Genomic DNA, 115,343 nt, shown 5'->3' with positions numbered 1-115,343 from the left:
TGGTGCGCTGGCGCACGGCGGACACCGACGCCGTCGAGCTGGTCGGCGCGGTGCCGAAGGCCGTCTCCCTGCACGGGCTGCGCTTCGGCCCCGACCGCGGGGGCTGGTGCTGCGCGGTGACGCTGGACGTGTGAGCCCCCGCGCCCGGTCCTACCCGCGCCGCCCGCTCAGCCCTTCACCACGCCGAGCGGGACCAGCCGGGCCACCTTGCGGCACAGTCCGGCGCCCTCGGCGGCGGCCACCACCGCCGAGACGTCCTTGTACGCCGCCGGCATCTCCTCGGCCAGGCCGCGCCGGGACGCCCCGCGAACCGCGATGTCCCGCGCCTCCAACTGGGCACGCGGGTCCAGCCCGCGCTCCGACCGCACGGCCTGCTTGCGGCTCTGCACCCGGCCGGCCCCGTGGCAGGTGGACGCGAAGGCCGGCGCCCCCGGCACGCCGGTGAGCACGTACGAGCCGGTGCCCATGGAGCCGGGGATCAGCACCGGCTGGCCCACGTCCCGCAGGTCGTCGGGCAGGTCGTCGTGGCCGGGCGGCAGCGCGCGGGTGGCCCCCTTGCGGTGCACACACAGCGCGCGGCGCTCGCCGTCGACGCCGTGCGTCTCGATCTTCGCGAGGTTGTGCGAGATGTCGTAGACCAGGTCGAGCCGGCTGCCGGTGACCCGGGCGAAGACCTTCCGGGCGGCGTCGGCCAGCAGTTGCCGGTTCGCCCGGGCGTAGTTGGCGGCGGCGGCCATCGCGCCCAGGTAGGCGCGGCCCTCGGCGGAGGAGACCGGGGCGCAGGCGAGCTGGCGGTCCGGCACCTCGATGCCGTGGCGGGCCATCACCTTCTCCATCTGCCGCACGTAGTCGGTGCAGATCTGGTGACCCAGCCCCCGGGAGCCGCAGTGGATCATCACGCAGACCTGGCCGGGGCGCAGCCCGAAGGCGGTGGCGGCGGTGTCGTCGTACACCTCCTCGACGGCCTGGACCTCCAGGAAGTGGTTGCCGGAGCCGAGGCTGCCGACCTGGCGCGCGCCGCGCTCGATCGCCCGCTCGCTGACCCGCGCCGGATCGGCGTCGCCGACGGCACCGGCGTCCTCGCAGCGGTGCAGGTCCCGCTCGACGCCGAAGCCGCGCTCCACCGCGTACCGGGAGCCGCCGCGCAGCACCGCGTCGAGTTCCGCGCGCGTCGACAGGTGCCATACCGCGCCCCTGCCCATGCCGCGTGGGGTCGCCTCGCCCAGCCCGTCCATCAGCGCGTCGAGGCGGGGCCGCAGCCCGTCGCGGTCGAGGTCGGCGGCGAGCAGCCGGACGCCACAGGAGATGTCGAAGCCCACCCCGCCGGGCGAGACCACGCCGCCGTTCGCGACGTCGGTGGCGGCCACCCCGCCGATCGGAAACCCGTAGCCCCAGTGCACGTCGGGCATGGCGTACGAGGCGTCGACGATGCCGGGCAGCGTGGCGACGTTCGCGACCTGCTCCAGCGACCTGTCCTCCCCGGCGTCGGGCAGCAGGGACCGGGACGCGAACACCACCCCCGGCACCCGCATCGGGTCGTGCCGGTCGATCCGGAAGCGGTACGGCGACTCCTCGACCAGCTCCATTCCCGGCGGCTACCCGAGCGGACGGCCCTTACACCCGCTCGCCGGCCGCCGGCCGCCGCATCGCCCAGACGTCGGGCCCGCCGGCGGGCACCCGGGCCTGGCCGGTCACCGAGAAGCCCAGCCGCCGGTAGAACCGCACGTTCGGCTCCGACGAGGTCTCCAACACGGCGGGCAGGCCGGCCCGGTCGGCCTCAACCAGGCCGGGCCGCAGCACCCGGGCCCCCAGCCCTCGGCCCTGGGCGGTCCGGCGCACGCCGACGGTGGCGAGCAGGAACGCCGGCTCGGCCGACCGCAGGGAGGCGCAGGCGGCGTCGGCGGCGTGCAGCGCCGGCTGCCGGTCGCCGGCAAGTTCGGCGTTGCGGGCCGCGACGGCGGCCCAGACCTCGTCCGGCACCGGCCGGTCCGGGCGCAGCCAGACCGCCACCGCCGCCAGCCGGCCGTCGGCGTCCGCCGCCGCCCAGACGTCGCCGTAGGGCAGCCCGACGGCGGCGACGGTGCCGGCGAACATCGCCCCCAGCCGCTCCCGGTGCCGGTCGGCGGCGACCGTCCAGGCCATCCAGGGGTACCCGTCGAAGGCGTCGGCGAGCACGTCGGCCGCCTCGGCTGTCGACTCCGGCCCGATCCGGCGTACGTCGAACTCCATGCCGTCCTCCTCGCGCGCCGCCGCCCGGCCGGCGCAGTGCGCGATCATGCCACGGCCCCCGGGGCCGGCGCCCGGGATTATCGGGTGCTCAGAGCCGGTAGAACGCCCGGTAGCGGCGGATCAGCCGCCACTGCACCAGCACCGCCGCCACGGTCAGCAGGATCATCACCAGGGTCGCGGCGGCGGCGTAGCCGTAGCGCAGGTACTCGAAGCCGGTGCGGTAGACGAAGAGCGACAGGTAGGTGGTGGCGTACGGGGGTGGGCCGCCGTCGGTCACCACGAAGGCCGGCACGAAGGAGAAGTGCAGGCTCTGGATGGCGTCGCGCACCGCCAGCAGCCCCAGCACGGGCGCCATCAGCGGCAGCGTGACCCGGCGGAACACGTCCCAGCCGGTGGCGTCCTCGATCGCCGCCATCTCGTAGACGTCGCGGGGCAGCGCGCGGCGGGCGGCCAGCAGCACCACGAAGGTCTCGCCGATGGTGAACAGGCTCATCAGGACGATCGCCGCGCGGGCGTCGGTGGGGTCGGTGAGCCACTGCGGCGGGGTGCGTCCCAGCGCGGTCAGGCCGTTCTCCCCGCCCGTGCGCAGCAGCTGGTTGATCGGCCCGTAGAGGGGGTTGAGCAGCCAGAGCCAGAGCAGCCCGTAGGCGATCTCCGGCACCGCGGTCGGCAGCACCGCCGCGGTGCGGGCGCCGCCGACGCCGACCGCGCGGCGGTGCAGCAGCAGCGCCAGGCCGAGGGCGAAGAGCACCCGCAGCGGTACGGCCACCAGCGCGAAGACCAGCGAGTTGGTCAGCGACACCCGGAACACCGGGTCGTCCAGCAGTGCGGCGAAGTTGTCCAGTCCCACCCAGCGGGGCGGGCGCAGCAGGTCGTACTCGGTGAACGCCAGCGCCAGGGTGACCGCGGCGGGCAGCAGCACCAGTCCGACCAGCCCCACCAGGTACGGCGCCAGCATCAGCGCCAACTGCCGGCGCGAGCGGCGGTCGGTCGTCGTCACGGGGCGTACCGGCGGCCGGAGCCGGCGTGGAAGACGTGCACGTCGGCCCAGCGCACCCCGACGCGTACCGGCGCGCCCCTACCCGGCCGGCGGGCGGCGGGCACCCGGGCGACGACGGGGTGCCCGCCGGCGAGCCTCAGGTACGCGTACGCGTCCTCGCCGACCACCTCGACCCGGTCGACGGTGGCGTCCGTCCCGTCGGTCGCGCCCAGGACGACCGCCTCGGGCCGGAAGCCGAGCTCCATCCCGTCGTGGTCCGCCCCCGGGACGGGGGCGCCGTCGGGGCGCAGCGGACCGTCGGCCGGGAGCAGGTTCATCGCGGGGGAACCGACGAAGCGGGCGACGAAGGTGGTGGCCGGGGTGCGCCAGATCTCGTCGGGGGTGCCGACCTGCTCGATGCGCCCGTCGCGCAGCACGGCGATCCGGTCGGCGAGCACCAGCGCCTCGGTCTGGTCGTGGGTGACGTGCACCATCGTCGCGCCCAGCCGGTCGTGCAGGGCCCGCAGCTCGGCGCGCATCTGCACCCGCAGCGCCTGGTCGAGGTTGGACAGCGGCTCGTCGAGCAGGAACACGTCCGGCTCGCGGACCAGCGCCCGGGCCAACGCCACCCGCTGCCGTTCGCCGCCGGAGAGCTGCCCGGGCCGCCGGTCCAGCAGCCCGGCGCAGCCGACCGTCTCGGCCGCCGCGTGGGCCCGCTCCCGGGCCGCCGCGCGGGGCGTGTCGCGTACCTCCAGGCCGAAGGCGATGTTCTCCGCGACGCTCAGGTGCGGGAAGAGCGCGTACGACTGGAAGACCATCGACACGTTGCGCCGGCCCGGGCGCTCGGCGGTGACGTCCCGGCCGGCGATGCGGATCCGGCCGGCGGTGACCGGCTCCAGGCCGGCGACGACCCGCAGCACCGTCGACTTGCCGGCCCCCGACGGGCCGAGCACCACCAGCAGTTCGCCCCGGGCGGCGGTCAGGTCCACCTCGTGCAGCACGGTCGCCCCCCGGTACGCGGCCGAGACGCCGGTCAGGGAGAGGCCCGGATCGCTCACCCGTGCTCCCCGCGGGCGAAGATCGGCCGGGTCTGCCGGTCGAGGTCGCGGATCACGTCGTCGAGCCGGTCGCCCCGGTGCATGGCGTTCTCCAGGATGCCGTAGGTGACGTCCTCGATCTCCGGCCAGGTGGAGACGGTCGGCAACGCCCGGACGGTGGGGATGGCGTCGAGGAAGACCTTCGCGCTGCGCGGCGGCTGGGCGGGGCCGAGGAACGCCGGGGACTGCGACACCCCGATGTGCGACGGGACGGTACGGCCGGTGGCCGCGATGATCCGCTGCCCCTCCTCGGCGATGGCGAACTCCAGGAACCGCCACGCGGCGTCCTTGTGCTTCGCGCCCCGGGTCATGCAGTACGCGTCGGAGTGCAGCACCCCGACCTGCTCCCGGTAGACGGGCAGCGGCGCGACGTCCCACTCGAAGCCGGTGATCGAGCGGAACGTGGTGGTGGAGCGGCGGGAACTCATCAGCATGGCGAGCCGGCCGTTGGCGAAGCGCGACTCGTCGTCCTCGGCCTCCACCTCCTCGTCGGTGGGCACCACCCCGTACGCCAGCCGCAGGTCCACGAGGTTCTTCAGCGCCTCCCGGGCGGCCGGGGTGTCCAGGGTCAGCCGGGTCGGTTTCGCCGGGTCGTCGACGATCTCGCCGCCGCCCGACCAGACGAACGGGGCGAGGCGGATGATCGACGGCTCGACGCCGAGGCCGTGCACGGCCGGGCGCAGCGCCGCGCCCTCGCTCTCGGTGGCCTTGACCACCACTCCCCGGGAGTCGCGGGTCATCGCGGTCGCGGTGGCGACCAGGTCGTTCCAGGTCCAGCCGGCCCTCGGCTCGGGCACGCCGTGCTTCGCGAACAGGGTGCGGTTGTAGTAGACGGCCAGGCTGGAGACGTTCTGTGGCAGGCAGAGCTGCCGGCCCTGCCACCGGAAGGCGTTCCAGGCCACCGGGTAGTAGTCGGCGGGGTCGACGGCCGCGGAGGCGGCCAGCCGGTCGTCCAGCGGCTCGATGACGTCCTTGGCGGCGAACTGGCCGTAGAAGCGGTAGTTCATCAGGAACAGATCGGGCGGGGCGCCGCCGGCCACCGAGGTGGCGAGCCGGGCCAGCAGGTCCTTGCGGTCGCTGGCCTCGACGAGCTGCACGTCGGCGCCGGGACGGGCCTTCTCGTACGCCTCGACGAGGGTGCGGTAGGCGGCGAGTTCCTCGGGGGCGCCGAAGACCAGCAGTCGCACCGGCCCGTCGGCGGACGACCCGGCGCCGGAGCCGCACCCGGTGGCGGCCAGCACGGCGGTGAGCAGCAGCGCGAGCAGTGCTTTCGGTCGCGTCGTCGGTCGCATCGTCAGTCTTGTCCCGTCGGGTCGTCGTGGTGGAGGAAGCGCCGCTGGGCGAGCACGAAGACGGCCAGCGCCGGCACCGTGGCCAGCACCGCGCCCGCCAGGAACACCGGGAAGTTCGTCGGGTCCAGCACCGACAGGGAGCGCAGCGCCAGCGGCAGGGTGAACAGGTCGCGGTCGTAGACGTAGACCAGCGGGTCGAGAAAGTTCGACCAGGTGAGCACGAAGGTCAGCGCGGTGAGGCCGGCGGTGACCGGACGCACCAGCGGCAGGGCGACCCGCCACCAGGTGCGCAGCGGCGACAGGTCCGCCACCAGGCAGGCGTCGTAGAGATCGGCCGGCAGCGCCCGGAACGCCAGGTGGTAGACCAGGACGTAGAGCGGCGAGGTGCCCAGCAGCGCCGGGGCGACCAGCGGCACCAGGGTGTCGGTCAGGCCGAGCATCCGGAAGATCGCGAAGCGGGGCACGAGCAGCGCCGTGGCCGGCACCATCAGCGCCACCAGGGAGGCCGCCACGACGACGCCGGTGGCGCGCGGGGCGATCCGGGTCAGCGCGAAGCCCGCCAAGGAGGCGACGAGCACGCTCAGCGGCACGGCGACGACCGCGACCAGGACCGAGTTGAGCGAGGCGCGCAGCAGCCCGCCCAGCTCGACGGCCTGCCGGCAGCCGGTGGTGGAGACCGGCTCCGGCACGAGCTGCGGGGTGGGCGGCGGCGGCAGGCCCGGCTCGGTGAGCGAACCGGAGAACAGCAGCAGCAACGGCGGGACGAAGACGAGCAGGACGAAGGCCGCGCCGAGGGTCCGCCAGGCGCGGCCGGCCGCCCCGGGCAGCGGTGCGGGGCCGCGCACGCGGCCCCGCACCGGGTCGTCGCCGATGGTCTCCTGCCTCAGAGCGTGAGCTGCCAGGCGCCGAGGCCGTGCGAGGCGGCGTAGAGCACCCGCTTGCCCGGCACGACGGTCAGCCCGGCGATCTCCACGTTCGGCATGCCCCGGGCCGCCTTCACCCAGGTCGTGGTGCCCTTGGCCAGCCGCAGCACGCCGAAGTCGGTGGCCGCGTAGAGGGTGCCGGTCACGTCGTCGCGGACCAGGTCGGTGATCGGCTGGTCGCCGAAGTCGTACGACCGGTCGGTCCAGGTCGCGCCCGCGCCCGCCAGCCGCACCTCGAACGCGTGCCCGAGGGTGGCCGGGGTGTTCGAGTTGAAGCCGCTGTAGGAGACCCACGCCCGCGCCGGGTCGGCCGGGTCGACGTGGACGCTCGTGACGAAGCGGTTCGGCGTGGCGGCGGTGTCGATGCGCGTCCAGGTGACCGCCGACGCCGGCTCGGCGTCGACGTTGCGGGACACGAACACCCGGCCGGTGCTGGTGGCCGCGTACGCCGTGGACGAGTCGGAGGCGACGCGCTCGACGACCGAGACGGCCCCGCCGGCCCGGTCGCCCCACGCGGCGTCGGTCAGGTTGACCGTGCCCAGCGGCGCGAAGTCGCCGCACTGCGCCTCGAAGGTGCCGGTCCAGGTGTTGCAGATCCGGTCGGCCTCGGCCAGGCTGCGGTCGCCCAGCCCGAACGTCTTCGTCCGGTAGACGGTGCGCGAGGTGCCGGCGAAGATCGTCCCGCTGACCTTCGGGTCGGTGGTCACCGGGGCGTAGAACAGGGTGCCCGGGTGCCCGAAGACCGGGTCGGAGATCGAGATCCAGCTGCCCACGTCGCCGTTGGCGAAGTTCACCTCGGGCGAGGCGTCGTAGAAGGTGTGGAAGCGGAACTCCGGCCTGCCGACGTCGAAGCCGGACGCGCCACCGTCACCGATCATCGTGTTGACCCAGCGCCGGCGCTCGCCCTTGTTCTCCCAGGTGCCGTTGTCCTGGGTGCCACCCTGGAGCAGCCGATGGTCGTGCGGGCTGGCCGAGAGACTGATGAACTGCAACGTGTTCATGCCCTTGTTGATGCCGTCCAGCTTCGACGGGATCTTCGACAGCATCTGCCGGCAGCGGTCCTTCTGCGCCTGCGTGGTCAGGTTGCGGTCCGGGTTGTCGCACCAGGCCGACCGGTCCACGAACTGGCCGCTGGAGCGCATCACGCCGCCGTCGTTGGCCTCGAAGAACTGGTACGGGTTGCGCGGGTTGGTGACCAGGGCGTGCTGGTCGGGGTGCAGTCCGTTGGGGTGCAGCTCGTCGGTGCCGTCGAAGGTCATGTCGGTGCCGCTGACGCCGGCGTCGGTGGAGAGCACCACGGCCCGCTTGTGGGCGACGGTCTCGCCGTAGACGTACGAACCGCCGGTGTAGACGATGTCCGGGTGCCCGGCCGGGGTGTGCACGAACACGTCGTACCAGCACTGGCCGGTGCACTGGTTGTAGGTGGCGTAGCCCGGGTCGGCCGGGTTGGCGCTGCTCAGGTCGGCGAACGCGGGGGCCCCGCCGGCCACGTCGTCGCTGCGGAACAGCCGCGAGTACGGGTTGCCGAGGTTGCCCTCGTAGACGTACATGCGGGTCTTGCCGTTCGGCAGGGCGGTCACGTCGATCGCGGCCCGGGTCTGGAAGACCGCCGGGTTGAGCGAGGGCTTGATCTGCGTCCAGGTGGCGCCGGCGTCCGTCGAGCGCCAGACCCCCCGGGCGTACGAGGAGGCGTAGACGGTGTTCGCGTCGCGCGGGTCGAGCTTGACGTAGCGCACGCCGCGCGGCGAGCAGGTGGCGGTGTTGCCGTATTCGGCGGCGCTGCCGGTGCACTGGGTGGCGTCGGCCGAGCCGTTGTGGATGAACTTCCAGTTCGCGCCGCCGTCGGTGGACTTGTAGAGGCCCCACTTCGCGGCGTCGGGCACGGGCCGGGTGACGCCCGTGCAGCAGGAGCCGGACATGCCGCGCAGGGCGGTGGTGGTGGCGACGTAGAGCGTCTTCGGGTCGCCGGGCTTGACGGTGATCTCGCCGATGCCCTTGCCGGCGAGGGCGTCCTTGCCCAGCGGGCCCTTCCAGGTGACGCCGCCGTTGGTGGACTTGTAGAGCCCGACGCCGGCGACGCAGCCGGAGGCGCAGGTGTTGGCCTCGCCGGTGCCGACGTAGATGGTCAGCCCCGTCCTGTCGTTGCGGTCGATCTTGACCGAGCCGGCCGCGTTGATGCCGAGCGGCCCGCCCAGGTAGAACCACTTCGGCTCGGCGGCGAGGACGTTCAGGGTGCCCCAGACGCCGCCGCCGGCCGGCGTGACGTACGCCCGGCAGAGCAGGGCGTTGCAGTCCGGGGCGATGTCGATGGAGGTGACCCGCCCGCCCGCGACGTACGCGTTCGGCACGTAGTTGCCGGCGTTGCGGAACTCGGTGAACGGGTAGAGCGCCTCGCTGGGGCCGATGTTCGTCCAGCCTCGGGTGCCGCCGGTGCGCCGCTCGGCGGCGGCGTACGCCGACTTGGAGCGGTCGACCTGGGCGATGCTGATCGTGTCGGCCGGGTACGCGCGCTCCAGGAACTCCTGCTGCGCGGCGTTGCCGGGCCCGTCCGGCGACATGCCGTCGCTGCCCGGCACGGCCTGGCGCAGCCGTTCCATGTGGGCGCCGAGCGCGCCCGGCATCTCCCCGTCGCCGGCGGCCGCGACGGGGGTCGGCACCTCGGCGCCGGCGAAGTGGATTCCGATGAGACCGGTCGACGCCACCAGGGCACCGACCGCCAGTCCTGCGAGCAGATGACGACGTCTGCGCTTCACGAGGTCCCTCCGGCAGATGACGGCGCCACTCAGCGCGACCCTCCGGAATGCCGACCGCCGCTGGCAGCGTCCACGGTGGAGAATGACAGAGCGCATCGACGCAGACAACCCCCGGTAGCGACGGGATCGAGTGCGGGGTTGCATCCGCGCGGAGTGGGTAGTGCGCCGGCATGCCATCGCGTTACGAGAACTACCCGAGGATCGCCATCGTCACCGGCGCGGACTCCGGCATCGGCCGGGCCTGCGCCGTCGCCCTCGCGGAGGCCGGCTTCGACGTCGGCGTCACCTGGCACCGCGACGCCGACGGCGCCGAGCGGACCGCCGCCGAGGTACGCGCCGCCGGCCGGCGCTGCGAGGTCGCCGAGCTGGACCTGACCCGGCTGCCGGGCGCCGACGCGGTCGTCGACGAGCTGGCCGACCGGCTCGGCGGTCTCGGTGTGCTCGTCAACAACGCCGGCACCGGGGCGTCCACGCCCTTCGTCGACACCGGCTGGGAGCAGTGGCGCGAGGTGCTCTCCGTCGACCTCGACGGGCCGTTCCTGTGCGGGCAGCGGGCGGCGCGGCGGATGCGGGCCGCGGGGCTGGGCGGACGGATCGTCAACATCACCAGCGTGCACGAGCACGCGCCCCGGGTCGGCTCGGCCGCGTACTGCGCCGCCAAGGGCGGGCTCGGTCTGCTGACGAAGGTGATGGCGCAGGAGCTGGCGGCGGACGGGATCACCGTCAACGCGGTCGCCCCGGGCGAGATCGCCACCCCGATGACCGGTCAGGAGGACGTCGACCCGTTCACCGAGGAGCGTCCAGGGGTGCCGGTCGGGCGGCCCGGCGACGCGCGGGAGGTGGCCGCCGTGGTCGCGCTGCTCGCCTCGCCCGCCGCCGCGTACGTCACCGGCGCGTCCTGGCCGGTGGACGGCGGCATGCTGATGATGGGCCCCCAGGCCAACTCGTTGGAGTCGCACGACTGGCGCTCGGTGCGGGGGTGAGGCGCCGCCGCGCCGGGACGCCCCGGCGCGGCCCCGCCCGCCGGGCGCGCACAGCTCGGCACCCCGGGGCCCGGTGACCGTCGCGGCGGCGGGACAATGGGAGCCTCCGCCCGCGAGGCCGCCGGCGGGGTCCCCCGATCGGCAGGAGAACGGTCAGCGTGTCGGAAACTCCCGGGGCGACGTCGCCGGCGGACGGGCTGCGCGCCGACTGCGCCCGGTGCTTCGGGCTCTGCTGCGTCGCGCCGGCCTTCGCCGCGTCCGCCGACTTCGCCATCGACAAGCCCGCCGGGCAGCCCTGCCCCAACCTGCGGGCCGACTCGCGGTGCGGCATCCACGCCGACCTGCGCGACCGGGGCTTCCCCGGCTGCACCGTCTTCGACTGCTTCGGCGCCGGGCAGCGGGTGGCCCAGGTCACCTTCGGCGGGCGGGACTGGCGCGACGCGCCGGAGACCGCAGCGCGCATGTTCGACACGTTCGCGGTGATGCGACCCCTGCACGAGCTGCTCTGGTACCTGACCGAGGCGCTCGCGACGCGCCCGCCGCAGTCGCTGCACGACGAGTTGTCCGTCGCGCTCGACGAGACCGGGCGGCTGACCCGGGAGCCCGCCGACACGCTGCTGGGTCTCGACGTGGACGCGTACCGGGGGCGGGTCAACCCGCTGCTGTCCCGCGCCGGGGACGCGGCCCGGGCCCGGGGCGGCCGGCCCGGCGTGGACCGGCGGGGCGCCCACCTGTTCGGCGTCGACCTGCGCCGGACAGACCTGCGCCGGGCGAACCTGCGCGGGGCGCTGCTGATCGGCGCCGACCTGCGCGGCGTCGACCTCGGCCTGGCCGACCTCACGGGCGCCGACCTGCGCGGGGCCGACCTGCGCGGCGCGGACCTCTCCGGTGCCCTGTTCCTGCACCAGTCCCAGCTCGACGCGGCCCGGGGCGACCGGCACACCGCCCTGCCGCCCGCCCGGACGCGACCCGGGCACTGGTCACCACTGTCGCTCACCCCGCTGCCCCGCGCACCCCGCTCCCCCGCCCGCACCACCCGCCCACCACGCCCCCGTTGACCCCCACCCCCGCCTCCCCTCCCACCCCGCTCTTCCCCTGCATCCTCACCCCTCCGGCTCCCTGGTCCGACACCTCCCGCCCGTGCTCCCACCCCACCTCTCGCTCTTCGCGATCATGCAGTTGTGGTGCTGCGCATACCGGCGGCAACCCGGCCATAACGGGCACCACGACTGCATGATCGCCCCGCCGGGCGGGCAGCGCGGGACGGGGCAGACGAGGCGCGGCGCGGGGGTCGGAGGCGGGCGGGTTTTGGGTGGAGGGCTTCGGGTAGCCGGGGGCGGACACGGCATCGGCGGAACGCGGCGGTGCGACGGCACGGGGAGGCAGTGGTGGGGTATCGGGCGCGCGACGGGGAGCTGCCGGTCGATCCGGCGCACGCCGAGGACGAGGCCGGCCAGGCCCGGCTGGTGCAGGTCGAGGCAGACACCGACGTCCCGGCGCCGGACGACACGACGACGAAGCCCGACATCGTCACCGAGGACGACGGGTCGGGCATGGCGGGCGGCGCGTCGGGCAGTTCCAGCGGCGGCTCCGGCATGCCGGGCCACCCGGACGCGGCTCGCTGAGCACCGCGGAGCACGTTTGCGGGCAGGCCACCCGGACGCGGCTCGCTGAGCACCGCGGGGCACGTTTGCGGGCAGGCCACGGGGGCAGGAGAGCGGCATGACCGATCAGAACCGTACCGACCGGGCCGCCACCGACGAGCCGGACGGCGCCACCGCCATGCAGGCGTCGCTGCGTCCGCCGGGCGAGTCCCTGCGCAGCACCGACGACACCGGCGACGACTTCGCCGACCTGCCCGCCGAGGACCGGCGGTCGGCCCGGGAGGTCAGCCGCGCCGGCTACGACGTGGACGCCGTCTCCGGCACCACCGACCCGAGCCGCACCGAGTGACCTGAGCGCCGGCCCGCCCGCCGGTCCGATCAGCGGCCGGCGGGCACCGCCGACGCGCGGGCCTCGGTCATGCCCCGGTTGGCCAGCGCGTCGGCGCGCTCGTTCTCCGGGTGGCCGTTGTGCCCCTTCACCCACAGCCAGGTGACCTCGTGCCGGGCGCACGCGGCCTCCAACCGCTGCCACAGGTCGGCGTTCTTGACCGGCTGCTTCGCGGCGGTCCGCCAGCCGTTACGCTTCCACGAGGCCAGCCAGCTGGTGATGCCGTTGCGCACGTACGTGCTGTCGGTGTGCAGCTCGACGGTGACCGACCGGGTCAGGCTCTCCAGGGCCTGGATGGCCGCCATCAGCTCCATCCGGTTGTTGGTGGTCGGGGTCGCCTCGCCGCCGCACAGTTCCCGCTCGTGCGCGCCGTAGCGCAGCACCACGCCCCACCCGCCGGGGCCGGGGTTGCCGCTGCACGCCCCGTCGGTCCAGATCTGCACGACCCTGCCGGCCGTCTCGTCCACCATGCCGGCAACCTACCGAATCCGCACGGCCTCCCCCGCCGTCGGGCGGCGGCGCGGCGTGGACGACCTTCCCGACCTTCCACTGCGCCGCCTGAGGCGGCTCAGCCGTCGGCGTCGGCCCGGTCGCCGACCACCGGTCGCGGGACCGTCCAGGTCGCCGCCCGCCGGGTCGGGTCGACGCGGTCGCGGAGCCGGGCCACGGCGTCCTTGGCGGTGGCGGCGACCATCGGCCGCAGCCGGGTGGTGCCCATCAGCGCCACCTCCTCCGCCGGGGTGGTCGCGCCGTCGAGGAACCGCAGCACCCGCTCGGCGGGATTGCGGTCGAAGAGCCGGCCGAAGAAGTCGGGCCCGCCGACGCCGCCGGCGTCCAGCGCCCGGAGCGCGACCGCGTCCATCCAGCGGTGCCGACGGGGGTACGCGGCAGCGGGCACCGGCGGGCGGCCGGCCGCGAGGGCCCGGGCGACCTGCTCGGCCTGGCGGTGCATGGCGGAGAACGTGAAGCCGGTGGAGGGTCGGGTGGCCCCGCCGGCCGTGCCGAGTCGGACCACCCGGGGCGAGGGCCGGGCCTCGAACGGGCCGTCGGTCATCGGGATCACCCCGTTCTCCACCTCCCGGACCCGCAGCCGGGCCGGGTCGAGGCCGAGCAGGTCCCGGTAGCCGGCCAGCGCCGCGTCGTAACCGGCGTCGGTGAGCAGGTCGGGGCCGAACTCGGTGTACTCCACCAGGGCGTACCGGTCGCTGACCGGCAGGACGTACCCGAACGACACGCCCCGGGCGGGCTGCGGGGTGCGGAAGTCCATCAGGACGGCGCGGGCCGGGTCGAAGACCGGCACGGCGGACTCCAGCCACCAGCCCCGGAAGTGCTGGAGCCAGTTGGTGCGCCCGGGTCGCCGGGGCGGCCGGGGCCGGGAGTCCAGCACCCAGGTCGCGCGGACGGCCGGCCCGTCGCCGCCGCCGGCGCATACCGTGACGTGCTCCCCGTCGTCGTGCAGGGCGTCGACGGGCGCGACGATCCGCCGCACGCCCAGCCGCCGCTCGGCCTCGGCAGCCCGGGCGTAGACCGGGCCGGAGCGCAGCATGGCGTACCGCAGGGGGGCCAGGTCGAGCACGCGGCGGCCGTCGGGCATCGCCACCTCGACCTGGTCCCAGCTCGCGGCCAGCATCGGGTCCAGGTCGCTGCCGGGGCGGTCCCAGAAGGCCCAGGTCCGGTCCTGGCCGCGACGGTGGACGGGGTCGACGACGGCGACCCGGAGGTCCCGCACGCCGTGCCGGTCCAGGGCCGCGAGGACCAGCGACGCGGCGCCGCCGCCGCCGACCAGCGCCAGGTCGACGTCCAGCGGCGCGGAGGTGTTCACGCCGCCCACGCTGCCACACCAGCCCGGACGCCCGGGCACCGACCGGCCCGGGTCGGGGGCATCGGGCGGTCGCCGGGCGGCGGTAGGGTGCCAGCGGTCGCCCCCGGGCGACGGCCACCGTGCAACCGGGAGGACGCCCGCCGATGAGCATCACCGCCGCCAACGCGCTCACCGCCCGTTGGGCGTCCACGGTGGACGCCGGGCAGACGGTCGTCTCCGGCGCCGGCGTCTATCCGCTGCTGGCGCTGCTCGCCCGCTACGCGACCGGTCCGGTCCGCGACGAACTGCTCGCGGTCGCGCCGGAACCGGCCCGGTTCGACCTGGACCGCTCCCCCACCACCCGGCTCGCGCTCGCCGCCTGGGCGCGGCGGGACCTGCCGCTGGCCGACCGGTGGGTGCGGGAGGTGCCGGCGGCCATGCGCGGGGAGCTGACCGGCGATCCGGCGCACGACCAGCAGGCCCTCGACGGGTGGGCCGCGACCCACACCGACGGCCTGGTCCCCCGGATGCCGGTGCGGGTCACCCCGGCGACCGCGATGGTGCTGGCCAGCGCGCTGTCGCTGCGCACCGAGTGGGCCGCGCCGTTCCGCGACGCCTGGTGCCAGCCGTCCGCCGGGCCGTGGCACGGTCGCCGGCTCGCCGGGCTGAGCCGGACGAGCTACGACCTCGACGCGCTGCGGGCCGCCGACACCCCCGCCGGCCCGCTCAGCCTGCTGACCGTGCGGGGCGCCGAGGACGTCGACGTGGTGCTCGCCCTGGGCGCGCCGCAGCACGGGGCGGCGGAGGTGCTGCCGGCCGCCGTCGGCGCGCTCGAGGCGCCGGCCGCGCTGCCGATCGCCGCCGGCCCCGGCGTCGACGAGCAGGTCGTCGACGCCCTCGACGACCGGCCGGAACTGCTCGTCCGCACCGTGGCCTTCACCGCCTCCGCCGACCACGACCTGCTGGAGCGGGCCGCGCTGTTCGGCCTGTCCACCGCGGCCGGCGACGGCGACCACTTCCCCGGCATCTCCCGGCTCCTGGCGGTCTCGCAGGCGCGGCAGAACGCCACGGCCACCTTCAGCGCGACGGGTTTCCGCGCCGCCGTGGTCACCGCCGTCGCCACGCGGGCGGGTTCCGCCCGCCCGCGGCTCACCGCCCGCAGGCGGCGGGTACGTTTCGACGTCGACCGGCCCTTCGGCTTCCTCGCCGTGCACCGGCCCACCGGGCTGGTGCTGCTCGCCGGCTGGGTGACCGATCCCGACCCTCGCGGCTGAGCACCGGGCGCGCCGCCGATTCCGCCGGCCTCGGCTACCGTTCGGCCATGATCCTCACCGACCCGGAACTGGCCATCGTCGCGGCGGAGGCGGGCGCGGCTGTCGTCCGGGCCCGGTTCGGCGGGCCGCTGGAACGGTTCGACAAGTCGCCCGGTGACTTCGCCACCGCCGCCGACCTCGAGTCGGAGCGGGCCGTCCTCGACGTGCTGCGCCGCGCCCGGCCGCACGACGCCGTGCTGGGCGAGGAGAGCGGGCACACCGGTTCCCGGTCGGCCGACCGGACCTGGCTGGTCGACCCGCTGTGCGGCACGCTGAACTACGCGGCGCGCACCCCGCTGGTCGCGGTGAACGTGGCGCTGCGTACCGGTCCGGAGGTCACCGCCGCCGCGGTCGCCGACCCGTTCGCCGGGGAGGTGTTCTGGTTCGGGGACGGCAGGGCGGCCCAGATCCGTCGCGACGGCGTCGACGAGCCCCTCGCGCCGTCGGCCAGCTCCCGGCTGGTGGACGTCAACCTCGACCCGCCGTTCCCGAACGCCCCCGCGTTCCGGGCGACCGGGATGCTCGCGGACGCGGAGTTCGCCGCGCGGTTCGGGCCACGGGTGCTCTCCACCACGCTGGCCGTCGCGTGGGTCGCCGCCGGTCGACGGGCCGCGTACGTCACCGACGGGGACCTCCGCGACAGCGTGCACTTCGCCGGCGGTATCGCCCTGTGTCAGGCGGCCGGGTGCGTGGTGACCGGGCTGCGGGGGCAGCCCCCGCACACCGGCGTGGGCGGTCTCATCGTGGCGGCGGACGCGGAGACGCACGCCGCCCTGCTGGCCGTCGTCGACCGGCAGTTCCGGGGGGCGCCGGAGCGAACGGCGGCCCGGCCCTGAGCGGCGCCGCCGGCCAGCGACGCGCTGGTGATCAGCGGCCGGCCGACCGGGGCCTGCCGCCCGACGCTCAGCGCTCCCCGGCCCGCTTGCGGTAGACGACCTGCCGGCGCAGCGGACCGGAGTCGACCTCCGGGTCGTCGAAGTCGTCGGCCGGATCGGTGGTCATGCCCAGGCGACGCATCACCGCCTGCGAGCGCAGGTTGGTCGCGGTGGTGATGGCCAGGATCTCCGGCAGCCCGACGGTGTCGAAGCCGTACCGCAGGACGGCCCGGGCCGCCTCGGTGGCGTAGCCGTGACCCCAGGCGGAGCGGGCGAGCCGCCAGCCCGCCTCCACGCCGGTGACCGGCACACCCTCGTCGACCCGGTCCAGCCCGGCGAAGCCGACGAACGCGCCGCCGGCGCGGACCTCGACGGCCCAGAAGCCGTAGCCGAGCCGGTCGAGGTCGGCCTGGAACGAGCGCGCCGAGGCGGCGGCCTGCTCGGCGGTGAGCAGCGGGCCGAGGTGCTCGCGCACCTCCGGATCGGCGTTCATCGCGGCCCACGGCGAGAGGTCGGACTCCCGCCAGTCGCGCAGCAGCAGCCGTTCGGTCCTGATCTCCGTCACCGCGCGACCCTATGCGCCGGGCAGCCGCCGGGGCACGCGGATTCGCGCCGGCCGGTCAGTCCCGGGGGATGGCCCCGATGGTCGCCATGTTCCGTTCGCCCCAGTCGCCGAGTGGCATCAGCGCCTCGTTGAGGGACCGGCCGAAGTCGGTCAGCGAGTATTCCACCTTGGGCGGGACCTGCCGGTAGACCTCACGGTGCACGAGGCCGTACGCCTCCATCTCGCGCAGTTGCTGGATCAGCATCTTCTCGCTGATCCCGGTGATCCCCCGGCGCACCTCGGCGAAGCGGCGGGGGCCCCCGTCCAGCTCCCACAGGATCAGCGCCTTCCACTTGCCGCCCACGACGTCGATCGCGGGGTGCCAGGTACGTCGACGGCGGCATCATGGCCGTTCCGTTCATGTCGGGCGAGCACGACGCCGACGGGTCCTCCCTGGGGATGCAGGCCGCCAGCTTCGGCAACCTGCTGGCAGCCTGCCGGGACCTGGGGGTCGACGCCGGGCTGATGCGCCCGGTACGTGACCTGCTGGACGAGGCGGTCGCCCGGGGCCACGGCAAGGAGGGCCTCTCCGCGCTGGTGGGGCTGCTGCACGACGACGTCGGTCGCCCGGCCTGACCGCCCCCGCCGCCCCCTGACGGATGGATGCGGCGACATGCTGGACATGCAGTCGTCCGGTTGCCTAATCTGACAGGCAGCCGGACGGCTGCGTGTGCGAGGTGGGCAGGGTGGACGACGTGTTCCGGGCGCTGGCCGACGCGAGTCGGCGCCGGCTCCTCGACGACCTCAACCGGCGCGACGGGCAGAGCCTGCGCGAGCTGTGCGCCGGGCTCGACATGACCCGGCAGTCGGTCAGCAAGCACCTGGCGGTGCTTTCGGCGGCCAACCTGGTGACCACCGTGCGACGCGGCCGGGAGAAGCTGCACTACCTCAACCCCGTCCCGATCAACGCCGTCGCCGAACGATGGATCGACCGTTACGACCGCGAGCGGGTGCGCGCACTCGCCGACCTACGGACAGCGCTGGAGCGGGAGCCGATGGACAGTCCCACCTTCGTCTACACCACCTACGTCAACACCACCCCCGAGAGGCTCTGGGCCGCGCTGACCGAGCCGGCGTTCACCCGCCGCTACTGGGGCGGCGTCGCGCTGCGCTCCGACTGGCGGGTCGGCTCCCCCGTGCTGTGGCAGGACGAGCCGGGCGGCGAGTTCCGCGACCTCGGCCAGCGCGTCCTGGTCGCCGAGCCGTTCCGCCGGCTCTCCTACAGCTGGCACGGCTTCCAACCGGAGCACGCCGCGCACTTCGGCTGGTCCGACGAGGAGTTGGCGGCCCGGCTCGGCGAGCGGAGGTCCCGGGTCACCTTCGACATCGCCCCGTACGGCGAGTTCGTCAAGTTGACCGTCACCCACGAGGACTTCTCCCCGGGCAGCGAGATGTACCGGGCCGTCAGCGGTCAACTCGACGGCGGTGGCGGCTGGCCGGAGCTGCTGGCCAGCCTCAAGTCGCTGCTGGAGACCGGGGAGCCGCTGCCCGAGCCGCGCCCCGAGAGCGCCACCGCGCAGGGCTGAGCACCTCGTCGCGGCACGCGGCCGGCACCGGCGGACCCACTGCCGGGCGACCGGAACGGCGGCGCGTCCTGCCCGGAGCAAACCGGCCAGGACCGGACCACCGCGGCGGGCCGGGCGCGTACGCGCCCGCCGCGGGGCACCGTTCACGAGAGGGGCCGGGACGGCCCAGCCGCGACAGCACGACCCCCGGTGACATCGGCACGGCCAACCCTCGCGGGTGGGCCGTGCCGGCATTTCCGCTGCTCCCTCCGCCTCCCGGGTGGACACGTGACGGCAACGAGGATTTCTCATTTTCATCGGATCGGGGTCCCAACCCTCCTAGGGTTGGTCACACCGGTGCTAGTCACGGAGTTGGCCACCCGAACGACGTCCCACGCAGTCAGCGGACGAAAAGTGAGGGAAGACGCGTATGAAGGCAAAGACAGTTCTCGTATCGGCGGCGCTCGGCGTGGGTCTCGGCACGCTCCTGCTCCCCGGCGCGGCGCTGGCCGACACCGTCGTGTCACCGGCCACCACGCCGGTCGGCGGGACGGTCGTGCTCACCGCGACGACCTGCAACCCGAAGTCCGGCGACGCGATCTTCCGCGTCACCGGCCCCGACCGCGACCAGAACGTCCGGTCCACCACCGCGGCGGCCGGCGGCGGGCTGAGCGCCGAACTCTTCACCGCCGGCTTCACCCTGGGCACCTACACCGTGACCGCGACCTGCGGCGACGGCAGCGCGGCCGGCAGCGCCACGTTCACCGTCACCCCGATCGGCGGGGCCCAGGCCGGCGGGCGCGGCGGCACCGACGGGACCGGCGCGTTGGCGGCCGGCGGCGCCCTGCTCGGCTCCGCCGCGGGCGGTGCCCTGGTCCTGGCCCGCCGCCGGCGCCACATGGCGGCGGCCACGCTCTGACCGACGGCCCCGTGCCGTCCACTTCCTGGAAGTCGTCCATCCCTGCAACGGGTGCCCGCACCGGTGAACCCACCGGAGCGGGCACCCGGGCGCACGCGTACGGAGGTGGGATCGTGTCCTGGCGCAGGCCCGGCTGGGCGGCCACGGTCGTCGTCCTGCTCGCCACGACCGGGCTCGGCCTGGTCGCCGCCGGGCTGGCGACGACCCCGCCCCGTCCGCCCCGGCCGGAGGCCGCCCACGCCCCCGCACCGGCCCGCTCCGCGCCGTCGGTGCCGCCGCTGCACCGGGCCGCGCCGGTCGACGTGCGGATCCCGGCCATCGACGTACGGGCACGGATCGTCCCGGTGGGCGCCGACGCCGACGGGCACCTGGAGGTGCCGCCGCTGGACCGGCCCACCCTGGCCGGCTGGTACCGGCACGGTGTCAGCCCAGGCGAGACCGGCAACGCCGTGCTCGTCGGGCACGTCGACTCCGCCGCCGGCCCCGCCGTCTTCTTCGACCTCGGCCGGCTGCGGCCCGGCGACACCGTGCGGATCACCCGCGCCGACGCCAGCGTCGCCACCTTCGCCGTCGACGGCGTCGGGTCGTACCCGAAGGACCACTTCCCCACCGACCTGGTCTATGGGCCCAGCGACGCGACCGGCCTGCGGCTGATCACCTGCGGCGGCCGGTTCGACCGGGACACCGGCAACTACGTCGACAACGTCATCGTGTTCGCCACCCGGGTGCCGTGACCCCCGGACCCGCCCGACCCGAGTACGGTGTCCGCGCGGATGCCGGTGCGGCGGAGGGGGACGGGTGGTTCGGCGGGCGAGGGAACGGGTCAGGCTGTCGGCCGTGTTCGACCGGCTGCTCGGCCGACCGCTGCCCGGGCAGCGCGCGCCGGAGCCCCGTCGCTCCAATCCCGACGCCGTGGTCGACTGTGCCGTCTACGTCGGCGGGCGGCGCGAGCCGGGCCGCCTGCACTACGCCGACGCGTACGCCCGCAGCCGTCGCGGCCGCGACGCCTTCGTCTGGCTGGGTCTGCACGAGCCCGATCCGGCGGTGATGGCGGCCGTCGGCCGCACCTTCGGGCTCGACGACCTCACCGTCGAGCAGGCCCTCGCCGACGGCCACCGCCCCACGGTGCGCCGCGAGGGCGACGTCACCCTGCTGGTCCTGCGCACCGCCCGTTACGTCGAGCACGCCGAGCTGACCGACACCTCCGAGGTGGTCGACACCGGCGACGTGATGGTGCTGGTCGGCGACCGCTTCGCCGTCACGGTGCGGCACGGCGCCGCGGGCGCGCTCACCTGCGTACGCGCCGACGTCGAGCAGCGCCCCGCGGTGCTCGCGCAGGGCCCGTGGGCGGTCGCCTACGCGGTCTGCGACCGGATGGTCGACCTCTACCTGGAGGTCGCCGGGCACGTCGAGCGGGACCTGGAACGCGTCGAGGAGGCGGTGTTCGCCCGCGACCGCTCGGCCGACATCCAGCACATCTACCAGCTCAAGCGGGAGGTGGTCGAGTTCAAGCGGGCGGTGCAGCCCCTCCAGGCGCCGCTGCGCTCCCTGCTCGACCAGCGGCCCGACAACCCGCCGCGCGGCCTGCACCGATGGTTCGTCGACGTGGACGCCCGGCTGACCCGGGCGGTGGACCGGGTCGCCGCCTACGACGACCTGCTGACCTCGATCGTGCAGTCCCGGTTGGCGCAGCTCGCGGTGGAGCAGAACAACGACATGCGCAAGATCGCCGCGTGGGCCGCCATCGCCGCCACCCAGACCGGCATCGCCGGCATCTACGGCATGAACTTCGCCAACATGCCGGAGCTGCACTGGCGCTACGGCTACCCCACCGCGCTCGGCCTGATGGCGCTGACCGCGTTCGCCCTGCACCGCCTCTTCCGCCGCTCGGGTTGGCTCTGAGCGCCGCTACTCCATCGTGGACGGCTCCGGGATCGCGGGCGCGGGGCTGGTACGCGGCATCGGGACCTCGGTGGCCCGGACCGCCGGGGCCGACGCCAGCATCCGGTCGAAGACGTTGCGCAACAGGGTCGACATCGCCGGATCGTCCGCCAGGGCGCCGACGAACGAGATCGAGGACGCGCTGAAGACCAGGGCGCCGTTGGGCCGCTCCAGGAAGACCATCGCGGCGCCCTGGCCCCCGGGGTTCTCGCCCCGGGCGATGACCTGCGCCGGGGACGCCTCGCCGGCCAGCCCGCGCAGCCCGTCGGTCTCCCAGCCGCTGGCGGCGCCGTTGTAACCCGTGCGGCCGAACCTGCTGCCGACCACCAGGCCGGTGCCGGCCAGCAGCGGGTGGTCACGCAGCACCTGGTACGGCGCGTACGTGCCGGCGTCGACGTAGTTGGTGCCGAGCAGTTGCGAGGCGGGCAGGCCCAGCTCCGTGTAGATGTCCCGCCTGCCGTCCGACCGGCGGTAGGTGACCACCGTACGACCGGAGTCGACCTGCACCCGCTCGTACAGGCCGTTGCCGCCCGGGTAGATCAGCCGGCCGCCGCCGGCCTGGAAGTTGACCAGCCGCTGCCGCATCGTGTCGGACCAGTACTCGGGATGGCTGCCCAGCACGAGCACCCGGTAGTTGGTGAGCCAGCCGTTGGAGCCGTGCAGGTCGGCGTCCTCGTAGACGTCGAAGGCGAGCCCCTGCCGGGACATCCAGCGGGTCAGCAGGAGATCCGAGTAGAGGGTGTGGTCCCGGATCCCGGGGTCGTCGACGTTCAGCTCCGTCGACGGCCGACGTACGGAGAGGGGTCGCCGGCCCGTGGTGTCCGGGCAGTACTGGCTGTGCCCGCCCCAGCTGTTGTAGGCGTTGTAGGTGAAGGTGGGCAGCAGCACCGCGATCCTGTTGGTGGGGCGGGTCGGCCGCACGAGGAACGGCACGTACCGGTGCAGCCCGTTCGGGCCCTCCAGCCGGGCGGCGTAGAGGCCGGGCTGCCAGTCGGCGGGGACCCGGAACTGCAACCGGTCCGACCAGCCGCAGCCGACGCCGAGGAACCCCACCGGAAGCGACTGCACCCCGCCGGTGACGGGCAGCGGCGGCGAGACGACCACGGGGGCGCCGGGGTTGGGTGCCAGCCGGACCATCGACGCGGTGAGCGACGGGAACCCGGTGGACACCGCGAAACGCGCCACCTCGCCCTGCGCCACGCTCGGCGTGTTGGCGTAGCCCTGGAGGGCGGCCTGCGTCTGCACCGTCCAGCCGGAGCCGACCCGCTTGCCGGTGCCGCTGTTCATCCAGGCGGCCCGCCCGTCGGGGCCGGCGGTGGTGTGGTTCGTCAACCGGTACTGCGTGAGCGCGCCGCTCTGCCGGGCGGTGGCCGCGTCCGGCGGGATCGCGTACAGCGCCCCCTGGCCGGTGCACCACACCCCGTCGTTGAGGAAGAAGTTGCGGAAGCCGGAGCCGATCCGCAGGCCCGAGCCCGACGCCCAGGCGCCGCCGCCGAGGTGCCGGTGCCAGCGGATGTCGCCGTAGTGGTAGGCGTAGAGGACCCCGGAGGTGTCCGCCTGCAACACGGCGCCGGTGAAGCCGCCACCGATACGCGCCCCCTGGACCGTCCACGTCTTGCTGACCAGGTCGTACTGGTGCAGGAAGAGGTCGCCCGCGGCGTTCTGTCCGTAGAACGCGCCGTGAAACCCGCACAGCCGGGGATAGCGCTCGAATCCGGCGCCGATCTGCCCGCCGCTGATCCAGGTGCCGGCGCCGGTCGTCGAGTTGGTCAGCCGGTAGCGGTAGTAGTGGACGGTGCCGTCGCCGCGTACGGCGTAGAGCGAGCCGTCGAGCCCGCCGAAGACCGCCCGGAACTGGTGCCAGCCGGAGCCGATCCGGCGGCCCGAACCGCTCGCCCACGTGAACGCGCCGGTCTGCCAGCCCGTGTGCCGGTACCAGTACAGCGCGCCGTCGGCCTGGATCGCGAAGATGACGCCGTACCCGCCGCCGACCAGGCGGATGAACCGTTGCTGCGGGTCGTACTGGGGCACGGCGGCCGACGCGCCGGACGAGCCCGCCAGCAGCAGCGGCGGCACGGAGGCGGCGATGACGGCGCCGTCGCGGAGCAGCCGTCGGCGCGGTACGCCCCCCAGGCCCGGCACGTTTCCCATGGCGACCCCTCTCCGGCGAGGCGGATGTGCTGGGCAACCTACGAAGCCGACGGCGCCGGCGTGGCCCCGCCAAGCGCCCTGAGCGGGGAAATCGGATGATCCGCGAGCACCTCCGACCGGCCGGCCCGCGCCGATCCCGCCGATCAAGCGATTGACGGAAGGCGATTGACTGTTGTCGATCGAGGCGCCGGGCCCGGCGCCTCCCGGCGGCAACCTGATCAGCGGCGGCCGGCTTGACGCGTCGGTCCGGGCGTGCGGGGCGGCGTGTCGGTCAGAGCGTCGGCCGGCTTGACGCGTCGGTCCGGGCACGCCGGGCAGCGCGTTCGTCAGAGCGCGTTGGTCAGAGCGCGCCGGGCGGCGCGGCGGTCAGGGCGTGTCGGGCAGCGCGTCGCCGACCGCGAGGGCGCGCAGGGGGACGGGCTTGACCGGCGCCTGCGCGGTGAACGCCCCGACCTCCTCCGGCCCCCGGCCGGTCAGCGTGCAGATGAACTGGCAGAGGCCCGGCTGGCAGGACCGGCCCTGACACAGGCCCATCCCGGCGCGGGTCACCAGCTTGACCGCGTTCGCGGTGCCCAGGTGCGGGTTGGCCGCCAGCGCCCGGCGCACGTCACCGGCCCGCACCTCCTCGCAGCGGCAGAGCACGGTGTCGTCGGTGACCAGGCTGCCCAGGGCCGCCCGGTCCGGCGCGAAGCGGTCGAGCACCCGGGTGACGAAACGTCGCCGGCGGCGCAGCTCCCGGCGCACCGGGTCGGCCAGCGCGGCGGCCCGACGCTCATCGAGCAGCCCCAGGTCGCGCAGCACGCCCAGGGCGGCCAGCCGGCCCTCGACCGCCGCCTGCTCGGCACCCGCGACGCCGGTCAGCTCGCCGGCCACCGCGATCCCGGGCACCGAGGTACGCAACCACTCGTCGTGCCCGACCACCCAACCGCCCGCGGGCGAGTCCCAGGTCACCGCGCAGCCGGCCTGCCGGGCCAGCTCGACGGAGGGGACGAAGCCGTAGCCCAGCGCCAGCACGTCGCAGGGCACCTCCCGGTCGGTCCCGGGCACCGGCTGCCCCGTGGGGCCGACCTCGGCGAGGGTCACCGCGCTCAGGTCCGGGTCGCCGTCGGCGCGGCGGACGACCGTGGCGAACCGGACCGGCACCCCCGCCCGGCGCAGCACGCGCAGCGCCCCCACGCCCTCGGCGATCTTGCCGCCCGCGCCCGCCACGGCGGCCAGCCCGGCCGGACCGGGCAGCAGGTCGCGGCGGCGTTGGACCAGCGCGACCTCGACCACCCGGGCACCGGCGCGCACCAGCTGGGCGGCCACCACCAGCAGCAGCGGGTGGCCCCCGGCCAGCACGAACCGGCCACCCGGCAGCAGGCCCTGCGCCTTGACGAACGTCTGCACACCGCCCGCCGTGAGCACGCCGGGCAGCGTCCAGCCGGGAAACGGCACCGGCAGGTCGTACGCGCCGGCGGTGAGCAGCACCGCCCGGGGTTCGAGCAGGCGGACCCCGGCCGGGCCGTGCGTGGCGACCCGGTAGCGCCCCGGCGCGGGCTGGTCGCCGGCGTACCCGTCGAGGCCGGCGCGGGTGCCGAGGACGCCCCACACCGTGGTGTCGGCGAGCCACCGGACGCCGGGCGCGGCGGTGGCCTCGGCGAGCAGGGCCCGACCGGCGGAGGACGGTGCGGCCGGCGGGGTGAACCCGGCCGGCGGCCGGCGGTAGATCTGCCCGCCCGGCTGCTCCTGCTCGTCGACGACGGTGACGGCGGCGCCGTGCCGGCCGAGGGTGGCGGCGGCGGCCAGCCCGGCCGGGCCGGCGCCGACCACCACCACGTCGGGCGCGCTCACCGGGGCACCGCCGTGCGGACCCGCATGCCGGCCCGTACCCGGATCAGGCAGGACCGCTGGCAGGGCACGTCGTCCACCGTGACGACGCACTCGAAGCAGATCCCCATGTTGCAGTAGGGCCCCCGGCGGGCGCCGCCGCGCGTGGCGCCGACGGCCCGCTCCCCGGCGGCCAGCAGCGCGGTGGCCAGGGACTCGCCCGGGTGGGCGGGCACCGGCCGCCCGTCCACCTCGATGGTGACCGGCTCGGGCCGGCCCATCGCGGTACGCCTCGGCGCCTCGGCGGGCTGCGGCGGGCGGTGTTCAGACAAAGTTCAGCGCTCCGAAGCGGGCGGGTGAGTAGTCCTCGATCGCACGGTCGGGCTCGCCGGTGACGACCATGGCGGCGAGGAGCCGGGCGTAGGTGAGGCCGAGGGTGAAGGCCGAGCCGCCGGTGGCGACGTACAGCCCCGGCCGGCGCGGCACCGCGCCGAGCAGCGGCAGGTGGTCCGGGGTGAGCGTGGTCATGCCCGTCCACGTCCGGATCACCGGCAGGTCCCACACCGCCGGGACCACCCGGGCGGCGTCGGCGTTGCCGACCAGCGACTCGTAGCGCAGCTCCGGGTTGGTCTCCAGGTCGACCTGTCCGGCGCGGCTGACCAGCTTGGCCGGCCAGCCGCCGCCGATCAGCACGTTGCCGTCCTCGGTCTGCTTCATCGACAGCCGCCGGCCGACGTGCTGGATCAGGTGCGGCAGGAACGGCCGGCTGCGGGCGGTCGCGCTCATCGTCAGCCCGACCGGGAAGACCGGCAGCCGGACGTCGGCCATCGCGGCCAGCTCGGCGGTCCACACGCCGCCGGCGAGCACGACCGTGTCGGCCAGGTGGGTCTCCCCGGCGGTGTCTCCCGGGCCGGCCCCGGTGCGCAGTTCCCAGTGCCGGCCGCGCCGGTGCAGCCCGGTGACCCGGCAGCCGGTGCGCAGCACGGCACCGTGGCGGCCGGCGGCCCGGGCCAGCGCCGGGGTGACCAGCCGCGGGTTGGCCTTGCCCTCGCCGGGCACGTGGCCAGCGGCGAGCACGGTGTCGGCCAGGTACGGCGCGAACCGGCGCAGCTCCGGGCCGGAGAGCACGGCGACGTCGAGGCCGTACTCGCGTTCGAGGGCCGCCTTGCGGTCCAGCACGGCGATCTCCGCCGGGGTCTCGGCGAGCATCAATCCGCCGGTGCGGGACACCCCGCACCGCTCGCCGAGCTCGTCCTCGATGGTCGCCCAGGCCCGCACGGCGTCCAGGTGCAGCGGAAGCGCGCGGGCCGCCGCGCGGGCCGCGTCGTCGCCGTGCTCGACCATCCGGAACTCCAGCTGGAAGTGCAGGCTGCCCGCGTTCTGCCCGGAGGCGTGCCGGTTGACCTGGTCCTTCTCGACGAGCAGGACGCGGTTGCCGGCGCGAGCCAGGTGCCAGGCGGTCGCGCAGCCGAGCAGGCCGCCGCCGATGACCGCCGTGTCGTACGCAGTCACGGGAGCAGGTCGAGCTGGCTCATGGTGGCCCGGACGCGGTCCTGTTCGGCGGGGGTCAGCGGGAGCAGCGGCGCACGGACGTGCCCGGCCGGCACGCCGCGCAGGGTGAGCGCGTACTTCATGATCGCCTGGGCGTTGCCGAACCGGGCGCCGTAGTCGGGCCCGAACCAGTCCTCCATGATCACGCGGTCGCGGGCGCCGAGGACCCGGGCCCGGTCGAGGTCCCCGGCGCGCAGCGCGCGGAAGAAGTCGGGGTGGTCGGCGCCGAGCACGGCGCCGGCGCCCATCAGCCCGTCGCCGCCGATCGTGGTCATCAGCTCGATGCCCACCTCGTTGGTGGGGATGCCGAAGTAGCGCACCCGGTGCCGCAGGGCCACCAGGCTCCGGACGAAGCCGCCGAAGTCGGGGGTGGAGTTCTTGACCGCCACCACGGTGTCCAGCGCGCTCAGCTCCAGCAGCAGGTCGGCGTCCAGGTCGACGCCGGTGCCGCGGGGCCAGTTGTAGACGCAGAGCGGGATGTCGACGGCCTCGGAGACGGCCCGGTAGAACGCCACGACCTCGGCGCGGGTGGGCACCACGTACGGCGGCGGGGTGAGCAGGATGCCGTGCAGGCCGGCGGCGCGGGCGGCCTCGGCGTGCCGGATGGCCTCCGCCGGCGTGTACGCGTTGCAGCCGCCGAGCACGGTGAGCCGGTCGCCGACCCGCTCGGCGGCCGTCCGGAACAGCTCGGCCCGCTCCTGTTCACTGAGACTGAACCACTCGCCCGTGGTGCCGCCGACGATCACCCCGTGCAGTCGCTCGGCGGCGAGCCAGTCCAGTTGCCCGCGCCAGGCGGCGAGGTCCAGCTCGCCCGTGGCGGTGAACGGGGTGGTGACGGCCGGGAGGTAGCCGAACCAGTCGACGCTGTCACGGTCCACTGCGGGTCCTTTCGACGGGCGGCGTCGTACCGCCCACGTGCGCGTACGCGGGCCGGGTGACGTGCCGGGTGGGTCAGGGGGTCGGCGGGGTGACCGCGATGATGAGCCGGGCCCGCTGGTCGCTGGCGTTGCGGTAGAGGTGGGGCAGCCGGGAGTCGAAGGTGATCGCCTCGCCGGTCTTCAGCACGTAGTTCTCGCCGCCGATCTCCGCGACGACCTCACCGGTGACGGCGATCGCGCACTCCGTGGAGGGGTGCGCCCACGGCTCGGTGGAGCTGGCGTCGCCGGGCGCCAGCTCGGCTTCCAGCACCTCCAGGTCGCCCCGCCCCGGCGTGAGCCGGTCGTAGGCGATCTGCCCGGGAGGCGCGGCGAGCCGGGACCGCGAGCCGGGCCGGCTGATGTGCACCAGCGGGGCGTCCGGCTCGGAGAACAGCGCCGCGATGGAGGTGTCGAAGACCTTGGCGAGCTTACGCAGGGTGGCCAGGCTGGGGTCCGTGGCGCCGTTCTCGATCTGGCTGAGCAGGGCGGGCGACACGTCGGCCGCCGCCGCGAGCTGGCGCAGCGTGAGGGAGTGCTGCTGGCGCAGGTCGCGGAGCTGGTCACCGAGCATGCGTCTTTCCTCGTTCCGAAAACAGTGTGGCTAGAAATGTTTGACGTGACTATACGCCGCTGTCTAGGGTGGTCAAACATAAGGTGAACGCGTTTGGCGCTACTAGACAAGCGGCGTTGAGACATGAACCGGACACGAGTCCCGTCCGGGTACATCCAACCCCATGACGGCACAACGGCGCAGACCCGCGAAGCCGCCACGGTTGCACCAACGGCCCCGGCCGCGGCGTCACCGACGTCACCGGGTGTGACAGCCCCCAGAGCCCGTCCCGCGCGGGCCGGCCCATACGAAGGTAGGAACAGCATGTCGGTGTCCCCTCGCCGGCTCCGCGTCGGAGCGATCGCTCTGGCGGCGCTGGCCATAGCCTCCAGCACCGCGTGCAGCGCGGGCGGCAGCGGAGGAAACGGTGACGGCGGTTCGGCCAAGACCCTCACCGTCAACACCTCGTTCGTCCTCAAGACCCTCGATCCCGGCCGGATCTACGAGGCGACCGGCCTCACCGCCGTGCACTCGCTCTACGACACCCTGCTGACCTTCGAGGGCTCGGACGTGAGCAAGCCGGTCCCGGCCCTGGCCGAGTCGTTCGAGGCGTCGCCCGACGCCAAGACCTTCACCTTCAAGCTGCGCGAGGGCGTGAAGTTCTCCGACGGCACCGCGCTGACCGCCGACGACGTGGTCTTCTCCCTCAACCGGCTGAAGAACGTCAAGGCCAGCCCGGCCGTCATGGTCAGCGGCCTCACGTTCGCCAAGACCGACGAGCGGACCGTGGTGGTCACCTCGGCGACCGCCGACCCGAACATCCCGGTGGTGCTCGCGATGCCCTCCACCGGCGTGGTGAACTCCAAGGTCGCCAAGGAGCACGGCGCGACCGACGCCGCCGACGCCGCCAAGAGCGACACCGCGCAGCAGTACCTCGACACGAACTCCGTCGGCAGCGGCCCGTACGTGCTCAAGTCGTACGACCCGTCGGCGCAGGTGGTGCTGGAGGCCAACCCCAACTACTGGGGCGACAAGCCCGAGTTCAGCCGCGTCGTGCTGCGCAACATGGACGTGCAGACCCAGAAGCTGACCATGCAGCGGGCCGGCGGCTCCGAGATCGCGCTGGACATCTCCGGCAAGCTGCTGGAGGGGCTGCCGGGCAGCCTGAAGACCTCCGCCATGCAGGACACCGTCTACTTCCTCTTCCTCAACGCCGACCCGGCCGTCTCGCCGGTGAGCTCGAACGCGAAGTTCAACCAGGCGCTGCGGGCCGCCATCGACTACGAGGGCATCGCCGGGCTGTACGGCAAGGGCGCCGCCCCCGGCGCCGGCCTGGTGGCCCCGGCCTACCCGGGCGCGCTGCCCGCCGAGGAGCAGTCGAAGCGTGACGTGGCGAAGGCCAAGGCGTTGCTCACCGAGGCGGGGCTGACCAACCCCACGGTCAAGTTCAACTACCCGGCCATCACCTACAAGGGGGTCGACCTGGGCACGGTCGCGACGAAGGTGCAGGGCGACGCCGCCGAGGCCGGCATCAAGCTGGAGCTCACCCCGCAGCCGCTGACCACCTTCCTCGACGAGATGCGTACGGGCAAGATGGCCCTCGGGTTCACCCCGCAGAGCCTGAACTACCCGGTCGCCGACTCGCTGATCAACAACATGTCCCCCGGCCAGGCCACCGCGCTGCGCTCGGGCTGGACGGTGGAGCGGGCCGACCCGGCCGTCGTGACCGCCGGCAAGAAGGTCACCGAGACCCTCGACCTGGCCGCCCGGGCCGCCGCCATGCAGGAGTGGCAGCGGGCGATGAACGCCGCCTCGCCGTACGTCGTCCTGGCCAGCAACTCCTCCACCGTGGTGGCGAGCGGCGACCTGACCGGCACGGACTACACCGCCGCCGGTTGGCAGGTCGACCTCGCCGCGGTGGGCCGGGGGTAGTCACTCCATGACGACGACAGTCGACGACGCCGAGCCGGGCGCGGTCACCACGACCGTGTCCCGGCCCCGGCCGCACCGGGCACTGCTGGTCTTCCTGCTCAAGCGGGTGGCCATCACCGCCGGCCTGCTGCTGGGCGTCACGATCGTGACGTTCGGCCTGGTCACCGTGGTGCCCGGCGACCCGGTCACGGCCAACCTCTCCGACCAGGCGCTCAACGACCCGGCCGCGGTAGCCGCGTTTCAGGAGAAGTGGGGCCTGGACCAGCCGCTGTACGTGCAGTACTTCCAGTACCTGGGCAACCTGCTGACGGGTGACCTCGGCATCTCCCAGCAGACCGGCCGCACGGTGGCCGACGACCTGTTCCAGTACGTGCCGGCGACCATGGAACTGGCCATCCCCACCATGGTGCTGGCGCTGCTCATCGGCACCGGGATCGGCATGCTCGCCGCCGTGCGCAACGGTCGGGTCACCGACCAGCTGATCCGCGTCGGCGCGCTGCTCGGCCTCTCCACCCCGCCGTTCTGGCTGTCGCTCGTCGTGCTCTACGTCTTCTTCTACCAGCTCGGCCTGGCGCCCAGCGGCGGACGGCTCTCGACCGACTTCAGCCCGCCGCCCACGGTGACCGGCATGTACACGGTCGACGCCGCCCTCGCCGGCCAGTGGGACGTCGCCTGGGACGCCGCCCAGCACCTGATCCTGCCGGTGCTCGTGCTGACCAGCCTGACCGTGGCGATGCTCGTCCGGTTCGTCCGCTCGTCCATGCTGGAGGTGCTTCAGCAGGACTACATCCGGGCCGCGTACGCCAAGGGCCTGCCCGCCCGGGTGGTGTTCCGCCGGCACCTGCTGCGGGCCGGCCTGGTCCCGGTGATCACCGTCTCCGGGCTGGCCTTCGCCTCGCTGCTCTCCGGCACGGTGCTGGTGGAGAACATCTTCGGCTGGCCGGGCCTCGGCCAGTACGCGTACCGCAGCGCGACGGCGCTGGACCTGCCCGCGATCCTCGGCGTCAGTCTGTTCGTGGCGCTGGTCTACACGCTGGTCAACCTCACCGTCGACCTGCTGTACGGGCTCATCGATCCGAGGATCCGACTGTCATGACCGCACTCGCACCCGATCCCGTGGCGCCCGACCCGAAGGCGACCGCCGCGCTGACCCGGCGCCGCTTCCTGGGCGGCCGGCTGCGGGGACGTTCGACGGCGCGGCCCATCTGGCGCCAGCCGATCGCCGTGGTGGCCCTGGTCATCCTCGGCGGGTGGCTGCTGGCGGCGCTCCTCGCCCCGCTCGTGGCGCCGTTCGACCCGCTGGCGCAGAGCCCCGACGCCTACGCGCCGCCGTCCGGCACGCACTGGTTCGGCACCGACTCCCTCGGCCGGGACGTGTTCAGCCGGGTGATCCACGGCTCCCGCCTGTCGATCCCCCTCGCGCTCGCCATCGTCTCGCTCGCCCTGCTGATCGGCGGCCTGCTCGGCCTGGTCGCCGGCTACGTGGGCCGGTTCGTCGACGAGGCGCTGATGCGCCTGACGGACCTGGTCTTCGCGTTCCCGCAGATCATCCTGGCGATGGCGGTCACGGCCGCGTTCGGCCCCAGCACCCGCAACGCCGTCCTCGCGCTGGTCATCGTCTCCTGGCCGGTCTACGCCCGGGTCATCCGCAGCGCCGTGCTGACCATGCGCGGCGAGGACTACCTCAGCGCCGCCCGGCTGCTCGGCATCGGGCCGATGCGCGCGCTGCGCCGCGACGTCCTGCCCAACAGCGTGGGTCCGGCGATCGTGCTGGCCACCCTCGAACTGGGCAACGCCGTGCTGCTGCTCTCCGCGCTGTCCTTCCTCGGCCTCGGCCCCCGCCCGCCGGCCGCCGAGTGGGGTTCGATGGTGGCGCTCGGCTCGCAGGACCTCTCCATGTGGTGGGTCAGCGTCTTCCCCGGTCTGGCCATCCTCACCGTGGTGATGGCCTTCAACGTGCTCGGCGACGCGCTGCGCGACCGGATCGACCCCCGCTACGCGAAGGGACGTTGAGAAATGGCACCCCTGCTCGAGGTCGACTCCCTGGCCGTCACCCTGCCCGGCCCCACCGGGCCGCTGCCGATCCTGCACGACGTGTCGTTCACCGTCGACGAGGGCGAGATGGTCGGCATCGCCGGGGAGAGCGGGTGCGGCAAGAGCCTCACCGCGCAGACCCTGCTCGGGCTGCTGCCCGCCGGCGCCAAGGTCACCGGATCGGCCCGGTTCGCCGGCACCGAACTGCTCGGCCTGGACACGAAGCGCTGGCAGAAGGTACGCGGCGCCGGCATCGCGATGGTCTTCCAGGACCCCACGGCGGCGCTGCACCCGATGCTCACGATCGGCCGGCAGCTCACCGAACACATGCAGGTCCACCTGGGCCTGGACCGGCGGGCGGCCGACCGGCGGGCGGTGGAACTGCTCGAGCAGGTCCGCATCCCCGACCCGCAGCGGGCGGTGCGGGCGTACCCGCACCAGTTCTCCGGCGGCATGCGGCAGCGGGCGGCCATCGCGATCGCCCTCGCCGCCCGCCCCCGCCTGCTGATCGCCGACGAGCCCACCACCGCGCTCGACGTGACGGTGCAGGCCGGCATCCTGGCGCTGCTGGACCAGTTGCGCGCCGAGACCGGGCTGGCCGTCGCGTTCATCACCCACGACCTCGGGGTGCTCAGCGCGCTCACCACCCGCGGGTACGTCTTCTACGCCGGGCGGGTGGTGGAGACCGGTCCCACCGGGGCGCTGCTCACCGCGCCGCGGCACCCGTACACGGCGGCGCTGCTCGGCGCCCGCCCGCACGGCACCCAGGCCGTCGGCACGCTGCGCCCCATCCCGGGCGGGCCGCCGGCGCCGGGGCAGGCGCCGCCCGGGTGCCCGTTCCAGCCCCGGTGCGGGTACGCCGAGCCGTCCTGCGGCAGCGCGCCGCCCCCGCTCGCCCCCGCCGGCGCCGACCGGTCGGTGGCCTGCGTGGTCCGTCCGCACCTGGAGGTGGCGGCATGAACGAGCCCGTCGGCTCGGGCAACCTGCTCGAGATCAGCGACGTCGAGGTCGAGTACAAGGCGCGCGGCCGGGGGCCGGTGCGGGCCGTGGCCGGGGTGAGCCTCGAGGTGGCGCCCGGCCAGATCGTCGGCCTGGTCGGCGAGTCCGGCTGCGGCAAGTCGTCGCTGGCCCGGGTGGCGGTCGGGCTGGCCGCGCCGAGCGCCGGGGCGATCCGGTTCGCCGGCCGCCCGGTCACCCCGCTCGGCTGGCGGCGCCGGCCGGAGCCGCAGGTCGGGCTCCAGATGGTCTTCCAGAACCCGTACGCGTCGCTGAACCCCCGGCGCACCATCGGCGCCCAGCTCCTCGACGGGGTGCCGGACACGGTGACCGGCGCCGCCCGCCGGGCGAGGGTCGCCGACCTGCTGGACCGGGTCGGCATGCCGGCCGGGGCCGCGGAGCGGTACCCGCACCAGTTCTCCGGCGGTCAGCGGCAGCGGCTCGCCATCGCGCGGGCGCTCGCGCCGGAGCCCCGGATGATCATCGCGGACGAGCCGGTCACCGCGCTGGACGCCTCGTCCCAGGCGCAGGTGGTCAACCTGCTCGTCGGGCTGGTCCGGGACCTGGACATGGGCATGCTGTTCATCTCGCACGACCTGTCCCTGGTGCACGAGATCGCCGACGTCACGGCGGTGATGTACCTGGGCCGGATCGTGGAGACCGCGCCCACCCGTCAGCTGTGGCGCTCGCCCCGGCACCCATACAGCCAGGCGTTGATCGACGCGGTGCCGCAGATCGGCCCGCACCCGCAGCTGCCCAGGACGCTCGCCGGGGAGGTGCCCGACCCGGCGCACGCGCCGACCGGGTGCCGGTTCCGGCCGCGCTGCCCGCACGCGTTCGCGCCGTGCGGCGAGCAGCCGCCCACGCTCGACCTCGGCGGCCGCAGCGCCGCCTGCTGGCTCAACGACCCGACGGTGGCGCCAACCACCGCGCCCGCCGCGTAGAGGACTCCGCATGCACATCCCCACCGAACAGGTCCTGGTCAACCTCGCGCTCTACGACGGCGTGCGGGACGACCTCCAGCGCGACCAGGGCATCTGGGTCGGCGCCGACGGCACGATCCGCGCGGTCGGCCCGGTCGACGACGTCCTCGCCGAGGCCGGCGGCGCCCGGGTGGTCGACCTGCACGGCGACCACGTCATGCCCGGCCTGACCAACATGCACGTGCACCTCTCGCTCGGCCTGCCCGGCCACTTCGGCGACGAGGTGCACCGCTCGAACCTCGCCGAGCTGGTGCTGCTGATGGCCGACTCGGCGCGGCGGACCCTGCACTCCGGGGTCACCACCGCCCGGCTCGTCGGCGAGAGCCGGTACGCCGACTTCGCCCTGCGCAAGGGCATCGAGCGCGGCGCGGTGGACGGCCCACGGATCTTCACCGCCGGGCACGCCCTCTGCTGCACCGGGGGGCACGGCTGGGAGGCCGACGCCCTGGAGGCCGACGGGGCGGACGGGTTCCGCCGGCTCACCCGGCAGCAGATCCGGGCCGGCGCCGACCTGATCAAGGTGTGCATCTCCGGCGGCATCGCCGGCGAGTTCGAGTCGATCGACACCCCGCAGCTGCTCGACGACGAGCTGGCGGCGGTGATCCGGGTGGCGCACGACTGGGGCCGCAAGGTCACCGCGCACGCCGGCCCCGCCGAGTCGGTGCGCCGCGCCGTGGAACTCGGGCTGGACTGCGTCGAGCACGGCTACGAGCTGACCGACGAGGTGACCCGGCTGATGGCCGACCGGGGTGTCTGGTACGTCCCGACCATCGTGGTCAGCCGCTGCGAGCAGTTCTTCCGCGACGCCGGGGTGCCGGGCTGGCTGATGGACCGCGCCCTGGGCGCCGGGCCCCGGCACTGGGAGAGCCTCCAGCACGCCATCCGCAACGGGGTGCCGATCGCACTGGGCAGCGACATGCCGCCGCACGCCGGCTACGACGAGACGACCGCGACCGTGCGTGAGCTGGAGTTCATGGTGGACGCCGGGATGCCCGTCGCCGACGCGCTGAAGTCCGCCACCATCCGCCCCGCGCAGTGGCTGGGCCAGGCCGACACGCTCGGCAGCGTCGAGGTGGGCAAGCACGCCGACCTGCTGGTCCTGCGCGACGATCCCACCCGGTCGGTGTCCGCGCTGCGCACCCTGCACGCGGTGCTCAAGGGCGGCGTCGGATACCGCGACGACCACGGCCGCCTGGGCTTCGCCCGATGACGACCATCACCGAGGTCGCCGACGGGTACCTCGACGCGCTCGCCGAGCTGGACCCGGAGGCCGCCGAGGCGGCGGGTCGTACCCCCGGATCGCACTTCGCGGACCTCTCCCCCGACGGCTTCGCGGCCCGCGCGGAGCTGGCCCGTGGCACCGCCACGGCGGCGGCCGGCGCCGACGCCGACGGCACGGCGCAGCGGGCCCTCGCGGGCGCGCTGCGCGACCGGCTGGCCAGCGAGGTCGACCTGTACGACGCGGGCTTCACCACCCGGCTGCTCGCCCCGCTGGCGACGCCGGTGCACCTCGTCCGGCAGGTGTTCGACAACCTGCCGCGCGCCACCGACGAGGACTGGGCGGTCGTCGCCGCGCACCTGCGCCGGGTGCCCGCGGCGCTCGGCCAGTACGCCGAGACGCTGCGCTGGTCGGCGCAGCGGGGACACCTGGTGGCCCGCCGGCAGGTGCTGGCGGTCGCCGACCAGTGCACCGCCTGGGTCACCGCCGACGACTTCTACGGCCGGCTGGTGGCCGGCCACCCGGGCGGGCCGCTCGCCGGGGAGCTGGCTGCCGGGGCGCGGTCGGCCGCCGCCGCGACGGCGGACTTCGCCGCGTTCCTGCGCACCGAGCTGGCGCCCCGGGCCACCGACGTCGACGGCGTCGGCCGCGACCTGTACGCCGTCACCGCGCGCAGCTTCCTCGGGACGACCGTCGACCTGGACGAGCTGTACGCGTACGGCTGGGCGGAGCTGGCCCGCACCGCCGCCGAGCAGCGGGCGGTCGCCGCCGAGCTGGGCCACCTCGACGTGGCGTCGGCGCGGGCCGCGCTGGACGCCGACCCCGCCGGCCGGGTGCCGGTCGGGCCCGACCTGGAGCGGTGGCTGCGCGAGCGCACCGAACAGCTCACCGACGCCCTCGACGGACCGCACTTCGACATCCCGGCCGCCACCCGCCACGTGGTGTGCCGGCTCAGCCCCGCCGCCTCCGGCGTCATGTACTACACCCCGCCCGACGCCGGGCTGACGCGGCCGGGCGGAATCTGGTGGTCGACGCCCCCCGGCGAGTCGACGGTGCCGGTGTGGCGGCACGTCGGGACGCTCTGCCACGAGGGGCTGCCCGGGCACCACCTCCAGCACGCGATCACCCTCACCACCGCCGAGCTGCACCCGTGGCAGCGGTCGCTGTGCCAGGTGCACGGGTACGCCGAGGGCTGGGCGCACTACGCCGAACGCCTCGCCGACGAACTCGGCCTCTACGCCGGTCCCGCCGAGCGGCTCGGGATGCTCGACGGGCAGATGTGGCGCGCGGCCCGGGTGGTCATCGACCTCGGCCTGCACCTGGACGTGCCGATCCCGCCCGGGAACGGCGTCACCGACGCGCGCCGGTGGACCCCCGAGCTGGCCGTGGACTTCCTGGTCCGCGTCGCCGGGCTGGACCCGGCGACCGCGCGGTTCGAGGTCGACCGCTACCTGGGCTGGCCGGCGCAGGCGTTGGCCTTCAAGGTCGGGGCGCGGCTCTGGCAGCAGGCCCGCCGGGAGGTCGAACGGCGCGAGGGCGCGGGATTCGACCGCAAGCGGTTCCACCACCGCGCCCTGCGGCTCGGCCCGATGGGGCTGGATCCGCTGCGCGCCCGCCTCGCCGAACTCTCCTGATCCACCGTCACCCCCGTCACCCCCGTCCGCCCCGACCGGAAGCGAGCCCCGATGACCGTTGACGATCTCACCGCCGCCATCACCGACATGTACCGGTCGTTGGGCGACCGGTCGGCGTTCGACGCCCGCCTGCACCCCGAACTGACGATCTGGGAGTCCGACGCGCCCGAGCTGCTGGACGGGCTGGCCGCCCTGGACGACCTGCGGGACCGCCGGGCGGCGGACCGGGGCTCGGCCGCGCCCCCCACCTCGGTCGCGCCCGAGCAGTTCCGGGTCGAGTCGTGGGACGACACCGGCCTGGTCCGCTACGTCCTGCGGGCCCGGTACGCGGGCGGGCAGCCGGACGACTGTTTCCGGGTGACCGACGTGCTGCGCCGCGACGAGCGGGGCTGGCGCATCGTGCACCACCACGCGGAGGCGGTCCGATGAGCGCCGAGGAACCGGTCACCGACCTCTACGACCTGCGGGTCGTGGTGGAGCGGATCGAGGGCCGGTCCGTCTGCGGCCTACGGCCGGGTGACTACATCGACCTGACCGAGTCGAACCGGCTCAGCATCCCGACGGGCAAGCACTTCTGCCTCTACGCCCTCGCCGCGTGCCTGCCGCTGCTGCCGGCCAAGCAGCGGCCGCTGCCGCCGGAGGACTGGCTGGCCCGGGACAGTCACGTGGCCTGCCCGGACCCGGACGAGCGGGTCATCATGCGCATCGAACGGACCGCCCGGCGGCAGATTCCCACTGGAGACCTGACGTGAGCACCGACGACGGACGCCGACTCGTCGGCATCGGACTTCAGTCCGACAAGAGCGCCGACGAGTACGCGGCACTGGCCGAACTCGCCGAACGGCACGGCTTCGACGTGCTGTCGGTCTTCGGCGACCTGATGTACCAGCCGCCGATCTTCCCGCTGCTGGTGGCCGCCCGGCACACCCGGCGGATCCGGCTCGGGTCGGCCTGCCTGAACCCGTTCACCATGCACCCGGTGGAGATCGCCGGGCAGGTCGCTGCCCTGGATCTGGCGTCGAACGGGCGGGCCTACCTCGGGCTGGCCCGGGGCACCTGGCTCGACCAGATCGGGGTGCCGCAGGCCCGGCCGCTGCGCCGGATCACCGAGACGGTCGACGTGGTGCGGCTGCTGCTCTCCCGCGACGAGGGCGGCTTCGCGGGCCGGGAGTTCACCGTGGCGCCCGGCACGGCGCTGCGCTACGCCCCGGTCCGCGCCGACGTGCCCGTCCTGGTGGGGACGTGGGGTCAGCAGACCGCCCGGACGGCTGCCGCCTTCGCCTCGGAGATCAAGGTCGGCGGGTCGGCCAACCCGGCGATGGCCAAGACGATGCGCGCCTGGCTGGACGAGGCCACGCCCGCCGGCCGGGACCAGGTGGGTGTGGTGATCGGTGCGGTCACCGTGGTGGACGAGGACGGCGCCCTGGCCCGCCGGGTGGCCCGCACCGAGGTCGCCATGTACCTCGCCGTGGTCGCTGCCCTCGACCCCAACGTGGACATCGACCCGGAGCTGCTGGCGCGGATCCAGCAGCACGTCGCCCGCCAGGAGCACGATCTCGCCGGCGCGCTGATCGGTGGGGACCTGCTCGACCTGTTCGCCTTCTCCGGCACGCCCGAACATGTCGCGGCGCAGGCCGCGGCGGTGTTCGACGCCGGGGCCACCCGGGTGGAGTTCGGCACCCCGCACGGGCTGACCCCGGCCGGTGGCGTCGACCTGCTCGGCCGCCGGGTGCTGCCGCTGCTCAGGGAGTGACGCCCCGGTGGGGGCGGGCCGGAAGGGGTTCACGACCCGCCCCCATCTGACAAATTTCCACGCCCGGTCGTGTTCTTTCATTCTTGGGTCTCGCTCTTGCATTGTGGAGTCGCCTACTGCACCATGGCCATCGATACCTTTCCGCTACCGGAAGGAAGACGGCCATGGCGGTGTCCCGTCGCAGACTCATCGGATCCCTCGCCGCCGGTTCGGCGCTCGCCGCCGTCTCACCCACCGACCTGGTCTCCGCCCTGCGCGGCACGGCGTACGCGGCCAGCCCGCCGGGCGACGTCGTCGGCAAGGTCTCGGTCGGCTACCAGGGCTGGTTCAGCTGCCCCGGTGACGGCGCGCCCATCGGCGGCTGGTGGCACTGGAGCCGCGACCGGTTCCAGTCGCCCTCCCCGGCCAACACCACGATCGTCTCCTGGCCCGACATGCGGGAGTACGCCCGCGGCTACACCACCGCGTACCCGCCGCTCGGCAACGGCCAGCCGGCGCAGCTCTTCTCCTCCTACGACCAGCAGACCGTCGACACCCACTTCCGCTGGATGCAGGAGCACGGCTGCGACACCGCCGCCCTGCAACGGTTCAACCCGTTCGGCGACGAGGGGCCGACCCGCGACGCCATGACGGTCAAGGTCCGTGGCGCGGCGGAACGCCACGGCCGCAAGTTCTACGTCATGTACGACGTCACCGGCTGGACGGCGATGCAGTCCCAGATCAAGCAGGACTGGCTCGACCGGATGTCCGCGCACACCGCCTCACCGGCGTACGCGCGGCAGAACGGCCGGCCGGTGGTCTGCGTCTGGGGCTTCGGTTTCAACGACGACGGCCGCCCGTTCGCGCCGGCCGCCTGCCTCGACGTCGTCAACTGGTTCAAGGCCCAGGGCTGCTACGTCATCGGCGGCGTGCCGACCTACTGGCGGCAGGGCGTCAACGACTCCCGGCCGGGCTTCTCCGAGGTCTACCACGCGTTCCACATGCTCTCGCCGTGGATGGTCGGCCGCACCGGCACCCTCGACGGGCTCGACTGGTTCCACACCAACGTCAACGTCCCCGACCTGGCCGACTGCGCGGCGCACGGCATCGACTACCAGCCCTGCGTGATGCCCGGCGACCTGTCGGCCGGGCACCGCCGCCACGGCGACTTCTACTGGCGGCACCTCTACAACATGACCCGGCTGGGCGCGCAGGGCCTCTACGTCTCCATGTTCGACGAGTACAACGAGGGCAACCAGATCGCCAAGACCAGCGAGACGCAGGCGACGACGCCGGCCGGGGCGGGCATCCGGGCGCTGGACGAGGACGGCACCGTTTGCTCCGCCGACTACTACCTGCGGATCACCGCCGACGGCGGCCGGATGTTCAAGGGGCAGCTCGCCCTGACCCCCGTACGACCGACGCCGCCCGTCCTCGGCGGCGGCCCACAGCCCGGGGGCGACCTGGCCGCCGGCCGGCCGGCGTCGGCGAGCAGCCAGAACGGCGCGTTCGCCGCCGGCAACGCCGTCGACGCCGACCCGAACAGCTACTGGGAGTCCGCCAACGGCGCCTTCCCCCAGTGGTGGCGGGTCGACCTGGGCGCGAGCCACCCGGTGGCCCGGGTCGTCCTTGCCGTGCCCGCCGGCTGGGAGGCGCGCACCCAGACGGTGACGGTGCAGGGCAGCACCGACGGCACGAATTTCACGACGCTCACCGGGCCGGTCGGGGTCCGGTTCGACCCGGCGACCGGCAACACCGCGACCCTCACCGTGCCGTCCACCGCCGCCCGCCACGTCCGGGTCACCGTCGCGGGCAACACCGCCTGGCCGGCGGCCCAACTCGCTCAGGTCAAGGTGTACGCGGCGACCGGCACGCCCACCACGCCCACCACGCCGGGCGGCCTCACGGTGACCGGCCGGACCTCGACCAGCGTGTCGCTGGCCTGGACGGCGTCGACCGACCCCGACGGCATCACCGGCTACCAGGTGCGCCGCGACGGGCAGACCGTCGCGTCCGTCCCGGGCACCTCCGCCACCGTCGGCGGGCTGACGCCCCAGACCACGTACACCTTCACGGTCGTCGCGGTGGACGGCGCCGGCACGCTGTCGGCGCCCTCCGCCGCCGTGTCGGCGACCACCGCGCCGGCGCCCGGGGCCGACCTCGCCCGGGGCAGGTCGGTGACGGAGAGCAGCCACGTGCAGGCCTACGGCTGTGCCAACACCGTCGACGGCGACGCGGACACCTACTGGGAGAGCGCCGGCAACGCCTTCCCGCAGTGGGTGCGGGTGGACCTCGGCGCGATCGTCCCCGTCGGACAGGTCGTGCTCCGGCTCCCGCCCGCCGCCGCCTGGCAACGACGCACCCAGACCCTCTCCGTCGAGGTGAGCCCGGACGGCACCGCGTGGAGCACACCCGTCGCCCCGGCCGGCCGGGTCTTCGATCCGGCCACCGGCAACCGGGTGACGATCGCCGTCCCGGCGGCGCCCGGCCGGTACGTGCGGATCCGCGTCACCGGCAACACCGGCTGGCCCGCGGCGCAGCTGTCCCAGCTTGAGGTGTACGCCGCGTAGCGGCGGTCACTGCCGGCCGCGCGGCCGGACCCGTCCCACCACGAGAAGAGTCACGCCATGCCCCTGAGCAGATCTGCGCTGCCCGGACCGTCGTCGCGGCGACGGCCCCGGGCGGCGGTCGCCGCCACCGTCGCGCTCGCGACCGCCCTCGGCGTCCTGGCCGGCGCGCCCGGCCCGGCCACCGCCACCCCGCCCGCCGGCACCGCACCGGTGGTGACCAGGGCCGGCCTCGACCAGCACCTGGTCGCGGGGCGCGGCGCCGACGTCGACTTCGTCGAGCAGGAGGCGGAGAACGCGACCACGGACGGCGAGGTCATCGGCCCCGACCGCACCGCCTACACGCTGCCCGCCGAGGCCTCCGGCCGCCGCGCCGTCCGGCTGACCCCCGGCCGGTACGTCGAGTTCGTCCTGCCCCGCGCGGCCAACGCGATCACCGTGCGCTACAGCATCCCCGACGCCCCGCAGGGCGGCGGCATCACCGCCCCGCTGGACGTGGCGGTCAACGACCGGCGGGTCCGGACGATGACCCTCACCTCGCAGTACGCCTGGCTCTACAACCAGTACCCGTTCTCCAACGACCCGACCGCCGGCCTGCTGCACCCGGACTGGTGGATCACCGAGTGCTCGTGCGTGCCGGCGGCCACCACCCCGTACCCGAGCATCCCCACCCCGTTCCGCCCCAGCCACTTCTACGACGAGCAGCGGCTGCTGCTCGGCCGGACGTACCGGGCGGGCGACCGGATCCGGCTCACCGCCCCGGCCGGCAGCAACGCGGCGTGGACGGTGATCGACCTGCTCGACTCCGAACTCGTCGGCCCGCCGCGCGTCCGGCTGCGCGCCGCGAACGTGCTGGCCTTCGGCGCCGACCCGACCGGCCGCCGCGACTCCGCCGCCGCCCTGGAGCGGGCCATCGCCTTCGCCCGGCGGGCGGACGTACCGGTCTACCTGCCACCCGGCACGTACCAGGTCAACCGGCACATCATCGTCGACGACGTGACGATCGAGGGCGCCGGCAGCTGGTACACGATCATCAAGGGACGCGAGGTCGCCCTGCCCACGCCCGCGCCGGACGGCTCGGTGCACACCGGCGTCGGCTTCTACGGCAGGAGCGCCGCCGACGGCGGCAGCCGCAACGTGCACCTCTCCGGCTTCGCCATCGAGGGCGACGTGCGCGAGCGCATCGACACCGACCAGGTCAACGCGATCGGCGGCGCGATGAGCGACTCCACCATCGACGGGCTGCACCTGCGCCACACGAAGGTGGGCATCTGGTTCGACGGGCCGATGAGCAACGTGCGGGTCACCAACACGATCATCGTCGACCAGATCGCGGACGGGCTCAACTTCCACACCGGCGTCACCGACTCGCTGGTCGCCCACACCTTCGTCCGCAACAGCGGCGACGACGGGCTCGCGATGTGGTCGGAGAAGGTCGGCAACGCCCGCAACCGCTTCGACCACAACACCGTGCAGTCCCCGGTGCTGGCCAACGGCATCGCCCTCTACGGCGGCACCGACCTCACCGTGTCGCACAACCTCGTCGCCGACCCGGTGCGGGAGGGCAGCGCGATCCAGGTCGGCTCCCGCTTCGGCGCGCAGCCCTTCACCGGGCGGCTGCTGATCACCGGCAACACCACCGCCCGCGCCGGCACGTACGAGCTGAACTGGAAGATCGGGCTGGGAGCCATCTGGTTCTACGCGCTGGACCGGGACATCGACGCGCGGATCGAGGTGATCGGGGACAGCTACCTCGACAACACGTACAACGCCATCATGCTGGTCAGCGACTGGCCCGTGAAGGACCTCCACTCCATCACCGGCGTCCGGTTCCAGGACATCCGGGTCGACGGCACGGGCACCTCCGTGCTGAGCGCCCGGGCGGCGGGGTCGGCCTCGTTGCGCAACGTCGACGCCCGCAACGTCGGCGCCGTCGGCGTCAACAACTGCGGGTCGTTCAACTTCCCGGCGACCGGCTCGGAGTTCGCCCTCACCGACCTGGGCGGCAACGACGGCGGTTGGCTGGCCCCGTGGCAGCTGCCGAACACCATCACCTGCGACGACCGGCCGCCGGTCGTGCCGCCACCGCCACCGTCGGCCTGGTGAGCCCCTCGCGGTGGGCGGTGGACTCCGCCGCCCACCGCACCGGCCAGTCCTGTCCGGCGGGTGCCCAGCGCCAGGTCGGAGGGGCGATCGTAGGCTCGGCCGACTCCGCCGCGCCACCGCCAGCCGCCGCCGTACCGGGACACCCCGGCACGGCGGCGGCTTTCTCGTGCCCCGCCCGACGGGAACCGTCGGCCCAACCCCGCACCCACCCGCCGGCCGTATGACGGGTCAGCCGTTCACCACGATTGACGAATATCGACCAAATGTGCTAACAAACCGCCTTGTGAATGTCGCCGAAAATGGCGGAAACCCTCCCCTTTCCGAAAACGGACACGGTGTGCGACAGGCGCGTGACACATTGCCTTTCGTCGTTGCATAATGGCCGCCGCACGCGCTGTCGCACCGTCGGTTTCCGATGCGGCGACGCCGACCGAAGGGGACACAATTCCGTGAAGCGGGACCACTCACCTGTGCTGCCTGGCGACGGCGCCACGGACTATGCGCGCTACATGCGGCTGGACGCGCTGCTCGACCTGCAACGGCGTCCGGAGGAGATGCTCCACCGCGACGAGTTGCTCTTCCAGGTGGTGCACCAGTCCACCGAGTTGTGGCTGAAACTCGCCGCCGCCGAGCTGGCCGAGGCGGTCACCCGGCTGCGCGCCGGCGAGCTGGCGGTGACCGAGTCGCTGCTGGCCCGGGCGACGCTCGGAATCCAGCTGGTCACCGACCAGCTGGAGATGTTCCGGCACCTGTCCCCGGCCGACTTCCAGGCCATGCAACCGGCGCTGGGCAAGGGATCCGGCGCGGAGTCGCCCGGCTGGCGGCAGGTCCAGGCCACGAGCCGACAGCTCGGCCGGGCATTCGCCGAGCAGCTGGAGGCCCAGGGAATCGACCCGGCCACACTGGGCCGGCCGGATCCGGCGAACCCCGTCCAGCGGCTCGCCGAGGCGCTCGTCGAGTGGGACGAGCGGGTGTCGCTGTGGCGGACGCGGCACTACCAGATCGCCCTGCGCGTCGGGGGCCACGCCCCGGACGGCGCCGAGGCGACGATGCTCGCCAAGCTCGTCGGGTACCGGTTCTTCCCCGAACTGTGGCGGGCCCGCCTGAAGCCCACCGACGAATCCGGTAACGAATCACAGGTCGGTCGTCCCTGACAATCGTCGTCCACCAGAAATTGTCAATCCCTCCCCACCTGTCTGCGTGGCGACCGAAATGTCGAGGTACGGTTCGTGCGTGAACTGACGAGTTGGCTGTCCGGTGCCGGTGAGCCCGACAGTTTCCCATACTCCGCCGTGCTGGCGGAGTTTCACCGGGTCGGCAAACACTTCGTCGAGAAGGAACTGCTGGCCCTGCTCGACCAGGCCCGTGCGCAGTCGACGGTGCCGGCGGCCGCGCGGGATGCCCACGCCCGGTTGCTGGGTGACTTCCTCGACGCCGCGCTCGACAAGTGGGACGGCCGGTACGACTACCGCAGTTACCTGGCGCTGCGGCTGCTTCGGCTGCCCTGCGGGGACGACGTCGACGACGGGCCGGCCGCCGACCCGGTCGGTGCCCGGCGGGACCGGGACCGGCTCCTCGTCCGCCTGGTCGCCGACGCGCTGGCCTTCGAGCTGACCGCCGCCTCCGGCGCCACCGACCTGCTGCCCGAGCGGCGCCCGAGCCGGGACGTGGTGGCCAAGCGCTACCGGCTCGGCGTACGGGCCGCGTCCCCCGCTCTCGTCCGGCTGGGCCTGGCCGGCACGGTCCCCCACCGGGAGGCGGTGGCGACCCCGGACGAGCTGCGGGCCCTCGCCGCCGACCCGGATCCCACCGGGGAGCTGGTGCTGCGGCTGAGCATGCTGCCGGTCCACGTGACACACGACGAGTACCTGTTCATCCGGGTGCTCCAGGCGTACGAGTGCCTCTTCGCGGGAATCGCCGACGAGCTGCGCGCCACCGTCGCCGCCCTGACCGCCGGCCACGCAGGACCGGCGGTCGAGCGGCTGGCGTACGCCCGCGAGCAGCTCACCGCCGCCGGACCGCTGTTCTCGCTGCTGGCCACCATGCAGGCGGAGGCGTTCCGGACCTTCCGGGAGTTCACCGAGGGGGCGAGCGCCATCCAGTCGCGCTCCTACAAGCTGGTGGAGTCGCTGTGCCGTACCCCGGAGGGGTCGCGGTTGGACTCGGCCGCCTACCACCAGGTGCCGGAGGTCCGCGACCGGGTGCACGCCGGGCGGCCGTCGGTCGACGACGCGTTCCGGGCCGCCGTACGCGACGGACTGCTCGCCGCGCCCGGCGGCGAGCGGGTCGAGGAGGAGATGCGGTCGTTCGCCGCTGCGGTCGTCCAGTGGCGGCGTACGCACCACCGGCTGGCGACCCGGATGCTCGGCCCCCGCCCCGGCACCGGCTACACGGAGGGCACGCCCTACCTGGCCGCCGTCCGGTCCATCCCGGTCTTCACCTCCGTCGCCGACGACTCCCGATCCCCGTCCCCGACCGCACCGACCGGAGGCAGCCCCGAGTGAGCCCGCCCGAACCGCACCCCGACGCGCACCTGCCCGAGTGCCTCGACGCCACCGCGCACGCCGCCCTGCGCGCCGAGTTCCCCCTGCTCCAGAGCGCCGTCTATCTCAACAACAACTCCACCGGCGCGGTGCCCAGAGGGGCGGAACACGTCCTCACCGGCTACTGGGAGACGCTGCGGAGCTGGCGCGACGAGGTCTGGCAGGGCTGGCACGTCGGCCTCGACCGGTACGCCGACTCGGTCGCCGCCCTCATCGGCGCGCCGGCGGGCAGCGTCGTCACGGACGCGAACCTCAGCACGCTGCTCGCCCGGGTCGCGTCCTGTTTCGACTACCGCCCGCCGCGCGACCGGATCGTCACCACCGACCTCGAGTACCCGACCGTGCCGTTCATCTGGAACGCGTTCCGCCGCTACGGCGCCCGACTCGACGTGGTCGGCTCGGGCGGCCCGCGGTTCGACGAGGACGCCCTCGAGGCGCGCGTCGACGAACGCACGCTGCTGGTGTGCGTCCCGCACGCCAGCTTCTCCTCCGGCGCCACCATCGACCTGCACCGGCTGGTGCGGCGCGCCCACGACGTCGGCGCCCTGGTGGTGGTCGACGCCTTCCAGAGCGTCGGGGTGATGCCGCTGGACGTGACGGCGCTCGGCGTCGACGTGGTCCTCGGCGGCGCGCACAAGTGGCTGTGCGGGGTCGGCACCGCCTTCCTCTACGTCCGCCCGGGCCTGGTCCCGGAGCTGGAACCGGCGGCGACCGGCTGGCAGGCCGGCGACCGGGCGTTCACGTTCCAGCCGTCGACCGGCTGGGCCGACGGGGCCCGGCGGTTCGCCGGCGGCACCCCGTTCCCCCTCACCTCGCTGGTCTCCCAGGTCGGCCTGGACCTGCTGGCCGGGGTGGGCGTCGACGCGATCCGCCGGCACTCGCTCGCCTGCACCCAACGGGTCCTGGACCGGGCCGCGGCGGCCGGCATCGACGTGGTCAGCCCGACGGACCCGCACCGGCGCGGCGGCGTCGTCTGCCTGGACGTCGCCGACGGCGAGGCCGTCAAGCGGCGGCTGGTCGCGCGCGACATGGTCTGCAGCTGGCGGGGCCACCTGCGGGTCGGCCCGCACGTCTACAACACCCTCGACGAGATCGACACGTTCATGGACGCCCTGGAAGAGGAGCTGAAACGGTGAAGGTCACGCTGTCCCCCCGGGCGCTGATGAGTCTGCTCGCCAACGGGCCCAAGGCCATGGACGTGCTGGAGACCGCGCTCGGCATGGGACTGCTCGACGCGCTGGAGCCCGGGCCGGCGAGCCTCGGCGAGCTGGCCGCCCGGTTCGGCGTACGGCCCCTGCGGCTCTACAAGTTCCTCGACTGCCTGGAGAGCCTCGGCGTCGTCGAGCGCAGTGAGCCAGGCGACGACATCACGACGGCCACGTACCGCGCGGTGCCCGGCCTCCGGGACGCCGTCACGGCGGTCGTCGGCCCCGGCGCCGTCGAACGCGACCGGGACCGCTACCCCTGGCGGCGGCTGCACGGACGGCTGGCCGAGAGCCTGCGGGGCGAGGTGAGCATGAGCGACGACGACTTCGCCTGGCCCCCGAAGACCGACGAGCAGACCGCCGACTTCGAGCGCAGCATGGCCGTCGGTCTCGGCCCGGTGATCGAGACGGTGCACCGCAACGCCGACCGGCTGTGGCCGGACCGGCGTCGCCTGCTGGACGTCGGCGGGGGCGACGGCACGCTCGCCGCGCACGTCCTCGACGACGCCCCGGGGCTGCGGGCCGACGTGTACAACCTGCCGGCCGTGGCGCCGCTGGTGGCGGCCACCGCGGCCCGCGGGGGGCATGCCGACCGGCTGGGTTTCGTCGGCGGCGACTTCTTCGCCGAGCCGCTGCCCACGGGCTACGACGCCATGGCGTTCGTCCGGGTGCTGCACGACTGGCCGAACGACGTCGCCCGCCGGCTGGTCGAGAAGGCGTACGCGGCCCTCGAACCGGGCGGGCTGCTGGTGATCTGCGAGGAGTTCCGCACCCCGGACCGGCTGGCGATGCAGTTCTTCTGGAGCTACTTCCTCATCGGGGTCGACAGCTGCGTCAGCCGGCTGCGGGAGGTCGAGTTCTACACCGGCCTGCTCAAGGAGGTCGGCTTCGACCGGGTGGCCGTGCTGCCCGGCGGCTGGGAGCTGGTCTGCGCGTACAAGCCGGTGGCCGGGGTGTGATCCGCCGGGCCGGCGTGGCGGGGCCGCTTCCCCGCCACGCCGGCTCGGCGGCGTTTGACCGCCGGGGCCGGGGGAAGACCGTGCGCCCAGGGCCGATTCCGGAGGAGCGACGATGGCGGACGCAGGACGGGCCAGGAAGGCCACCGGGGCGCGCAAGGCCCCGATGAAGCGGGCGGCGGCGGCGAAGAAGGTGGCGACGGCCACGAAGCGGGCCACCGGGGCGACCGCGGCCAGGTCCCCGGGCGGGAAGCCCACCCCGACGACCGCCCGCGCGGCCCGGAAGAAGGACACCTCGGCCACGGCGGCCCCGGCCCGCGCCCGCAAGGCGCCCGCCACCGCCGCGCCCGCGAAGAAGGCGCCCGCGAAGAAGGCGGCGAAGGCCGCGGCGACCCGCGCCGGCGCGGCCTCGAAGGCCCCGGCCCGCAAGGCGACGACCATGGAGTCGTTCGGCACCCGACGGGCGCCCCGGACGAGCGCCGGCTGAGCCGGCACCACGACGCGCGGCGGGGTCCGGACGCCGGCGGCGCCGGGGCGTCGGCCAGAATGGGCCGGTGGCGAAGCGATCCCGCCGGCGGGCGGCCGACGACCGTGACCGGCCCTGCCCCTGCGGCGCCGGCCAGCCGTACGCCGGATGTTGCGGGCGGCTGCACCGGGGCGAGGCGGACGCGGCGACCGCCGAGGCGCTGATGCGCTCGCGGTACAGCGCCTTCGCCGTCGGCGACACCGCGTACCTGCTGCGCAGCTGGCACTCCTCGACCCGGCCGGGCGCCCTCGACCTCGACCCCGGCCAGCGCTGGACGGGCCTGGAGATCGTCGACACCGACCGGGGCGGGCTGTTCGACGCCACCGGCACCGTCGAGTTCCGGGCCCACCACCGCGCCGGCGGCCAGCCGGGTACGCAGAGCGAGCGCAGCCGGTTCGTCCGCGAGGACGGCCGTTGGGTCTACCTCGACGCGCTGCCTGACTGACGCCCGGTCGCGGCGCCTGGGCACCGCGACCGGGACGCGCTCAGCCGTTGGCGGCGACGCCGTGCGTCAGGCCGAGCCGGTCGACCGCCGCCGAGACGAGTTCGTCAGGCGTCAGCGACAGGTCGAGCACCAGCACCGACTCGTCGGGGTGGTGCTGTTCCAGGGTGGCCAGCTGCGACTCCAGCAGGCTCGGCGGCATGAAGTGCCCGGCACGCCGGGCCATCCGCTCCCGGATCACCTCGGCGGCGCCGTCCAGGTGGACGAACTCGACGCTCGGCGGCCCCTGCCGCAGCGTGTCGCGGTAGGACCGCCGCAGCGCCGAGCAGGCCAGCACCGTCGACACGCCCTCGGCGGCGCGGGCGGCCATCCAGCCCGCCAGCTCGCGCAGCCAGGGCAGTCGGGCGGCGTCGTCCAGCGGCACGCCGGCGCGCATCTGCGCCACGTGCTCCGGCGTGTGGAACTCGTCGGCCTCGGCGAAGACCAGTCCGGTACGGGCGGCGATGCCCCGGGCCACGGTCGTCTTGCCGGCGCCGGACACCCCCATCACGACCACGTGCCGCGTCGGGGACGCGCCCTCACCAGTCATGGACGGTGCCGTCCTGGAGCCGGTTGAACGGCAGGTACGCCGGCACGTACGGGAACTTCGCGGCGGCCTCCTCGTCCAGTTCGACGCCGAGCCCGGGCTGCTCCCCCGGGTGCAGGTAGCCGTCGATGAAGGTGAACGACTGCCGGAACACCTCGTTGGTGAGCGCCCCGTGCCGCATGTACTCCTGGATGCCGAAGTTGTGGATGGCCAGGTCCAGGTGCAGGGCGGCGGCCATGCCGACGGGCGAGATGTCGGTCGGGCCGTGGATGCCGGACTTGATCTGGTACTGGGCGGCGAAGTCGAGCAGCTTGCGCATGGCCGTGATGCCGCCGGTGTGGGTGACGGCGGAGCGGACGTAGTCGATGAGCTGCTCGCGGATGAGCGTCTGGTAGTCCCAGACGGTGTTGAAGACCTCGCCGATCGCCAGCGGCGTGGTGGTGTGCTGGCGGACCAGCCGCAGCGCCTCCTGGTTCTCCGCCGGGGTGCAGTCCTCCAGCCAGAACAGGTCGTACGGCTCGAGGGCCTTGCCCAGCTTGGCGGCCTGGATGGGGGTCATCCGGTGGTGGCCGTCGTGCAGCAGCGGCAGCTCCGGGCCGAACTCGTTGCGGACCGCCTCGAACACGCCGGGCAGGTGGCGCAGGTAGGAGCGGGTGTCCCAGTCCTCCTCGGCCGGCAGCGGGATGCGCTGGGCCGGCTCGTAGTCGTACCGCTTGCCGTCGGCGCTGGGCTGGGCGGCGACCCCGTACACGGCGTTGATGCCCGGCACCGAGGTCTGCACCCGGATCGAGCGGTAGCCCTCGTCGAGGTGCCGGCGGATCGAGTCGAACAGCTCCGGCAGGTCCCGGCCGGAGGCGTGGCCGTAGGCCATGATCCCGGTGCGCGACGCCCCGCCCAGCAGTTGGTACAGCGGCATGCCGGCGGCCTTGGCCTTGATGTCCCACAGGGCCACGTCGACCGCCGCGATGGCGGCCATGGTGACCGGCCCGCGACGCCAGTACGCCGAGCGGTAGAGGAACTGCCAGGCGTCCTCGATGCGGTGCGCGTCCCGGCCGATCAGCAGCGGGACGACGTGGTCGCGCAGGTACGAGGCGACCGAGAGTTCCCGTCCGTTGAGGGTGCCGTCGCCCAGGCCGGTGACGCCGTCCTCCGTGGTGATCTTCAGGGTGACGAAGTTGCGGTCGGGGCTGGAGACGATGACGTCAGCGGCGACGATCTTCACGGGGTGCCTTTCTTCTTCGGGGTGCTCGGTGGTCAGCGGAGGACGTCGCCGGCCTCGTGGCCGTCGAGGAGGGACAGTTCGGCGCGGCGCGGCAGCCCTTCCCAGTCGCCGGGGCTGGAGACCGCGAAGGCGCCGAGGGTGGCCGCGCGGCGCAGCCGACCGGCCAGGTCGAGCCCGTCGAACCAGCCGGACAGGTAGCCTGCGGTGAACGCGTCCCCGGCGCCGACGGCATCGACGGCGGTCACGGTCAGCGCCTCGGCCTGCCGGACCCCGTCGCGGGTGTGCGCGCGGGCGCCGTCGGAGCCCAGCTTGACCAGGACCGTGTCCACGCCGCGGCGCAGCAGGTCCGCCACGACGGTGGACTCGTCGGCCCCGGGGTCGCCGACGAGGTCCAGCTCGTCGGCGGAGGCGACGACGGTCGAGGCGTACCCGGCCAGCGGGGTGAGCACCTCGCGGGCGGTGTCGCGCGACCAGAGGCGTTCGCGGTGGTTGACGTCGAGGCAGACCGGGATGCCGGCGGCGACGGCTGCCTCGGCCGCCCACCGGGTGGCCGCGCGGGCGGTGTCGGACAGCGCCGGGGTGATGCCGCTCAGGTGCAGCATCCGCGCGCCGGCGGCCAGCGGCGCCCGCAGGTCGTCGACGCCGAGGGCGGAGCCGGCCGATCCGGCCCGGTGGTACTGCACCCGGGTCAGGTCGGCGGTGCGCCGCTCCAGGAACATCAGGCCGGTCGGCCGGTCCGGGTCGCGGGTCACGCCGTCGACGGCGACGCCCTCGGCGCGCAGCTGGCGCAGCACGTACTCACCGAACTCGTCGGCGCCGACCCGGCCGACCCACGCGGCCCGGTGGCCCAGCCGGGCCACCGCGACGGCCACGTTGGACTCGGCGCCGGCCAGGTGCATGGTCAGCGGCCCTCCGGCGGCGAGCGGGCCGGCCGAGCGCAGCGACACCAGAGCCTCGCCGACGGTGAGCAGGTCGGGTGCGGTCATGACTGCGTCGACTCCCGCACGGCGGCGAGGTAGCTACTCGCCCGCGCCCGCAGGGCGTCCAGGTCGCCGCCGGAGGCGGCGTCGCCGACCAGGGGGCCGCCGAGGCCGACCGCGATCGCGCCGGCCCGGAAGTAGCCGGGCACGTCGTCGCGGCCGACGCCGCCGACCGCGACGAACGGGATGTCCGGGAAGGGGTCGCGCACCGCCCTGAGGTACGCCGGGCCGCCGACCGACGCCGGGAAGAGCTTGACCGCCGACGCCCCCATCCGCACCGCGGTGTAGGCCTCGGTCGGGGTGAGCGCCCCGGCGGCCACCGGGAGGCCGCGGCGCGCCGCCTCGGCGATCGACTCGACCACGGCCGGCGTCACCACGAACTGCGCGCCGGCGGCGGCCACGTCGGCGACGTCGGCGGTGGTGAGCACCGTGCCGGCCCCGACCAGCGACCCGGCGGGGGCCGCCGCGCGCAGCGCCTCGATCGCCCCGAGGGCGTCCGGCGTGGTCAGGGCCACCTCGACGACGCGTACGCCCTCCTGGAGCAGCGCGGTGCCGGCGGCGATCGCGGCGGCGGTGTCGGTGCCGCGGATGATCGCGAGGATGCGCGCCGCGGTCAGTTCGGCGGTCAGGTTGACGGTCATGTGATCACCATTCCGCGTAGGAGCCGTCGCGGTGCCGCCACGTGGGGCTGCGCCACGCGTGTCCGCGCTTGTCCGCCGCCCGTACGGCGTGCTCGTCGATCTCGATGCCGAGGCCGGGTGCCGTGAGCCGCTCGACGTACCCGTCGACGAACGTCAGCGGGGTCTTGTCGAGGCAGTAGTCGAGCACCTCGGCGCCGAGGTTGTAGTGGATGCCGATGCTCTGTTCCTGGATCAGGTAGTTCGGCGTGGCGAAGCCGACCTGGAGGCAGGCGGCGAGCGCGATCGGCCCGAGCGGGCAGTGCGGGGCGAGCTGCACGTCGTACACCTCGGCCAGCGCGGCGATCTTGCGCACCTCGGTGATGCCGCCGGCGTGCGAGAGGTCCGGCTGGGCGACCGCGATGCCGGCCTGGAGCACCGGCAGGAACTCCTGCCGGTTGTAGAGCCGCTCCCCCGTCGACACCGGCGTGGTGGTGGAACGGACGAACTCGCCGATGAGGTGCGAGTTCTCCGGCACCACCGGCTCCTCCAGGAAGAACGGCCGGTACGGCTCGAGCAGCGGGGCGACCCGGCGGGCGGTGGCGAGGGTGAACCGGCCGTGGAAGTCGACCGCCACGTCCCGCTCGTCGCCGAGCACCTCGCGGGCGGCGGCCACCCGCTGCACCACGCCGTCGATCTCGGCGACGGACGCCACGCTGCTCATCCGGCCGGAGGCGTTCATCTTCACCGCGGTCAGGCCGGTGGCGACGGCGGCGGCGATCTGGTCGCGTACCTCGCTCGGCTCGTCGCCGCCGACCCAGCCGTAGACCCGGATCCGGTCCCGGACCGGGCCGCCGAGCAGCTGGTGCACCGGCGCGCCGAAGTGCTTGCCGGCGATGTCCCACAGCGCCTGGTCGAGCCCGGCCACGGCGCTGGCCAGGATCGGCCCGCCCCGGTAGAACGAGCCCTTGGTCATGACCTGCCAGTGGTCCTCGATGCGCAGCGCGTCCCGGCCGACCAGCATCTCGCTGAGCTGCTCGACGGCGGTGCGGACGGTCTCGGACCGGCCCTCGCAGGTCGCCTCGCCCCAGCCGACGATCCCGGAGGACGTCTCGACCCGGACGAACAGCCAGCGCGGCGCGACGAGGAAGGTCTCCACCCGTTCGATCGTGGTCATGGCGTCCTCAGCCCTTCGTGGCGCCGGCGGTGAGGCCGGAGACGACGTACTTCTGCACGAACAGGGCGATCAGCATGATCGGCAGGGTGACCACCGTGGCCGCCGCCATCAGGCCGCCCCAGTCGATGCTGGCGTAGCCGACGAAGTCGAAGATCGCCACCGGGAGCGTCTTGGTGTCGGCCCCGGACAGCACGAGGGCGAACATGAAGTTGTTCCAGGAGAAGATGAACGACAGGATGCCGGCGGTGGCGATGCCGGGCACCGACAGCGGCAGGGTGATCCGCCGGAACGCGCCGATGTGGGTGAGCCCGTCGACGAGCGCCGCCTCCTCGAGCTCGGTCGGCAGGCCGTCGAAGTAGCCCATCATGATGTAGACGATCAACGGCAGCGACACGAACATGTGGCTGAGGATCAGCACGGTGAACCCGCCGACCATCTGCAGGTTCGAGAAGACGTAGTACCAGGGCACCAGCAGCGAGACGCCGGGGATGACCCGCGCCATGAGCACGACGAGCGCGGACTTCTTCATGTTGAAGCGGCTCATCGAGTACGCGGCGGGCACGCCGAGCAGCAGCGACAGCACGGTGGCCGCGAGCGCCACCCAGAGGCTGTTGCCGATGAACTGGATGTAGTTCGCCTGCTGGAGCACGTTGGAGTAGTTGTCCATCGTCGGGGAGAAGACGAAGGCCTTGTCGGTGTCGTAGATGTCGACGTTCGTCTTCAACGACGCGGCGACCATCCACACCAGCGGCGCGATCAGCGCCAGCACGACGAGGACGAGGGCCACCGTGCGGAAGATCTTGTACGGCCTGCGCAGCTTCATCGGTCCAGCCCCTTCTTGCGGTAGGTCAGGGCCCACATCACCCCGATGATGATCAGGAAGAAGATGATGAGGACGGTCGATGAGACGCCGTAGTCGTTGTAGTCGAAGCTGAGCCCGTAGGCGTACACGTTCAGGGTCTCCACCTCGTGGAACGACCCGCCGCCGCGCCCCTTGGTGGCGTAGAGGATGTCGAAGGTCTTCAGGGCGTCGATGCCGCGCAGCAGGATCGCGACGATCACGGTGGGCATCAGCAGCGGCAGGGTGACGTGCCGGAACCGCTGCCAGGTGCTGGCGCCGTCGATCAGCGCCGCCTCCTGCGGCTCGTCGGACAGCGACGTCAGGCCGGCGAGCAGGATCAGCACGACCATCGGGGTCCACTGCCAGATGTCGATGAACATCGTCGTCGGCAGGGCCGAGTTCTGCCCGGAGAGCCAGGGCTGGGGATCGATGCCGACCCAGCCGAGCACCTGGTTGGCCATGCCGATGTTGGGGTCGAAGATCAGCCGCCACATCATGCCGACCGCGACCGGGGTGGCCACCAGCGGCAGGAGGATCGCGACCCGGACCCACTTCTCACCGCGGAACGGCCGCCACAGCAGCAGGGCGATGGCCATGCCGAGGACGACCTCGAAGAAGAGCACGACGCCGGTGAAGAGGGCGGTGCGCCACACGGCCGGCCAGAACCGGTCGGTGTCGCCGAGCACGTCGAGGTAGTTCTGGAAGCCGATGAACGAGCTCTCGGCACGGACCGAGCCCTCGGCGTCGGTCAGGCTGAGGTACCCGGTCCACGCCACCGGAAAGATGATCAGCACGGCGACGAACAACATGGCGGGTGCCGCGAAGAGCCACTTGCGGTGCGCGTTGGCCCAGCGCGACCAGGCCGAGGTCTCCGGGGACGCCGGACGCGCCTCGGGCGATCTTTTGACTGGTGTGGTGACGGCTGACATGAGGTCTCCGGGTGGGTCAGGGCAGCGGCCCGACGCGGGGTGGCGGAGCCGGTCGGCTCCGCCACCTGCGCTTCGGGCTACTTCGCCTCGTCGTCGAGGAACTTCTGGAACGCCTCGTTGGCCGCGTCCGCCGAGGCGGCCGCGTCCTTGCCGGTGATCGCGTCGACGATCGGCTGGCCGACGATCTCCCGCGCCTGGGCGACCTTCTCGACCAGCGGCCGGTCGTGGCCCACGCCGTTGGCGGTGCTGACCGTGGTGGCCTCGGCGAGGTCCTTCGGGTAGGTCGCCGCGCCCTCCGGGTTCTCCCAGACGGAGGTACGGGCGCTGGGCACGCCGGCCTTCTGCTGCGCCAGCGCCTGCTCCTTGCCGGCCGCCCACTGGATGAACTTCCAGGCGTTGTCCTGGTTCTTGGACGCCTCGTTGACGCCGAGCGCCCAGGACGGGATGTTGTACGGCTTCGAGCCGGCCGGGCCGGCCGGGAAGGCCGCGAACCCGACGGTCTCGGAGACCTTCGACTTGGCCGGGTCGGTGGCGTTCTTGTAGAGCGAGTTGGCCTCGGTGTAGAAGGCCGCCTTGCCCTGGGTGAAGATCGCCATCGCCTCGGACCAGCTCATGTCGGTGCTGATGTTCTCCGGGCCGTGCTCACGCAGCATCCCGCCGTAGTAGGCGTACGCCTGCTTGGCCTGCTCGGTGTTGATCGAGGCCTTGCCGCTGGCGTCGACGAAGTCGCCGCCGAAGCTGTAGAGGAAGCTGGAGAACTGGGTGACGGCGGCGGCCTTGCCGGTGCGGGACACGAAGCCCGCCACGCCCGGGTTGTCCGCCTCGACCTTCGCCGCCTGCGCCTTGAGCTCGTCGAGGGTCTTCGGCGGGGCGGTGAAGCCGGACTTCTCCAGCAGGTCCTTGCGGTAGTAGAGGACCTCCTGCTCGGTGATGATCGGCACGCCGACCACCTTGTCCTCGTACGTGGTGGCCTGCACCGGTCCGGACTGGAAGTCGGCGATCTCGAACGCGCTGTCCGACTTGCTCTTCTCCGTCAGGTCGGCGAGGTACTTGTTCTTGGCGAACAGCTTCCCCTCCTGCAGCGGCCGGTACATCATCACGTCCAGGTCGGTGGACCCGGCGTTCAGCTTGACGTTGTACTGGTCGGAGAGCTGGTCCTCACCGAGCTGGGTGACCTCCACCTTCAGGCCCGACTGCTTCTCGAACTCCGGCAGGGCCTTCTTGATGTTCTCCGTCCAGACGTGGTTCACCAGCGTCACGCGAACGGTGTTCGAGCCGCCGGCGTCGTCCCCGCCGCCACCGCAGGCGGACAGGCCGAGGGCGACGACCATCGCCAGGGAAGTCCCAATAACTGATCGACGTCTCACGTCCATCTCTCCTTATGCCGTGGCCGTGGCCGCCGCCCTGACGGGTGGGCCGCCACCTCGCGGTTTACATCCGCTTAACAACCGGATGCTAGGCCGAAAAAACAGATTTATACAAGGGGTAGGCCCAACTGATATGCTCCATGACGTGAAATCGTCCTCCTCGGGGGCTGTGGCCGCCCAGCTCGCCCCTGTCGAGGCTGGCCTGCACGCACGCGTCCTCGATCGCCTCGGCACGGCCATCTGTGACGGCGAGCTGACACCGGGGTCGGTGCTCAACATCGACGACCTGGTCGACCGCTACGCCGTGTCCCGCTCGGTCGTCCGCGAGGTGCTGCGGGTGCTCGCCTCGATCGGGTTCATCGAGACCCGGCGCCGCGTCGGGGTCATGATCCGCCCGTCGGAGGACTGGAACGTCTTCGATCCGCAGGTGATCCGCTGGCGGCTCGCCTCGGCCGGCCGCATCGTCCAGCTACGCTCGATCACCGAGCTGCGGACCGCCATCGAGCCGCACGCCGCCTGGCTGGCCGCCAACCGGGTCGGCCACGACGAGGCGAGCGACCTGGTCGGGCTCGCGGCGAAGATGTGGGCCGCCGGCAAGGCCGGGGACGAGGAGCGCTTCCTCCAGCTCGACATAGAATTCCACCGCCGGATCCTGGTCGCCTCCGGCAACGAGATGTTCGTCCGGTTGCAGGACCTGATCGCGGAGGTGCTCACCGGCCGGCACCAGCACCACCTGATGCCGCACCACCCGCACGAGCAGGCCCTCCAACTGCACGCCGAGGTGGCCCAGGCGATCCAGCGGCGCGACGGCGAGCGTGCCCGGCGGGCCATGGTGCAGCTCATGGAGCAGGCCTTCGACGAGATGAGCTCGATCTGGGAGCAGACCGGCGAGACTGCCGGCGCCTGAGCGCGACCCGCCGGGCTGGCGGCGTACCGGCGCGGGCGGCTCGGCGCCGACAGCCCTGCGCGGGCGCGGACTCCGGGACCTCGGCGGCCACCGGTGGTCGTTCCAACTGACGGCGGCGGGCCCGGCGGCGGTCGCACGGACCGCCGCCGGGCCGTGGTCAGCCGGGGTGCCCGGCGGTCGTCCGCGCCGGCCCGCGGCGGGCCGAGCGGCCCACGCGGGTCACCAGCAGCAGCGCCACGATCAGGTACGGCACCGCGGCCACCGCGAACGCGACCCCGTTGCCGGCCCCGGTGGCGAGCAGGCCGTAGCCGCCGTAGACCGCGATGACCGTCACGTCGGTGGCCATTCCGGCCAGCGAGGTGACGGTGGCGCGGCTGCCCCCGCTGATCCGGGCCTGCAACCGGGCGTCGGCGAGCACGGTGGCGAGCTGGAAGCCGCAGAACGCCGCCGCGACCAGCGCGAAGCCGGCCGGCCGGGCGGACAGCGCCCCCGCGACCAGGGCCAGGGCCGACAGCGCCAGCAGGCCGGCGTACCCCCGGGCGGTCAGCCGCTCCCCCGCCGGGGCCAGCAGGCCGCCCACGGCCACCCCGAGCCAGGTGAGCAGGAGCAGCAGCGGCACGGTCGCCTCGCCGACGCCGGTGTCCCGGGCCAGCAGCGGGGTGTACTCGTCGAGGGCGCCCCAGACCGCCGCGACGACCGCGACCAGCAGCACCGCCGCGCGCACGCTCCGGTCGGCGCGGACCTCGGCGAGCCCCGCGCGCAGGCTCGCCCACCAGCCGAGGTCCTCGTCGTCGTCCGCCCCGCCGTCGTGCCCGGTCCGCTCCGGCCCCCCGCCGCCCAAGACGAGGGCGGGCGCGGCGTCGACATCGGCGGACTCGGCGTCGGCCCGGACAGGCGCGGCGTCGACATCAGCGGACGCGGCGTCGGCCCTGACGGACTCGGCGTCGACAGCGGCGGTCTCGGGTCGGCGGTGTTCGGGGAAGCGGGTGGCGACGGCGGCGGCGAGCAGGCAGGCGAGCACGCTCGCCACGCCGACGGCCGGGTAGCCTCCGACGGCGAACACGGGGCCGGCCAGCAGGATCGAGGCGAGCACGCCGATCGTCCCGGCCGTCTTCGCCCGGCCGATGACGCGGGCGTAGCGGCCGGCGGCGCCCAGGCGGTCGAGTTCGGTGAAGACCAACGCCTCCAGCGCGCCCGAGGCGAGCGCCCCGCCAGCGCCCCAGAGCACGAACCCGACGGCGAAGGCCGGGTACGAGGGCACGAGCACCCAGAGGGCGAAGCCGGCGGCGGTGACCACCGGCGCGAGGCTGAGCAGCAGCCGCCGGGAGACCGCGTCGGCGAACGCGCCGGAGGGCACCTCCAGCAGGATGCTGGCGGCCGACCAGATCACGAACAGCGACGAGATCTGCCACACCGACAGGCCGGTGTCGCTGAACAGCAGCGCGTACAGCGGATAGAGCAGGACGAGTTCGCTGAGGAACGCGTACCCGTAGAGGGTGGCCGCCAGCCGGCGGACGCGCGCGTCGGACGCGCGCGGAGGGTGGACAGTCATGGGACCTTCCCGTGAGGACGAAGCGGACGCCGGACGTACGGCGACCGCGGCGGCCCACGGCAGTGGCCCCTAGCAGTGCATCAACATCGCCACGTCATGCCGCGATGGTAGCCGCGCCGGCCCGGGCCGTCACGCCCTTCGCCGGACACACGCCGGGGTGGGATCCGATGTGGATCCCACCCCGGTGGTGTGGTCAGCGGCGGCGTTGCTCGCCCTCCAGCGGCGGGATCACCATGGTGGCCTCGCTGTCCTCGCCGGCCGGGCGGGCCGGGACGGTGGCACCGCCCGAGGTGACCCGGGTGGCGTCCGGGTCGCCCTGTCGCGGCACGGGCACGGTCGGGTCGGTGTCGACGCGGGGACCGGAGACCACCTGCGTGGCGTCCGGGTCCGCCCCGACGCGCGGGGCGGAAACCACCTGGGTGGCCTCCGGGTCGGTGCCGACGCGCGGGCCGGAGACCACCTGCGTGGCGTCCGGGTCGCCGCCGTGCGTCGCCGCCGCGGCGAGGTGGGTCTCGCTGTCGCGGCGTCCGGCCTGGTAGGCGCGCGCGTGCGTGGCGATCAGCCGCGACTCCTGCTCGGCCCGGCTCAGCCACGACTCCCAGCGGCTCTGCATGGGACGGACCAGCCCGCCGCCCACCCCGACGACGAGGATGCCACCCACGGTGGCCAGCACCGCGATCAGCACCGGAGTGGTGACCGCGGTGGCCACGCCGATCTGGTTGAGCGCGGCGATGACGCCCAGGCCGAGGATGAACACGGAGGCGATGGTGGCCAGGAGCCGGCCGTACGACAGCCCGCCGAGGGCGCCGCTGATGATGTCCTTCACCGCGTTGGCGATGGCGGCGGCCACCACGACGATGACGATCGCGACGAAGGCGCGGGGCAGCCAGGCGATCACACCCGCGATCAGGTCGGAGATGGGATTCGGCCCCCAGATGCCGAAGGCCAGCTGGAGGGTCACCAGCAGCACCCCGTAGTAGGCCAGCTTGGCGACGATGTCACTGGCGTCGTACCGGGAGCGGGCCAGGGCCCGGCGGACCCCACCGCGTTCCACGGCCCGGTCGAAGCCCACCCGCTCCAGCACCTTGTCCACGATCTTCAGCACGGCCTTGGCGATCAGCCAACCGGCCACCAGGATCGCCACGAAGGCGACGGCCTTGGGCAGGAACAGCATCACCGACCGGAGGGCGTCCCCCACCGCGTCGCCGAAGTTGTCTCTCATCGGAATTCCTCCACACGGCATCCGGGTTCGTCCGGCCCGACCTACCCCCGGCGGCGACCGGGGAAACGCCCGGTCACCGGCGCCGGCAGCCGTAGGACACCGGGGTCTGGGCCTGCACCGGAGCCGGTGAGGTGATGTTGACCGTGGCCGTCTCGGTCGTGCTGCCCACGCCGCTGAAGGCCCAGCGCAGCGTCAACTCGACGGTGCGCTGGCCGCGCCCGACCCGCTCGGTCAGCAGGCTGCCGGGCACGCTGCCGGTGCGCAGCCACTGGTAGCGGATCTCCCCCGCCCGGCCGTTTGTCGACACGGTGGCGACCACGTCGACGGTGACGTCGCACCGGTCGCCGGCCGGCTGCGGAACCGCCACCGTCACCCCGGTCACCTCGAGCGGGCTGATCCGCTGCCAGAGGTGGAGGCCGACAGCGACGAGCAGCGCGACGGTCAGCAGGGTCGACAGCACCGAGGCCACCGTCCGCCACGGCGACCGCCGTCGCGGCGGCGCCGGCCACGCGGGTGCCGGCGGCGGGGTCGTCGGCACGCCCGGCCCGAACCGCACCTCCCCGCCGGGCGGGGCGGCGGGCCCGCCGGGCGGCGTCCCCGGACCGGGTCCGGTGGTACGCCCGGCACCGGCCACGTGCCCGACCTCCGTAGCCGTCGCCCGGGCGGTCCACTCCCCCGGCGCGTGCCGCGCCGCCGGCCACGGCCCGGGCCCCCCGCCCGGTGCGTGCCGCGGCATCGTCGCCTCACCGGGTTCCGGGCGCACGGTCGCCGCACCGTGGGCCAGGGACGCCGTGGGCTCCCCCGCCACCAGGCGCACGGTCGCCTCACCCGAAGCCGGGGATGGTGCCGTCCCCGCCAGGTACATGGTCGCGTCGCGCGAGGGCAGGTGCGTCGTCGGCTCCCCCGCCGCCAGGTGCACGGTCGCCTCATCGGAGGCAAGGCGCGCGGTCGGCTGCCCACCAGCCAGGTTCCCGGTCGCGTCGTGGGAAGGCAGGTGCGCGGTGGGCTCCGCCCGTGGCTGCGGCTGGTGGACGCCGAGGCGGGCGGTCGCCGCGCCGTCGTCCGGCTGACGGCGGGCGGGCAGCGCCTCGGTCGGGTCGTTCGGCTGGGTCACGGCGGCCCGCCCTCCGTCGTCGTGGTCGGCATCGAAGTGTCGGGCTTCAGCCCGGCGTGCAGAACGAGCGCAGCGTCACGTACACCGGCGAGCCCTCGGGCGAGGCGTTGCCGGCCTCGTCCACGGCGACGACCCGGACCGGGATCCGGGTGCTGGTCTTCGGTTGGGGCAGCTCGCCCAGGACGCCCCGGAACACCCCGCGTGCGCCCGACGCCATGGGCACCTCGGTGGTGCGGCCGTCCAGCGTGTACCGCAGGCTCACCCTCAGGTCCCCGGTGGCCGTACTGTCGTCGGCGACGACCGCGGAGATCGTGCTGGACGTCGGCCCGTACGGGCAGCCGCGGGGGTCGAGTTCGCCCGGGCTGGCCGCGACCCGGCCGACGGAGGGCGCGACGGTGTCCGCCGGCGCGGCGCTGGCGCTGGCCGACGCGGTCGGCGGGGCGGGGGCCGACGTCGTCGGCGTGCCGGTCCCGGCCGGCTCCGGTGCGGCCGTCGTCGCCGTCGGTGCGACGGAAGGGGTCGGGCTGGGCGTCGTCCCGGCCGTCGGGCTCGGCGCGGGGGCCGACGCGGAGGGCGCACCCGTCGGCTCCGCCGGCGCCTCGGGTGCGGGCGTCCCGGCGGCGGGCAGCGGCTCGTCGCGGCCGGCGTAGCTGAACCCGGCGCCGCCGAGCAGCAGCGCCGCCGCCAGCCCGCCGCCGACCAGCGCCGCGCGGGCCCGGCCGGATCGCAGCCACGTCCACCGGTCCGTCGCCTCGCCGAACGCGGTGCTGGCCAGGCTGGTGGCCCCGCCGGTGCCGTCCGGGAACGGCAGGAGGGCGGCGAGCAGGGCCGCCCGCCGGGCCAGCTCGCGCAGGCCACGCTCCTCCCACCGCCGCCCGTACGACTCGGCCGCCACCCGCTCCAGCACGGCGAGGAAGACCTGGGCGGGTTGCGGCCGCTCGGCCGGTTGCTTGGCCATGCCGTGCCGCAGCAGTTCGTGCACCGGCTCGGGGGCCGGTTCGGTGGGGATCGGCGCGTGGGCGTGCTGCTGACGCAGGGTGAGCAGGTCCCGCCCGTCGAAGGGCGGCCGGCCGGTGAGGCACTCGTAGAAGGTGGCGGTGGCCGCGTAGATGTCGCAGGCCGGGCTCGCCGGAGCGCCCGTCCACTGCTCGGGGGCCATGTAGCGGGGAGTGCCGGTGACGCTGACCCCGGAGCCCTCACCCACCGGCATGGCGATGCCGAAATCGGCCAGTTTGCTGGCGCCCTCGGCCGTGACCAGGACGTTCTCCGGCTTGTAGTCGCGGTGCACGACGCCCCGGGCGTGCGCCGCGCCGAGCCCCGCCAGCGAGCCCTTGAGGACGCAGAGCGCCGACTCCGGCGTCGTCGCTCCGTGCGCGCGCAGCAGCTGCCGCAGCGACACGCCGTTGACCAGTTCCATGACGATCGCCGCGCCGCCGGGCGACTCGACGTACTCGTAGAGGCGGGAGACGTGCGGGTCGTCGATGCCGGCCAGCAGCCGGGCCTCGGCGCGGAACGCGGTACGGAACGCCGGGTCGTCACCGATGCCGCCGGTGAGGTACTTGATCGCCACCGGGGTGCCGGTCGCCTCGTGCACGGCGAGGTCCACCCGGCCGGACGCGCCGGCGCCGAGCTGCCGCACCGGGCGGTAGCCGGAGACCTGCCAGCCGGTCACGCGTCCACCTCCCCGCTCCGGGGACGGTGGGGCCGCCCCCCGGTCGCCATTGTGGTCGCGGGAGCCGGCGCGGCCATCGGCGCAACGGCTGCTTCCGGCCCCCGGACGTCCGGGGCGTCCCGGCGGGTGGCGGCATGGTCGGTTACGGACACACGTCACTGGTACCACCCGCCGGCAACCGCACCGCGCCACGGCGCTCCCGGCCGGGCCGGCTGGACTAGGGTGCAGGCCGTGGGCAGCGAGGCGACTCCCGAGGCAGCGACCCGTCGGCCGATGACGACCCGGCGGTGGCTCACTGTCCTGTTGCTGACGATGACCGCCCTTGTCCTGCTCGGCGGGGGCGCCGGCGCCGCCGCGCTGAGGCACACCGCCGCGGTCTCCAACCACCTCGCCGACCAGGTCGCCCCGGCCAGTACGGCGGTCGGCCAGCTCGACAGCGGCCTGCTCGCCCAGGCGGCGGCCGTACGCGGCCACGTCGTCACCGCCGACCCGCGCTTCCTCGACGCGTACCGGCGGGGCGTCGAGAGCGAACGCGCGACCATGTCCCGGCTGCACGAGCTGCTCGCCGGCGAGCCGGAGGCGCTGGCCGACCTGGACCGGGCGCGGCGGCTGGCCGACCGCTGGCGCACCGAGTACGCCGAACGCCTGGTCGCCTCCCGGCAGGCCGGCGGGACGCCGGAGGAGCTGGCGCCGCTGGTGACCGGGGACGCGGAGACCTTCGCGGCGGTACGCGCCGAGCTGACCGGGCTGGTCGGCCGCCTCGACGGGATCCGGGACGCCGGCCGGGACGACCTCGACCGGGCCCGGGCGTTGCGGGACCTGACCTTCGTGGCGATCCTGGCGGCCCTGCTGCTGTGCGGGATCGTCGGATCCGTGCTGGTGCGCACGAGGGTGCTGCGCCCGCTGGACCGGCTGGGCGCCTCGGTGCGGCAGGTGGCCGGCGGCGACTTCCGGCACCGGCTGCGGCCCGACGGCCCCGCCGACATCGCCCGGCTGACCAGTGACGTGGAGACGATGCGCCGCACCGTGGTGGAGGCGTGGGAGCGCAGCCAGCACGACCGGGACGCCCTGGAACAGCAGGCGGACGAGCTGCGCCGCTCCAACGAGGACCTGGAGCAGTTCGCGTACGTGGCGTCGCACGATTTGCAGGAGCCGCTGCGCAAGGTGGCGTCGTTCTGCCAGATGCTGGAGCGCCGCTACACCGACCAGCTCGACGACCGCGCCCGGCAGTACATCGGCTTCGCCGTCGACGGGGCCAGCCGGATGCAGGAGCTGATAAACGACCTGCTGACGTTCTCCCGGATCGGCCGGGTCTACGGCGAGCTGCGGGAGGTCGACCTGGCCGAGGTGTTCGCGCAGGCCGAGTCGAACCTGTCCCGGGCGGTGGACGAGTCCGGCGCGACGATCACCCGCGACCCGCTGCCCACGGTGCGGGGCGAGCCGACCCTGCTGACCATGCTCTGGCAGAACCTGCTGGGCAACGCGGTCAAGTTCCGCAGCCCCGACCGGGCGCCGCTGATCCGGGTGACGGTGACGGACACCCCGCAGGACTGGTCCTTCGCCGTCGAGGACAACGGCATCGGCATCGACCCCCGGTACGCCGAGAAGATCTTCGTCATCTTCCAGCGCCTGCATCCCCGTGGCACGTACCCGGGCACCGGCATCGGGCTCGCGGTGTGCAAGAAGGTCGTCGAGTTCCACGGCGGCACGCTGAGCCTGGACGAGGCGTACCGCGACGGGACCCGCTTCGTGTTCACGATGCCGCGGCTGCCGACGGCGGTCGTACCCGCGCAGCCCAGCGAGCCGGCCGCGGAGTCGGCGGCCGGAGTCTGAGGGCCTGCCCGCCGCCCCGGGTCAGGCCTGCGGGCGCCGGTGGCCGTCACCGGGCACCGGCGCGGCGGGTTCCGGCCGCCCGGCCGGCGGGCGCTCCGCCGCCGGTGGCTCCGCGCCCCGGGTGAACTTGTCGAAGAAGCGCAGCAGCTCCACCGGGAACGGCATCACCAGGGTGCTGTTCTTCTCCGCCGCCACGTCCACCACCGTCTGCAACAGCCGCAACTGGTAGGCCCCCGGCGTGTTCGCCATCGCCCGGGACGCGTCGGCGAGCCGGCGGGACGCCTGGTACTCGCCGTCGGCGGCGATCACCCGGGCGCGGCGTTCGCGTTCCGCCTCGGCCTGGCGGGACATCGACCGTTTCATCCCCTCGGGCAGCGCGACGTCCTTGACCTCGACCCGCTCGATCAGCAGCCCCCACGGCCCCTCCGTCGGCGCGTCGATGACCGCCTTCAGCTCGGCGTTGACCCGGTCCCGGTCGCCGAGCACGGTGTCCAGGTCGGCCTTGCCGATCACCGAACGCAGGGCGGTCTGTGCCACCTGGAGCACGGCCGAGGGGTAGTCGCGGACGTTGACCAGCGCCTTCACCGGGTCGACGACCCGGTAGTAGACCACCGCGTCGACGGTGAGGGTGACGTTGTCCCGGGTGATCGCCCCCTGCGGAGGCACACCGATGACGGTCGTCTGCATGCTGACCCGGACCATCCGGTCGGCGACCGGGACGATCAGGCGCAGGCCGGGCTCCCGGACCGGCGTCAGCACCCGGCCGAAGCGGAAGACGACGCCGCGCTGGTACTGCTGCACCAGCCGGACGCTCAGCGCGCCGACGAGTGCCAGGAGCGCGGCCACGATCACCACGCCGATCACGACCGCTTCCACGGCACCCCCGATCCGAACGGCTCCCCGGGCCGCCCCTTTCCCGCTGCGCCGGGAAGTAGTCCCGGCGCAACGGGTGGCCGGCCGGCCCGTCGGATCAGCCGGCCGACCTGCCGCTGCCGGACGGGCGGGCGGCCACCAACGCGATCCCGCACGCCGCGACGGCGCTCAGCGGGGCGATCAGGAAGCCGACGGTCACCTCGCCCGCCGCGTCCAGCACCACGCCGGCCACCGCCGCGCCGCCCGCGCTGCCCACCGAGAACGCCGTCGCCGCCCAGGCGAACGCCTCGGCCACCGTGCCGGTGGGCGCCACGTCGTCGATCGCGACGAAGGCGATGGTCAGCAGCGCCGGCAGCGCGAGCCCGCTGACCGCCATCAGCGCCAGCATCGCGGGCGGGGCCGGGGTGAGCAGCAACGGCAGGTAGCCGGCGGCGAAGACGCCGACCACGCGCGGCAGCGTGGCGTGCCGGCGCAGTCCGCCGAAGCGCACGTAGAGCAGGCCGCCGACCAGCGCCCCGGTGGCCTGCGCGGCGAGCAGCCAGCCGGCCCAGGACCGGGCCCCGGCCGCCTCGGCGTATCCGGTCGCGGCGACTGTCACGCTCCCCACCGCCGCCCCGACCAGCAGCAGCGCCCCGAGGATCAGTCGGAGCCGGCCGGCGCGCAGCGGCCCGGCCCAGTGGCGTACCGCCGGCTCGCCCCGCCAGCGCCGGACCGCGTCGGTCGTGGCGAACCACGCGGTGCCGGCGGCCTGGAAGCCTGCGGCGGCGGCGAGGCCGCCGGTCGGGCCGGCCAGGCCCACGGCGGCGAGCGTGACCACCGGGCCGAGGATGAAGATCAGCTCCTGGACGGCGATGTCCAGGGTGTACGCGGTCTGCACCCGGTGTGCGGGGAGCAGGTCGCGCCAGAGCACCCGCAGGCACGACTCGAACGGCGGCGCGCCAGCCCCGGCCAGGGCGGCGGCGAACACGGTGACCGGCAGGTTGACGTGCGCGGCGGTGAGGGCGAAGCCGATCGTCGACGCCGCCACGGAGAGCCACAGCACCGGCGGCTGCCGCCAGCGCTGCGCCATCCGGGCGAGCATCGGCTGGCCCACGGCGGTGCCGGCGGTGAACGCGCCGACCAGCAGGCCGGCGACGGTCAGCGTCATCGTCTCGCGGGCGAAGACGAGCAGGGCCAGCGGTGCCGCGCCGAGCGGGAGCCGGCCGAGCAGGCTGGCCGCCAGGACCCGGGCGGTCTGCGGCGCCCGGAGCACGGCGAGGGCGGAGGTGTCGGCGGGGTCGACGGGCGGGTGGTCGGCGGGCGGTACGAGTTGGCGGTGATCGGATCCGGGCATGACTGAGCGCTCCCAAGCGTGGCGGAGATGGACCGGTGGGCGGCGGAGTGCCGGGCCGGTCAGGGAACGTAGTCGGAGCGATCGTGGCCGTCGCCGTAGAGCGGGAGGTCCGGGGTGATCCAGAGACCGTGCGCGGCGGCGACGGCGTGCGACGGGATCACGCTGGACAGTCTAGACCCGAACGCCGCCACCGGTGGGGGCCAGCCGCGCCGGATTGGCCCTGGCCACCGCGCCGACCGGCCCCCCTACGATGACGGCCCACGACTCGCCGCACCGCCGGGAGGACGTCATGCGGGAGCGCTTCGCCGACCTGTCCACGCCGCTGATCGCCGACGCCTGCGTACGCCTCGGCGTGCCCCCGCGCGCGGCGCCGGCCGGGATCCGGGCGGTCGTCCCCGGTCACCGCCTCGTGGGCCGGGCACTGCCGGTGCGCCACCACGGCAGCGTGGACGTCTTCCTGGAGGCGTACGAGAACGCGATCCCGGGCGACGTGCTCGTGATCGACAACGGCGGCCGGAGCGACGAGGCGTGCGTCGGGGACCTGGCGGTGCTGGAGGGCGTCGCGGCCGGCATCGCCGGGCTCGTCGTCTGGGGCCTGCACCGGGACACGCCCGAGCTGGTGGAGATCGACCTGCCCGTCTTCAGCTACGGCAGCCTCCCGGCGGGCCCGGCCCGCCTCGACGCGCGGGAGCCGGAGACGCTCACCAGCGCCCGGGTCGGGCCGCACGTGGTGACCGCCGACGACCTCGTTGTCGCCGACGACGACGGGGTGCTGTTCGTGCCCGCCGCACGGGCCGCGGAGCTGTTCGCGGCGGCGGAGCGCATCGGGACCGTCGAGCGGGTCCAGGCGCGGCGGATCCGCGCCGGGGAGACGCTGCGGGAGCAGACCGCCTTCGCCGACTACCTGGCCCGCCGCGCCGCCGACCCCGCCCACACCTTCCGGCAGCACCTGCGGCAGGTCGGCGGGGCGATCGAGGAGTGACCACCCGAAGGCGCGCGTGAGGGTGGTCATAGCGGCTGGACGCCCCACCGTGGCGGGCTGCTAGCCTCGTCGGCAGGTCATGAGCGCCAGCGTCAAGCCCCGGCTCGCTGGCCGGCAACCCTCGTCCGCGCAGGGGTGCCCCGGGTGAGGACCAGGCACCGGAGCAGCTCCGGTGCAAGCGCGGCCTGGTTCCCAGGTCGTCCCGACCGAGGAGAGCCATGCCCGTCCGCATCTGCGCCCCACCGGCGGTCCCCGCCGTGGCCCCGGCGTCGCCGGCGCTGATCCGGCGCCGCCACATCGACATGATGCGGGTCTGCGCCACCTCCTGTCGCCCCGGCGACGCGCGCTAGCCGCGCCACCCCTTCTTTCCCGCACCATTCCAGCGGTACGCCCACCGGGCGCACCGTCGGCGACGCGCGCCCCGTGCCCGTCGCCGCAGACACCTCATCGGAGACACCTGTGCGATTCCTTTCCTCCCTCACCCGCGCCGCCGCCCTCGGCGTGGCCGCCGTCCTGGCCGCCACCACCCTGACCGCCTGCGGCGACGACGCGGCCGGCGCGGCCGACAACCCGTACGGCCTGCTCCAGCCGGGCGTGCTGCGCACCGGCACGCTCACCGACGCCCCGCCGAACGTCTACCTCAAGGACGGCAAGTTCACCGGCTTCGACAACGACCTGCTCGTCGCGGTCGCCGGGAAGGTCGGCCTGAAGGTGGAGTTCGTCGGCACCGACTTCTCCGCGCTGCTCTCCCAGGTCAACAACCGCAAGTTCGACGTCGGCAGCTCCTCGATCACGATCACGGAGGCGCGCAGGAAGACCGTCGACTTCGGCAACGGCTACGACTTCGGCCACTTCGGACTCGACGTGCCGGCCGGCTCGTCGATCAGCGGCTTCGACCAGCTCGCCGGCAAGCGGGTCGTGGTCGTGCAGGGCACCGTCCAGGACGACTACGCCACCGGCGAGGGGCTCGACCCGGTCCGGGTGCCCGACTACAACGGCGCGATCAACCAGCTCAAGGCCGGCACGGCCGACGCCTGGATCGCCCCCGCCGAGATCGGCGACAAGTCGGCCGCCGACAGCGCCGGCAAGATCACCGTGGCGGCCAAGCTGCTCAGCCCGGCCCCGACGGCGTACGCGTTCGCCAAGGGCAACGACAAGCTGCGCGAGGCGCTCGACAAGGGCCTCGACGAGGTGATCGCGGACGGCACGTGGAGCCGCCTGCAGGCCCAGTACTACCCGGGCCGCCCGATCCCGGCCGACTTCACGCCGGGCAGCGGCACGGTCGCGGTGCCGTCGGCGTCGGCCACCTCCTGAGACGTACGGACGACGAGCGAGCGGGGCGGTAGGAGCGACGATGGATCCGTTGAGCACCCTGTGGGAGACCTTCTTCGACTGGGACTCCATGCGCGAGGCGCTGCCCGAGATGCTGACGGTGGGGCTGCCCAACACGCTGATCCTGGCGATCTCCGCCGCCCTGCTCGGCTCGGTGCTGGGCATGGCGCTGGCCGTCGCGGGCATCTCGCGTACCCGATGGTTGCGGTGGCCGGCGCGGGTCTACACCGACGTGTTCCGCGGATTACCCGCCGCGGCGACGATCCTGCTCATCGGCGTCGGCCTGGCGCCGCTGGGCATGCAGGTGTGGGGGCCCAACCCGTATCCCCTGGGCATCCTGGCGCTGTCGCTGATCGCGGCGGCCTACATCGGCGAGATCTTCCGCTCCGGTATCCAGTCGGTGGAGGCCGCCCAGTTGGAGGGGGCCCGGGCGCTGGGCCTGTCCTGGGGCGAGGCGATGCGCCTGGTGATCGTGCCGCAGGGGATCCGGCGGGTGCTGCCGGCCTGGGTGAACCAGCTGATCGCGCTCATCAAGGACTCCAGCCTGGTCTACTTCCTCGGCCTGCTGGCCAGCCAGCGGGAGCTGTTCCGGATCGGGCAGGACTACGCGGCTAACACCGGCAACCAGTCGGCGCTGCTGCTGGCCGGGCTGTTCTACCTGACGCTGACGGTGCCGCTGACGCACGCCGTCAACTGGATCGACCGGCGACTGCGGCACGGCCGGCAGGCCACCGCGCCCGCTGACGGCGACGACGACCTCGACCTGGCGCTGCCGGGCGCGGCGGGAGGGAACCAGCGATGAGCATCGACACGACGACCTCGGGGAGCCTGAGCGTCCGCGACGTGCACCTGGCCTTCGGGTCGCACCGGGTGCTGCGCGGGGTGGACCTGGACGTGACGCGCGGGGCGACGGCCTGCGTCATCGGCCCGTCCGGGTCGGGCAAGTCCACCCTGCTGCGCACGATCAACCGGCTGATCGAGCCCGACCGCGGCGACGTGCTGCTGGACGGGCGCAGCGTGCTGGCCGACGACCCGGACGCCCTGCGGCAGCGGATCGGCATGGTCTTCCAGCAGTTCAACCTCTTCCCGCACATGAGCGTGCTGCGCAACGTCACCCTCGCGCTGCGCCGCATCCGCAAGCTCGGCGAGGACGAGGCGGTGGCCGTCGCCCGCGAGCACCTCGAGCTGGTGGGGCTGGCGGCCAAGGCCGACGCCCGCCCGGCGCACCTGTCGGGCGGGCAGCAGCAGCGGGTCGCGATCGCCCGTGCGCTGGCGTTGCGCCCGCAGGTGATGCTCTTCGACGAGGCGACCTCCGCCCTGGACCCGGAGCTGGTCAAGGGCGTGCTCGGGCTGATGGCCGAGCTGTCCGCCGGGGGCATGACGATGGTGGTGGTCACCCACGAGATGGGGTTCGCCCGCGAGGTCGCCGACACCGTGGCGTTCATGGACCGCGGCGTGGTGCTGGAGGCCGGCGAGCCGGCCGCGATCTTCGAGCGGGCCGAGCACCCCCGGCTGCGCCGATTCCTCTCCCAGGTGCTCTAGCGCCGAGCCGGTCACGTCGGTGGACCGACCCGTCCGGTGCCGTGGGTCTCGTCCTCAACGCGTGGGAAGGCTCCGCAGTTCCTCGGTGAGCTGTTCGAGGTACTCGGGCGGCCCGGCCTCGGCGAACCACAGCCAGAGTTCGGCGGCGTGGATCGGCAACCAGGCCCGGACCATGGCCGGGTCAGCTCCGTAGCCCTCGACGAGGACGTCGAACGACCGTGGGTCCTTGCGCGCGGCGCCCCAGGCCGCACGCGACAGTTCTCGGAGCGGGTCGCCGAGGTGGGCCGCCTCCCAGTCGACGACCGCCGTGATCCCGCCGTTCGCGGCGAGGAGGTTCCCGTCGGTCCAGTCGCCGTGACAGAACACCGGGCGACTGGCCGGTGGAACGGCGAACGGCAGCGGGGGGCCGCCGGCTTCGCGGTAGCGACGGACGATCAGCGCATCGTCCGGCGCGGCCGGCAGCCCGTCGGGTGGCGGCAGCTCGTGGAGCCGACGGAGCAGTGCCGCCGAGGCACGCAGCCCGTCGAGTCGCACGTCGGCGTTCTCGCTGTCCAGTCGTTCACCCGGCATGAGCGTCATGAGGATCGAGCCCGGCCCCACCTCGACGAGTTCGGGAACCGGCATGCCCGTGTCGGCGAGCGCCCGCAGGGCGAGCACCTCCGTGTCGTGGCGGGAGGGTTGCGTCATCCGCTTCTCGACCAGCCGGCGCCCCTCGCGCTCCACCAGCCGGACGTGACCGACCGCTCCCTGCCGCATCCCGCCATCCTGCCAGGCGCGGAAGGCTGGCGTACCGCCGAGTCTTGGCAATATCCTCCACTGCACACGCGATGCCTGGAGTTCCTTTTCACGGGGCCGCCCCCGCCCCCACCTCCGGCCGCAGAGGAGAGACGCCATGCACGTCGAGAATTCCGCACTGGACCGCCGAACCCTGCTGCGGGCCGGCCTCGGCGCCGCCACGGTCGCGGTCGTCGGCAGCCAACTCGCCCTCCCCGGCGCCGCGCAGGCGGACCCCGGCACCGACCTGGACTGGATCTACAGCTGCGACGAGTGGGGCGCGCGCCCGCCGGCGGACCCACTGGCCGTCAGCGCCATCCCCACCAACAAGATCATCGTGCACCACATGGCGTTCCCGAACGTCACCGACTACTCCGAGGCGCAGGCGGTCAAGCTGGCCCGCGACTGCCAGAACCTGCACATGGACGGCAACGGCTGGTCCGACACCGGCCAGCACTTCACGGTCAGCCGCGGCGGGTACGTCATGGAGGGACGCCGGGGCAGCCTGGAGCGGTTGCACGCCGGCGACCGGCAGATGATCTCGGCGCACTGCCCGGGCGAGAACGGCCGGGCCATCGGCATCGAGAACGAGGGCACGTACGTCACCGAGACCCCGCCGGAGGCCCTGCTGGACTCGCTGGTCACGCTCTGCGCGACCATCTGCCGGCAGTACGGGCTGCACGCCCACGACATCTTCGGCCACTGGGACTTCCGCACCACCCTGTGCCCGGGCGCCACCTTCTACCGGCAGTTCCCCGCCCTGCGCCGCCGGGTCTTCGAGGCCCTCGGCACCGACCTCGCCGACGTGCCGGCCCGCCGCTGGCCGGACCTGTGGCGCTTCGTCGGCTCCCCCAGCGTCCGGGTGGTGCAGTACCTGCTGGCCCACCGCGGCTACACCGTGCCGGTCAACAGCGTCTTCGACGCCGCCACCGTCGCCGCGGTGCAGGACTGGCAGCACCGCAACGGCATCGCGGTCGACGTCGACGCCACCCTCACCGCCCCCACCTGGGAGACCCTGGTGCCGGAGCTGGGCGCCCACGCCAGCGGCGCGCCGGTCACCGCCGCGCAGTTCCTGCTCAACTACCGGGGCTACCCCGAGGTTGCCGTCACCGGCGAGTACGACCACGCGACCAGGACGGCCGTCAAGGACGTCCAGCGCCTGCACCGCCTGCCCGCGCACGGCAAGCTCGACCTCGACACCTGGTGCGCGGTCGTCGGCGGCGTCGTACGCCGGTCGTTCCGGGACTGAACACCGTCCGCCGGCCCGTCGGAGCGACCCGCCCCGCGGGCCGGCGAAACGCGGTCGCACCTGACCCGCTCCAGCCTCCTGATCTGCGACGATGAGGCAGTCACGACCGGAGGAGGGTGCTGTGGCGTCTCGACTCAACCCGTACCTCAGCTTCCCGGGCAACGCGCGGGAGGCAATGGAGTTCTACCAGCGCGTGTTCGGCGGTTCCCTGTCGACGAACACGTTCGGTGCGATGGGCACCGACGATCCCGCGCTGGTCGACAAGATCATGCACGCGATGCTGGAGACCGACCGGGGCTTCACCCTGATGGGCTCGGACACCGCGCCGGGAATGGAGCACGACCCCGGCAACAACGTCTCCGTGAGCCTCAGCGGCGACGACGCCGACGACCTGCGCGGCTACTGGGGCAAGCTCACCGAGGGTGGCACGGTGACCGTGCCGCTGGAGAAGCAGATGTGGGGCGACGAGTTCGGCATGTGCGTCGACCGCTACGGCATCGGCTGGATGGTGAACATCGGCCAGCCGCAGGGCTGACGAGGTGTAGCGGCAGCGCGAGCGGGTAGGGACCGCTGTCCGGCGGGCCCGGGCGACACCGCACCGGTGCGCCCCGGCCCGCAGCCGCCGGCCGGAGGGGTGCACCCGATGCTGTCGCCGCCCGCGCACCCGCAGCCCGCTCGCCCCGCCCGGCGCGCCCGCCCCCGCCCGGGCGCGCCCCGGCCGCGATGACCCGGGTCCGGAACCTGCGCGTCCGCCCGGACCTGCTCTACGTGGCGAGCGGCTGGAGCACCCTGGTGACCGACGTCCGCGGCCGGATCACCGGCGCCGACCCGCAGGGCTTCTTCGCCCGCAACACCCGGGTCCTCAGCACCGAACGCCTCAGCGTGGACGGCCACGAGCCGGTCCCGTTCAGCACAGCCAACGTGGCGGGGCACGCCCAGCTCTCGTACGCCGCCCTCGGCGACGGCGACACGCTGCCCTCCCGCGCGGCCTACCTGCTGGTGGAGCGCTTCGTCGGCGCGGGCCTGCGGACCCGGCTGACCGTGGTCAGCTACGCGGCCGTGCCCCTGGACCTACGGCTGCGGATCCACCTCGCCGCCGACTTCGCCGACACCAGCGAGGCCGAGACCGGCCGCCGGGTGCAGTCCGGCACAGTCGACGCGAGCTGGAACGACCAGGACCGGGAGCTCCGCCTGACCTACCGGTGCGACGGCCTCGACCGGGCGGTGGCGATCGGCGTACGGGCCGACATGCCCGTCCGGTACGCCGACGCCACCCTGACGGTCGACCTCGCGGTGCCGCCCCGGGGGTCCCGCCGGGTGGAACTCCTCGTCGAACCCGTCTTCGACGGGCAGCGCCTCGCCGCACCGCCGCCGACCTTCGCCGAGCCGGACGACGCGGCCGCGCGCGCCCGCGGCACCCTGGCCCGCGAACTCGCCCGGCTCGCCAGCAGCAACTTCGACGTCACCGCCGCCTGGCGGTGCGCGGTTGACGACCTGGCCGTGCTGCCGCTGGGAGAACCGGACGGGCCGACGGCGCCCATGGCCGGCCTGCCCATCTACCAGGAGATCTTCGGCCGCGACACGATGACCGCCTCGTGGCAGTCCCTGCTCGCCGGGCCGACGATGCTGGCGGACAGCCTGCGGCTCAACGCCCACCACCTCGGGCGGCGCATCGACGACTGGCGCGACGAGGAGCCCGGCAAGCCGTTGCACGAGGCCCGGCGGGGCCCGGTGTCCACGCTCGGTATCGACCCGTTCGACAGCTACTACGGCGACTGGTCGACCGCGCCGGACTTCCTGGTCTTCCTCGGCCAGTACCTGGCCTGGACCGGGGACCTCGACACGGTACGGGACCTGCTGCCGACCGCGCGGCGTGTGCTGGGCTGGATCGACCGGTTCGGCGACCTCGACGGGGACGGCTTCCTCGAATACCACCGCCGGTCCCCCGCCGGCCTGAAGAACCAGGGGTGGAAGGACTCGGACACCGCCATCGTCGACGAGCACGGCGAGGTGGTGCCGAACCCGATCGCGACCAGCGAGTTGCAGGCGTACTGGTACGCCGCCCTGCGGCACGCCGGGGTGGTGTTCGCCGCGACCGGCCACCCCGCGTACGGCGCCGGGCTGGTCCGCCGGGCCGCCGCCCTGCGGCGCCGCTTCCACCGGGCCTACTGGATGCCGGACCGGGGCTGCCACGCGTTGGCGCTGGGGCCGGACAAGCGGCAGGTGCGCTCGGTCAACTCCAACGACGGCCACCTGCTGGCCACGGGGATCGTGCCCGCCCGCATCGCGCCTCTGGTCGCCGACCGGCTGCTCGCCCCCGACATGTTCAGCGGCTGGGGGGTGCGCACCCTGTCCTCGGCACACCCGGCGTACGACCCGTTCAGCTACCACCGGGGCAGCGTCTGGCCGGTCGAGGCGGGCACGATCGGCCTGGGGCTGGCCCGGTACGGCTGCTGGGAACACCTGCACCGGCTCGCGGAGGGGATGTTCTCCGCGGCGGCGCTCTTCACGGAGCATCGCCTGCCGGAGGTGCTCAGCGGACTGCCCCGCGACGACGCCCATCCGCACCCGGGCGTCTACCCGGACTCCTGCTCCCCGCAGGCCTGGTCCGCCAGCGCGATCGTCGCGCTGGTCCAGGCGCTGCTGGCGCTACGCCCGGCCGCGCCGCTGCGTACGATCTTCGTCGACCCGCACCTGCCGGAGTGGCTGCCGGACCTCACGCTGGAGGGCGTGCGGGTCGGCGATCGCACCGTCGACCTGACCGTCCGCCGCGGGCGCGGCGGGCGCACGTCGCTGCGCGCCCGGGGCGACCGGATCACGGTGGTCCGCCGGCCCACGCTCCAGGCCTCGGCGACCCGCCGCCGGTCCTGACCGGCCGATGCCCGGACCAGGTCCGTGGAGACGCCGCGCCCGGGCCGGCCGGCACAACGCGGAATCGGCGTCCGCAGCCGTCAGGGCTAGGATCCGGTGGTGGCCGATCAGGGGCTCATCCAGGACGACGAACGGTTGCGCCGCATCGAGGCAGTGACCGACGCGGCGCTGTCCCGCCTCGACGCGGCCGACCTCTTCGACGAGCTCCTCGACCGCGTCCGGGACCTGCTCGACGTCGACACGGCGGCCATCCTGATGCTGGACACACACTCCCAGCAGCTCGTGGCCACCGCGGCCAAAGGGCTGGAGGAGGAGGTCCGGCAGGGGTTCCGCGTCTCCGTGGGCCGCGGGTTCGCCGGCCGGATCGCCCTGACCGGACGGCCGGTGATCATCGAGGAGGTCACCCCCGACGTCGTGGTCAACCCGGTCCTGCTGTCGATGGGGCTGCGGTCGCTGCTCGGCGTGCCGATGTTCGCCAGGGGCGAGCTGATCGGCGTGTTGCACGTGGGCACGCTGGGCCACCGCCGGTTCACCACCGACGACGTACGCCTGCTGGAGCTGGTCGCCGACCGGGCCAGCCTGGCCAACCTCGCCCGGTCCCACAACCTCGACCACAACGCCGCCCTCGCCCTGCAACGCAGCCTGCTGCCCGCCCGACTGCCCCGCCTGCCGGGCCTGGACCTGGCCGCCCGGTACGTGCCCGGGCACGTCGCCGGAATCGGCGGCGACTGGTACGACGTGTTCGTCCTGCCCTCGGGCTGGCTGGGCCTGGTCATCGGCGACGTGTCGGGCCACGGCCTGCAGTCGGCCGTGGTCATGGGGCGCGTCCGCAGCGCGCTGCGCGCCTACGCGCTGGTCTGCGACGACCCGGCGGAGGCGTTGACGCTCCTCGACCGCAAGGTCAGCCACTTCGAGGCCGGAAACCTCACCACGGCGCTCTACGCCATGGTCTCCCCCGACCGGACCCGCATCCGGCTCTCCGCCGCCGGGCACCTGCGCCCCGTCCTCGCCGTGCCGGGCCAGCGGGGCGCGCCCGTCCCGGTCCACGCCGATCCCCCGCTCGGCACGGGTCGCCGGCCGCCGCCCCGGCAGCAGGCGGAGGTGGACTTCCCGCCGGGCGCGGTGCTCGTCTGCTTCACCGACGGCCTCGTCGAACGCCGCCACGAGGTCATCGACGTCGGTCTCGACCAGCTCGCCCATGTGGTCCGGCCGGCACCGGCCGAGCAGGTGTGCGCCGAGGTCATGGACGCCCTCGGCGCCGAGCAGCCGACCGACGACATCGCCATGCTGGTCGTGCACCGGCTCCTGACCCCGCACTGATCCGTCAGGCCGCCCGCGCCCAGGTGCGCCGTCCGGACGGACGCCGCCACCCGCGTGGTCGCCGGCCCGTTTGGCGGGACGCGATCGCGGAAAGAGTGGCGGGCATGAAGTGGGCAAGCCGAGCCGTACCCGCCGCCGTCGCCGCCGTCGCGGCCCTCGCCGCGCGTGACCTGATCCAGCGCGACCACGCGTTGCTGCGTACCTTCCCGGTCCTCGGCCGGGCCCGGTACCTGCTGGAGTCCATCGGGCCGGAGCTGCGCCAGTACATCGTCGCGGGCAACAACGAGGAACGGCCGTTCACCCGCGACCAGCGCCGCTGGGTGTACGCGTCGGCGAAGCAGCAGAACAACTACTTCGGCTTCGGCACCGACAACGACATCGAGTTCACGCCCGGATATCCGATCATCAAGCACCGCACCTTCGGCCGGGCCGTCCCGCCGTCGACGCCGGGCGCCGGACACGACGTGCGGCTGCCGTGCGCCAAGGTGCTCGGCGCCGCGCGGGGCCGCGCCCACGCGTTCCGGCCCGAGTCGGTGGTGAACATCTCCGGGATGAGCTTCGGCTCGTTGTCCGGCAACGCCGTCGAGGCCCTCAACCGGGGCGCCGCCATGGCCGGCTGTTTCCAGAACACCGGCGAGGGCGGGCTGTCGCCGTACCACCGCAAGGGCGGTGACCTGGTCTTCCAGATCGGCACCGCGTACTTCGGCTGCCGCGACGAACGCGGCCGGTTCAGCCTGGACCGGCTCAAGGACCTGGTCGCCGGCGCGCCGGTACGGGCACTGGAGATCAAGCTCAGCCAGGGCGCGAAGCCCAGCCTCGGCGGCCTGCTGCCGGCGGCCAAGGTCTCCGCGGAGATCGCGGCGACCCGGGGCATCCCGCAGGGGCGCGACTGCGTCAGCCCGTCGCGGCACGCCGAGTTCTCCGACTGCGACAGCCTGCTCGACTGGGTGGAGCTGCTCGCCGCCGAGACGGGCCTGCCCGTCGGCATCAAGTCCGCGGTGGGCGACCTCGGCTTCTGGGAGGAGCTGACCACCCTGATGCGCGACACCGGGCGCGGGGTCGACTTCGTCACCGTCGACGGCGGCGAGGGCGGCACCGGCGCCGCGCCACTGATCTTCACGGACTCGGTGTCGCTGCCGTTCCAGCAGGGCTTCACCCGGGTCTACAAGGTCTTCGCCGAGCGCGACCTGCACGAGCAGGTGGTGTTCGTCGGCGCCGGCAAGCTCGGCCTGCCCGACAACGCGGTGGTGGCGTTCGCGCTCGGCTGCGACATGGTCAACGTCGGCCGGGAGGCGATGCTGGCGATCGGCTGCATCCAGGCCCAGAAGTGCCACACCGACACCTGCCCCACCGGCGTCGCCACCCAGAACCAGTGGCTCGCCCGGGGCGTGGACCCGGGCTCGAAGTCGGTCCGCGCGGCCAACTACATCCGGACGCTGCGCCGCGACCTGGTCAAGGTCGCAGAGGCGTGCGGCGTCGAGCACCCGGGCCTCATCGACACCGACGCGATCGAGATCCTCGACGGCCGGACCGCCTCGCACCCCCTGCACGAGGTGTACGGCTACCGCCCCGGGTGGGGCCTGCCGTCCGCCGCCGACCGGGCGCGGATCGCCCGGCTGATGACGGCGGAGGCCCCGCAGGGCGGCACCGCCCCGCCCTCGCCGACCGCGATGTCCTGACCCACCGCGACGCGCCGCACGAGTACGCGCGGAGTTCCTGGCCGCCGCGGGAGGACGCCTAGCATCGCCGGAATGTCGATCACCCCTCGGCGGTGCCGGATCCTGATGCTCGCCGCGGCCGTCCTCTTCGTGCTCGTCGCCCTCGTCGTGCGCGCGGCGGCCGGCGGCGGCCTCGAACAGCACTCCGGCACCGCGCTGTACGCCTGCGTGGTCTGGGCCGGCGTGTTGTTCCTCCGGCCGCGGCTGTCGCCGCCGGTGGCCGGAGCGGTCGCGGTCGCCTTCTGCTGGGCGGTCGAGTTGTCGCAGTTGACCGGGGTACCGGCGGCGCTGTCGGCGCGCAGCCCGCTGGCACGGCTCGCGCTCGGGGCGCAGTTCGACCCGGTCGATCTCGCCTGGTACCCGGTCGGGGTGCTCCCGCTGGTGGCGGTGCACCGGATCGTCGCCGCCCGCGCCCGGCGTCGGCGGACCACGGGGTGAGCGGGCGACGCCGTTAATGGCGCGCGTCGGGTGCACGACCGCACCTATCGTGGCCCGGTGCTGATCAGACGCGAGACCCCCGCCGACGTCGACGCGATCCGGGCGGTGCACCTGGCCGCCTTCGCCGACCCGGAGAAGCCGGACGCCGTACCCGTCGAGGCGGGGTTGGTGGACGCGCTGCGGGCGGACGACGGGTGGCTGCCGGCCCTCTCCCTCGTCGCGGCCGACGACGCCGGGCGGGTGGTCGGGCACGTGGTGTGCACCCGTGGCCGGGTCGCCGGCGAGCCGGTCGCGCTGGGGTTGGGCCCGCTCGGCGTGCTGCCGGACTGGCAGCGGCGCGGGGTCGGCTCCGCGCTGATGCACGCCGTGCTCGGCGCGGCCGACGCGCGCGAGGAGGCCCTGGTGGTGCTGCTCGGACACCCCGACTACTACCCGCGCTTCGGGTTCCGCCCGGCGGTCGACCTCGGCGTCACCCCGCCGCAGCCGTGGGGGCCGCGATACTTCATGGCCCGCCCGCTGAGCGCGTGGCGGTCGTCGATCCGCGGCGGGTTCAGCTACGCCCGCCCGTTCGACGAGCTGTAGGCGAGCCGCCAGCGGCCTGACCGACGGCCGGAACGATGCTTTCCGGCGACGTTCGGGCAGGTCAGTGCCGCAGTCGCGGGTCCGCATGCGAACATGTGTTCGTGTCGCGAGAGGCCAGGATCCTGCACGCCGACCTGGACGCGTTCTACGCGTCGGTCGAGCAGCGGGACGATCCGCGCCTGCGCGGCCGGCCGGTGATCGTCGGCGGGGGCGTGGTCCTCGCGTGCAGCTACGAGGCGAAGGCCCGCGGCGTCCGCAGCGCGATGGGCGGCCGGCAGGCCCGGCGGCTCTGCCCCGAGGCGATCGTCGTGCCGCCGAGGATGGCGGCCTACACGGCGGCGAGCCGCGCGGTGTTCGAGATCTTCCGGCGGACCACCCCGGTCGTCGAGGGGCTCTCCATCGACGAGGCGTTCCTCGACGTGGGCGGGCTGCGCCGGCTGGTCGGCCCGCCCGCCGACATCGCCGCCCGGCTGCGCCGGGACGTACGCGAGGAGGTCCGCCTGCCGATCACGGTGGGCGTGGCCCGGACGAAGTTCCTCGCCAAGGTGGCCAGCGGCGTCGCGAAGCCCGACGGACTGCTGGTCGTCCCGCCGGACGGGGAGCTGGCGTTCCTGCACCCGCTGCCGGTGGAGCGGCTGTGGGGCGTCGGGCCGGTGACCGCGACGAAGCTGCGCGAGCGGCGCATCCGTACGGTCGGGCAGGTCGCCCGCCTCGGCGAGGCGACGCTGGTCTCGCTGCTCGGCGCGGGCGCCGGTCGGCACCTGCACGCCCTGGCGCACAACCGCGACCCCCGGCCGGTGCAGGTCGGCCGCCGGCGCGGGTCGATGGGGGCGCAGCACGCCCTCGCCGCCGTTCCGCACTCCCCCGCCGAGTTGGAGGCGGTCCTCGCCGGCCTGGTCGACCGGGTGACCCGGCGGATGCGGGCGGCGACGCGGGCCGGCCGGACGGTGACGCTGCGCCTGCGGTTCGGCGACTACACCCGCGCGACCCGCTCCCACACGGTGGCCAAGGCGACCGCCGACACGGCCCCGCTGCTCGCCGCGGCGCGGGCGCTGCTGCGGGCCGCACTGCCCGAGATCGAACGGCGGGGCGTGACCCTGCTCGGCGTGTCGGTCGGGAACCTGGACGACTCCCCCGTCCAGCCGCCGCTGCCGTTCGACCGCGATCCGGGGGCGGACCTGGACGCGGCCGTGGACGCGGTCCGCGACCGGTTCGGGTCGGGGGCGCTCACCCGGGCGGTGCTGCTCGGCCGGGGCCCCGGCCTGGAGATGCCGCTGCTGCCGGACTGAGCCCGGGGCGGCGAGTCAGGACGGGGGCAACGGCGGCAGGACGCTCTCCTCGTGGTCCAGCTCCCGCTCCAGGATGCGCATGTCGGCGTCGGCGAGGCGACCCGCGTCCCGCCAGGCGAGCAGTTCGTCCCGCTCGGCGGCGATCATCTCCCGGCGGGCCAGCAGGGCCGCCCGGTAGCGGTCGTCCACCGGCAGCACCTGGTCCTCGACGTGGGAGAGCAGTGCGACCCGTTCGGTGTAGCGCTTGTGCCGGCCCTCGGCGGCCCGGCGCAGCGGGGCGGCGACGTCGCGTACGCCCGGGTCGGCCTCGGCCAGGGCGGTCAGCCGGTCGAGGGCGGCCTGCACCGCCGCGGCGCGCGCCTCGTTGCGGGTCAACGCCCGACTGACGGCGGTGCCCGGCAGCCGCAGCCGGCGCAGCAGCGGCGCGAAGGTCAGGCCCTGACCGACGAGCGTGACCAGCACGACCAGGTACGCGCAGAACAGCAGCAGGTCCCGGGCGGGCGTGCTCGCGGGCAGCGTGAACGCCGCCGCGAGGGTGATGACGCCCCGGGTGCCCGCCCAGCTCAGCGCGAGCAGTTCCCGACCGGACAACGGCGGGTTGTCGGGACGGGGGTCGCCGCCGAGGCGGGCGTGCATCCGGGCGGGCAGGTGCGCGGCGGCCAGCAGCCACAACGGACGCACCAGCAGCACGATGCCGACGGTGACGGCCCCCGCCGCGACGACGGTGCCGAGGTCGTAGGCGGCCAGCCCGCGTACGACGGCGGGCAACTGCTGGCCGATGAGCAGGAACACGTAGCCCTCGAGGAGGTACTCCACCAGGTGCCAGACCGAACGGGTCTGCAACCGCGCGCCGCTGGACTGCAGGGACGCGCTGCGGTGGCCCAGCCAGAGGCCGGCCACGACGACCGCCAGCACGCCGGAGACGTGCAGGCTCTCGGCCGCCACGTAGGCGGCGAACGGGGTGCCCAGGGACAGGGCGTTGTCGGTCAGCGGATCGGAGGCCATCTTCCGCAGGTACGCGATGACCCACGCGACGGCCATGCCGACGGCCAGCCCACCGGCGGCGACGAACAGGAAGTCGCCCACGGCGTGCCCGACGGAGAACCTGCCGCCGATCGCCGTCGCCACGGCGACCTGCAGGATCGTCAGGGCGGTCGCGTCGTTGAGCAGCCCCTCCCCCTCGACCAGCGTGGTCAGTCGGGGCGACATGCCGGCACGTCGGCCGATCGACAGCGCCGCCACCGGGTCCGGCGGGGAGACCGCCGCGCCGACCGCGATGGCGAAGCTCAGCGGGACGGCGGCCACCACCGCGTTGAGCCCGAAACCCACGGCGAGCGCCGTGACCAGGACGAGCGCCACCGACAGGCCGATCACGGTCCGGGCGTTGCGGCGCAGCGCGGTCAGGCTCGACTGCAGGGCGGCGCCGTAGAGCAGCGGGGGGATGACGAGGTAGAGCACGACCTCGGGATCGAGTTCCAGGTTCGGGCCGGGCAGGTAGCCGTAGCCGACCCCGGCGAGCACCAGCAGCACCGACGCCGGCAGGTGGGTGCGGCGGGCCACGGCGTTGGTCAGGACGACCACGACCAGGCCGCCGAGGGCCAACGCCACCAGCTCGCCCATCCCGCCGGTCCCTCCCGCTGTCGGCCTCCGCCCCGGCCATCACCGTAACCGATCATGCGGCGGTCGCCGGCGGGGCGCGCCTCCCCCCGCCCGGGGCGGGACGGCGGGCCCGCCACGCCCCGGGTGGGGGGCGGCAGGCGGCGAGGGTGCACCGGGTGGACCCCGACGCACCCCCGTCAGCGACCCGGTCGTCAGCGCCTCGGCGGTACGGCGGTGCCCTTGCGGTAGTTGCGGCCGGTGCCGTCGGGGCGGTAGTTGTTCTCGACGTTGCCCGCCGAGTCCACCGAGAACCAGTGGATCCGCGTTCCCGCCGGGACGGTAAGCGTCTCGCCGCCCTCCCGGATGCCGGCCGAGCCGTAGAGCTTCGACGCGTACGTGGGGGCGGCCCGGTCGAGGGTGTAGAAGACGGCGGCCGGCTCGCTGGCGGAGAAGTCAATCCCTGTCGATGGCCCGTCCGGGCCGCCGGTCGACCCGCGAGCCTCCCTGAGTAGGTGTGCTCACGCCCCGCCCGGAGGCCACCCACATACTTACCCGAGCAGGTTGGACAAGATCGCCGGGAGAAGGCCACAGGCATGACGAAGCAGCACCGACCGACATCTCCGATCACCGCGCTCGTCCTGGTTCTGTGCACCCCGGTGGCTGCCTGGTGGCTCATCGGGGACCTGACCGGCGACGAGGCCCGACGGCTCGCCGCCGAGGGCGTCGAGTTGGACTACGCGATCCGGCCGGTGAGCCTCGGTGCGACGGGAGACCGGGTCGTCGGCGTCCTGGCGTGCGTCGGCGTCGCCCTCGCGCTCGCCTGGTTGATCCGGGCCACCGCACGTCGCCGGCTCGATCGCCGGTGGTGGTGGGTGCTGGCTCCGCTCGTCGCGGCCGGCGTCCTCCTCGGCCTCGCCTGGCGGGTGCTCACCGCCGGCGGGATCGGCGCCAACATCGGAGCGGGGCTCATGGTCATCGCGGGTGGACCGGCCCTGGCGGTGCTGCTGATCGTCGCCGCAGTCGCGGCGCTGCGGATGCGCCGGAACCGGCCGCCGCGAGCCCCGCACCGCGCCGAGTGAATACCGGCCCGCCAGGGAGAACTACGTCGGCAACGGCAGCCCGCCGGCCTGTCTCGGCACGGCTGCTCGGTGAGCTGGCTCACCCGGCCCCGGCCTGCGCCCCGTCCGGCACCCTGTTGCGCAGCCTGGAAGGGGTGCCGAGGTTTCGCCGGCAGGCAAACTGGAGAAGGTGAAGATCGCACCTGCGCTCAAGGGGGATCAACTCGTGTCCGACACCACCGCTCGGTCCGACCGTCAGGCAGACCGTCCCGCCGAGGTGACCGACCCGCTGCTGTGGAAGCTCGCCCTGGACGTGGCCGACGCCCACGAGCCGGACGGGGACGGTGGTTGCCGCAACCTGCTCTGCGCGGGCCAGGCCTGGCCCTGCCCGGCCTGGAACAACGCCCAGCGCGCCCTGCGCATGGCCCGCACCGACTCCGGGCAGCCGGCGCCGCACGCGACACGGCCGGCGGGCGGCCAGGGCCGCTCCGACCTCTCGGTGCCCGGGTTGACGCAGCGCATCCGGCCGAACGACCCGCGGGCGGCGTCGGCAGCCTAGGCAGTGTCGTAGCAGTGCCGGTGACGCCGGTCAGCCGTCCACGCGGTAACGCGCGAAGATCGTGCCCTGCGAGAAGGTGTGCTGGTCGAGCAGGGTCAGGTTGCGGCGGACGCGGTCGGGGAGAGCGCGCGTGCCACCGCCGACGAGCACCGGGCAGATGATGAGGCAGATCTCGTCGACCAGGCCGGCCCGGTGGGCCTGGGCGGCCAGGTTGGCTCCGCCGATCGCCAGGTCGCGCGTGGCGGACTCTTTGAGCGCGCGGACCGCCTCCGGGTCGAACGTGCGCTCGATGCGGGTGCGGGCGCTGCGCGGCTCCTCCAGCGTGGACGAATACACGATCTTGTCGGCGGAGCGCCAGATCTCGCTGTAGTCGAGGATGTAGTCGGGGTGGCCGGGCTGCTCGTGCGCGGTCTCCCAATAGGACATCACGTCGTAGAGCCGGCGGCCGTACAGGTGGGTGCCGATGCCCCGGTCCAGGTCGTTGAGGAAGCGGTGCACCTCCTCGACCGGCTCGCTCCAGCCGAACTTGCCGTTCTCGTCGTTGACGTAGCCGTCGAGGGACACGATGTCGGTGTTGATCAGCTTGGCCATCTCTCCGCCTAGGGGTCGGGTCGTGGCATGCGACCGTCAGCAGTCAGGTGGCCCAGTATGAGACGGGGGCCCGACAATCTGGCGGCCCGTCCGGGCCACCTCCCGGCCCGCCTACCGGGCGGCTTCAGTCGTCGCGTCCGGCACCGCGATCGGGCGCGCTCATGTCCCCCGTCGCGGGCGTGCCGTCGGCGAGCCCGTAGCGCAGGTAGACGGTGCCCTTCGGGCCGGCCACCGGCGGTTCGAGCAGGGTGACGTTCGTGGGCACCGCGCCACCGTCGAACACCTTCTTCCCGACGCCGAGCACGATCGGGTGCACCCAGAGGTCGAGACGGTCGAAGAGCTTCTCGCGCAGGAGGGTCTGCACCAGGTCCAGGCTCCCGACGACCTTCACGTGTTCGTGCCGGTCGCGGATCTCGCGTACCGCGGCGGCCAGATCCGGGCCGAGCTGCGTGGACCCGGCCCACGAGAGGTCGGGCCTGCCGCGGGAGGCCACGTACTTCGGGACCCGGTTGAAGAGCGTGGCGATCTCGTCGTCCTCGCCGCCCTCCTGGTGCGGCCAGTAGGCGGCGAAGATGTCGTACGTCCGCCGGCCGAGCAGGAGGGCGTCGGTGCCCTCGTAGGCGGCACCGACCTGCGCCCCGGAGACCGCGTCCAGCAGGGGCGCCTGCCAGCCGCCGAACGGGAACCCCACCGGGTCCTCGTCGGGGCCACCGGGCGCCTGCCCGACGAGGTCGAGGGTCGCGAACAGTTCGATGTGGATCAGGCCCACGTCCCACCCCCGGTAAGTTGGTGTTGGATCCGGCACTCGGCACTCACGATAGGTCACGGACCGGGTCTGGACGGGTGACCGCGCGCCCTGCGGCGTGCCGAGCGAAGATCTCGCGGACGGCGGGCAGCTCGTCGCCCTCGTCGGGCGACGCGCGGCCCGGACGGCCGGGTGGCCGGCCCCGTCGGGGCCGGCCACCGGTGGCGTCAGCGCCAGGTGTCGGTGCGGGTGTGGGTGCCGCCCGCCGGGGTGGTGAAGCTCCGGTTGCCGCCGGACTCCCAGGTGACGGAGCCGTCGGCGTTCTTCTTCAGGTACTTGTACTCGACGGCGGTGTTCGGCGGCAGGCTGACGGTGGCCCGCCAGATCGGGTAGTCGGCCGGGGAGAGCGCGACGGCGTTCGCGGGGTTCCAGCCGCCGAGGGCGGGCAGGTTGCCGACGACGTACACGTTCTGGCCGAATGAGGTGGTGGCGGTGGCGTGGAAGGCGGTGGCGACCGGTCCGGCGGTGTCGCCGCGGAAGGTCTCGGTGACGGTGTGGGTGCCGCCCGCCGGGGTGGTGAGGCTCCGGTTCGCGCCGGACTCCCAGGTGACGACCCCGGCCGCGGTCTTCTTGACGAACTTGTACTCGACGGTGGCGGACCGGGGCAGGTCGACCACGCCGCGGAACACCCCGCCGGCGGCGGGTAGCCGCACCGCGTTCGCCGGCGCCCAGTTGCCCAGCGCCGGGACGCCGCCGACGACGTAGACCTCCTGGCCGGCGGCCACGGTGGCGGTGACGGTGAAGGTCGTGGCGACGGTGTCCCCCACGGGCCCCGGCACGTAGGCGTCGGTCCGGGTCGTCGTACCGCCGGCGGGGGTGGTGAAGGTGCGGCTGGCGGCCTCCTGCTCGACCACCGTGGTTCCGCTCTTGACCAGGTACCGGTAGGAGACGGCGGTGGCCGCCGGCAGGTCGACGGTAGTGGTCCAGGAGCCGGTGGCGGTGCGGGTGAGCGGCACGGAGCTGGCCGGGTTGCCGTTGCCGAGCGCGGGGGTGTCGCCCACGAGGTGCAGCGTGCGGTCGGCGGGCAGCGCGGCGGTGGCGGTGAACGTGGTGGCCACCTTCGCGGCGGGGCCGCCCCGGGCGTTGGCGTGGATGGCGATGGCGCCGTTGGCGGGGATGGTGACGGTGGCCCGGCCGCCGGTCACGGTGACCGTGGCGTCGGTGCACCCGGCGGCGGTGGCGGCGCCGGAGATGACGTCGCAGTACGCGCCGTCGGCGAGGCCGGTGACGAACTGGGCGGTGCTGGCGGCGGCGGAGTCGTTGATGCCGATCCACCCGCGATCGCCCCGGTGGAAGCCGATGACGTTGCTGTTGACGACCGTGAAGTCCGAGATGGTCTTGACGTTGCGGGCGGTGTTGGCCCAGCCGACCATGCCCTTGATCCCGGTGGACCGGGTCAGGCAGGTCCAGGCGCCGCCGCAGACGGTGTCGGTCACGTGGCCGCTGCCGGTGGCCGGCGGCGACTCGTTGCGGTTCGACCAGGTGAAGCTGTCGTAGACCGAGGGCTTACCGTGCGGGTACGCCAACGCGAAGTAGTTGGCCAGGGTGTAGTCGCTGCCGTTCTTGTAGGACAGCACCACCCCGTCGCGTTCGAGGTCGTGGTTGGTGACCATGGCGAAGACGTTGGCGCTGGGCGCGTCGAGGTTCCAGTTGGGAACGTTGGCGAGGTTCGCGATGGAGCCCTGGAAGCTGGAGCGCAGGCCCTTGGCGTACCCGAAGTCGAGCACGTCGCCGTTGCCGATGAACGCCCGCGCCTTGAGCGCGTCGTTGGAGGCGCCGTCGAAGATCTCCTGGGCGACGTACGGGCGCTTGTTCTCCGCGACGGTGTTGTTCAGCTTGCCGAGGATGGCCGCGAAGTCGGCCTTCTTGACGTGCTTGACCGCGTCGACGCGGAACCCGTCCACGCCCAGTCCGATGAGGTCGTTGAGATACGCGGCGATCTTGTTGCGGACCTGCTCCTTCTCGGTGTACAGGTCGGACAGGGAGAGCAGCTCGCAGCTGGTCACCTGGGACTCGTTGTTCCAGTCGGTGATGCCGCCGGAGGTCGGGCAGTTGTCGCCGGGGTGGTGGAAGTCGCCGTGGCCGTACGGCACCGCCGGGTAGTCGTAGCCGGTGAAGGTGGTGCCGGCGTAGCCGACGGTGCCGGCCGCGTTGTTGACGCCGGCCATGTGGTTGACGACCGCGTCGACGTAGACGCGCACGCCGGCGGCGTGGCACGCCGTGACCATGGCGGCGAACTGCTGGCGGTTACCGAACCGGCTGTCGAGCTTGTAGGACACGGGCTGGTACACCTCGTACCAGGGGTGCGCCCCGTCGGCGCTGTTGGGCAGGCTCACCGACTCCTGGGGCGGCGCGACCTGGACGGCGCCGTAGCCCGCGGGGCCGAGGTGGTCGGTGCAGGCCGCGGCGACCGAGTTCCAGTTCCACTCCCACAGGTTGGCCGTCACCTCGCTGTCGTTGAGGGCGACGGCGGCGCGGGCGGGCGCGGCGGCGGTCGCCACGAGCGGGGTGGCGCCGGACGCGACGACGGCGGCGGCGAGGAGCAGGCGGGAGATGCGGGCGCGCAGGGGCGGTGTCGATCGTGCCATGACAGAAGGACCTACTTCCGGGGACGAAGAGGCACTGACGAGAGGACGGCCGTCCGGGTAGCAAAGACAATGCTCGATCGACAGCAGGCCCTGCAATACCTTGCAGCAAACTTCTCGAAATTTCATGGCAACATTGCCGACGGGCCCCGACAGGTCTCGTCCATAGCCCCCAAAAGCCACGAAGCCGACGATCCATGGTGGATCGTCGGCTTCGTGCTCTGCAAGTCCTTGCAAGGGCCGCCGGGCCCGACGGCGGCGCCGGCCGGGCCGGTCAGCGGGGGGTCGGCACCGCCTCGCGGGCGAGGATGACCGCGCCGAGCAACGCGGCGTCGTCGGCGAACCGCGACAGCACCACCTCCGGCGGGTACGGAAGGACCGCCGCCATCCGCTCCCCCAGCAGGCCGCGGATCAACGCGTTGCCGGCCACCCCGCCGACCAGCACCACCCGCTGCGGGTCGAGCAGCAGGCAGCAGGTGACCAGGTGCCGGGCCAGCTCGTCGGCGCGGGCGGTCAGCGCGTCCCGGGACGGGCCGGGCCGCTCGGCGGCGGCGGCCAGCCCCCGTGCCCCGCCCGGCACGCCGAGCGACTCGGCGAGCCGGTCCAGCGCCCGGCCGGAGAAGCCCAGCTCCAGCATCGTGCCCGGCCACGGGCCACCGGCCACGGCGTACCCGATCTCGCCGGCCGCCCCGTGGTGGCCGGCCAGCACCGACCCGCGGACCGTGACCGCCGCCGCCACGCCGGTGCCCAGGCCCACCACCAGGCCGGGGTCGGCGTCGCGGAGCGCGCCGAGCCGCAGCTCGGCCAGGGCGGCGGCGTTCAGGTCGTTGTCGACCGCCACCGCCGGCACCGCCAGGCGGTCCCGGACCGCGTCGGCCAGGCGCAGCCCGTCCCAGCCGGGCACGTTCGGCGCCAGGTCGATGCCGTCGGAGCGGACCACGCCGGGCGAGGCGATCCCGGCCGCCGCGACCGGCGCGCCGACCTCCCCCACCAGCTTCGCGGCCAGCTCCAGGGCGCGGTCCAGGGCCTGCGGGGCACCCCGCTCGGCGTAGGTCGGCACCCGCTCGCGGGCCAGCAGCCGGCCCTCGCCGTCGGCCACCCCGACCGCCATCTTGGTGCCGCCGAAGTCGATGCCGAGCAGCACGCCCGCGTCACCGGCCGGCGACGCGGACTGGGCGGCCCGGCCGGCGAGTCGCACGCTCACCGGACCACCTCCACGCCCCCGGCCGCCGCGTCCCGCGCGCTCATCGGGCCGCCCCCTGCGCGGCGACCGCGTCCAGCGCCTCGTCGGCGGCGGCGAGGCGGTCGCGGACGGCGGCCAGCCGGCCGGCGACGGCGTCGAACGTGCCGCGCAGCACCGCCACCTGGGCCCGCACCGCGTCCGCGCCGGGGCCGTCCACCTGGGCGCGGTCGAGCACCAGTTCCGGACGTACGGCGGCGGCGATCAGGTCGGCGACAGCGTCGTCGTCGAGCTCGTCGGCGATCCCCTCCGCCGCCGCCCGGACGGTCTGCGCGGTCCAGGTGGCCGGGGCCCCGCCCCGGACCAGTCGGCCGACGACCGAGTGAGCGGCCCGGAACGGCACCCCGTGCCGGGTCAGCGCGTCGGCCGCGGCGGTGGTGGTGGCGCCGGAGGCGACGATCTCCTCGGCCGACGGCGGCTCCAGCGGCTCGATCTCGGCGAGGAAGCCGCCGAGCAGGGCGAAGAACCGGTCGGTGCGGTCGTTGCTCTCCCAGAGCCGCACCTGCACGTCGGTGGTGGCGTTGTTGGAGTCCTCCCACCAGGCGGCGCCGACGTTGTTGAGCACGCTGGCGGCGTCGGCGGCGGTGGCGCCGGCCATCGAGACGAGGTGCTCCAGCACCACCGGGTTGCGCTTCTGCGGCATGATGCTGCTGCCCTGGGTGAAGTCGCCGGGCGTGCTCACCCAGCGCCAGCTCAGCCAGTCCATGAGGGTGCGGGCCAGCCGGGCGCCGGTCGCAAGGGCCTGGGCGTTGAGGGTGCCGACCCGCACGAGGTGGTCGGCGCCGGCCACCGCCTCGTACGAGTTGGTGACCAGGCCGTCGAAGCCGAGCAGCTCGGCCACCCGGGCGGGGGCGATGTCCAGGTCGGTGCCCGCGAAGGCGCAGGAGCCCAGCGGCGAGACGTTGAGCTGGTCGATCAGCTCGGCGTAGGCGACGGCCTCCCCGGCGAGGGCCTCGGCGTAGCCGGCGAGGGCGTGCCCGATGGTGGTGGGCTGCGCCGGCCGGCGGTGGGTGTAGCCGGTGATCACCACGTCGGCGTACCGGTGCGCGGAGTCCAGTGCGGTCGCGCCGGCGGCGAGCACCCGGTCGAGCACGCCGAGGAGCTGCTCGCGCAGCAGCATCCGGAACACCCCGGCGTCGAGGTCGTTGCGGCTGCGGGCCATCTGCACGTCGAGCTCGGAGGTGGGGATGCCGCACGCCTGCGCCAGCCGCTTCTCCATCAGGTAGTAGGTGTCCTCGAAGGTGCCGTCGAACTCCGGCGCGCCGGAGGTGTCGGCGCGCAGCTCGGCCAGCCCGCGCAGCAGCCGGGCGCCCCGCTCGGCGGGCACCAGCCCCTGCTCGACCAGCATCACCACGTGGGCCTGGCTGGCCCGCACCATCGCCGGGAAGAGGTACCCGACGTGGTGGTCGTAGGTCGGCCGGAGGTGGTGCCGCTGATAGGTGGTCAGCGCGGGTGTGCTCATGACGGTCTCTACTTCCTTCCGTGCCGGGCTCGGCGTCGCGCGCCGCTCCCGGGCGTCAGCCGGTCAGTCGTCCAGGCCGAGCAGGCGCTCGGCGTTCCCGGCGAAGATCGCGCGTAGGTGGTCGTCGGGCAGCCCCAGCTCGCGGCAGATCCGCAGCTGGTCGTCGAGGTAGCGGGTGACGTACCCGCGCGGGAACCACGACGAGTCGCTGCCGAACACGATCCGGTGCGGGCCGATGGTCTCGTAGCAGCGCCGGAACAGCTCGGCCAGCGTCAGCTTGTACGGCATCCAGCGCACCCACTGGTTCGACCCGGAGGTGTCGACGTGGATGTTCGGGCAGCCCCACGCGGCGAAGAGCAGGTCCTGCACGTGCTGGACGCCGAAGTGCGGCACCACCACGGCCAGCTCGGGGAAGCGGCGGGCCATCCGGGCCAGCTCGTCCGGGCCCCCGTACCGGCCGTGGGACAGGCCGCCGGCGCTGCCGTAGTGTCCGATGTGGATCAGCACGGGCACGCCGAGGCGCTGGGCGGCGCCCCAGAGCGGGTCGAGGGACTCGTCGTCGAGCGGGCCGCGCAGCAGCGGGGCGAAGAGCTTCAGCCCGCGCAGGCCGCGCTCGGTGACGGCGCGTTCCAGCTCGGCGGCGGCGTCCGCCCCGTACGGGTCGTGGTGGGCGAAGCCGAGCAGCAGGTCGGGGTGGCGGTCCACCACGTCGGCGACGGTGTCGTTGCCGCCGCCGGTGACGAAGACCGCCCGGCGCACGTTCACCGCGCGCAGCTCCTCGGCCCAGCGGTCCGCCTCGTCCTGCCAGCGCTCGGCGGGCGGCTCCGGGTCGGGAAAGCCCCACGCCTGCCGCCACTGCCGCGCGTACGGGGCGGAAGCGGCGGCGCGGACCGCCCGCCCGTGCTCGCCGCCGGGGTGCATGTCGGCGGCGTGCTCGCAGGCCCGGATCGTCTCGTCGGCGCCGATGCGGAAGTGCAGGTGGAAGTCGACGACGTCCAGTCCACGGTCGACGGTCACGGTGCCTCCTCGGGCTCGGGCCCGCCGGCCGACGGCGCGTCCGCGGCCGGTGCCACTTCGGCGGGCAGCGGGGCGTCGGTGGGCGGGGCGGGCGGCGGGGCGGCCACCCAGGCGGCGACGACCTCGCGCAGCCGCGTCCCGGCGAGTTGCCGGACGCGGCGGCCCGCCTCCTCGCCGGCCAGCGAGATGTGCCCGGACCAGCCCTGCCACGGGTCGGGCCGGGACTCCACCAGCACGTACGGGTGGGTCACCGGCAGCTTCGGCTTCGGCGGCAGGTCGGCGACCGCGTAGAGGCGGACCGCGTCGGGGTCGAAGCCGAGCACCCCGGAGGTCTCGTACGCCCCGCCGTGGCCGCGCGACGGCAGCGGCCCGTACAGCTCGGCGGTCTCGGCCGGGGTGACCAGCTGGAACCAGTTGACCAGCAGCAGGCTCGCCGTGCGCCGCCCGGAGACCCACTCCATGGCGGCGCGGACGGTCGACATGTTCGCGTCGTGTCCGTTGACGATCAGCAGGCGGGGGAAGCCGGCGGCCACGATCCCCTCGATCACGTCGGCGAGGTAGCCGACCGCGATCTCGGGCCGGATCGACACCGTGCCGGGCCACGGCCGGGTCTGGCCGGGGCAGGCGGCGTACGGCACGGCGGGAAAGAGCACCCCGCGCGGGCCCGCCGCCGTGGCCCGATCGCCGGCCGGAGTCGCGCCGCCGTCGCCGGGCGCCGCCGCGCCGTCGCCGCCGGGGATCGCGCTCTCGGCGGCGAAGCCCTCGGCGAGGATCAGGTCGGTGCCGAGCGGCAGGTGCGGGCCGTGCCACTCGACCGCGCCGACCGGGAGCACCGCGAAGTCCGCCGCTTCGGCGACCGCCGCGAGTTCCCCGCCGGGGATCCGGGCGGCGGGGACCAGCCCGCCGCCCGTCGGCCAGGCCGCGCTCACGCCGTCCACTTGGCCGCCTCCCGACTGGAGCGCCGGCCGCCCTCCAGGCGACCGGAGACCACCATCACCACGAAGATCAGGACAACCTGGAGCATGCCGTACGCGGCGGCGGTGCCGACCTCGAACGAGTACATCCGGTTGTTGATCTCGACGGAGATCGGCGCGGTCTCGGAGGTGTAGATCAGCACGGAGGCGACGAACTCGCCGACGCCGTGCACGAAGGCGAGCAGCGCGCCGGCCACCACGCCGGGCAGCATCAGCCGCAGGGTGACCGTGCCGAACGCCCGCCACCAGGACGCGCCCAGGTTGCGCGCGGCCTCCTCCAGCGACGGGTCGATCTGCGCCAGGGTGGCCGAGCTGGACCGGAACACCAGCGGCAGGAACCGCACGAAGTACGCCAGCGGCATGATCCAGAAGGTGCCGATCAGCACCTGTCCGAAGCTGAACGCGTTGCCCGTGCTGAACGCCGAGATCAGGTTGATCGCCACCACCGTGCCGGGCAGCGCCCAGGCCAGCATGACCGCCACGTCCAGCAGTCCCCGGCCGCGGAAGTCCAGCCGGCGTACCGCGTACGCGATGAGCACGCCGACGACGACGCAGGCGACGGTGGCGATGAGGCTCATCTGCAACGAGTTGAGGATCGGCTGGAACGCCGCCGGGTCGGAGAAGATCGTGACGAAGTTCTGCGTGGTGTACGCCGCCGGGATGACCTCGGTGGTCCAGGAGCCGTCCTCGGAGAACGCGACCAGGGCGATGGTCGCCACCGGCGCGAGCAGGACCGCGGTGGCCAGGACCGAGGCGGCCAGGGCGAGCCACTTGCCCAGCGGGTTGGTGATCTCGCGCCGGTGCGCGGCGACGCCCTTGGACTGGGAGCGGTAGCTGCGCCGCCCCTCGTACCAGCGCATGCCGAGTAGGAACAGCACCGAGACCACGCCGAGCACCGAGGCGTACGTGGAGGCCATCGGCAGGTCGCCGTTGGTGCGGTTGATGTAGATCTGCATGGTCATCGTCTGGTCCACCCCGAACAGCAGCGGGGCGGTGTACGACGCCAGCGAGGTCATGAAGACCAGCAGCGAGGCGGAGACCAGCGCCGGGGTGAGCATCGGCAGCAGCACCGTGCGCCACACGCGGACCCGGCCGGCGCCCAGGTTGTACGCCGCCTCCTCCACCGACGGGTCCATGCCCGACAGCGCGGCCGAGGCGGACAGGTAGAAGTACGGGTACATGGTGAACGTGTGCACGACCAGCACGCCCGCGATGCCGCTGAACGGCAGCACCGGGTTCTCGGCGCCGAAGAGCTGCTGGAGGCCGCGCGGCAGGATCCCGGTCTCGCTGTAGAGCAGCTGGAACGAGATCGCCCCGATCAGCGGCGGCAGCGCCGCCGGCACCAGGATGATCGCCTCGATCAGCTTGCGGCCGGGGAACGAGAAGCGCTTGAGCAGGAAGGCCATCGCCACGCCGACGACGCCGCAGAGCAGCACGCTGGCCGCGGAGATGATCAGCGAGGTGACCAGGGAGGACCGGGCGACCCCGCCGCCGGTGACGAAGCTGCCGTAGTTCTCCACGCCGTCCACGCCGACGCTCTCGGCGAAGGTGGCGAACATCGGCTGCACCACGTACCCGAAGAGGATCAGGGCGAGCGGGAAGACCAGGACGTACGGGAACCAGCGCGAGCCGGTGCCCCCGGCGAACCGCTCGGCGAGCCGGCGGCGCGGGCCGCGCGGCGGCGTCGGCTCGCCGGTGATCGGCGCGACGGTCGCCGGGCTGGGGGTGGCGGGGAGGGTGCTCACGGGCGCACCACCCACATCCGCTCCCGGTTCAGCCGCAGCCCGACCTGGTCGCCGGCGGCGATCCCGGCCGGCACGTCGATCGCGGCGACCTGCACGGGCTCGCCGGCCACGTCGACCACGAGGTTGGTCGCCATGCCGGTGAACTCCACCTCCGTGACGCGGCCGGGCAGCGCGCCCGCCTCGGTGGCCGAGGTCAGCCCGATGTGCTCGGGCCGGACGGACACCGACGCGGTGTCGCCCTGGCGCAGGCCGTGGTCGGTCGGGGCGGGCGCGGTGATCTCGCCGCCGGCAGGCAGCCCCACGGTGACGCTCTGCGCGTCGGCGGCGACCACCGGCAGGGTGAGCACGTTGCTGCGGCCGATGAAGCGGGCCACGAAGCTGGTCGCCGGGCGGTGGTAGATCTCCTGCGGGGCGCCGATCTGCTGCACCCGGCCGGACTGCATGACCGCGATCCGGTCCGACATGGCCATCGCCTCGGCCTGGTCGTGGGTGACGTAGATGGAGGTGGTGCCGGCCTCGCGCTGGATGCGGCGGATCTCGACCCGGGTCTCCTCGCGCAGCTTGGCGTCGAGGTTCGACAGCGGCTCGTCGAGCAGCAGGGTGCGGGGCCGGATCACCAGCGCCCGGGCCAGGGCGACGCGCTGCTGCTGGCCGCCGGAGAGTTCGTCGATGCGCCGGTCGCCGTAGCCGGCGAGGTGCACCTGGCCGAGCGCCTCCTCGACCCGCCGCCGCGCCTCGACCCGCCCGACCTTGCGGATCTTCAGGCCGTACGCGACGTTCTGCGCCACGCTCATGTGCGGGAAGAGGGCGTAGTTCTGGAACACCATGCCGGTGTCGCGCTTGTTCGGCGGCCGGCGGGTGACGTCCTCGGTGCCGAACCGGATCCGGCCGGAGGTGGGGAAGTAGAACCCGGCCACCATGCGCAGGGTGGTGGTCTTGCCGCAGCCGCTCGGGCCGAGCAGCGTGAAGAACTCCCCGGCGGCGATGGTGATGTCGACGTCGTCCACGGCCGCGGTGTCGCCGCCGCGCGCGAAGCGCTTGCTCACCGACTCGAGCGTGACATCGATCATGAGGTCCTCTCCTTCGTGCGGTACCGGACCTGGACGGTCGTCAGGATGGGGGGGCGCGGGGGCGGGACGGGCCCGCCCCCGGGACGCCCGGGCGGTCAGCCCTTGTTCTTGATCTGGCCGTTCCAGTGGTTGATCCACTCGGTCTCGTTCTTGCCGATCACGTCCCAGTTGACGTCCAGCGGCTTGAGGCCGAGCTGGGCCAGCCACTCCGGCTTCTCGGCGATGTCCACGGCCGGGATCTGGTAGTAGTCCTTGGCCAGGTCGGCGCGGAGCTTGTCGTCGAAGAGGAACTCCATGAACTTCTGGGCGCCGGTGGTGTTGCCGCCCTTGACCGCGGCGATGCCGTCGACCAGCACCGGGGCGCCGGAGGCGGGCATCACGTAGCCGAACGGCATGTTCGACTGGTTGGCCTGGAGCAGGACGTCCTGGAGGTTCCAGGCGCTGAGCACACCCTGCTGGCGGGAGAGCTTCAGGTAGAGGTCGGTCGGGTTGGCCGCGTACGCGCCGGTGTTGGCGTCGAGCTTCTTGAGCCAGTCGTAGCCGGGCTGCGGGTTGCTGCCGTCCGGGGACTGCCGCATGATCATGGCGGCGTAGATCGACCGCATCGTGCCGGACGCGGCCACGTCCCGGATGATGATCTTGTCCTTCCACTCCGGCTTCAGCAGGTCGTCCCAGTCCTTCGGGGCCTGCTCCGGGGTGAGCGCCTTGTTGTTGTACATGATGACCTCGGGGAGCAGGATCTCCCCGAACCAGCGGCCCTCGGCGTCCTTGTACTTCGGGTCCATCTTCGCGGCGAACGCCGGCTGCCAGGAGGTCAGCAGGTCCTCGCCGGCACCGGCGGAGAGCCCCTGCTGGGTGCCGCCCCACCAGACGTCGGCCTGCGGGTTCGCCTTCTCCGCCCGGACCCGCTCCAGGATCTCCTGGGCGCCCAGGTTGAGGATCTCGACCTTGCCCTTGTACTCGGGGTACTTGGCGGTGAACTGGTCCACCACGTAGGTGGAGACCTTCTTGTCGCGGGCCGTGTAGATGGTCAGCTTCTCGGCGCTCGCGCCGCCGGCCGTGTCGTCACCACCGCCGCCGCCGCAGGCGGTGCCGGCGGCGAGCACGGTGGCGAGCGCACCGGCGAGGAGAAGTCGACGTCTCATGGGGTACCTCCGAGGGGTGTGGGGGGAACTGCGGTGTGCGTGGTGTGTGGTCAAGGAGTCGGCAGCAGTGTCGGCATGCCGGCGGCAGCCGCGGAGAGGGCGTAGCTGACCGCCCCGTGCAGCACCGCCCGGTCGCCGAGCACGGCCCGGCGCACCTCGGTGCTGCTCGGCGCGGCGGCGGTGACCAGCGTTTGGAGCCGGTCGACGGCGGCGTCGTCGAGGTGGGCGGCGGCCCCGCTGAGCAGCACCCGCCCGGGGTCGACGACGCAGACGCAGGAGACGATGAGCCGCGACCAGGCCGCGAGCACGTCGTCCAGGTAGGCGGCGGCCCGGTCGTCGATGGCCGCCAGCGCCACCAGGTCGGCCACCGGCGAGTCCGGCCGCCGCCCGGGGGCCAGGGCCACCATCCGCTCGGCGATGGCGTTCTCCGACCAGCGGGCCTCGAACGGACCGATCCCGTCGTGACCCCGGTCGGTCGGGTCCAGTGGCAGGAAGCCGACCTCGCCGGCGGCCCCGCCGGCGCCCCGGCGGACCTGCCCGTCGAGCACCAGGCCGGCGCCGATGCCGTCGGCCACGTGCAGCAGCAGCAGGTCGGCGACGTCGCTGCCCGCGCCGACGGCGTGCTCGCCGGCCGCCATCAGGTTCACGTCGTTGTCCACCACCACCGGCACCCCGAGCCGCCGCTGCACCGACTCCCCCACCGGCCGGCCCTCGACGAGGCCGACCGAGGGGGCGAGGCGCACGGCGCCGCCGGTGGAGATGCCGGGCGCGGCGATGGCCACCCCGCGCAGCGCCGGCAGTCCGTCGCCGGCGAGTTCGGGCACCGAGCGACAGATGGTGTCGACGATGTCGCCGGCGAGCCGGACCGCCCGGTGGGCGATGACGGCGCCGTCGCTGTCGGCGATCTCGCAGCTGATCCGGGACGGCTCCAGGGAGACGGCGGCGACCAGCTCGGCCCGCGGGTTGAACTCCAGCATCGCCCGTGGCCGGCCGGTGCGGGAGGTCCCCGGGCCGCGCTCGATGAGGTACCCCTCGGCGATCAGCTCGCGCACGAGCGGGGTGAGCGTGGCGGGGCTCAGCCCGGTGAGCTCGGTCAGCTCGGCGCGGGAGAGCACCCGCACCTGGCGGGCGGTGGAGATCACGGACAACCGCTTGATCTCCTTCGACCGCTCCCGGCTCACCGGGCTCGTTGGTGGCGTCACCACGTCAGTCACACTTCCTTCCTACGGCGAACGAACTATCGAGTCAAGTAACGAAACCGTCTCGTTACCTTGCGGCCTCCTTCTTGAGCAGCAGAAACGCCCTTCCTTGGGCCTCGGGGAGGCCCAAGGACGGGCGCACTCACCGCCCGCAACACCTCGGATGGCGGGGGGTTAGTTTCTTTCGCAAATAAAGAAAGACCTTGCAAAGCATTGACGGGCCGCCGCGCCGGTCCCTAGCGTCACCGGGCGAAGGCCTTCCAGTGTGTACGGACCCCCGTGCCGCTGCGTACCTGAGGTGACGCCGGCGCTCCCTCGTGCCCCGGCGCCCCTGCCCGCCCTCTCACCGTCCGACCGCGACCCCCACGTCGACGCCCCGCGTCCGACGTCGCCGGCCGCTGCCCGGACCTCGCGTCACGCGAAAGGATCCGCATGCGTCTCAAGGCGTTCCTGCTACCCACGGCGCTCGCCCTGGCCCTGTCCGGGACACCGGCCGTGGCCCTCGCCGCACCCCCCGACGCCCGGCCGACCGACGCCGTCGACCTGGACGTCCTCTTCGTCAGCGCGCACCCCGACGACGAGGCCGGCAGCCTCGCCACCCTCGGCCAGTGGAAGGAGAAGCACGGCGCCAAGGCCGGCGTCGTCACCATCACCCGCGGTGAGGGCGGCGGCAACGCCGTCGGCCTGGAGGAGGGCCCGCCGCTGGGCATCATCCGCGAGCGCGAGGAACGCACCGCGATCGGCCGCGCCGGGGTGGAGAACCTCTACAACCTCGACCGCGTCGACTTCTGGTACACCGCGTCCGCGCCCCTGTCCGAGCAGATCTGGGGGCACGACGACACCCTCGCCCAGATCGTCCGGGTGATCCGGCAGACCCGGCCCGAGATCGTCATGACGATGAACCCGTCGCCCACGCCCGGCAACCACGGCAACCACCAGCAGGCCGCCCGCTTCGCCGCCGAGGCGTTCCACGCCGCCGCCGACCCGAAGGCGTTCCCGGAGCAGGTCACCAAGGAGGGGCTCAAGCCGTTCCGGGCGGCAAAGTTCCTGCGTACGGGCGGCAGCGGCAGCTCGACGACCGGGCCGCAGTGCGCCACCGGCTTCGTGCCGGCCGTCCCGACCGACCAGGTGTTCGGCGTCTGGGAGGGCGCCCGCAGCGCCGGCGGCAAGACCTGGGCCGAGGTCGAGGTCGACGCCCGCCGGGACTACGTGACCCAGGGCTGGGCCAACACCGCCGCCGCCCCCACCGATCCTGCCAAGATCCGCTGCGACTTCTACACCCTGGTCGACAGCCGTGTCCCGTACGACCCGGCGGACACCTCGCCCGAGGCGATCCTGCGCGGCTCGGTCCTGCCCCCGGCCGCCGGCGGGCTGCCCAAGGGCACCGAGCTCTACCTGACCGCCGACCGGTTCGACCTCGCCCCCGGGCAGAGCGTCGAGGTCACCGCGCACGTGCGGGCGCCGGGCAACCGGGCCCTCACCTCGCCCCGGGTCTCCCTGCGGCTGCCGCAGGGCTGGACCGCCAGCGGCTCCGGCGCGGTGCGCGGCGCCGTACCGGCTGGCAAGGAACGGACCGTCACCTTCACCGTGACCGTCCCCGCCGGCGCCGACACCAACGAGCAGCACCTCGTCGGCGCGTCCCTGAGCACCGGGCAGGGCACCGGCCGTACGGACCGCGCGGTCCGGGTGGTCGCCGACGTGCGCGGCACCCTGGAGCCGCTGCCCGAGGTGGGGCTGTTCCGCACCTGGGCCGGCGACAGCGGCTATCCGCAGCTGGACACCCTGATCAAGCCGGTGCTGACCCTCGGCTCCGGGAAGAGCCGGACGGTCCGGGTCGACCTGCGCAACCACGGCGAAACCGCCCAGAGCGGCACCGTCGCCCTCGGCCTGCCGGCCGGCTTCACCGCCGACGCGCCGACCAAGAGCTACGCGGCCCTGGCGCCGGGCGCGACCGGGGCGGTCACCTTCACCGTCACCAACAGCGACGCCAGCCTGCCGACCGCCAACGAGGGCGGCGACGGCGGCGACTACGGGATCACCATCACCACCACCAGCGCCGCCGGCAGCACCGTGGAGACCGGCGCCCTGGAGATCGTGCCGACCAGCGAGGTGCCGCACGCCGGGCACGACCACGCCGTCGACGGGGTGGCCTCCCCCGGCGAGTACCCCGGCGAGGAGCTGGACCTGTCCCGCATCTGGGAGGGACAGGCCACCACGCCACAGGACGCCTCGGCCACCGGCCGGATCGCCTTCACCGAGGACGCGCTCGTCGTGTTCGTACAGGTCACCGACGACGTGCTCGGCAAGAAGGTGGTGCCACAGGACTGCAAGCGGCAGCGGCGCACCGACAGCGTGGAGATCATCGTCGACCCGAAGGGGAACTCGACGGACACCTCCACCGTGTTCAAGGCGGGCATCTTCCCGGTCACCGACGACCCCGCCAACGGCGACCCGCCGTGCTGGCAGCGCGACGCCGACAACCGGCAGGGACCGGGCGCCACGACCGCCCCGGGGATGACCGTCGTCAGCAAGGTCACCGCGCCGTACACCGGCTACACCATCGAGGCGCGCATCCCGTTCGCGGTGCTGCCCGACGCCATCGACCCGGCGCGGATGGGCTTCAACGTGCTGGTGTACGACTCGGACACCCAGGACCTCAGCTCCCAGTCCCGGCTGGGCTGGTCCACCTTCACCGGCGTCCGGGCCGACCCGTACCGCTACGGCCTGGTCACCCTGCCCGGTCTCACCCCGGCCCAGCGGCAGCCCAGTGCCCCGGTCTTCCCGGACACGGCGGCCCGTAGCGTGCACAGCCCGCAGACCATCGCGCAGTCGGCGGTGGACGGCGTGGCTCCGGCCGCCGTCACCCGGCTGCCCGAGCGGGCGCTGCGGCTGACCGGCCAGCGGCAGGTGGCCGGCGGCGTGCAGGTGACCGTCCGGGCCGACCGCGCCGGCACGGTGTACCTGCACACCTGGGACGGCGACCGGTCGCTCGGTGAGCGTTCGGTGCAGGTGCCCTCCGGCCGCCCGGTGACCGTCGTGGTCCCGGCGACCGGTGGCACGCCCACCTCGGTCCTGGCGGCCTTCGAGGCCGGCGGCGCCGCGCTCGCCCGCCAGGTCCCGCTGACCTGACCGGTGCGGGAAGGGCCCCTGTCATCCGCGTGGATGGCGGGGGCCCGTCCCGTCGTCTGGGCCGAGTCCCCCTGCGGTCGGTCGGGCACGGCGGCGCGGTCTACAGGACGTTACGCCCCAGCAGGATCAGCCCGAAGACCACTCCGAACGCGACGACCACCGCCCTGAGCGGGCCGCCGGGAAGTCTGCGCAGCAGCCGGGCACCGACGTAGCCGCCGACGACGGTGGCCGGGGCGAGGATCGCCACCCCCGCCCAGTTGACGGTGCCGAAGAGGACGAAGAGCACCACCGCCGTCAACGAGATGACGGCCGACAGCAGGTTCTTGAAGGCGACCGTCCGGGTGAGCGGTTCGCGCTGCAGGAGCGCCAGGCCGGCGATCAGAACGATGCCGAACCCCGCGCCGATGTAGCCGCCGTAGACGCCGCTCAGGGCGACGGACACCTGAAGGGCCGCCGGGTGTTTCCGCCCGTGCCGCAGGATGGAGCGCCGGGCCAGGCCGTCCAGCCGGCCCCGCAGACCGAGGACGGCCGACGCAGCGATCACCAGGAACGGCACGATCGCGTCGAAGACGCGGCTCGGCGTCACCAGCAGCAGCACCGAGCCGACGACGCCACCGACGACCGCTGCGGGCAGGACGCGGCGGACTTCGCCGCGGGGCGGCAGGTCCCGGTACCCTCCGGCGACGCTCGCCACGTTGCCGGGAAAGACGGCGACGGTGCTGGTCAGCTTGGCGGTGAGCGGCGGTATGCCGGCGGCGATCAGCGCCGAGAAGGCGATCAGGGAGCCGCCGCCCGCGACCGCGTTGAAGGCACCCGTGGCGACACCGGCGGCGACGAGCAGCGTCGCCTGGATGGGATCCATCGGGTCTCAGGCTAGTGGCGATGCCGGGCGGCGGGGCGGGTGTCGGCCGGGCCGCCCCACGCGGCCACGGCGGGGCGGTGCGGGGCCGGCGGGCGGCGGGCGCGGCCCGGCGAGGCCGCTTCGGCGAAGTTCACCCTCTCCGGGTGAGGCGGTGGCGGCGTCTGCGGGGAATGGTGGCCGGTGAGGAGGGATCGCGATGGCGGATGCCACCCAGGATTTCTTCCACGGCCTGGCACGCCGTGGGCACGACCGCCGGCTGAGGAGCATCGACGAGGGCAGCGTGCGCTTCGACATCAGCCGCGACGGCCGGACCGCCCACTGGCTGGTCTCCATCGAGAAGGGCGACATCCGGGTCACCGAGGAGGCGACCGGCGGAGACGCGGTCGTCGAGGCGGACCGGGCGGTGTTCGACCGGATCGCCAGCGGGGAGGCGTACTTCCTGACCACCGTGCTGCGCGGTGAGGCGGCCGTGGCAGGCAGCCCCCGGCTCTTCGCGACCGTCCGGAAGCTGTTTCCGCCGCCGCCCACGTCCCGGCCGGCGCGTCACGGCGGAGGCGGCCGTGGGTGACGACCAGGTGGGCATCCTGGACGGCACGACCTTCGTGGTCTGTGACCGGGCGGGCGACATGGTCCCGTCGCCCGACACCCCGCTCGGCCTCTTCGCCCACGACACGCGCCTGCTGTCGAAGTGGGTGCTGACGATCGACGGGGAGCGGTTGAGCACCCTCGCCATCGACGACATCCACTACTTCGAGAACCGGTTCTACCTGGTCCCCGGCCACCAGGACGTCTATGTCAACAGCACGCTCTCCGTGCGGCGGGTACACACGCTCGACGCCGGCCTGCACGAGGAACTCAGCATCACCAACCATGCCGGCCAGCCGGTCGACCTGACCGTCCGGGTCGAGGTGGACGCCGACTTCGCGGACGTCTTCGAGGTCAAGGACGCGACGGCGCGGAAGAAGGGCCGGCACTACCGGCGCGTCGACGACGGGCGCCTCGTCCTCGGCTACGAGCGGGAGCGGTTCAGGCGGGAGACGATCGTCTCCGCGACGACGCCGGTGGAACTGGACGAGGACGGGCTGACGTTCACGGTCCACCTCGAACCGCACGGCAGGTGGCGGACCAGGCTGACCGCGGAGCCGGACCTCCCGATGCCGCGGGGGCTGGAACGGCTCACGATTCCGGGGCGGACGCGCGGCCGGGACAAGGAGCGTCGGCTCAAGGACTGGCTGGCGGAGGCGCCCCGGCTGGAATCCGGATTCGAGCCCCTGCGCGGCGCGTACCGGCGCAGCCTCATCGACCTGGCCGCGCTGCGGTTCAGCCCCTTCCTCGCCGAGGACCGGAGCGTGCCGGCCGCCGGCCTGCCCTGGTTCATGAGCCTGTTCGGCCGGGACAGCATCCTCACCAGCCTGCAGGCGCTGCCGTTCGCGCCCGATCTCGCCGCCACCACCCTCAGGGTGCTCGCGCTCCGGCAGGGCAGCCGGGTCGACGACTTCCGGGAGGAGGAGCCCGGCCGGATCCTGCACGAGATGCGGTACGGGGAGATGAGCGTGTTCGAGGAGACGCCGCACACGCCCTACTTCGGCAGTGCCGACGCCACTCCCCTGTTCCTGGTGCTGCTCGACGAGTACGAACGCTGGACCGGCGACGCCGCGCTCGTCCGCTCGGTCGAACAGGAGGCGCGGGCGGCGATCGACTGGATCGACCACTATGCCGACCTGACGGGCAGCGGCTACATCTCCTACGAGCGGCGCAACACCCGCAACGGCCTGGAGAACCAGTGCTGGAAGGACTCCTGGGACGGCATCTCGTACCAGGACGGGCGGCTGCCCGGCTTCCCCAGGGCGACCTGCGAGTTGCAGGGGTACGCGTACGACGCGAAGATGCGCACCGCCCGGCTCGCCCGGACGATCTGGGACGACCCGGCGTACGCGGACCGGCTGGAACGGGACGCCGCCGAGCTCAGGCAGCGCTTCAACCGCGACTTCTGGGTCGCCGACGGCGAGTACATGGCCCTTGCGCTCGACGGTGACGGCCGCCAGGTGGACGCGCTGTCGTCCAACATCGGCCACCTGCTGTGGAGCGGCATCGTCGACGAGCCGAAGGCCGCCGCCCTGGCGCGACACCTGATGTCGCCCGCGCTGTTCAGCGGCTGGGGGGTGCGCACGCTGGCCGAGAGCGCGAGCCGCTACAACCCGATCGGGTACCACGTCGGGACGATCTGGCCGTTCGACAACTCGTTCATCGCCTGGGGCCTGCGCCGCTACGGCTACGCCGACGAGGCGGCCCGGATCGCCGCCGGGATCCTGGACGCGGCGGTCTTCTACGACGGCCGGCTGCCCGAGGCGTTCGCTGGCTACCCCCGGGCCGAGACCAAGTATCCGGTCAACTATCCCACCGCGTGCAGCCCGCAGGCGTGGTCCGCCGGGGCCACCCTGCTGCTGTTGCGCACGATGCTCGGGCTGCAACCGGTCGGCGAAGACCTCGTGATCAGGCCCGCTCTGCCCGCTAGTCTCGACTTCGTGGCGCTGCTCGACATTCCCGGGCGGTGGGGGCGCCTCGACGCGTACGGCAGAGGGCCGGCCGGCGCGGGCGGACGCGGCCACCAGCCGGCGCCGCAGCAGCTCTCCGCCCCGTGACGGGAGGGACGATGCGAGAACTCGACCCGATGCGGACCGCCGTCGTCGGCGTCCACTGGCAGCACGAGGTCGTCAGTCCCGACGGGGTGTTCGGTCCGTTCTTCGCCGAGCAGGTCTCCCGGCACCGCGTCGCCTCGTACGCGGCGCAGGTCGCCACGGCGGTGCGCGCCAGTGGCGGCCTCGTCGTCTACACGCGGGTCGCGTACCGACCCGGATATCCGGACCTCATCCTGAACACGCCCAGCTTCGCCCTGGTCCGGGAGCGGCAGGCCTACCTCGAGGGCGCGCCCAGGGCCCGGATCGTCGACGAACTCGCGCCGGAGGCCGGCGACGTCCTCATCACCCACGTCCGGCTCACCGGCTTCTTCGGCAGCGAACTCGACACCGTGCTGCGGCGCCGGGGCGTGGACACCGTCCTGTTCACCGGTGTCGCCACCAATCTCTCCGTCACCGGCACCGTGTTCGAGGCGGTCAACCTCGGCTACCGGCCGGTGGTGGTCTCCGACGCGTGCACCGCCGCGACCGACGAGGCACACCGGGCCAGCCTGGAGACGCTGGGCCAACTCGGCGAGGTGGTCACCACCGCCGAGGCCGTCGACCGCCTGTCGAGGTGAGCCGTCGGGCCAGGCGGCCCGTCGCCCGGCGGCCGCCCCGGCCGGGCCACTCCGGCGGGCGGCCGGCCAGCCCCGACAACTGCCCGGACAGCCCCTAGCCCGGCCCGTTTGCATTGACGACGGACGTGCCGCGCTGGCAGCATCCGGCGCATCATGATCAAGGAAAGCGGTTGGTCAGCGCCCCCCGTCCCCGCCCGGCCGTCCGGCCAGCCCGCCGGGGGCGAGCCACACCACGCGGACCTCGTCCATGAGGCGATCGTCCGGCATCCCGCCGACGCGTTGGCGCTGGGCACGGACGACGCCCTCGTCACCTACGGGGAGTTGCGCGCACGCAGCAACCGGCTGGCCCGGCACCTGCGGGCAACCGGGGTACGCCGAGGCGACCTCGTCGCCGTCCTGCTGCCCCGCGGCGTCGACGGGATCGTCAGCGTACTGGCGGCGCTCACCGCCGGCGCCGCGTACCTGCCCATCGACGCCGGCTACCCTCCGCAGCGGGTCCGGCACATGCTCACCGACTCCCGGGCGCGGGTGCTCGTCACCGTACGGTCGCTGGTCCGGGCCGACCTGGTGGTTCCGGGCACCCCGGTCGTCCTGCTCGACGACGACCGGGCCACGCTCGCCGCGTACCCCGACCGGCCGCCGGCCGTGCCGGTCGGCCCGGGTGACCTCGCGTACGTGATCTACACCTCCGGGTCCACCGGCCTGCCGAAGGGGGTCATGGTCGAGCACGGCTCGCTGCGCGGGCTGGCCCGGTGGCGGGCCGACGCGGAGCGCCTCGGCCCCGACGACCGCTGCCTGCACCTGTTCTCCCCCGGCTTCGACGCCTCGGTGTGGGACATCTGGGCGCCGCTGGTGGCCGGCGCCAGCCTCTGGATGCCCGACGACGCGACCCGGGTCGACCCCGACCGGCTGGTGGACTGGCTCGCCGCGCACGCGATCACCTCGGCGACGCTGCCCACCCCGCTCGCCGAGGCCGTGCTGACCCGGCCGGCGCCGCCCGACGGGGCACTGCGCATCCTCGGCGCGGGGGGCCAGCAGCTGCTGGCCCGCCCCCGCCCCGAGCACGCGTTCACCACCGTCAACCTGTACGGACCCACCGAGGCCACCGTGCTGGCGATGGCCGGGGAGGTGGCGGTCGAGGGCGACGGGCCGCCGTCGCTCGGGCATCCGGCCGCGGGCGCCGCCATCCGGCTGCTCACCGACGACCTGCGTCCGGTGCCCGCCGGCAGCCTGGGCGAGGTGTTCATCGGTGGGCCGGGGGTGGCCCGGGGGTACCACGATCGTCCCGCCCTGACCGCCGAGCGCTTCCCGCCCGACCCGTACGGGCCGCCGGGCAGCCGCCTGTACCGCACCGGCGACCTGGCGCGTCAGCTACCGGACGGCACCTACCACTTCGCCGGCCGGGTCGACGACCAGGTGAAGCTGCACGGCCACCGGATCGAGCTCGGTGAGATCGAGAGCGTGCTGCTGCGTCATCCGGGCGTACGGGCCGCCGCGGTCCGTGTGCACGAGGGCACGGCCGGCCCCCGGCTCGTCGGCTACGTCGTGCCCGAGGTCGGTCCGGACGACGCGACGCTGGCCGAGCACGCGGCCCGGTACCTGCCGGCGACCATGGTTCCCGCCGCGTGGGTCCGTCTCGCCGCCCTGCCGCTCACCCCGCACGGCAAGCTGGACCGGGCCGCGCTGCCCGCGCCGGCGGAGCAGGTCAGCGAGGCGCCCCGCGACGACCTGGAACGGCGGGTGGCGCAGGTGTGGGCGGAGGTGCTCGGCAAGTCACCGGGCCGCGACGACAACTTCTTCTCCCTGGGCGGGCACTCGCTGCGGGCCACGATGGTCGCCGTCCGGTTGCGCGAGCGGTTCGGGCTGCCGATTCCCGCCGCGATCGTGTTCGAGGCGCAGACCGTGGCCGCGATGGCCGACCGCCTACGGGCCGAGGTGACGGCCGACCCGTCGACCGGCGGCGAGGACGATCCGGTCGTGTCCGGCACCGGGCAACCGAGCGAGCCGGATCCGGCCCTCGTCCCGCCGGGCGGCAAGACCTCGTCGCCGGGTCGGGTCCTGTCGTTCGCGCAGCAACGCCTGTGGTTCCTGCACACCCTCGACCCGAAGTCCACCGCCTACAACACCCAGACCGCCTGGCACATCGACGGCGAACTCGACCTCGACCACCTCGACACCGCCATCGACGAGATCATCCGCCGGCACGAAGTCCTACGCACCACCTTCGCCGAGCACGACGGCATCCCCGTCCAGATCGTCCACCCCCCGACCACCCACCACAGCACCCGCCACGACCTCACCCACATCCACCCTGACCACCACGACCACCACGTCCGCGACATCCTGCGCGCCGAACTCGACCAACCATTCGACCTCACCACCGGCCCGTTACTGCGCAGCCACGTCCTCCAACTCGCCCCCACCAGCCACGTGCTCTGCCTCACCTGGCACCACATCGTCCTCGACGGCTGGTCCGTCAGCGTGTTCCACACCGAACTCGACCACCTCTACACCGACCTGGCCCACGGTCGCGCCCCTTCGCTGCCACCCCTCACCACCCAGTACGCCGACATCGCCCAACGCCAGCGTCACCACTGGCAGAGCACCGACGCCCAACAGCACCTCCACGAACTCGCCGCACGACTACGCGACGCCCCACCCGTCTGCCACCCACCCACCGACCGACCCCGCCCCGACACCGAACCCGGCCCCACCGCCGTCCACCACAGCCAACTGAACCCCGACACCCTCACCACGCTGACCGCCCTCGCCGCCCAAACGGGCTCCACCCCCTTCGGCGTCCTCCTCGCCGCCTTCCAACTCCTCATCCACCGCTACACCCACCAAAATCCCATCGTCATCGGCACCCCACTCACCGGACGCACCGACCCCGACGCCGAAAAACTCATCGGCTTCTTCGTCAACACCCTCCCCCTCGCCGTCGACATCAACCCCCACCACACCTTCCGCCAACTCCTGCACCACTCCCGCACCGTCCTCATGCACGCCATCACCCACCAGGACATCCCCTTCGACAAACTCGTCGAACACACCCGACCCACCCGCGACCGCCACACCCCACCCCTCATCCAAACCGTCTTCACCACCATGGAAGGCACCGATCCGGCGCCGCTGCACACCGCCACGATGCGGCCACTGCCGATCGACGAGGGGGTCGCGAAGTTCGACCTGACCGTCCAGGTGCAGGTGGAGCCGGACGCCGTCCGGGTGCTCTTCGACTACGCCTGCGACCTGTACGAGCCCGCGACGATGGCCGAGCTGGCCGACAGCTACCGGGCCCTGGTCGCCGCCGTACTGGCCGAGCCGGACCGGCCGCTGTCCACCGTGGTCGCGGTCACGGCCGCCCAGCGGGAGCGGCTCGCCGACGCGTTGATCGCCAGCCCGGTTCCGGTCCCGCCCGGTGATCTGGGATGCGTGCCCCGGCTGGTGGCGGAGACGGCCCGACGCCAACCCGACGCGCTCGCCGTCGTCGACGGGGCAGGCGCGATCACCTACCGCGAACTCGACGAGCGGTCCAACCACCTCGCCCACCAACTCCTGCACCACGGCGCCCGACCCGACCACCCCATCGCCGTCAGCCTCCCACCCGGCACACCCGCCATCACCGCCATGCTCGCCGTCCTCAAAACCGGCGCCGCCTACCTCCCCATCGACCCCACCGCACCCACCACACGCCGACACCACCTCATCACCAACTCCGCCGTCACCATCCTCATCACCGAAGACCCCCACGACACCGACACACCCCCCGGCGTCGTCGCCCTCGCCCCGCAGGCCACGGCCACGGCCACGCCGCCCCCGCTCGACATCCACCCCGAGCAGGTCGCGTACGTCATCCACACCTCCGGCTCGACGGGCACCCCCAAGGGCGTCATGGTCCCCCACCGGGCGCTGACCAACCTGGTCCACTGGCACCTGGACACGCACCCCACCGGCCCCGGCCAACGCCACGGCCAGGTGGCCAGCCTCGGCTTCGACGCCGCGATCTGGGAGATCTGGCCCGCGCTGGTCAGCGGCGCCACCCTGCACATCGCCGACCCCGCCGACCGCCTCGACCCCGCTGCGCTGCACGACTGGCTGGTCCGGGAGGACGTCACGAGGACGTTCCTGCCGACCCCGATCGCGGAGGCCGTCCTCCGGCTGCCCACCCCGTCCACCAGCCGCCTGCGGACGATCTTCACCGGCGGGGACGCCCTCACCACCCGGCCGTCCGCGCACGCGCCGTACACCCTGTTCAACATCTACGGGCCGACCGAGACCACCGTCGCCGTCACCGTCGGGCCCGTCCGCCCGGACGGGGTCCACCGGCCCGACCTCGGCGTCCCCATCGCCGGCGCCCGCATCCACCTGCTGGACGCCGACCTCCAACTGGTCCCGCCCGGGGCACCCGGCGAGGTCTGCGTCGCCGGCGACGTGGTCAGCCGCGGCTACCTGAACAAGCCCGGGCAGACGGCGGAGCGGTTCCTGCCCGACCCGTACGGACCACCCGGCAGCCGCCTCTACCGCACCGGCGACCTCTGCCGCCTCCGCACCGACGGCACCCTCGAATTCCTCGGCCGCACCGACGAACAAATCGCCATCAACGGCTACCGCATCGAACCCGGCGAAATCGAAACCGCCCTACGCGCACAACCCCACATCGAAGCCGCCCTCGTCACCACCCGCACACTCCCCACCGGCCGCCACCTCATCGCCTACGTCACCGGCACCCACATCGACACCCACCAACTCCGCGACACCCTCCACCACACCCTCCCCCGCCACCTCGTACCCCACGCCATCATCGCCCTGCCCCACTTCCCCCTCACCCGCAACGGCAAGATCGACCGCAACGCACTCCCCGCACCGGACCTGTCCGCGCGCGGTGAGCCGCCCCGCGACGACCTGGAGCGGCGGGTGGCGCAGGTGTGGGCCGACGTCATCGGCCGGCTGCCCGGCCGCGACGACAACTTCTTCGCCTTCGGCGGGCACTCCATGCAGGCCACCATGATCGCCGCCCGGCTACGCGAAACCCTCGGCGTGCCGGTCTCGGCGGCGATCGTGTTCGAGGCGCAGACCGTGGCCGCGATGGCCGACCGGCTACGGGCCGAGGTGACGGCCGGTCCGTCGACCGGCGGCGAGGACGATCCGGTGGTGGCCGGCGCCGGGGAACCGAGCGAGCCGGAGCCGGCCCTCGTCCCGCCGGGCGGCAAGACCTCGTCGCCGGGTCGGGTCCTGTCGTTCGCGCAGCAACGCCTGTGGTTCCTGCACACCCTCGACCCGAAGTCCACCGCCTACAACACCCAGACCGCCTGGCACATCGACGGCGAACTCGACCTCGACCACCTCGACACCGCCATCAACGAGATCATCCGCCGGCACGAAGTCCTACGCACCACCTTCGCCGAGCACGACGGCATCCCCGTCCAGATCGTCCACCCCGAGCCCACGCATCACCGCACCCGCCACGACCTCAGCCACATCCACCCGGACCACCACGACCACCACGTCCGCGACATCCTGCGCGCCGAACTCGACCAACCATTCGACCTCACCACCGGCCCGCTCCTACGCTGTCGAGCCCTGAGACTCTCCGACACCGCACACGTGCTCTGCCTCACCTGGCACCACATCGTCCTCGACGGCTGGTCCGTCAGCGTGTTCCACACCGAACTCGACCACCTCTACACCGACCTGGCCCACGGTCGCGCCCCTTCGCTGCCACCCCTCACCACCCAGTACGCCGACATCGCCCAACGCCAACGTCACCACTGGCAGAGCACCGACGCCCAACAGCACCTCCACGAACTCGCCGCACGACTACGCGACGCCCCACCCGTCTGCCACCCACCCACCGACCGACCCCGCCCCGACACCGAACCCGGCCCCACGGCCATCCACCACACCCACCTACCCGCCGGCACCCTCACCACCCTCGCCACCCAGACCGGCTCCACCCCCTTCGGCGTCCTCCTCGCCGCCTTCCAACTCCTCATCCACCGCTACACCCACCAGAACCCCATCGTCATCGGCACCCCACTCACCGGACGCACCGACCCCGACGCCGAAAAACTCATCGGCTTCTTCGTCAACACCCTCCCCCTCGCCGTCGACATCAACCCCCACCACACCTTCCGCCAACTCCTGCACCACTCCCGCACCGTCCTCATGCACGCCATCACCCACCAGGACATCCCCTTCGACAAACTCGTCGAACACACCCGACCCACCCGCGACCGCCACACCCCACCCCTCATCCAAACCGTCTTCACCGGCGGGAACGCCACGGGCATCGCCGACGAGCCCATGCCGTTGCACACCGCCACGATGCGGCCGGTGTCGATCGAGCCGGGAACCGCGAAGTTCGACCTCACGGTCCACGCGGAGGTGGGCACCGACACCGTCGACGTGTACTTCAGCTACGCCCGGGACCTGTACGAGCCCGGCACGATGGCCGACCTGGCCGACAGCTACCGCGCCCTCGTCGCCGCCGTGCTGGCCGATCCCGACCGGCGCCTGTCCAGCGTGGAGGTTGTCACCGACGACCAGCGCCGGCGGCTCGCGGCGGTGTCCACGGGGCGGCGGAGCGGATCGGACCCGGCTCGTGTGACGCGGCCGGCCGTGGCCTACCCCGCTGACGGTACGGACGTCCAGGCCACCGGGCCGGGCGGCATGGCCGGATGGTCGGACGGCGCTCCGGGGTGCGTGCCCCGGCTGGTGGCGGAGACGGCCCGACGCCAACCCGACGCGCTCGCCGTCGTCGACGGGGCGGGCGCGATCACCTACCGCGAACTCGACGAGCGGTCCAACCACCTCGCCCACCAACTCCTGCACCACGGCGCCCGACCCGACCACCCCATCGCCGTCAGCCTCCCACCCGGCACACCCGCCATCACCGCCATGCTCGCCGTCCTCAAAGCCGGCGCCGCCTACCTCCCCATCGACCCCACCGCACCCACCACACGCCGACACCACCTCATCACCAACTCCGCCGTCACCATCCTCATCACCGAAGACCCCCACGACACCGACACACCCCCCGGCGTCGTCGCCCTCGCCCCGCACCGCTCCGCCTCCCCGGCGGCACCCCGGGTCGACATCCACCCCGAGCAGTTGGCGTACGTCATCCACACCTCCGGCTCGACGGGTGTCCCCAAGGGCGTCATGGTCGCCCACCACGCGCTGGCCAACCTCGTCCGGTGGCACCTCGACACCTATCCCAGCGGGCCCGGCGAGCACCACGGGCAGATCGCCAGCCTCGGCTTCGACGCGGCGGTCTGGGAGATCTGGCCCGCGCTGGTCAGCGGCGCCACCCTGCACATCGCCGACCCGGCCCACCGCCTCGACCCCACCGCGCTGCACGACTGGATGCACCGGCAGGGTCTCACCGAGGCCTTCGTGCCCACCCCGATCGCCGAGGCCATCCTGCGGCTGCCAACGCCGCCCACCACCGCGCTGCGCACGCTGCTCACGGGTGGGGACGCCCTCACCACCCGGCCGTCCGCGCACGCGCCGTACGCCCTGGTCAACCACTACGGGCCCACCGAGGCCGCGGTCGTCGCCACCGCCGGGCCGGTGCGCCCGGACGGGGTCCACCGCCCGGACCTCGGCACCCCGATCGACGGCGCCCGCGTCCACCTCCTCGATGCCGGGCTGCGACTGGTGCCGCCCGGCGCGCCCGGCGAGCTCTGTATCGCCGGCGACGGACTGGCCCGGGGATACCTCGGCCGCCCGGCGCAGACGGCGGAGCGGTTCCTGCCCGACCCGCACGGACCACCCGGCAGCCGCCTCTACCGCACCGGCGACCTCTGCCGCCTCCGCACCGACGGCACCCTCGAATTCCTCGGCCGCACCGACGAACAAATCGCCATCAACGGCTACCGCATCGAACCCGGCGAAATCGAAACCGCCCTACGCGCACAACCCCACATCGAAGCCGCCCTCGTCACCACCCGCACACTCCCCACCGGCCGCCACCTCATCGCCTACGTCACCGGCACCCACATCGACACCCACCAACTCCGCGACACCCTCCGCCACACCCTCCCCCGCCACCTCGTACCCCACGCCATCATCGCCCTGCCCCACTTCCCCCTCACCCGCAACGGCAAGATCGACCGCAACGCACTCCCCGCACCGGATCCCACGACCATCCGCTCCGCGCCGCCCGGCGACGCCGTGCAGCGACAGCTCGCCGGGATCTGGGCGACGGTGCTGGGCACCCCCGTCGCGGGCATCGGAGTCCGCGACGACTTCTTCGCCGTCGGCGGGCACTCCCTGCTGGCCACCCAGGTCACCGCGCAGGCCGGCGCCGCGTTCGAGGTCGACCTGCCGGTCGCGGCGCTGTTCCGGGACCCGACGATCGCGGGGCTGGCCGACGAGCTGCGCCGCGTCGAGCGCCGGCCCGGCTGGGTGGACACCGTGGCCGGCCTGCGCGAGGCCGTCGCCGCGCTCACCGAGGACCAGGCCCGACGAGCGCTGGCCGCCGCCACCCGGCCCGGCCCGCCGTACGACGAGACAGGAGCGCCCCGATGAGCGGCCCGTCGCCCGACCCGGTCACCGCGCTGCTGCGACCGCCGCCCGGCTGGCCGGCGGAGGAGCACCGGCGGCTGTTGGTACGGCTGCTGCGCGAGCGGCTGCCCGCCGCGCCGACCGGTCCCGCCACCGTGGCCCAGCGGCAGCTCTGGTTCCTGCAACAGCTGGAGCCGACGAGCACGGCGTACCACATCCTGACCGTGGTGCGGATGACCGGCGAGCTGGACCTGCCGGCCCTGCGGGGCGCACTCGCCGCCGTCACGGACCGGCACGACCTGCTCCGGGCCACCTTCGCGATGGTCGACGACGAGGTGCTCGTGCGGATCGGTCCCTGCGCGCCGGTGCCGGTGCCGGTCGTCGACCTCGGCGCGACGGACGCCGCGACCCGCGAGCAGCGGGTCCGGCAGGAACTGGAGAGGGCCCACGACGAGCTGTTCGACCTGGCCGACGGCCCGCTGCTGCGGGCGGTGCTGATTCGTTGCGGGGCCGACGAGCACCTGCTCGCGGTCACCGTGCACCACATCGTCTTCGACGGCGGGTCCCGCCCGGTCTTCTGGGGCCACCTCGCCACTGCGTACGACGCGCTGCGGGCGGGAAAGACGCCGGACCTCGATCCGCCGGTGCCCGACGACGAGGACGACGAGGACGGCTTCGCCGACGACCCGGAGGACCCGGACGCGGCACTGGCCTACTGGCGCGAGCGGCTGGCCGGCCTGCCCGACCTGGACCTGCCCGGCGTACGCGACCGGGTGCCCGGGGCGTTGGCCTCCGGCCGGCGGCTGGACGTCCCGCTGGACCGCGGCGTGACGACCGCCCTCACCCGGCTGGGTCGGTCCCGGCGGGCCACCTCGTTCATGACGCTGCTGGCCGCGTACCTGGTGCTGCTGTCCGTACGCACCGGCAGCAGCGACGTCGCCGTGCTGTCGCCGACGACGGGCAGGACGAGCGAGGCGGACGAGAGCCGGATCGGGTACTTCGTCAACACCGTGGTGCTGCGCGGGGACCTGGCGGGGAACCCGACCTTCGCCGAGGTGGTCGACCGGGTCCGGGAGCTGACCCTCGGGGCGTACGCCCACATGGCGGTGCCGTTCGAACGGATCGTGGACGAGGTGCGCCCGGCGCGGGTGCCGG

At 73.8% G+C, this 115,343-nt stretch carries 99 protein-coding genes and 1 riboswitch (2 of these 100 only partly in view); of the genes, 53 read left to right on the top strand and 46 right to left on the bottom strand.

Annotated elements, in window-relative coordinates:
- Window positions 1–134, top strand: the 3' end of a protein-coding gene (locus ACLQ20_RS14140; protein WP_151453666.1) for an archease. The gene continues 298 nt to the left of window position 1, outside the view; 134 of the gene's 432 nt are visible here — the last part of the coding sequence; its start codon lies off the left edge, out of view; it ends in the stop codon at window positions 132–134.
- Between the two features lie 33 nt (window positions 135–167).
- Here the strand turns inward: ACLQ20_RS14140 and ACLQ20_RS14135 are convergent, their stop codons facing one another.
- The 7 genes from ACLQ20_RS14135 to ACLQ20_RS14105 form a co-directional block, all read right to left on the bottom strand.
- A complete protein-coding gene (locus tag ACLQ20_RS14135) occupies window positions 168–1,586 on the bottom strand; it encodes an RtcB family protein (protein WP_425855868.1) in 1,419 nt (472 codons plus the stop codon).
- A 28-nt stretch (window positions 1,587–1,614) separates the two neighbouring features.
- Window positions 1,615–2,229: a GNAT family N-acetyltransferase gene (locus ACLQ20_RS14130; RefSeq protein WP_151453689.1), complete on the bottom strand. Its 615-nt coding sequence runs from the start codon at window positions 2,227–2,229 to the stop codon at window positions 1,615–1,617.
- An 88-nt stretch (window positions 2,230–2,317) separates the two neighbouring features.
- A complete protein-coding gene (locus ACLQ20_RS14125) occupies window positions 2,318–3,187 on the bottom strand; it encodes a carbohydrate ABC transporter permease (protein ID WP_358118382.1) in 870 nt (289 codons plus the stop codon).
- A gap of 38 nt (window positions 3,188–3,225) precedes the next feature.
- Window positions 3,226–4,266: an ABC transporter ATP-binding protein gene (locus ACLQ20_RS14120; protein ID WP_425855866.1), complete on the bottom strand. Its 1,041-nt coding sequence runs from the start codon at window positions 4,264–4,266 to the stop codon at window positions 3,226–3,228.
- Window positions 4,263–5,597 carry an ABC transporter substrate-binding protein gene (locus ACLQ20_RS14115; RefSeq protein ID WP_425855863.1) on the bottom strand — a complete coding sequence of 445 codons (1,335 nt, stop codon included), beginning with the start codon at window positions 5,595–5,597 and terminating at the stop codon, window positions 4,263–4,265. The genes ACLQ20_RS14120 and ACLQ20_RS14115 overlap by 4 nt, the downstream gene beginning before the upstream one ends.
- Window positions 5,598–5,599: 2 nt before the next feature.
- Window positions 5,600–6,454: a carbohydrate ABC transporter permease gene (locus ACLQ20_RS14110; protein WP_425855862.1), complete on the bottom strand. Its 855-nt coding sequence runs from the start codon at window positions 6,452–6,454 to the stop codon at window positions 5,600–5,602.
- Between the two features lie 26 nt (window positions 6,455–6,480).
- A complete protein-coding gene (locus ACLQ20_RS14105; protein WP_425855861.1) occupies window positions 6,481–9,273 on the bottom strand; it encodes an exo-alpha-sialidase in 2,793 nt (930 codons plus the stop codon).
- Between the two features lie 170 nt (window positions 9,274–9,443).
- Between ACLQ20_RS14105 and ACLQ20_RS14100 the strand changes: the two genes are divergently transcribed.
- The 4 genes from ACLQ20_RS14100 (at window position 9,444) to ACLQ20_RS14085 (ending at window position 12,209) form a co-directional block, all read left to right on the top strand.
- Window positions 9,444–10,256 carry an SDR family oxidoreductase gene (locus ACLQ20_RS14100; RefSeq protein WP_327028417.1) on the top strand — a complete coding sequence of 271 codons (813 nt, stop codon included), beginning with the start codon at window positions 9,444–9,446 and terminating at the stop codon, window positions 10,254–10,256.
- Window positions 10,257–10,414: 158 nt separating this feature from the next.
- Window positions 10,415–11,314 carry a pentapeptide repeat-containing protein gene (locus tag ACLQ20_RS14095; protein ID WP_425855859.1) on the top strand — a complete coding sequence of 300 codons (900 nt, stop codon included), beginning with the start codon at window positions 10,415–10,417 and terminating at the stop codon, window positions 11,312–11,314.
- A gap of 330 nt (window positions 11,315–11,644) precedes the next feature.
- Window positions 11,645–11,881, top strand: coding sequence for a preprotein translocase YidC (locus ACLQ20_RS14090; RefSeq protein ID WP_151457037.1), 237 nt, complete (start codon window positions 11,645–11,647; stop codon window positions 11,879–11,881).
- Between the two features lie 97 nt (window positions 11,882–11,978).
- Complete coding sequence (locus ACLQ20_RS14085; protein WP_121398427.1) at window positions 11,979–12,209, top strand: hypothetical protein; 231 nt, start codon at window positions 11,979–11,981, stop codon at window positions 12,207–12,209.
- A gap of 29 nt (window positions 12,210–12,238) precedes the next feature.
- On the opposite strand, the gene rnhA is transcribed toward ACLQ20_RS14085, so the two are convergent.
- Entirely contained in the window at window positions 12,239–12,718 is a 480-nt protein-coding gene (gene rnhA / locus ACLQ20_RS14080; protein WP_132239639.1) for a ribonuclease HI, read from the bottom strand.
- 98 nt (window positions 12,719–12,816) lie between these two features.
- Window positions 12,817–14,070, bottom strand: a complete 1,254-nt coding sequence (locus ACLQ20_RS14075) for a lycopene cyclase family protein (protein WP_327028419.1) — start codon at window positions 14,068–14,070, stop codon at window positions 12,817–12,819.
- Window positions 14,071–14,213: 143 nt separating this feature from the next.
- Here ACLQ20_RS14075 and ACLQ20_RS14070 point away from each other — a divergent pair, with 143 nt between their 5' ends.
- Complete coding sequence (locus tag ACLQ20_RS14070) at window positions 14,214–15,323, top strand: serpin family protein (RefSeq protein WP_425855856.1); 1,110 nt, start codon at window positions 14,214–14,216, stop codon at window positions 15,321–15,323.
- 47 nt (window positions 15,324–15,370) lie between these two features.
- Complete coding sequence (locus ACLQ20_RS14065; RefSeq protein ID WP_425855855.1) at window positions 15,371–16,198, top strand: inositol monophosphatase family protein; 828 nt, start codon at window positions 15,371–15,373, stop codon at window positions 16,196–16,198.
- A gap of 67 nt (window positions 16,199–16,265) precedes the next feature.
- Here ACLQ20_RS14065 and ACLQ20_RS14060 read toward each other — a convergent pair whose 3' ends face one another.
- Both ACLQ20_RS14060 and ACLQ20_RS14055 read right to left on the bottom strand, forming a co-directional pair.
- Entirely contained in the window at window positions 16,266–16,802 is a 537-nt protein-coding gene (locus tag ACLQ20_RS14060; protein ID WP_151457043.1) for a GNAT family N-acetyltransferase, read from the bottom strand.
- A 55-nt stretch (window positions 16,803–16,857) separates the two neighbouring features.
- On the bottom strand, window positions 16,858–17,145 hold the full coding sequence (locus tag ACLQ20_RS14055; RefSeq protein ID WP_327028423.1) for a winged helix-turn-helix transcriptional regulator: 288 nt from the start codon (window positions 17,143–17,145) through the stop codon (window positions 16,858–16,860).
- A gap of 41 nt (window positions 17,146–17,186) precedes the next feature.
- On the opposite strand from ACLQ20_RS14055, the gene ACLQ20_RS14050 reads away from it, so the two are divergent.
- The 5 genes from ACLQ20_RS14050 (at window position 17,187) to ACLQ20_RS14030 (ending at window position 21,167) form a co-directional block, all read left to right on the top strand.
- Complete coding sequence (locus tag ACLQ20_RS14050; protein ID WP_425855852.1) at window positions 17,187–17,417, top strand: hypothetical protein; 231 nt, start codon at window positions 17,187–17,189, stop codon at window positions 17,415–17,417.
- A gap of 110 nt (window positions 17,418–17,527) precedes the next feature.
- Complete coding sequence (locus ACLQ20_RS14045) at window positions 17,528–18,367, top strand: ArsR/SmtB family transcription factor (protein WP_327028425.1); 840 nt, start codon at window positions 17,528–17,530, stop codon at window positions 18,365–18,367.
- A gap of 409 nt (window positions 18,368–18,776) precedes the next feature.
- Window positions 18,777–19,265 (top strand): hypothetical protein, encoded by a 489-nt coding sequence (locus ACLQ20_RS14040; protein ID WP_132239627.1) that lies wholly within the window; start codon window positions 18,777–18,779, stop codon window positions 19,263–19,265.
- 113 nt (window positions 19,266–19,378) lie between these two features.
- Entirely contained in the window at window positions 19,379–19,999 is a 621-nt protein-coding gene (locus ACLQ20_RS14035; protein WP_425855849.1) for a class F sortase, read from the top strand.
- A gap of 64 nt (window positions 20,000–20,063) precedes the next feature.
- Window positions 20,064–21,167 carry a magnesium and cobalt transport protein CorA gene (locus tag ACLQ20_RS14030; RefSeq protein ID WP_425855846.1) on the top strand — a complete coding sequence of 368 codons (1,104 nt, stop codon included), beginning with the start codon at window positions 20,064–20,066 and terminating at the stop codon, window positions 21,165–21,167.
- Window positions 21,168–21,173: 6 nt separating this feature from the next.
- On the opposite strand, the gene ACLQ20_RS14025 is transcribed toward ACLQ20_RS14030, so the two are convergent.
- The 6 genes from ACLQ20_RS14025 to ACLQ20_RS14000 form a co-directional block, all read right to left on the bottom strand.
- Window positions 21,174–23,357, bottom strand: a complete 2,184-nt coding sequence (locus ACLQ20_RS14025; RefSeq protein ID WP_425855843.1) for a N,N-dimethylformamidase beta subunit family domain-containing protein — start codon at window positions 23,355–23,357, stop codon at window positions 21,174–21,176.
- Between the two features lie 366 nt (window positions 23,358–23,723).
- Window positions 23,724–25,190 (bottom strand): NAD(P)/FAD-dependent oxidoreductase, encoded by a 1,467-nt coding sequence (locus ACLQ20_RS14020; RefSeq protein WP_425855841.1) that lies wholly within the window; start codon window positions 25,188–25,190, stop codon window positions 23,724–23,726.
- A complete protein-coding gene (locus ACLQ20_RS14015) occupies window positions 25,187–25,498 on the bottom strand; it encodes a (2Fe-2S)-binding protein (protein ID WP_425855839.1) in 312 nt (103 codons plus the stop codon). The genes ACLQ20_RS14020 and ACLQ20_RS14015 overlap by 4 nt, the downstream gene beginning before the upstream one ends.
- Window positions 25,491–26,678: an NAD(P)/FAD-dependent oxidoreductase gene (locus ACLQ20_RS14010; protein WP_151457003.1), complete on the bottom strand. Its 1,188-nt coding sequence runs from the start codon at window positions 26,676–26,678 to the stop codon at window positions 25,491–25,493. Before ACLQ20_RS14010 ends, ACLQ20_RS14015 begins: the two co-directional genes overlap by 8 nt.
- The gene (locus tag ACLQ20_RS14005; protein WP_327028430.1) at window positions 26,675–27,595 is read right to left on the bottom strand and encodes a dihydrodipicolinate synthase family protein; all 921 of its coding nucleotides are present in this window, start codon (window positions 27,593–27,595) and stop codon (window positions 26,675–26,677) included. The genes ACLQ20_RS14010 and ACLQ20_RS14005 overlap by 4 nt, the downstream gene beginning before the upstream one ends.
- Before the next feature lie 73 nt (window positions 27,596–27,668).
- Window positions 27,669–28,205: a helix-turn-helix domain-containing protein gene (locus ACLQ20_RS14000; protein WP_327028431.1), complete on the bottom strand. Its 537-nt coding sequence runs from the start codon at window positions 28,203–28,205 to the stop codon at window positions 27,669–27,671.
- 303 nt (window positions 28,206–28,508) lie between these two features.
- Here ACLQ20_RS14000 and ACLQ20_RS13995 point away from each other — a divergent pair, with 303 nt between their 5' ends.
- The 18 genes from ACLQ20_RS13995 (at window position 28,509) to ACLQ20_RS13910 (ending at window position 49,062) form a co-directional block, all read left to right on the top strand.
- Window positions 28,509–30,116, top strand: a complete 1,608-nt coding sequence (locus tag ACLQ20_RS13995) for an ABC transporter substrate-binding protein (RefSeq protein WP_425855835.1) — start codon at window positions 28,509–28,511, stop codon at window positions 30,114–30,116.
- 7 nt (window positions 30,117–30,123) lie between these two features.
- Window positions 30,124–31,212, top strand: coding sequence for an ABC transporter permease (locus ACLQ20_RS13990; RefSeq protein WP_425855833.1), 1,089 nt, complete (start codon window positions 30,124–30,126; stop codon window positions 31,210–31,212).
- Entirely contained in the window at window positions 31,209–32,129 is a 921-nt protein-coding gene (locus ACLQ20_RS13985) for an ABC transporter permease (RefSeq protein ID WP_151456999.1), read from the top strand. The genes ACLQ20_RS13990 and ACLQ20_RS13985 overlap by 4 nt, the downstream gene beginning before the upstream one ends.
- 3 nt (window positions 32,130–32,132) lie before the next feature.
- Window positions 32,133–33,110 (top strand): ABC transporter ATP-binding protein, encoded by a 978-nt coding sequence (locus ACLQ20_RS13980; RefSeq protein WP_327028434.1) that lies wholly within the window; start codon window positions 32,133–32,135, stop codon window positions 33,108–33,110.
- Window positions 33,107–34,090 (top strand): ABC transporter ATP-binding protein, encoded by a 984-nt coding sequence (locus tag ACLQ20_RS13975; RefSeq protein ID WP_151453654.1) that lies wholly within the window; start codon window positions 33,107–33,109, stop codon window positions 34,088–34,090. The genes ACLQ20_RS13980 and ACLQ20_RS13975 overlap by 4 nt, the downstream gene beginning before the upstream one ends.
- Window positions 34,091–34,100: 10 nt before the next feature.
- Window positions 34,101–35,339, top strand: coding sequence for an amidohydrolase family protein (locus ACLQ20_RS13970; protein WP_425855830.1), 1,239 nt, complete (start codon window positions 34,101–34,103; stop codon window positions 35,337–35,339).
- Entirely contained in the window at window positions 35,336–36,982 is a 1,647-nt protein-coding gene (locus tag ACLQ20_RS13965; RefSeq protein ID WP_425855829.1) for a DUF885 domain-containing protein, read from the top strand. Before ACLQ20_RS13970 ends, ACLQ20_RS13965 begins: the two co-directional genes overlap by 4 nt.
- A 51-nt stretch (window positions 36,983–37,033) precedes the next feature.
- Window positions 37,034–37,411, top strand: coding sequence for a nuclear transport factor 2 family protein (locus ACLQ20_RS13960; protein ID WP_425855828.1), 378 nt, complete (start codon window positions 37,034–37,036; stop codon window positions 37,409–37,411).
- Complete coding sequence (locus tag ACLQ20_RS13955; RefSeq protein WP_151453650.1) at window positions 37,408–37,734, top strand: TIGR04076 family protein; 327 nt, start codon at window positions 37,408–37,410, stop codon at window positions 37,732–37,734. The genes ACLQ20_RS13960 and ACLQ20_RS13955 overlap by 4 nt, the downstream gene beginning before the upstream one ends.
- Window positions 37,731–38,735, top strand: a complete 1,005-nt coding sequence (locus tag ACLQ20_RS13950; protein WP_151453649.1) for an LLM class flavin-dependent oxidoreductase — start codon at window positions 37,731–37,733, stop codon at window positions 38,733–38,735. Before ACLQ20_RS13955 ends, ACLQ20_RS13950 begins: the two co-directional genes overlap by 4 nt.
- A 164-nt stretch (window positions 38,736–38,899) precedes the next feature.
- Complete coding sequence (locus tag ACLQ20_RS13945; protein WP_425855826.1) at window positions 38,900–41,284, top strand: discoidin domain-containing protein; 2,385 nt, start codon at window positions 38,900–38,902, stop codon at window positions 41,282–41,284.
- 57 nt (window positions 41,285–41,341) lie between these two features.
- Entirely contained in the window at window positions 41,342–43,387 is a 2,046-nt protein-coding gene (locus ACLQ20_RS13940; RefSeq protein WP_425855824.1) for a glycosyl hydrolase family 28-related protein, read from the top strand.
- Window positions 43,388–43,836: 449 nt separating this feature from the next.
- Window positions 43,837–44,541: a tryptophan 2,3-dioxygenase family protein gene (locus tag ACLQ20_RS13935; protein WP_425855822.1), complete on the top strand. Its 705-nt coding sequence runs from the start codon at window positions 43,837–43,839 to the stop codon at window positions 44,539–44,541.
- A 75-nt stretch (window positions 44,542–44,616) separates the two neighbouring features.
- The gene (locus ACLQ20_RS13930) at window positions 44,617–45,891 is read left to right on the top strand and encodes a tryptophan 2,3-dioxygenase family protein (RefSeq protein ID WP_425855819.1); all 1,275 of its coding nucleotides are present in this window, start codon (window positions 44,617–44,619) and stop codon (window positions 45,889–45,891) included.
- Window positions 45,888–47,066, top strand: coding sequence for an aminotransferase class V-fold PLP-dependent enzyme (locus ACLQ20_RS13925; protein WP_425855817.1), 1,179 nt, complete (start codon window positions 45,888–45,890; stop codon window positions 47,064–47,066). The genes ACLQ20_RS13930 and ACLQ20_RS13925 overlap by 4 nt, the downstream gene beginning before the upstream one ends.
- Window positions 47,063–48,094 carry a methyltransferase gene (locus ACLQ20_RS13920; RefSeq protein ID WP_358118308.1) on the top strand — a complete coding sequence of 344 codons (1,032 nt, stop codon included), beginning with the start codon at window positions 47,063–47,065 and terminating at the stop codon, window positions 48,092–48,094. The genes ACLQ20_RS13925 and ACLQ20_RS13920 overlap by 4 nt, the downstream gene beginning before the upstream one ends.
- 112 nt (window positions 48,095–48,206) lie before the next feature.
- Window positions 48,207–48,578 carry a hypothetical protein gene (locus tag ACLQ20_RS13915; RefSeq protein WP_327028443.1) on the top strand — a complete coding sequence of 124 codons (372 nt, stop codon included), beginning with the start codon at window positions 48,207–48,209 and terminating at the stop codon, window positions 48,576–48,578.
- A 67-nt stretch (window positions 48,579–48,645) separates the two neighbouring features.
- The gene (locus ACLQ20_RS13910; RefSeq protein ID WP_327028444.1) at window positions 48,646–49,062 is read left to right on the top strand and encodes a YchJ family protein; all 417 of its coding nucleotides are present in this window, start codon (window positions 48,646–48,648) and stop codon (window positions 49,060–49,062) included.
- Window positions 49,063–49,102: 40 nt separating this feature from the next.
- Here the strand turns inward: ACLQ20_RS13910 and ACLQ20_RS13905 are convergent, their stop codons facing one another.
- The 8 genes from ACLQ20_RS13905 to ACLQ20_RS13870 all read right to left on the bottom strand — a co-directional run bounded on the left by ACLQ20_RS13905 (window position 49,103) and on the right by ACLQ20_RS13870 (window position 56,742).
- Window positions 49,103–49,648 carry a gluconokinase gene (locus tag ACLQ20_RS13905; RefSeq protein ID WP_151453640.1) on the bottom strand — a complete coding sequence of 182 codons (546 nt, stop codon included), beginning with the start codon at window positions 49,646–49,648 and terminating at the stop codon, window positions 49,103–49,105.
- Entirely contained in the window at window positions 49,638–50,903 is a 1,266-nt protein-coding gene (manD, locus tag ACLQ20_RS13900; protein WP_425855934.1) for a D-mannonate dehydratase ManD, read from the bottom strand. Before manD ends, ACLQ20_RS13905 begins: the two co-directional genes overlap by 11 nt.
- Window positions 50,900–51,853, bottom strand: a complete 954-nt coding sequence (locus ACLQ20_RS13895; protein ID WP_151453639.1) for a sugar kinase — start codon at window positions 51,851–51,853, stop codon at window positions 50,900–50,902. The genes manD and ACLQ20_RS13895 overlap by 4 nt, the downstream gene beginning before the upstream one ends.
- Window positions 51,850–52,488, bottom strand: a complete 639-nt coding sequence (locus ACLQ20_RS13890; RefSeq protein ID WP_425855815.1) for a bifunctional 4-hydroxy-2-oxoglutarate aldolase/2-dehydro-3-deoxy-phosphogluconate aldolase — start codon at window positions 52,486–52,488, stop codon at window positions 51,850–51,852. Before ACLQ20_RS13890 ends, ACLQ20_RS13895 begins: the two co-directional genes overlap by 4 nt.
- A gap of 4 nt (window positions 52,489–52,492) precedes the next feature.
- Window positions 52,493–53,641 (bottom strand): galactonate dehydratase, encoded by a 1,149-nt coding sequence (gene dgoD, locus ACLQ20_RS13885; protein ID WP_151453637.1) that lies wholly within the window; start codon window positions 53,639–53,641, stop codon window positions 52,493–52,495.
- Window positions 53,642–53,648: 7 nt separating this feature from the next.
- Window positions 53,649–54,464, bottom strand: coding sequence for a carbohydrate ABC transporter permease (locus ACLQ20_RS13880; protein WP_327028447.1), 816 nt, complete (start codon window positions 54,462–54,464; stop codon window positions 53,649–53,651).
- On the bottom strand, window positions 54,461–55,411 hold the full coding sequence (locus ACLQ20_RS13875) for a carbohydrate ABC transporter permease (protein ID WP_207914545.1): 951 nt from the start codon (window positions 55,409–55,411) through the stop codon (window positions 54,461–54,463). Before ACLQ20_RS13875 ends, ACLQ20_RS13880 begins: the two co-directional genes overlap by 4 nt.
- 77 nt (window positions 55,412–55,488) lie before the next feature.
- The gene (locus ACLQ20_RS13870; RefSeq protein ID WP_151453657.1) at window positions 55,489–56,742 is read right to left on the bottom strand and encodes an ABC transporter substrate-binding protein; all 1,254 of its coding nucleotides are present in this window, start codon (window positions 56,740–56,742) and stop codon (window positions 55,489–55,491) included.
- Window positions 56,743–56,923: 181 nt separating this feature from the next.
- Here ACLQ20_RS13870 and ACLQ20_RS13865 point away from each other — a divergent pair, with 181 nt between their 5' ends.
- Window positions 56,924–57,685 (top strand): FadR/GntR family transcriptional regulator, encoded by a 762-nt coding sequence (locus ACLQ20_RS13865; RefSeq protein ID WP_225852054.1) that lies wholly within the window; start codon window positions 56,924–56,926, stop codon window positions 57,683–57,685.
- Window positions 57,686–57,842: 157 nt separating this feature from the next.
- On the opposite strand, the gene ACLQ20_RS13860 is transcribed toward ACLQ20_RS13865, so the two are convergent.
- The 4 genes from ACLQ20_RS13860 to ACLQ20_RS13845 all read right to left on the bottom strand — a co-directional run bounded on the left by ACLQ20_RS13860 (window position 57,843) and on the right by ACLQ20_RS13845 (window position 63,245).
- Window positions 57,843–59,237: an MFS transporter gene (locus ACLQ20_RS13860; protein WP_425855812.1), complete on the bottom strand. Its 1,395-nt coding sequence runs from the start codon at window positions 59,235–59,237 to the stop codon at window positions 57,843–57,845.
- Window positions 59,238–59,430: 193 nt separating this feature from the next.
- The gene (locus ACLQ20_RS13855; protein WP_425855809.1) at window positions 59,431–60,480 is read right to left on the bottom strand and encodes a mechanosensitive ion channel family protein; all 1,050 of its coding nucleotides are present in this window, start codon (window positions 60,478–60,480) and stop codon (window positions 59,431–59,433) included.
- Window positions 60,481–60,532: 52 nt separating this feature from the next.
- Window positions 60,533–61,573 carry a hypothetical protein gene (locus ACLQ20_RS13850; protein WP_425855807.1) on the bottom strand — a complete coding sequence of 347 codons (1,041 nt, stop codon included), beginning with the start codon at window positions 61,571–61,573 and terminating at the stop codon, window positions 60,533–60,535.
- A 46-nt stretch (window positions 61,574–61,619) separates the two neighbouring features.
- Complete coding sequence (locus ACLQ20_RS13845; RefSeq protein WP_425855805.1) at window positions 61,620–63,245, bottom strand: serine/threonine-protein kinase; 1,626 nt, start codon at window positions 63,243–63,245, stop codon at window positions 61,620–61,622.
- A gap of 312 nt (window positions 63,246–63,557) precedes the next feature.
- On the opposite strand from ACLQ20_RS13845, the gene ACLQ20_RS13840 reads away from it, so the two are divergent.
- Entirely contained in the window at window positions 63,558–65,078 is a 1,521-nt protein-coding gene (locus ACLQ20_RS13840) for a sensor histidine kinase (protein WP_425855803.1), read from the top strand.
- Window positions 65,079–65,099: 21 nt separating this feature from the next.
- Here the strand turns inward: ACLQ20_RS13840 and ACLQ20_RS13835 are convergent, their stop codons facing one another.
- On the bottom strand, window positions 65,100–65,954 hold the full coding sequence (locus tag ACLQ20_RS13835; RefSeq protein WP_151453629.1) for an SPFH domain-containing protein: 855 nt from the start codon (window positions 65,952–65,954) through the stop codon (window positions 65,100–65,102).
- 94 nt (window positions 65,955–66,048) lie between these two features.
- Window positions 66,049–67,284 (bottom strand): MFS transporter, encoded by a 1,236-nt coding sequence (locus ACLQ20_RS13830; RefSeq protein WP_327028453.1) that lies wholly within the window; start codon window positions 67,282–67,284, stop codon window positions 66,049–66,051.
- Between the two features lie 289 nt (window positions 67,285–67,573).
- Between ACLQ20_RS13830 and ACLQ20_RS13825 the strand changes: the two genes are divergently transcribed.
- The 5 genes from ACLQ20_RS13825 to ACLQ20_RS13805 all read left to right on the top strand — a co-directional run bounded on the left by ACLQ20_RS13825 (window position 67,574) and on the right by ACLQ20_RS13805 (window position 71,140).
- Complete coding sequence (locus ACLQ20_RS13825; protein ID WP_327028454.1) at window positions 67,574–68,266, top strand: RraA family protein; 693 nt, start codon at window positions 67,574–67,576, stop codon at window positions 68,264–68,266.
- 75 nt (window positions 68,267–68,341) lie between these two features.
- Window positions 68,342–68,453: riboswitch (SAM riboswitch) on the top strand.
- A gap of 31 nt (window positions 68,454–68,484) precedes the next feature.
- Window positions 68,485–68,616 (top strand): hypothetical protein, encoded by a 132-nt coding sequence (locus ACLQ20_RS13820; protein WP_327028455.1) that lies wholly within the window; start codon window positions 68,485–68,487, stop codon window positions 68,614–68,616.
- A gap of 109 nt (window positions 68,617–68,725) precedes the next feature.
- The gene (locus tag ACLQ20_RS13815) at window positions 68,726–69,580 is read left to right on the top strand and encodes an ABC transporter substrate-binding protein (protein WP_425855799.1); all 855 of its coding nucleotides are present in this window, start codon (window positions 68,726–68,728) and stop codon (window positions 69,578–69,580) included.
- A gap of 40 nt (window positions 69,581–69,620) precedes the next feature.
- A complete protein-coding gene (locus ACLQ20_RS13810) occupies window positions 69,621–70,400 on the top strand; it encodes an amino acid ABC transporter permease (RefSeq protein ID WP_151453625.1) in 780 nt (259 codons plus the stop codon).
- Window positions 70,401–70,402: 2 nt separating this feature from the next.
- A complete protein-coding gene (locus ACLQ20_RS13805) occupies window positions 70,403–71,140 on the top strand; it encodes an amino acid ABC transporter ATP-binding protein (protein WP_425855933.1) in 738 nt (245 codons plus the stop codon).
- A 54-nt stretch (window positions 71,141–71,194) separates the two neighbouring features.
- Here ACLQ20_RS13805 and ACLQ20_RS13800 read toward each other — a convergent pair whose 3' ends face one another.
- Window positions 71,195–71,896: a phosphotransferase family protein gene (locus ACLQ20_RS13800; RefSeq protein ID WP_425855797.1), complete on the bottom strand. Its 702-nt coding sequence runs from the start codon at window positions 71,894–71,896 to the stop codon at window positions 71,195–71,197.
- Window positions 71,897–72,032: 136 nt separating this feature from the next.
- Between ACLQ20_RS13800 and ACLQ20_RS13795 the strand changes: the two genes are divergently transcribed.
- From ACLQ20_RS13795 to dinB, 8 genes are all read left to right on the top strand, one after another.
- On the top strand, window positions 72,033–73,163 hold the full coding sequence (locus ACLQ20_RS13795) for a peptidoglycan recognition protein family protein (protein ID WP_358118333.1): 1,131 nt from the start codon (window positions 72,033–72,035) through the stop codon (window positions 73,161–73,163).
- Window positions 73,164–73,284: 121 nt separating this feature from the next.
- Window positions 73,285–73,698 carry a VOC family protein gene (locus ACLQ20_RS13790; RefSeq protein WP_151457810.1) on the top strand — a complete coding sequence of 138 codons (414 nt, stop codon included), beginning with the start codon at window positions 73,285–73,287 and terminating at the stop codon, window positions 73,696–73,698.
- Window positions 73,699–73,886: 188 nt separating this feature from the next.
- Window positions 73,887–76,034, top strand: coding sequence for a glycogen debranching N-terminal domain-containing protein (locus ACLQ20_RS13785; protein ID WP_425855795.1), 2,148 nt, complete (start codon window positions 73,887–73,889; stop codon window positions 76,032–76,034).
- 99 nt (window positions 76,035–76,133) lie between these two features.
- Window positions 76,134–77,354, top strand: coding sequence for a PP2C family protein-serine/threonine phosphatase (locus ACLQ20_RS13780; RefSeq protein ID WP_425855794.1), 1,221 nt, complete (start codon window positions 76,134–76,136; stop codon window positions 77,352–77,354).
- Between the two features lie 104 nt (window positions 77,355–77,458).
- Window positions 77,459–79,033 carry a glutamate synthase-related protein gene (locus ACLQ20_RS13775; protein ID WP_425855791.1) on the top strand — a complete coding sequence of 525 codons (1,575 nt, stop codon included), beginning with the start codon at window positions 77,459–77,461 and terminating at the stop codon, window positions 79,031–79,033.
- 72 nt (window positions 79,034–79,105) lie between these two features.
- Window positions 79,106–79,510, top strand: coding sequence for a DUF2809 domain-containing protein (locus ACLQ20_RS13770; protein ID WP_151456288.1), 405 nt, complete (start codon window positions 79,106–79,108; stop codon window positions 79,508–79,510).
- Window positions 79,511–79,567: 57 nt separating this feature from the next.
- The gene (locus tag ACLQ20_RS13765; protein WP_327028461.1) at window positions 79,568–80,092 is read left to right on the top strand and encodes a GNAT family N-acetyltransferase; all 525 of its coding nucleotides are present in this window, start codon (window positions 79,568–79,570) and stop codon (window positions 80,090–80,092) included.
- A gap of 101 nt (window positions 80,093–80,193) precedes the next feature.
- Entirely contained in the window at window positions 80,194–81,381 is a 1,188-nt protein-coding gene (gene dinB / locus ACLQ20_RS13760) for a DNA polymerase IV (RefSeq protein ID WP_425855788.1), read from the top strand.
- A 15-nt stretch (window positions 81,382–81,396) separates the two neighbouring features.
- On the opposite strand, the gene ACLQ20_RS13755 is transcribed toward dinB, so the two are convergent.
- Window positions 81,397–83,001 (bottom strand): Na+/H+ antiporter, encoded by a 1,605-nt coding sequence (locus ACLQ20_RS13755; protein ID WP_151456285.1) that lies wholly within the window; start codon window positions 82,999–83,001, stop codon window positions 81,397–81,399.
- A gap of 191 nt (window positions 83,002–83,192) precedes the next feature.
- Complete coding sequence (locus ACLQ20_RS13750) at window positions 83,193–83,438, bottom strand: chitobiase/beta-hexosaminidase C-terminal domain-containing protein (RefSeq protein WP_425855932.1); 246 nt, start codon at window positions 83,436–83,438, stop codon at window positions 83,193–83,195.
- A 135-nt stretch (window positions 83,439–83,573) separates the two neighbouring features.
- On the opposite strand from ACLQ20_RS13750, the gene ACLQ20_RS13745 reads away from it, so the two are divergent.
- Both ACLQ20_RS13745 and ACLQ20_RS13740 read left to right on the top strand, forming a co-directional pair.
- Window positions 83,574–84,059, top strand: a complete 486-nt coding sequence (locus ACLQ20_RS13745) for a hypothetical protein (protein WP_425855785.1) — start codon at window positions 83,574–83,576, stop codon at window positions 84,057–84,059.
- 205 nt (window positions 84,060–84,264) lie between these two features.
- On the top strand, window positions 84,265–84,597 hold the full coding sequence (locus ACLQ20_RS13740) for a hypothetical protein (RefSeq protein WP_425855930.1): 333 nt from the start codon (window positions 84,265–84,267) through the stop codon (window positions 84,595–84,597).
- A 30-nt stretch (window positions 84,598–84,627) separates the two neighbouring features.
- On the opposite strand, the gene ACLQ20_RS13735 is transcribed toward ACLQ20_RS13740, so the two are convergent.
- From ACLQ20_RS13735 to ACLQ20_RS13685, 11 genes are all read right to left on the bottom strand, one after another.
- A complete protein-coding gene (locus ACLQ20_RS13735) occupies window positions 84,628–85,188 on the bottom strand; it encodes a dihydrofolate reductase family protein (RefSeq protein WP_151454954.1) in 561 nt (186 codons plus the stop codon).
- Window positions 85,189–85,312: 124 nt separating this feature from the next.
- On the bottom strand, window positions 85,313–85,957 hold the full coding sequence (locus ACLQ20_RS13730) for a dihydrofolate reductase family protein (RefSeq protein WP_151454955.1): 645 nt from the start codon (window positions 85,955–85,957) through the stop codon (window positions 85,313–85,315).
- Window positions 85,958–86,160: 203 nt separating this feature from the next.
- A complete protein-coding gene (locus ACLQ20_RS13725; protein ID WP_425855784.1) occupies window positions 86,161–88,581 on the bottom strand; it encodes a carbohydrate-binding module family 20 domain-containing protein in 2,421 nt (806 codons plus the stop codon).
- A gap of 271 nt (window positions 88,582–88,852) precedes the next feature.
- Entirely contained in the window at window positions 88,853–89,782 is a 930-nt protein-coding gene (locus tag ACLQ20_RS13720) for an ROK family protein (protein WP_425855782.1), read from the bottom strand.
- A 40-nt stretch (window positions 89,783–89,822) separates the two neighbouring features.
- Window positions 89,823–91,280 carry an argininosuccinate lyase gene (locus ACLQ20_RS13715; protein WP_425855781.1) on the bottom strand — a complete coding sequence of 486 codons (1,458 nt, stop codon included), beginning with the start codon at window positions 91,278–91,280 and terminating at the stop codon, window positions 89,823–89,825.
- Between the two features lie 63 nt (window positions 91,281–91,343).
- Window positions 91,344–92,297, bottom strand: a complete 954-nt coding sequence (locus ACLQ20_RS13710; protein WP_425855779.1) for an amidohydrolase family protein — start codon at window positions 92,295–92,297, stop codon at window positions 91,344–91,346.
- On the bottom strand, window positions 92,294–93,226 hold the full coding sequence (locus ACLQ20_RS13705) for a creatininase family protein (RefSeq protein ID WP_425855777.1): 933 nt from the start codon (window positions 93,224–93,226) through the stop codon (window positions 92,294–92,296). Before ACLQ20_RS13705 ends, ACLQ20_RS13710 begins: the two co-directional genes overlap by 4 nt.
- Window positions 93,223–95,016, bottom strand: a complete 1,794-nt coding sequence (locus tag ACLQ20_RS13700; RefSeq protein ID WP_327028470.1) for an ABC transporter permease — start codon at window positions 95,014–95,016, stop codon at window positions 93,223–93,225. Before ACLQ20_RS13700 ends, ACLQ20_RS13705 begins: the two co-directional genes overlap by 4 nt.
- Complete coding sequence (locus ACLQ20_RS13695; protein ID WP_151454960.1) at window positions 95,013–96,086, bottom strand: ABC transporter ATP-binding protein; 1,074 nt, start codon at window positions 96,084–96,086, stop codon at window positions 95,013–95,015. Before ACLQ20_RS13695 ends, ACLQ20_RS13700 begins: the two co-directional genes overlap by 4 nt.
- Before the next feature lie 95 nt (window positions 96,087–96,181).
- Window positions 96,182–97,231, bottom strand: a complete 1,050-nt coding sequence (locus tag ACLQ20_RS13690) for an extracellular solute-binding protein (RefSeq protein WP_151454961.1) — start codon at window positions 97,229–97,231, stop codon at window positions 96,182–96,184.
- A 50-nt stretch (window positions 97,232–97,281) separates the two neighbouring features.
- Window positions 97,282–98,445: an ROK family protein gene (locus ACLQ20_RS13685; RefSeq protein ID WP_151454962.1), complete on the bottom strand. Its 1,164-nt coding sequence runs from the start codon at window positions 98,443–98,445 to the stop codon at window positions 97,282–97,284.
- Between the two features lie 417 nt (window positions 98,446–98,862).
- On the opposite strand from ACLQ20_RS13685, the gene ACLQ20_RS13680 reads away from it, so the two are divergent.
- Window positions 98,863–101,559 (top strand): sugar-binding protein, encoded by a 2,697-nt coding sequence (locus ACLQ20_RS13680; RefSeq protein WP_327028471.1) that lies wholly within the window; start codon window positions 98,863–98,865, stop codon window positions 101,557–101,559.
- 100 nt (window positions 101,560–101,659) lie between these two features.
- Here the strand turns inward: ACLQ20_RS13680 and ACLQ20_RS13675 are convergent, their stop codons facing one another.
- Complete coding sequence (locus tag ACLQ20_RS13675; RefSeq protein ID WP_327028472.1) at window positions 101,660–102,421, bottom strand: sulfite exporter TauE/SafE family protein; 762 nt, start codon at window positions 102,419–102,421, stop codon at window positions 101,660–101,662.
- A 196-nt stretch (window positions 102,422–102,617) separates the two neighbouring features.
- Between ACLQ20_RS13675 and ACLQ20_RS13670 the strand changes: the two genes are divergently transcribed.
- From ACLQ20_RS13670 to ACLQ20_RS13650, 5 genes are all read left to right on the top strand, one after another.
- On the top strand, window positions 102,618–102,989 hold the full coding sequence (locus ACLQ20_RS13670; RefSeq protein ID WP_327028473.1) for a sterol-binding protein: 372 nt from the start codon (window positions 102,618–102,620) through the stop codon (window positions 102,987–102,989).
- Complete coding sequence (locus ACLQ20_RS13665; protein WP_425855772.1) at window positions 102,982–105,063, top strand: glycogen debranching N-terminal domain-containing protein; 2,082 nt, start codon at window positions 102,982–102,984, stop codon at window positions 105,061–105,063. The genes ACLQ20_RS13670 and ACLQ20_RS13665 overlap by 8 nt, the downstream gene beginning before the upstream one ends.
- An 11-nt stretch (window positions 105,064–105,074) precedes the next feature.
- Entirely contained in the window at window positions 105,075–105,677 is a 603-nt protein-coding gene (locus ACLQ20_RS13660) for a cysteine hydrolase (protein ID WP_425855771.1), read from the top strand.
- A gap of 153 nt (window positions 105,678–105,830) precedes the next feature.
- Window positions 105,831–114,212 carry an amino acid adenylation domain-containing protein gene (locus tag ACLQ20_RS13655; RefSeq protein ID WP_425855770.1) on the top strand — a complete coding sequence of 2,794 codons (8,382 nt, stop codon included), beginning with the start codon at window positions 105,831–105,833 and terminating at the stop codon, window positions 114,210–114,212.
- Window positions 114,209–115,343 carry the beginning of a condensation domain-containing protein gene (locus tag ACLQ20_RS13650; RefSeq protein ID WP_425855768.1) on the top strand. 1,148 nt of this gene lie beyond the right edge of the window, so 1,135 of the gene's 2,283 nt are visible here — the first part of the coding sequence; the start codon lies at window positions 114,209–114,211; its stop codon lies off the right edge, out of view. The genes ACLQ20_RS13655 and ACLQ20_RS13650 overlap by 4 nt, the downstream gene beginning before the upstream one ends.

It is taken from the genome of Micromonospora sp. DT46 (genome assembly GCF_049841735.1).
GTDB lineage: Bacteria > Actinomycetota > Actinomycetes > Mycobacteriales > Micromonosporaceae > Micromonospora > Micromonospora reichwaldensis.
Note: the sequence above shows the minus strand (reverse complement) of the source record. Positions and strands in the feature narration are given on the sequence as shown.

Coding starts and splice junctions, on each gene's coding strand:
- ACLQ20_RS14065 (WP_425855855.1), top strand. CDS start 15,371: ATGATCCTCACCGACCCGGAACTGGCCATCGTCGCGGCGGAGGCGGGC.
- ACLQ20_RS13995 (WP_425855835.1), top strand. CDS start 28,509: ATGTCGGTGTCCCCTCGCCGGCTCCGCGTCGGAGCGATCGCTCTGGCG.
- ACLQ20_RS13795 (WP_358118333.1), top strand. CDS start 72,033: ATGCACGTCGAGAATTCCGCACTGGACCGCCGAACCCTGCTGCGGGCC.
- ACLQ20_RS14050 (WP_425855852.1), top strand. CDS start 17,187: ATGGCCGTTCCGTTCATGTCGGGCGAGCACGACGCCGACGGGTCCTCC.
- ACLQ20_RS13800 (WP_425855797.1), bottom strand. CDS start 71,896: ATGCGGCAGGGAGCGGTCGGTCACGTCCGGCTGGTGGAGCGCGAGGGG.
- ACLQ20_RS13860 (WP_425855812.1), bottom strand. CDS start 59,237: ATGACTGTCCACCCTCCGCGCGCGTCCGACGCGCGCGTCCGCCGGCTG.
- ACLQ20_RS13855 (WP_425855809.1), bottom strand. CDS start 60,480: ATGCCGTGTGGAGGAATTCCGATGAGAGACAACTTCGGCGACGCGGTG.
- ACLQ20_RS13970 (WP_425855830.1), top strand. CDS start 34,101: ATGCACATCCCCACCGAACAGGTCCTGGTCAACCTCGCGCTCTACGAC.
- ACLQ20_RS14135 (WP_425855868.1), bottom strand. CDS start 1,586: ATGGAGCTGGTCGAGGAGTCGCCGTACCGCTTCCGGATCGACCGGCAC.
- rnhA (WP_132239639.1), bottom strand. CDS start 12,718: ATGGTGGACGAGACGGCCGGCAGGGTCGTGCAGATCTGGACCGACGGG.
- ACLQ20_RS13715 (WP_425855781.1), bottom strand. CDS start 91,280: ATGAGCACACCCGCGCTGACCACCTATCAGCGGCACCACCTCCGGCCG.
- ACLQ20_RS13655 (WP_425855770.1), top strand. CDS start 105,831: ATGATCAAGGAAAGCGGTTGGTCAGCGCCCCCCGTCCCCGCCCGGCCG.
- ACLQ20_RS13675 (WP_327028472.1), bottom strand. CDS start 102,421: ATGGATCCCATCCAGGCGACGCTGCTCGTCGCCGCCGGTGTCGCCACG.
- ACLQ20_RS13695 (WP_151454960.1), bottom strand. CDS start 96,086: ATGATCGATGTCACGCTCGAGTCGGTGAGCAAGCGCTTCGCGCGCGGC.
- dgoD (WP_151453637.1), bottom strand. CDS start 53,641: ATGACCACGATCGAACGGGTGGAGACCTTCCTCGTCGCGCCGCGCTGG.
- ACLQ20_RS13990 (WP_425855833.1), top strand. CDS start 30,124: ATGACGACGACAGTCGACGACGCCGAGCCGGGCGCGGTCACCACGACC.
- ACLQ20_RS13660 (WP_425855771.1), top strand. CDS start 105,075: ATGCGAGAACTCGACCCGATGCGGACCGCCGTCGTCGGCGTCCACTGG.
- ACLQ20_RS13825 (WP_327028454.1), top strand. CDS start 67,574: ATGCGGGAGCGCTTCGCCGACCTGTCCACGCCGCTGATCGCCGACGCC.
- ACLQ20_RS13985 (WP_151456999.1), top strand. CDS start 31,209: ATGACCGCACTCGCACCCGATCCCGTGGCGCCCGACCCGAAGGCGACC.
- ACLQ20_RS13735 (WP_151454954.1), bottom strand. CDS start 85,188: ATGGCCAAGCTGATCAACACCGACATCGTGTCCCTCGACGGCTACGTC.
- ACLQ20_RS14115 (WP_425855863.1), bottom strand. CDS start 5,597: ATGCGACCGACGACGCGACCGAAAGCACTGCTCGCGCTGCTGCTCACC.
- ACLQ20_RS13880 (WP_327028447.1), bottom strand. CDS start 54,464: ATGAAGCTGCGCAGGCCGTACAAGATCTTCCGCACGGTGGCCCTCGTC.
- ACLQ20_RS13890 (WP_425855815.1), bottom strand. CDS start 52,488: ATGACCGTCAACCTGACCGCCGAACTGACCGCGGCGCGCATCCTCGCG.
- ACLQ20_RS13870 (WP_151453657.1), bottom strand. CDS start 56,742: ATGGTCGTCGCCCTCGGCCTGTCCGCCTGCGGTGGCGGCGGGGACGAC.
- ACLQ20_RS13940 (WP_425855824.1), top strand. CDS start 41,342: ATGCCCCTGAGCAGATCTGCGCTGCCCGGACCGTCGTCGCGGCGACGG.
- ACLQ20_RS13955 (WP_151453650.1), top strand. CDS start 37,408: ATGAGCGCCGAGGAACCGGTCACCGACCTCTACGACCTGCGGGTCGTG.
- ACLQ20_RS13820 (WP_327028455.1), top strand. CDS start 68,485: ATGCCCGTCCGCATCTGCGCCCCACCGGCGGTCCCCGCCGTGGCCCCG.
- ACLQ20_RS13690 (WP_151454961.1), bottom strand. CDS start 97,231: ATGAGACGTCGACTTCTCCTCGCCGGTGCGCTCGCCACCGTGCTCGCC.
- ACLQ20_RS14125 (WP_358118382.1), bottom strand. CDS start 3,187: ATGCTGGCGCCGTACCTGGTGGGGCTGGTCGGACTGGTGCTGCTGCCC.
- ACLQ20_RS13945 (WP_425855826.1), top strand. CDS start 38,900: ATGGCGGTGTCCCGTCGCAGACTCATCGGATCCCTCGCCGCCGGTTCG.
- ACLQ20_RS14085 (WP_121398427.1), top strand. CDS start 11,979: ATGACCGATCAGAACCGTACCGACCGGGCCGCCACCGACGAGCCGGAC.
- ACLQ20_RS13975 (WP_151453654.1), top strand. CDS start 33,107: ATGAACGAGCCCGTCGGCTCGGGCAACCTGCTCGAGATCAGCGACGTC.
- ACLQ20_RS14070 (WP_425855856.1), top strand. CDS start 14,214: ATGAGCATCACCGCCGCCAACGCGCTCACCGCCCGTTGGGCGTCCACG.
- ACLQ20_RS13745 (WP_425855785.1), top strand. CDS start 83,574: ATGACGAAGCAGCACCGACCGACATCTCCGATCACCGCGCTCGTCCTG.
- ACLQ20_RS13965 (WP_425855829.1), top strand. CDS start 35,336: ATGACGACCATCACCGAGGTCGCCGACGGGTACCTCGACGCGCTCGCC.
- ACLQ20_RS13830 (WP_327028453.1), bottom strand. CDS start 67,284: ATGCCCGGATCCGATCACCGCCAACTCGTACCGCCCGCCGACCACCCG.
- ACLQ20_RS13785 (WP_425855795.1), top strand. CDS start 73,887: ATGACCCGGGTCCGGAACCTGCGCGTCCGCCCGGACCTGCTCTACGTG.
- ACLQ20_RS14025 (WP_425855843.1), bottom strand. CDS start 23,357: ATGGGAAACGTGCCGGGCCTGGGGGGCGTACCGCGCCGACGGCTGCTC.
- ACLQ20_RS13680 (WP_327028471.1), top strand. CDS start 98,863: ATGCGTCTCAAGGCGTTCCTGCTACCCACGGCGCTCGCCCTGGCCCTG.
- ACLQ20_RS13915 (WP_327028443.1), top strand. CDS start 48,207: ATGGCGGACGCAGGACGGGCCAGGAAGGCCACCGGGGCGCGCAAGGCC.
- ACLQ20_RS13755 (WP_151456285.1), bottom strand. CDS start 83,001: ATGGGCGAGCTGGTGGCGTTGGCCCTCGGCGGCCTGGTCGTGGTCGTC.
- ACLQ20_RS14100 (WP_327028417.1), top strand. CDS start 9,444: ATGCCATCGCGTTACGAGAACTACCCGAGGATCGCCATCGTCACCGGC.
- ACLQ20_RS13810 (WP_151453625.1), top strand. CDS start 69,621: ATGGATCCGTTGAGCACCCTGTGGGAGACCTTCTTCGACTGGGACTCC.
- ACLQ20_RS13840 (WP_425855803.1), top strand. CDS start 63,558: ATGACCGCCCTTGTCCTGCTCGGCGGGGGCGCCGGCGCCGCCGCGCTG.
- ACLQ20_RS14040 (WP_132239627.1), top strand. CDS start 18,777: ATGAAGGCAAAGACAGTTCTCGTATCGGCGGCGCTCGGCGTGGGTCTC.
- ACLQ20_RS13775 (WP_425855791.1), top strand. CDS start 77,459: ATGAAGTGGGCAAGCCGAGCCGTACCCGCCGCCGTCGCCGCCGTCGCG.
- ACLQ20_RS13725 (WP_425855784.1), bottom strand. CDS start 88,581: ATGGCACGATCGACACCGCCCCTGCGCGCCCGCATCTCCCGCCTGCTC.
- ACLQ20_RS13770 (WP_151456288.1), top strand. CDS start 79,106: ATGTCGATCACCCCTCGGCGGTGCCGGATCCTGATGCTCGCCGCGGCC.
- ACLQ20_RS13980 (WP_327028434.1), top strand. CDS start 32,133: ATGGCACCCCTGCTCGAGGTCGACTCCCTGGCCGTCACCCTGCCCGGC.
- ACLQ20_RS13670 (WP_327028473.1), top strand. CDS start 102,618: ATGGCGGATGCCACCCAGGATTTCTTCCACGGCCTGGCACGCCGTGGG.
- ACLQ20_RS13875 (WP_207914545.1), bottom strand. CDS start 55,411: ATGTCAGCCGTCACCACACCAGTCAAAAGATCGCCCGAGGCGCGTCCG.
- ACLQ20_RS14000 (WP_327028431.1), bottom strand. CDS start 28,205: ATGCTCGGTGACCAGCTCCGCGACCTGCGCCAGCAGCACTCCCTCACG.
- ACLQ20_RS14130 (WP_151453689.1), bottom strand. CDS start 2,229: ATGGAGTTCGACGTACGCCGGATCGGGCCGGAGTCGACAGCCGAGGCG.
- ACLQ20_RS13905 (WP_151453640.1), bottom strand. CDS start 49,648: ATGACTGGTGAGGGCGCGTCCCCGACGCGGCACGTGGTCGTGATGGGG.
- ACLQ20_RS13895 (WP_151453639.1), bottom strand. CDS start 51,853: ATGACCGCACCCGACCTGCTCACCGTCGGCGAGGCTCTGGTGTCGCTG.
- ACLQ20_RS13960 (WP_425855828.1), top strand. CDS start 37,034: ATGACCGTTGACGATCTCACCGCCGCCATCACCGACATGTACCGGTCG.